This window comes from Mesorhizobium tianshanense, assembly GCF_007830515.1.
GTDB lineage: Bacteria > Pseudomonadota > Alphaproteobacteria > Rhizobiales > Rhizobiaceae > Mesorhizobium > Mesorhizobium tianshanense.
The window spans coordinates 1-115,343 of the sequence record NZ_VLKT01000021.1 but is presented as its reverse complement, the minus strand read 5'-3'; the positions used below and the strand labels follow the sequence as shown (position 1 = coordinate 115,343).

The window sequence follows — 115,343 nt, the reverse complement described above, 5'->3', positions numbered from 1 at the left end:
AAGCCGGTCGGCCCGACGGCGCGCATCAGCAGCATTGGGACCAGGCCACCGCCGAGATCGACAGTGAGGAGGGCAAGCCAAAAGCGAAGGCGGCTCAGCCGAAAAAGCCGGCGGCCGACAAGGCCAAGGATGGCAGGCCTAAGAACACCAAGCCAAAGGCTGCCCGGCCGCGCAAGGCTGCAGCGAGCTAGCATCACCGGGCAGTCTCCAGCACAAAATCGGCGATCAGCTTTATTGGCGATCAGCTATCTGAACAGCCGAACATATGGCGTTTCGGCCGCGGGACGAAACTCTGTCCGTGCCGCGGCCGAAAAGCAAAAGCGTGAATTTCCGAAGTTCGATCTCGGCTACTTGCCGCAATGGTTGTCGTTGACGGTCGGTGAAACCGTGCCAGGGGCCTTATTCGACGCATCAGGCATCGCGCCCTGCGGGCTTATAGGGCAGTTCTGATCGGCATTGGAATTCAAGCCGTCAGGCCCCATGATGCTACCGGTAGTTCCGTAATCGACAGCATTCGGATCGGCCAGGTTCGGATCGATCGGGGCCGGGTCGGTGACGACGCTTCTATCGCTGCCGGTACCCATGTCAGCGTCTGGGTCGCTGGCATTCTGGGCCATCGCAGAGGTGGCCAGACCGGCGGCGAGCACGGACGCTGCGAGGATTTTTGTAAGCATGGTTTGTCTCCATTTTTCGCTTGTCGCCGCATTTGCGACTATAGAAAAAACCGCTCGGAGTGGCGAAGGTTCCCATAAAATTCAAGACAGCAACGAACCATTGGTGATCAGCTGCGCCGCAAGTATCGTTCCTCTGTGCCTGATGCGCGAGTTCCTCGATCAGTGAGATCACCTGTCCGATCGTGGCTGAAGACGTCACGAATATCAAAAGATCATCAGACTTTTTCTTGACGCGCCATTCGCCGTCCAGGTGTAGAAAGTTATCGAAAATTTTCAATAAAAGTTTTTATCAACTATTTTGCAAATTTACACTATAATTTTAAGGAAGGATTCCTGAAAAGAAATCGGTAACTTTCCTTGTGTGCACTATGTAACGCGGCCGGCGATATTCCCGTCTGCTCGGTAAATACAGCAAGGAGAGTGTTATGACATTTACACTGAAAACAATCCCCGGCGCGCTGGTGAGCGGTGCAGTTATCTTCATGCTTTCAATGCCGGCGAATGCCGGCGGAATTAGCGTCGGCGCTGGTGCCTCCGTCGGCGGCGGCGGTGGCATCAACGCTGGACTGGGCGCCTCCGTCGGTGGCGGCGGTGGCATCAACGCTGGACTGGGCGCCTCTGTCGGTGGCGGCAGTGGCATCAATGCTGGCCTGGGGGCGTCGGTTGGCGGCAACGAGGGTATTAATGCTGGCGCCGGCGCATCGGTTGGCGGTTCGAGCGGCCTCACCGCTGGTGCCGGCGTCGGTGTTGGCAGCGGCATCAATGCCGGTCTCGGCATCGGTATCGGTGGAACCAGCCCAACCAGTCCGAGCAATCCGAGCAACCCGAATAATCCCGGCCTCCCCGGCGTCGTCGCCGACATGTCGAAGAGCCAGTTGATGAGGATGAAGAAGCGTTGCGTGGATGTACTCAGCAGCGAAGGGATCTACGATCGCGACCTGCGCCAGCTGTGCCTGCTGGTCGCGCGCCGCTAAGCCAGGTGCATCCGGAGCGCCAGATGCTACCGGAATGGAAGTGTCGAACCAGCCGTGAGGCTTCGTTTACACTCTCCTAGCCTACGGTTCGTCAAAAAAGCCCGCCACGCCGAGTGGCGGGCTTTTTGCGTTCTTGACGCAATCGTGCCGGCATGAGGGCTTGCCCGGCGAGGGGATGCCGGGGAACGCAATAAGCGTACTAGCCACGAGCCGTTGACATGACTGCCGCGCCACGATATTGAACAGGATTATACAGGTATACTGAACAGGTATTCCATGGCGCGCCGCACCAATCTATCGTCTCCCGGAACGGGCAAGCCGGAGCGGATCGCAACCGTCCTCGAACACGAGATCCGCTCCGGCGTGCTCGGTTTCGGCGACCGCCTGCAGAGCGAGAACGCGCTCGTCCAACGCTTTTCCGTCAGCCGCAACACCATCCGTAAGGGTCTCGAAGAACTGTCGAGCCGCGGACTGATCACCACCAGGGTCGGCATCGGTTCGTTCGTCACCTTCGATGGCATGCCGGTCGACGACGCGGTCGGCTGGTCGCGGGCGCTGGCCAACGCCGGCGCGAATGCCGACACGCGCACGCTCAGGCTCGAAGTCATGCAGGATGCCGATCTCGCTGTCAGGCTCGGCGTTGAAAGTCCGTTCTTCATCGCCGTTGACCGTGTCCGCACCAACGCTGAAGACGGCCATGCCATCTCGATCGAGCGCAGCCGGTTGCCGCTATCGCCCGAACTGGAGGATGTGCCGTTGCGCGGCCTGCGCGAGGGCTCGCTGCACCAGACGTTGCGTGGGGCGGGGCTGGTCCCCGATCACGGCGAGGAATGGGTCGATATCGAGATGCTGAGCGCCGAGGACGCGGCCATTCTCGACTGTTCGCCTGGCGCACCGTTCCTGCGCACGCGGCGGTTGACGCGGGCCGCCGACGGTCGCGCCATCGAGTATGTCGCCAGCCTGCTCAATCCGGCGCATTTCGCCCTTCATCTGGAGTTCTGACCCATGCCGGACATGGCTTTGGCCGAGACGATCGACCGGGCGATGGGCGCGTTCATCGGCGGTGCGCTGGGCGATGCGCTCGGCATGCCAACGCAGTTGCTGTCGCCAGCACGCATCGCCGAGCTCTATGGCCATGTCGAGGATTTCGTTGCGCCCGTCGCCGACCATCCGGTGTCGAAAGGGCTGCCGGCCGGCACCATTACCGACGACACCGAACAGGCGCTGCTGCTTGGCCGTATCCTCGTTGTTTCAGGCGATGGCTTCGATCACACGGGCTGGGTAAACGCGCTGCTCGACTGGGAGCGCGAGGTCAAGGCGCGCGGCAGCTACGATCTGCTCGGACCATCGACCAAGCGCGCCATCGACGCCATCAATGACGGCGTGCCGGCCGAGGAAGCGGGGAGCGGCGGCGACACCAATGGTGCGGCGATGCGCATCGCGCCGGTCGGCATCATGATGCCTCTGGAGCCGCTCGACGCACTGGTCGCCAAGGTTGCGGAAACTTGCCGCGCGACGCACAACACCTCGATCGCCATTGCCTCGGCTGCAGCCGTTGCCGCCGCCGTCAGCTGCGGCGTTGTCGGCGGCGACTGGCGTGCGGCCTCGGATCGTGCGGTCGCGGCTGCGAAGCGCGGCGCGGCACTCGGCCATTGGATCACCGGGGGCGACATCGCCGCGCGCATCGACTGGGCGAGGGGCCTCGTTCGCGGCAAGGCTGTCGCCGATGGAATCCGGCTGATCGTCGACCTGATCGGCACCGGCGTTGCCTGCCAGGAATCGGTTCCCGCGGCCTTCGCGGTGCTGGAAATCGCAGGCGGCGATCCCTGGCAGGCGGCCATCATCAGCGCCAATCTCGGCGGCGACACCGATACGATCGGCGCTATCGCCGCCGGCATGGCCGGCGCCTGCACGGGTTTTTCCCGATTGCCACAGGAGCACATCGCCCGACTCAAAGGCATCGACATTGTGCAGGTGCGCGCGCTCGCCGCCGACCTGGTCGCGGCGCGGATGGCGAAAAGCAGTTCAGGCAAGGACGCGGCGGCATGAGCGGGCGTCTCGTCCATGTCGGCAGCGCGGTGGTGGACTATGTCTACCGCATCGACGCCTTGCCAGCGCCCGGCACGGAGAAGACGGCATCGAGTTTTGCCCAGGTTGCCGGCGGCGGCTTCAATATGATGGTCGCGGCCAGCCGAACCGGCATGAAGGTCGTGTTCGGCGGCCAGCTCGGCAGCGGACCCAATGGCGATTTCCTGCGCGCTGCCTTCGCTGCCGAAGGCATCGAAACGCTGACGCCGCCATCCCCGGTGATGGACAGCGGCAATTGCGTCGCGCTGATCAGCAGAGATGCGGAACGCACTTTCGTGTCGTGGCCGGGCGCGGAAGGCGTGCTCACCCGCGCCCTGATGGCGCCGGTGTCGGTCGAGCCGGGGGATTGGGTATTCACCTCCGGCTACACGCTGAGCTATCCCGGCAGCCGTGATGCGCTCACCGACTGGATCGAGACGCTGCCGGCTGAAACGCCCTTCGTCTTCGACCCGACCCCGATAATATCAGACATTCCACGTGGCATCCTTTCCCGCGTGCTCGCTTGTACAACCTGGCTGAGCTGCAACGCAACGGAAGCGGCCGAGATCGCTTGTCCTGGCGATATCGAAGCTGTCGCGGCAAGGCTTCTGGCCGACCACTGTCCGAAGGCGATTGGCGTGGTCGTCCGCGCCGGTGCAAAAGGCTGCTTCTTGCGGCTGGCTGACGGCACCGCGCAGTCCGTGTCCGGCTTCAAGGTCGAGGCAATAGACACCAACGGCGCCGGCGACACGCATATCGGCGCCTTCGTCAGCGCGCTGTCTCGCGGTGTGCAGCCTTTCGAGGCAGCGCGCTACGCCAATGCGGCGGCGGCGCTCTCGGTCACCCGCCATGGCGGGTCGTCGGCGCCAACCGATCAGGAGATCCAGACATTCCTCAGCCATGGCGATCGGTCGACGACCGCGCATGGCCGGAAGCAAGAGGCCCGTTTCTGACAGCCTGAATGACGTAACAAGCCCGCCAACCGGGCAGACAATGAGAGGAACGAACATGCGCATGCCCAAACCGACTGCTTTTCTGACGTCAATCGCCGTCTTCGCTTCTGCACTGACGCTGGCTGCCAAGGCCGACGAGGTGCATGTGCTCAACTGGAAGGGCTACGGCGCCGACGAGCCGTGGGCCGTCGCCGCCTTCGAGAAGGCGACCGGCAACAAAGTCGTCAATGACTTCTTCAATTCCGAACAGGAAATGCTGACCAAGCTCAGGACCAATCCCGGCCTCTACGACGTCGTCATGATCAACGCCGCCTTCAACGACCAGGCGATGGCGGAAAAACTGATCCAGCCGATCGATGTTTCCAAGATTCCCAACTATGCCGATATCAGCCCGGACAAGGCGGGCTCGCCGATGCTCGCCCGTGACGGCAAGGTCAATGGCGTGCCATGGGTGTGGGGCCTTACGGCGCTCGCCATCAACGAGAAGTCCTTCGAGACGCCGCCGACCAGCATCGCCGAAATGTGGAACGAAGCCCATAAGGGCCGCGTGGTCATTCGCGACGACGCTGTCGAAGCGGTTCAGTTCGGAGCCATCGCCACCGGCCAGAACATCAACGACATCAAGGACATGGAGGCGGTCAAGGCGAAATTGACCTCGCTCATGCCGCAGATCAAGACATTCTGGAGCTCGGAGAACGACTGGAACCAGATGGTTGCCTCCAACCAGATCGACATCGGCACCTACTGGAGCGGCTCGGCCGATCGCGCCAAGACGCATTTCAAGCTGCCGGTCTCGCTGGTCATCCCGCAGGAAGGTGCCGTCGCCTGGCTCGACGCCTTTTCCATTCCGGTCGGGTCCAAGAACGTCGCCGGCGCCGAGGCCTTCATCAACTATATGATCGACCCTGGCTTCTATGTCGAATGGGTCACCAAGGTTGGCGCGCCGGTGTCGGCCAACACCAAGGCGGTGGAAGCGCTTCCCGAAGACGCTTTCAACCGCAAGGTGATGGGCGATCCTGATGTCGCCAAGCGCATCCAGTTCCAGGCGCCGATCACCGACGCGCAGCGCGAGGCCTATTTGGCGCTGTGGCAGGAGTTGAAGGTCAACGTGAAGTAACGGCAGGCTTTCGGGGAGGAGCGGCGTATGGCCGGACAGGTCGCTGTCGGTTCGAGGAGCGGATTGCGATCGGCTTTGCCTTTGCTCCTGCCCGCCTATCTCTGGCTGACGGTGGCGATCTTTCTGCCGCTGTCGGCCATGGTGTTCTTCTCGTTCATGACGGATCTGCCGCTGTCGGGGAAGGCGTGGTCGTTCACGCTAGACAACTACATGACCTTCTTCTCGCAAGGGCTGTATCCGACGCTGCTGCTGGCGTCGCTCAGGCTCGGGCTCGAAGTGACGCTGTGGTGTGTCGTCATCGGCTATCCCGCGGCCTATGTGCTGGCCAAGGTGCTGAAGGGGCGCAGCCGCGAGGCAATCTTCCTGCTCGTCATCCTGCCGTTCTGGTCGAACGGGCTGGTGCGCATCTTCTCGTGGGCGATGGTGCTTCGCGAAGGCGGCATTCTCGACACGGCGCTCAACGCCGCGCTGCCGTTCGAGATCAACATCGACCTTATGTATTCCTATCCAGCCGTCATCATCGGGCTGGTCCATTCCTACGTGCCCTACATGGTGCTGACCTGTTATCTCACACTTCAGGCGATCGACGATTCGCTGATCGAGGCCGGGCGCTCGCTTGGCGCCTCGCGGCTGCAAATGCTGAAACGGGTGATCGTCCCGCTGGCCATGCCCGGATTGGTGGCCGGCGCCGCACTCATTTTCGTGCCTGTTGTTGGCTCCTTCATGGAACCGCGCATCCTCGGCGGCCGTACCGGTACTTTTTACGGTACGATCATCGAGGACCAGTTCGTCGCCGTCTTCAACTGGCCGCTCGGCGCGGCACTCTCCTTCATCCTGCTGGCCGTCGTGCTGGTTATGCTGGCGCTGGCATCGCCGGTGCTGAAGAGGGCTGCGTGATGGCGACGACGCGTATCCTGGAATGGCTTGGCCGTGTCTACGTCTGGCTGCTGCTCGCCTTCCTCTATCTCCCGATCATCATCATGGCGCTGATGTCGTTCAACGTCTCGCCCTTCTACCAATTGCCGTTCGAATGGACGACGGAGTGGTATGCCTCGCTGTGGCAGAACGACCAGTTGATCTCGGCAACTTGGAACAGCATCAAGATTGCGGTCATCACCACCGTGATTTGCACGGTGCTTGGCTCGGCGGCATCTCTGGCGCTCTACCGCTATGAATTTCGCGGCAAGAAATTCCTGCAGGCACTGTTGTTTCCGCCGATCGCCATTCCGTGGCTGATCACCGGCACGGCGATGCTGATCTTCTTCTTCGGTGTCGGCATCGGGCGGGGGCTGTTTGCAATCCTGCTCGGCCATGTGGCGTTGGCGCTGCCCTATGTCATCGTCGTCGTCTCGGCCCGGCTGCAGACCTTTGCGCCGGAACTGGAAGAGGCGGCGCGCTCGCTCGGCGCCACCCAGTGGCAGGTGACTTCGCGCGTGACGCTGCCCTGGATCATGCCGGGCGTCATCGCCGGCGGCTTGTTTGCCTTTGCCGTGTCGTTCGACCAGTTCGTGGTCTCCTACTTCCTGTCGACGCCGGGCCAGACGACGTTGCCGGTCGAAATCTACGCCGCGATCCGCAAGGGTTTCACGCCCGAGATCAACGCGGTCTCGACGATCATCATCGTCGTCTCCATGGCGCTGATGCTGCTTACGGCGCGCTTCTTCAAATTCGGCGGAGAGAAATAATGGCCGGCGTGCAGGTATCGAACGTGTCGCGCAGTTTTGGAGCGCACAAGGCGCTGGACGACGTCTCCATCGATTTCGCCGATGGCGGCTTCTACGCGCTGCTTGGCCCGTCCGGTAGCGGCAAGACCACGCTCTTGCGACAGATCGCCGGCTTCGATTTTCCCGACTCCGGCCGCATTGCGATCGGCGGCGAGAGCGTCGAGCGGGTGCCGGTCGAAAAGCGGCGCATCGGCATGGTGTTCCAGAACTACGCGCTGTTTCCCAATATGAGCGTTGCCGACAATGTCGCCTTCGGCCTGTCGGTGCGTGGCGAAGCCAAGGCGGTGATTGCCGCCGAGGTACAGCGCGCGCTCGACCTCGTGCAGCTCGGCAAGCTCGGCAGCCGGAGACCGCACCAACTGTCCGGCGGTCAGCGCCAACGCGTCGCGCTGGCGCGCGCCATCGTCACCAAGCCGCGCGTGCTTTTGCTCGACGAGCCATTGGGCGCGCTCGACAAGGCGCTGCGCGTCGACATGCAGATCGAGTTGAAACGCATCCAGCGCGAGATCGGCATCACCACCATCTTCGTCACCCACGACCAGGAAGAGGCGCTGACGATGAGCGACCGCATCGGCATCTTGCGCGACGGTCGGCTGGTGCAGGAGGGGCCGCCGGAGGAGATCTACGACAGCCCGAAGAGCGAGTTCGCTGCGACCTTCCTCGGCGATGCCAACATATTGCGCGGCGACACCACCGGCACCGGCATCCGACTGCCCGACGGCACGGCGATCGCCGCAGGGGCTGGCGCGACGCTCGCAGCCGGCGCCAAGGCGAGCTGCGCCGTGCGGCCCGAACGGATCCGCATCGCCACCAATGCCGGAAGCGCGGACCAGACCAATGGCAATATGCTGCGTGGCCAGGTTTCCAAGCGCATCTTCGCCGGCAACAACAGCACCTATTTCGTCGAACGCGACGGCCAGACGCTCAAGGTCATCGTGCAGAACACCGGCATCGAGCGGCTGGCGGAGGGGCAGGATGTGATGCTCAGCTGGTCGCCGGAGAGCACGGTGTTGATCGCGGCGAACTAAGCTGAAAAGTTGGCGATCCTCCCACTCCCTCTGTCGGGCATAGTGGGGCACCGGAGCATGCCGATGACGCTGGAATTGATGGCCGATGACCAGTCGATGCTGCAGGGCGAGCAAGGCCCGGCCGTGACCGCCGCCATGAAGATACTGGTCGCCTTTTCCAACGCGATCGGGGCGCGGAAGCTGCTGGATATTGCTGGAGCCCATATCGATGGCTGCCTCTATCACGGCAAGGCTGGCCTTGATTTCGTTGAGCGGCTTGTCGAGGGCGGAGGGCGGGTCAAGGTGCCGACAACTCTCAATGTCGGCTCGTTCGATCTCATCCATCCCGGCATGATGAAGATGCCGCCGTCGCAAGAGGCGCCGGCGCGCCGGCTGATGAAGGCGCATCTGGAACTCGGCTGCCAGGCGACCTTCACCTGCGCGCCCTATCAGACGCGGTTCCGGCCACGTTTCGGCCAGCAGATTGCGTGGGGGGAATCCAATGCCATCGTCTTTGCCAATTCGGTGATCGGGGCACGGACCAACCGCTATGGCGATTTCATCGATTTGTGCTGCGCGATGACCGGACGCGCGCCGGCATGGGGCCTGCACTTGAGCGAAAACCGGCGCGGCCAGGTTCTGTTCGAGTTGGTCGATCCTGACCCGGAACCGCGCGATGCCCTGTTCGTCGGCGTCGGGCTGATCATCGGGCAAGCGAGTGGCGATCGCATCCCCGTGATCTCGGGCCTGCCAAGACCGCGCGATGAGGATCAGTTGAAAGCGCTTGGCGCCGCAGCGGCGACGACCGGCGCTGTGGCGCTATTCCATGCGGGTGGCATCACGCCGGAAGCGAACACGCTCGAAGAGGCGTTTCATGGCATGGCGCCAGAGGAGGTAATCCGCATCACGCGTGCCGACCTCGACGATGCGCTGACCAGGTTATCGAGCGTAGCCGACGGTGCGCCTTTGGCGGCCGTGTCACTGGGCACGCCGCATTTCTCGCATGACGAATGGATGCGGCTGTTGCCATTGCTGCGAAAGGTCGCGCCGGGCAGGGGCATTCCGATCTACGTCAACACCGGGCGCGCGACGCTGACGCGTTTGCAGGATGAGGGGGTGCTGGCCGGCATGGAGGTGTTCGGGCTTATTCCAGTCGCCGACACCTGCACCTACGTCACCGCGATCCTCGAGCGGCTCGACGGCGTGGTGATGACCAATTCCGGCAAATGGGCGCATTATGCGCCCGGCAATATCGGCGTCTCGGTGGCCTTCGGCGACATGACAGACTGCATCCGTTCCGCCGCGGCCGGCCATGTCGTGCGGGGTGCGCGATGAGTGAGCAAGACAGGCGAGCCCGGGACAGAATTGGCATTTTCCAACTTGCCGGCGAGGCGCAAGGCTCGGCGCTTGTGCTTTCGCAAGCGCTCAGTTTCTGGGGCGGTGTCGATGCCGAGACCGGCGATATCATCGACCATTCGCTTGCCGAGCTGGGCGGCAATGTCGCCGGCCAGATCCTGGTCATGGCGAGCGGGCGAGGCTCGTCGTCGTCCTCGTCGGTTCTTGCCGAGGCGATCCGCAAGGGCACGGCGCCAGCCGGTATCATCCTGGAGCGGCCGGATCCGATCCTTGCCGTCGGCGCCATCGTCGCCGAATTCCTCTACGACATCAGCATGCCGCTGGTCGTCTGCGACATATCAGGCATTGTCTCCGGCGACCGGATCGCGATCGGCGTCGGCGAGGGTGCGCAAGCGATAGTGAGCCTGACCTAAGTATTTGTTTTTACGCATGATCTTGTCCGAAAAGTCTGCAACTTTTCGGGATCATGCTCTAGCCGGCCATCAGTCCGGCAGCACCGCGCCGCCAATAGGCCGCAGCCAACGTCTGGTCGCGGCCAAGCCCGAGCGTGCCGCGCCAGTGCTCGCGCACCGTCCTCGCGGCAGCCGCTTCCGCCGCAAACCAGCCGAAGGCCGAGCCGTTGCGAGGCCACTCCACGGACCGCACGGCATTCGTCAGCCGCTCGTCGGCTTCGGCCGCGACACCGTTCCGTGTCAGCCAGTGCAGCTCGATGCCAGTGGCATTGGCGATCTCCTGTCGTTCGCCATCATCGGCGATCTCGACGAAGGCAATGCCGTTGGTCTCGGCCGGCAGCGTCTCCAATAGCCGCGCCAGCGCCGGCAGGCCGGTTTCGTCGGCGCCCATGAGATACCAAGATGCCTGCCGCACCGGGCGGCCAACCGGCCCCATGATGCCGATTTTCATGCCTGGTGCCGCGCGCATGGCCCAGTGCGCGCCGACGCTGTCGCCGGGGTGGATCAGGAAATCGACGTCGATGATGCCCTTTTCCAAGTCGAGCGCCCGTATCGTATACACGCGCGCCACCGGGCGCCGGTCATCCGATGGCCAGATCGGCAGACCATTGCTGCCGAGCACGGGCCAGAGCGGATCGGGCACTTCGCTGGTCGGGAACAGCATGCGGATGTGCATGCCGCCAAATTTCGCAAAACGTTCCAGATCCTCGCCTGCGAAGCGGATGCGGCGCATAAGCGGCGTAAGATCGCCGACTTGGGTGACGACCATCTCGCGGAACTGGGCGAGGCGAGTGTCATCGGCGAGATCGCCGGTCCAGACGATCTCGGGGTTTTCATCCCTGGCATAGACCTCGACCGCGGTGGCCAGCAGATCCTTGATGCGCGCCAGCCCATCGCGGTCGGCGGCGTTGGCCCGCATCACCAGCCGGTCCATGTCGAAGGACGCGCCGCCAAAGGCGAAGCGGAAATCGATCCGCTGTCCCTCCTTCGAGGCATCGGCATCGAAGCTCTGCAGCCTGTCGCTGATGCGGTCCATGTAAAGCGGCAGGTTGCGCAGGTTTAGGCGTGCCTCGCAGGCCAGTTCGCTTGCCGATGCTTCCGTCACCCTCAACCTCCGATCCTGCCGGTCAGCGCCACCTTGAAGTTGCGGCCCTTGCCCTGTTCCGTTGCCGCCGACGTCGACCAGGCGCTTTGCGGGTCGGTGTAGGCGGTGTTGAAGATGTTATCGACGCCGAAATCGAGCCTGGCATGGTCATTGATGCGCCAGTTCGCGAAGACATTGACGAGGTCAAAGCCGTCATTGACGACCGGCACGGCGTTCGGATTGGTGCGGCTTGTGCGGGTTATCTTTCCTATGCTCAGATATTGCGCGCCGACGGTGAGCTGGTCTTCCAGCATCCTGAAGCCGAGGGTCGCCGAGAAGCGGTCGAGCGGCGTGTTGTTCAGCGCTTGGCCGGAGTAAACGCCGCTGACGACCTTGGCGTCGATCAGGGCGCCGGCCAGGTTCACAAAGCCCCAGCCATAGTCGTAGACGGCTTCGGCCTCGATGCCCTTCAGCCGTGCGTCCCCGATATTGATCGCCGTGCGCGGCAGGACGGTCAGGTCGACATCGATATAGTCCTCGATATCGGTGTGGAAGACGTTGACCTTGGCGCGAAACAGGTCGCCCGGGCTCAGCACGTCGTCGTATTTTAAATTGACGCCCGCCTCCCAGCTTTTCGCCGTTTCGGGCTGGAGGAGCAGGTTAGGCTCGTAGGTGTCGGCACCACCATGCGCACCGCCGCCGCGATAAACGTCCTGCAGGCCTGGCGCCCGGTAGCCTTCGGAATAGGTGCCGTAGAGCTGAAAGCCTTCGAGCGGCGTCACGCCTACGGTGAGGCGCGGCGACCATCGGTGCCCCGAGATCGAGGCTTCCTCCGGCGGCACGGTGTTGGTCTCGCCGTCGAGCTGATAGCCGTCATAGCGCATGGTGGCGATGAGCTGCAGCCAGTTCTCATAGTCGCCCTGCCATTGCAGGAAGCCACCGTAGCCCTGCTGCTCGCCGGCGCCGAAATGCGCGGCTTCCGACGAGGCCTCCAGATAGTAGTAGTCGAGCCCGTAGGTCAGCGTGTGGGCCATCTCCCAGGCATCGAAACGCGAAGAGTTCTTGACGTTGAAGCCCGTCGTGGCGACGTCGTAGTAGCGGAAGTTACCGATCGCGGAAATCGGCCAGACCTGCGTCTGCTCGGCGCGCGTGCGGTTGTGGTAGGCGTTGGCGCTGAAGTCGATCAGCGCGTTGTCATCAGGCTTCCAGGTGTAGGCTGCTGTGTAGGTCTGGTTGGTCGTGTTGGTGTCGTAGCGACTGAGCGTCGGCGAGGTCGAGCCGCTCGAACCGGTGATCTGGTCGCTGTAGCGTTGCAGGATGGCGCCGAGCTTCAGCTCGTGGCCGTCGGCCGGCCGCAGCGTTGCCTTCATATAGCCGCTGGTGATGCTCTCGCCGGTCCATGGCACCGTGTCGCCATTGCCGTCGGTGTAGCTGTCTCGGTCGCGGCAGATGAGATTGCCGATGATATCGGCGTCGTCGCTGAAGCGGTAGGCGCCTGTGGTGCTGGTGGTGAAGCCGTCGCCATTGCTTTCATAGCCAAGCTTCTCGCTCAGCGCCCAGCGCTCCTCCGGCTTGAGGAAGTCGCCGGCATCCTTGGTCTCGAAGGAGACAACGCCGCCGATGCCACCCGAGCCATAGGCGTTGGACACCGGGCCGCGAATGACGGTGGCTTCCTTGATCAGGTCGGGCTCGACATAGAACGATCCCGAACCATGGCCGACGCGCCAATAGTCCTGGCGCGCACCGTCGAGCGTCACCACCACGCGGCCATATTGTTCCAGGCCACGAATGTTGATGGCGGTGGCCGGATCGTCGCCGTTCATCGAGGCGGCGACACCGGGCGTGGTGCGAAAGATGTCGGCGGCGGTGTCGGGCTGGATGCGGTCGAGCTCTTCCTGATCGATGGCGCTGATGGCGGCCATCGATTCGATCACCGCTGTCTTGATCATCGTCGCTGAAATGGTGATGACATCGAGCGTGGTCGCCGGCTGATCCTGTGCTGCATTGGCCGGCGCCAGGCGGCCGGTCTTCGCGGCAGCCTTCTTTTCCTGTTCCTGCGCGTTGGCCTGCGGCGCGGCGCACAGGCCGAGCGCGAAGGCGAGCGCGGTGCTCGCCATCAAGGTCGTATTGTTTGTCAGTTTCATGTGATCCCAGCCCCCAGGCAAAGCAAACGCTGGCGGTGGCTGAACGGCCTTGGCTGGCATGATGGAAATCCCTCGACCGATCGGTCGGGGCATGGGTCACATATTAAAACATGATGACATAAGTCAACTTTAAATTTATAGGCCACACCAATGGCGAAGGCATCCTGGACGGGGGTGAACGGCATGGTCGGCAGTGAGGGCGGGTGGATGCACTGGTTTCAACCGGGCAAGATCGCGATGGCGCTGTTTCTGGCGTTGTCCGTCCTGGCGCCTTCCTGCGGCTTCAAGGCGCTGGCCGCCGAGACGGTGGTGGATGCGCTGGGGCGCACCGTCGCGCCGGGACCGGCGACGAGAATCCTGACACTTGGTTCCGATGTCACCGAGATCGTGCATGCGCTTGGCGCCGGGGAGCGGATCATCGCCGTCGATCGCGGCAGCAAGTATCCCGCCTCCGTCGCGCAAAAGCCTGATGTCGGCTACCGGCGCCAGCTCTCGGTGGAAGGGTTGGTCGCGCTCCGCCCCGATCTGATCCTGGCTGCGCAGGACAGCGGGCCGCCGGAGGCTATCGAGGTGCTCAAATCGCTGGCGATCCCGGTCGTCTTCATTCCGGAAGACAACAGCCCGCACGGCATCGAGCGCAAGATTACCCTGATCGCCGCCGCCCTTCACCTCGAGGACAAGGGCAGGGAGCTTTCAACGGATGTGCTCGATGCCTTCCAGTCAGCCGCGGATCTCGCCGCGAAAATTGCGCCGGAGCACCGCAAGAAGGTGGTGTTCTTCCATGGCCTGGTGCGGCTGAGTGCTGCCGGCGCGGGCACCGCGGCCGACGCGATCATCCGCTATGCCGGCGGCATCAATCCCATGGCCGTGGTGCAGGGCTACAAGGCAGCGTCAGAGGAAAAGCTGATCGAAATGGCGCCCGATGTCATCCTGATGATGAACGACGGCAAGGGCGGGCCTGATACCGAGCAGGTGTTCGGCACGCGTGCGCTGAGCGCCACGCCAGCGGGGGAAAAGAAGGCGCTGATCGTATTGGACGGCGCCTACATGATCGGCTTCGGCCCGCGCACCGCCGATGCGATCCGCGACCTGGCGGAGGCACTTTATCCGGAGGTGGCGGGCGCGGACTAGGTTAGGCCACACCCGGTGCTGGTCGGCGCGGCCCTCCTGTCCCAGAGCTCCGTTCAGATCTCCGGGATGCTCTCCCTGAAAATCACCTGCAGCCTCGGCTGGTGCAACTCGTAAGGCAAGCCCCTGACCGCGTGGCTCAACGCGTTGAGCGCTTCGCGCGCCTCGACGCGCGGATTCTGGTCGATGACGGCGTCGAGCGTGCCGTCGAGCAAAAGGTCCTTGGTGCCTTCCGTCACCTCATGGCCAAGGAACACCGTCGACAGCGCGCGCCCTCGCTCCTTGAGCGCGCGGGCGATGCCGGTGTTGCCGGCGCCGACATTGTAGATTGCCGCCAGGTCCGGGTGCCGGTCCAGCAGGGCGGAGGCCTCTGAATAGGCCTTTTCCCGATCGTCGAGCATCTCGCGCATCTCGACGATCTGCAGATTGGGCGATTCCTCCGTCAGGATGTGGCGGAAGCCCATCTCGCGTTCCTCATGGCCGCGATAGGAGAGCGAGCCGGCGAACAGCGCGACCTTGCCCGGATGCCCGGCGCCCATGAAGCGATTGAGCAGATAGCCGGCGAGCCGGCCGGCGGCGCGGTTGTCGATGCCGATATAGGCGACCCTGGGCACATGCAGGATGTCGGAGGCGATGGTGACGACCTTGACGCCGCTGGCCGATAGCGAGCGGATCGCCTCGCGAACCGTCGGATGGTCGAGCGCGATGACGCCGACGCCTTGCGTCTGGCCGTGCAGATCGTGCAGCAGCCGGGCTAGCCGGTCCGGATTGAAGCCTTCGATCGTGGCGACGCGGACATCGAGATCGGGTCGCGACTGCGCCTGCACTTCGATGTGTCTGTGCAGCATCTTGATGAAGGAATTGGTGCCGGCGGGCAGCGCGAAGTCGAGCCGTATGACAGCGCCGGGCAAGGTGGGGCGCTGGATCGGGCTGTTCGAGTTCTCAGCAATATAGCCAAGCCGCTGCGCCATCTCGAGCACGATCTCGCGCGTGCGCGCCCGCACGCCCGGACGGTTGTTCAGCACACGGTCAACCGTGGCGGCGGAAACGCCAGCTTCGCGGGCTATGTCTGTCAGGGTGGACCGCACAGTCGACTACCTCATTGCAAGCATCAATATCGCGCAGATTTCCTTCGAAGCCGGAGAACGGCTCGTCGCCAGCAGCGATTCTGATGGGAAATGATGTAACCGGCCTTGGCCGATGCGCAAGCCGCCGGGCTAAACCAAATCGCCGGACAGCATGGAAAAGAGCGGGATCGGTATCGAGTTCCCTCAAATTCAAGCAATGGGCGCGATGCGACAACCTTGGTGGACAGCATTCTCTCCCTCATTTGCGATGTTGTGACGTGTTTTGATTATTTATGATGTTGACAGGCTTCTTATCCTGCCGTCAATATCCATCATGAGGGGCCGTGGAGGAACAAGGCCCCGAGGGAGGACTTCCAATGTCAAATTTGATCCGCATGTCGCGGCGCCGTCTGCTGGCGTCCGGTGGAAAGGCCGCAGTGCTTGTCGCCGCCGCAGGTATCGCGCCGAAATTCATTCGCCCCAGCCGCGCCTATGCGGCCGATGCGCTGGCGCCCGGCATGATCGGCGGCCCGACGGGCTTCGACGGCTCGGAGCGCTACCAGTACGGCCCCGACACGCCGGAAGGCCGCGCCATCGAGGCGGCCAAAGCGATGAAGGGCGCCGGCAAGGCGCCGGTCAAGATCGTGCTCGGCCTGTCCGACGGTTCGATCGGCCAGTTGACGCAGCCATTTCCCGCCGGCGCGCCTTCGATCAAGGATCTGTGGGAGAAGGAAACCGGGATTCCGCTCGAAATCGTCGGCGTGCCGAACGGCCAGGAATTCACCAAGACGATGCAGGACATCTCCACCAAGGGTGGAGCCTATGACATCTACGCGGTCGAATGGAACCGCCTCGGCGACCTCGCCGAAACCGGCGGTATCCTGAAGCTCGACGACTTCGTCGCCCAGTACAAGCCGGAATGGGACGATCCCGAACGCGGCTATGTCAACGGCGCCAAGGGCGTCTCGCTGCTCAACCAGTATCGCGGCTCGACCTATGGCGTGTCGCTGGACGGCGATTTCCAGACCTGGGTCTACCGCACCGATCTGTTCGGCGACGCGGCCGAGAAGAAAGCCTTCTCCGACAAGCACGGCTACGAGTTGGCGCCGCCCAAGACCTGGAAACAGCACGATGAGATCGCGGCCTTCTTCCAGCGCCCGGACAAGGGCCTGTTCGGGTCGACCGATCTGCGCAACCAGGGCTGGGGCTACACGAACTGGTACCAGCGTTATGTCTCAATGGCTTCGCCCAATCAGTTCCTGTTCGACGATACCGGCAAGCCGCTGATCAATTCCGAGCAAGGCGTAGCTGCGACCAACGAGTACATCGCATCCCTGGTCCATCATTCGCCCGATGCGATCTCCTGGGGTTGGCCGGAGCAGTATGGCAATTTTGCCAAGGGCGGCGCCGCCATGACCTGCGCCTTCTCCAACCTGCCGAAATTCCTCGACAATGCCGGCAACAAGGACTCGCAGGTCACTGGCAAGATCGGCTCGATGCTGCCGCCCGGCCGCGAGATCGACGGCAAGCTGATCAGCCGCTCGGTGCTGTGGCTCAATTTGTCGGCTTCGGTCTCCTCGCAGGCCAAAAACCCGGAGGCCTGCTATCTCTTCCTGCAGTGGCTGGGATCGAGCCGCATCTATGCCTGGATGACGGCCAATCCAGGCGGCTATTTCGATCCGTTCCGGCTGTCGGATTTCTCCGACACGCTGGTCCGTCAGACCTATCACGCCTATCACATGGATGTGGTGCGCGAGACGGTCGCCCGCACCGTGCCGACCATCAACTATCCCGGCGCCACCGCCTTCCACAATGCGCTGGACGAGAACCTTGTCGCAGCACTTACCAAGGCCAAGACCGCCGAGCAGGCGATGGCCGACACCGAGGCGGAATGGAAGAAGATCGCGCGGCGCACCGGCGAGGACAAGCTTCTCGAAGCCATCAAGACCAACAAGGAGGCATGGCCCACCGTTCTCGATCCTATCAGCTGATCCTTCCTCCCAGGATCCGAATGGAGGGGAGGAGAGATTGTTCTTCCCCTCCGCAAACGATGACTCCAGCAAAGCTGCAAGATGAAGCGTTCCGTTCCCTTCGAAATATTCCGCTACGCGGCGATCCTTGCGGCCATGGCGGTGACGCTGGTGCCGATCCTGTGGATGGTGTCGATGGCCTTCAAGCCAATCGCCGAATGGTCGGCGACCGGCGCCGATCTGACCTGGTGGCCGAAGGAGCCGACGCTCAGCAATTTCCGCTTTGTCTTCGGTGAATCGACCAACAATCTGATCGTCGCGCTCGACCGCACCGCCCTGAAGCCGATCGCCTCGTCGCTGCTGTCGGCGGTGTTCGGAACGGCGATCGCGATGTCGGCGGGCACCGCGGCGGCCTATGGGCTGTCGCGCTTCGGTTCGGGCCAGAACCTGCCGCTGGCGCTGATCCAGCTTCGCCTGTTTCCGCCGATGGCGGTGATGACCCCGGTGATGATCATGTGGGCCTTCCTCAATTTCACCGACAGCTGGTGGGGACTGTCGCTGATCTATGGCATCGTCACGCTGCCTTTCGCTTTCTGGCTGATGAAGACCTTCTTCGACGACATGCCGCGCGAGATCGAGGAGGCGGCGCTGGTCGAGGGCTGCTCGCGGCTGCGCGTCTTCACCCGCATCACGCTGCCGATGATGCGCGCGCCGCTGGCCAGCGCCGCGCTCTTCGTCTTCATCCTCAACTGGTCGGACTATCTGATCGCGCTGCTTCTGACGACGCGCGAATGGGTGACGGTGCCCGTCTACATGGCGTCGCTGTCGTCCTCGATGACCGGTCAGCTCTACGGCGCCAAGGCAGCACTTGGCCTCATCGCCGCGGTGCCGCCGGTCATCATGGGCATCGCCATCCAGCGCCATCTGGTGCGCGGGTTGACCTTCGGGGCGCTCAAGCAATGAGCGCGGTGACTGCGACGATTTCGGAGGACGTGATGAAAACCGTCCAGGCAAAGCCGGCCCTTCGGGACGAAGGCGCAAAGCTCGGCTTCCGGCTGACGCTGCCGGCGCAGATCCTGGTGCTGTTCATCGCCGTCTTCCCGCTCTTGATGCAGCTCTACATCAGCCTCACCGACTGGTCGCCGCTGTCGGGCCTCGGCTGGTGGAGCGCCTGGTCGCTGTGGAACAATTTCGCCAACTACACCGACCTTGCCACCGACGCGCGCTTCTGGAGCGCGCTGAAGCGCACGGCGATCGTCATGATCGTCTGCGTGCCAGCGGAATTCCTGCTGGGCTTGGCGCTCGCCACGCTGTTTGCCGACGAATTTCCAGGCAAGCGGATCTTCTACTCGATCCTGCTGATGCCGATGATGGTGGTGCCAGCGGTGGCCGGCTACATGTTCTTCATGCTGTTCCAGTCGGGCGGACCGGTCAACGACATCCTGTCGTCGATATCGGGCTTTCCCGTCACCATCGCCTGGCTGTCGGACCCGACGCTGGCGCTTATCGCCGTGATGGTGGCCGACATCTGGCAGTGGACGCCGCTGATGTTCCTCATCCTGCTCGCCGGCCTGGTCGGGGTGCCCGAGGACCAGATCAAGGCGGCGACGCTGCTCGGCGCCAATCCCTGGCAGCGCTTCGTCACCATCGTGCTGCCGAAGATGAAGACGATCATTATCATCGCACTGGCGATCAGAGTGATCGAGAACTTCAAGATATTCGACACGCTCTACATCATGACCGGCGGCGGTCCCGGCGTCGCCACCGAGACCATCTCCGTCTACATCTACAAGCTCACCACGCAGGACCTGATCTGGGGCTATGTGGCGGCGATCGCGCTGGCCATATTGATCGTGCTGTCGATCGCCGCGGTCTTTGCCATGAAGCGCATGGCCCGGGCACGGGAGGTGCCGGCATGAGCGCGATCCATCTGCAGAATCTGGTCAAGAGGTTCGGCGACTTTACCGCGCTGAAGACGATGGATCTCGCCATCGCCGATGGCGAGTTCATGGCGCTGCTAGGGCCATCGGGCTGCGGCAAGTCGACGACGATGAACATGATCGCCGGCATGGAGGAACCGACCAGCGGCAAGATCCTGTTTGGCGAGCGCGACATGGCCGGTGTGCCGATGGGCCGGCGCGGCGTTGGCTTCGTCTTCCAGAACTATGCGATCTTCACGCATATGAGCGTGCGGCAGAACCTCGCCTATGGCCCGAAGATGCGTGGCGCACCAAGGGCCGAGATCGACCGCCGCGTCGGCACCATTGCCGAGATGCTGCAACTGACGCCGCTGCTCGACCGCAAGGCCGACAGGCTGTCGGTCAACATATTGCAGCGGGTGGCGATCGGCCGTTCGGCGATCATGGAGCCGGCGATCTTCCTTCTGGACGAGCCGCTGTCCAATGTCGACGCCGCTTTTCGGGCGGTGATGCGGACCGAACTGAAGCAGCTGCAGCGGCAGTTCCGGCAGACCATGGTCTATGTCACCCACGACCAGCTCGAAGCGATGACCATGGCCGATCGCATCGCGGTGATGGACCACGGCGTGCTGCAGCAGGTCGGCACGCCGCTCGAGGTCTACAACAATCCGGCCAATGTCTTCGTCGCTCGCTTCATCGGTGCGCCAGGCATGAACCTGCTCAAGGGCCGGCCGGCGGAAAGCGACCGTGGCCTGGTCATCGACCTCGGGCCGATCGGTGCCACGCCGCCGCTTCCGGCCGTAATCGCCGACGCGGTGCGGGGCGCGCGCGGCGACGTGCTCTACGGCTTCCGCCCGGAACAGGTGGCGCTGGTCAAGCGCGGCCAGGGTCTTTCCTTGCCGGTGACGTTCGTCGAGCGCATCGGTGCGCGCACGATCGTCCATCTCGGCCAGGGCGAGAGCGCGGTGAAGGCGGTGTTCGACAATGATGTCGGGCTGGCGATCGGGCAGACAGCGGTCGTCGCGCCCGGCGCACCGTCGGTGCGCGTCTTCGACGCCGCCACCGGCCTTGCCTTGAGAGCGGGTTGAGATCATGGCCAACATCGTCTTCAGCAATGTGACGAAACGTTACGGCAACACGCTCGCCGTCGACGATGCCTCGTTCACGGTCAACGACAACGAATTCTTCTGCTTCTTCGGACCGCCGCTATCGGGCAAGTCGACGATATTGCGCCTGGTGCTCGGGCTGGAAACGCCTGACACCGGCGAGATCCTGATCGGCGGCAGGCCGGTGAATACGGTGTCGCCGGCCGAGCGCAACGTCGCCATGGTGTTCCAGAACCTGGCGCTGTTTCCGCATATGAGTGCGCGCGACAATGTCCGCTTTCCCCTGGTCGAACGCAGGGTTGCCGAGGCCGAGATCGAAAAGCGCGTCGCCGATGTCGCGTCCAAGCTGCATATCGGCCATATCCTGCACAAGCCGCCGGCACAGCTTTCAGGCGGCGAGCGGCAACGCGTGGCGATCGCCCGCGCGCTGGTGCGCGATCCCGCCGCCTATCTGATGGACGACCCGATCTCGGCGCTCGATGCCCGGTTGCGCGAGGAGACGCGCGTCGAGCTCAAGCGTATCCAGCGCGAGCTCGGCAAGACGCTGATCTATGTCACGCACGACCAGGAAGAGGCGATGTCGGTCGCCGACCGCATCGCCATACTGGAGAACGGCAAGATCAGGCAGATCGGCGCGCCGACCGAGATCTATGACCGGCCGGCGAGCACCTATGTGGCGCGGCTGCTGGGGTCACCGATGATGAATATTTTGAAGTCGGTGCGCGGCGAGGGCGTTGTCGAGGCGGCCGAAGGGACGATCCGTATCGCGGACAAGGCGGCTCCAGCCGATGCCGTAGAGATCGGGCTCAGGCCGGAAGACATCAAGGTGCGACCCTGGCTTGATGAGGGAGCCGCAAGATCCGATGGGGGCGTGGGCCGCCCGGCGCGCGTGTTCGAGGTCGAACCGCTCGGCGGCTACACCGTGGTGACGCTCGCCGCCGGGCAGGCGCGCCTCAGGGCGCTGCTGCGCGGCCAGCCGGACATCAGGCCGGAGGCGATGGTGGCCATATCCTGCGATCCCAGCCGTGTGCATTATTTCGGGCAAAGCGGGGGAGCGCTGGCACGATGACAGCAGCTGCAAGAGACGAGCTTCGGGAGGAAGACATGGTGAGCAAGGGTTTCGAGCCGGACGTGACGGTTCGCACCAGAGAATACAAGATCGGCTGTGTCGGCGCTGGCATGATCATGGCCGAATGCCATCTTGCCGCCTATAAGGAAGCCGGCTTTCCGGTGGTGGCGATCGCCTCGCGCACCAAGGCCAGCGCCGAGAAGGTCGCCAGGCGCTGGGAAATCCCGACCGTCCACGACACGCCGGAACAGCTCATCGAGGACGAAAATGTCGAGATCATCGATCTTGCCTTTCCGCCGGACCAGCAGCCGGCGCTGATCCGCCATGCGCTGAAGCAGAAGCACATCAAGGCGATCCTGGCGCAAAAGCCGCTGGCGCTGTCGCTCAAGGATGCGATCGAACTGCGCGACGAGGCTGCCAAGGCCGGCAAGATCCTCTCGGTCAACCAGAACATGCGCTACGACCAGTCGATGCGCGTGCTGAAGCAGATCATGGACAGCGGCGCGCTTGGCGACATCGTCTTCGCGCAGATCGACATGCATGCGATCCCACATTGGCAGAGCTTTCTCAAGGACTACGACCGGCTGACGCTCGCCAATATGAGCGTCCACCATCTCGACGTGCTGCGTTTCCTGTTCGGCGATCCGGACGAGATCACGACGTTGACCCGCAAGGATCCGCGCACCCGGTTCGACCATTCCGACGGCATCACCGTGTCGACGATGCGGTTCCCGTCAGGCGTGCTTGCCGTGTCGCTGGAGGATGTCTGGTCCGGCCCGCGCCAGCACGGCTACAAGGACGACCAGCACATCCACTGGCGCGTCGACGGCACGAAGGGTGTCGCCAAGGGCACGATCGGCTGGCCGACGGGTTCTGCCTCGACGCTGACCTATGCCTCGACCGAGACCACCGGCGGTGAATGGGTGACGCCCAGCTGGGACACGATGTGGTTCCCGCATGCCTTCATCGGCGTGATGGAGCAGCTACAGCACGCGGTGAAGTCGGGCGAGCCGCCCGCGCTTTCCGTCGCCGACAACGTCAAGACCATGGCGCTGATCGAAGCTGGCTATCGCTCGATCGACGAGGGCCGCACTGTCAAGCTCTCCGAAATTTCGACAAACCCAGTCAACTGAATCACTTACAGGGAGGATCTCACATCATGATGCAGGCAGGTATTTTCACGGGCTATTTCCCGTACAGCCTCAAGGAAACCGCGCAGAAGATCCGCGCGCTCGATTTCAACACGGTGCAGCTCGACCTGCATTTTAGGGATGTCGACCTGTCGGCCGGGCAGATCACCAAGGAAAAGGCCAGAACTGTTCGCGACACCTTCCGCGACCACAATCTGCCGGTGTGCTGCGTGTCGGGCTACACCAACATCATCCATCCGGACAAGGCGGAGCGCGAGAAGCGCGTCGGCTATCTCAAGGAGATCATCCGCAGTGCCCGCGATTTCGGCTCGCCTTACGTGATCTCGGAAACCGGCACCTACAACACCGAGTCCGATTGGGTGCACCATCCCAAGAACAAGACCGAGGAAGGGTTCGAGGAATGCCGCAAGGTCATCGCCGACCTTGCCCAGACGGCCTACGACCACGGCGCGGTCTTCCTGCTCGAAACCTATGTCAACAATGTCGTCGGCTCGGTCGAGGAGACAGTGAAGATGTTCGCGCAGGTCGACCATCCCGGCCTCGGCCTGTTGATGGATCCGACCAACTATTTCGAGACGCACAACATCGACAGGATGGACCAGATCCTGAACCAGGTGTTCGACACGCTGACCGACAAGATCAGAATAGCCCACGCCAAGGACGTCAAGCGCTCGGGCGGCGACAAGTCGGAGAAGCACGCCGACATCGGCGACGAGGACGCGCTGGAGAGCCACACTTTCCGTGGCGTCGGCGAGATCGAGCTGCCGGCGCCCGGCCTCGGTTCGCTGAACTACGACCTCTATCTGCAGCGGCTTGCCGAAAAGCACCCGAACATCCCGGTCATCATCGAGCATCTCTCGGAGGATGACGTGCCGCGCGCCAAGAAATTCCTCGACGGCAAGTTCCGCGCCAACGGCCTCTAACAGGCCGCGCACTACAATGGAGGAAGTGAAATGTTGAAATTCGGATTGAAAGTGGCGGCAGCCGCGACGGTGCTCGCCGGCCTCGCAATCAGTACGCCGGCGCTGGCGCAGGACAACCAGAAGACGTTCTATCTGCTGTCGCATGGCGGCCCGTCGGATGCATTCTGGCTCGACTGGAATGCCGGCGCCACCAAGGCTTGCGACCAGCTCAAGGTGACCTGCAAGATCTCCTTCAGCGGCGGCGACATGGCGGCGCAGAAGGAAGCCTTCAACTCGGCGCTTGCCGCCAAGCCCGACGGCATCGGCACCACCTCGGCTCAGCCCGGGCTGTGGACGGAAGAGGTAAAGGCGGCGAAGGCTGCAGGCATTCCGATCGTGTTCTTCAACACCGACGATCCGGCGACCGGCCGACAGGCCTATGTCGGCGCCGACCTCAAGGAGGCCGGCGCCGTCTGGGCCAAGTACCTCGTCGACAACAAGATGGTGAAGGAGGGCGACAAGGTGTTCCTGCCGGTGGAAGTGCCGGGCGCCAGCTACCAGCAGCTCGAGACCGAAGGCATCGCCAGCGTCTTCGATCCGCTCGGCATCAAATACGACGTGGTCGATTGCGGCACCGATCCGGCCGGCATCATCGCCAAGATGACCGACTACATGGTCGCCAACAATCCGCCGGCAATCATCGCGCTCGGCGATTCCGTCGCGGCCAGCGTCAAGCGGGTATTCGACGGCGCCGGCGTGCCGGCTGGCAAAATCCCGGTCGTCGGCTGGGGCAACTCCAGGGAAACCGCGGAAGCCGTCAAGGCCGGCTTCGTCAACGCGGCCGCCTGGCAGTTCCCTTCGGCGCAAGGCTTCATGCCGGTCGCGCTGCTCGGGCTCGCCGCCTCGGGCGAACCGATCGGCTACGACATCCACACGTTCAGCCTCTACGACGCGACAAGCGTCGAACCGATCCTGAAACTCTACAACAAGTGATTGAAACTGACGCCCGCCGTGCAGGCGGCGGGCGTCACGCCCAGATATGGTCCATCCGTCATGACAATCGCCGCAGAAGAGGAAATGCCTGTCGGGAAACGCGGGTCGAGCCTGGTCCGCTCGCCGCAATTCTCCTCGCTCATCATCCTCATCGTGCTGCTGGCGGTGTTCGCCATCGCCGACGCCAATTTCCTGTCGCCGCTCAACATCTCCAACATGATGGCGTTCCTGCCCGAGCTCGGCATCATCGCGCTCGGCATGACGCTGCTTCTCACGGCAGGCGAATTCGACCTGTCGGTCGGTGCCGTTTTCGGCTTGGCGCCGGTTGTGGTCATGCTCCTGGTGCAGAATGGCGAGGCCAGCATTGGCGTCGCATTGCTCGCCGGGCTCATACTGTGCGTGGCGATCGGGGCCATCAACGGCGTCATCGTCACCAAGATCGGCATTTCTTCCTTCCTGGTCACGCTGTCGATGCTGCTCGTCGTGCGGGGTGCCGCGCTCTACATCACTCAAGGCTTTCCGCTGAAATCCTGGGACCAGCCCGGCTTCTTCGTGACGCTGCTCGCCGGCAGTTTCAACATCGGCTCGTTCCGCTTCTACACCTCGCTGTGGTGGTTCGTCGGCCTGTCGCTGCTGGCCATCTACATTCTGCGCTACGCCAAGCTCGGCAACTGGATCAGTGCCATCGGCTCCAATCGCAACGCGGCGGTGGCGCGTGGCGTGCCGGCCGATGCGGTCAAGATCTGCCTGTTCATCCTGACCTCGGTGCTGGCGGGGCTGGCCGGCATGATCAGCGCCTTTCGCATCTCGGCTGCCTCGCCGGTGGCCGGCACCGGCTATGAGCTCGAGGTGATCGCGATGGTGGTGGTCGGCGGCACGGCTCTGACCGGCGGACGCGGCACGATCCTGGGAACGATCGTCGGTGCGCTGATGCTGCGCAGCATCCGCAACGGCATCGTGCTGATCGGCGTGCCGGGGCTCGCCTACAATATCTTCGTCGGCGTCATCATCCTCGCCATGCTCATCCTGCACGCCTTGCTGCAGAAGAACGCCGCAAGAGGTTGAAGATGGTGCAGGAAGTGCTCAGGCTGCAAAATCTGCAAAAGTCCTTCGGCAGCGTGCGTGCGCTGAAGAACGCCTCCTTCACGCTTGGCGAAGGTGAGGTGGTGGCCTTGCTCGGCGACAATGGTGCGGGCAAATCCACACTGATCAAGGCGATCTCGGGCGTGTTTCCCGTCGACCGCGGCGACATCTATGTGCGGGGACAGAAGGTCTCCATTCGCTCGACGCGCGACGCGATGGATCTCGGTATCGAAACCATCCACCAGGACACATCGCTGGCGCCGGATCTCAGCATCGCGCGCAACCTGTTTCTTGGTCGCGAACCGGTCAATCTGAAATGGCTGGGCGTGTTCGCGCCGCTCGATCTCGCCAAATTGCGGGATGCCGCTTCGGCGCTTTTGAAGCGCGTCGGCATCTCGAAAAAACTCGACGCCGATGCGCTGGTCAGCACGCTGTCGGGCGGTGAGCGCCAGTCGATCGCGATTTCGCGCGCCATGCAGTTCGCCGCCAAGGTCATCATCCTCGACGAGCCGACCAACAATCTCGGCGTCGAGGAGACACACGGCGTGCTGCGCTTCGTCAAGGAGGTCCGAGCGGCCGGTCATTCCGTGCTTTTGATCACCCACAACATCCACCACGTCTTCCAGGTCGCCGACCGCATCATCGTCATGCGCCGCGGCGAGATCGTCGCCGAGCAGACGGTCGCCGATACCGACCTGTTGACCGTGGAGAGCATCATCACCGGTGCTGACATGTCAGCCCTGCTCAAGGAGACGAGAGCAAAGTGAAGGAACTGGCCGTCACATGGTAGAGCTTTACGGCAAGGCGCTGTCGCGCCGGCAGGTGTCGGAGCGGTCCGGCATGCTGTCGCAATTCGCCGGCGTGCGGCTGATGACGCTTGGCGACGGCGTGGAGCGCGGCATCCGCATGCTCGAATTCCGCACCGGCTCCGGCCTGCGCTTCACCGCGCTCGTCGACCGGGCGCTCGATATTGCCGACTGCGACTTCAAGGGGCAGTCGATCGGCTGGCATTCGCCGAGCGGCTTTCGCCATCCCGGCCTGCACGAGTACGAAGGCGAGGAGGGGCTGGCTTGGGCGCGGTCGTTTTCAGGCCTGCTGCTGACCTGCGGTCTCGACCACATCCTGTTCATGAATGAAGTGCCGGCCGACAGCTATAACTATCCGCCGAAGAAGACGGTGCGCCACTCGCTGCACGGCCGCGTCGGCACCATCCCGGCGCGATTGACCGGCTATGGCGAGACATGGGACGGCGACCGCTGCGTGCTTTGGGCCGAGGCGATCGTCCAGCAATCGACGGTGTTCGGCGAGGATCTGCATCTGTTGCGGCGGATCGAGGCCGATGTCGGCGGCAACGAGATCCGGCTTTCGGACCGCGTCGTCAATCACGGCTTCAACCGGACGCCGCATATGTATTTCTACCACATCAATGTCAGCCACCCCGTGGTCGACGAAGGCTCGCGCTATCTGGCGCCGATCCGGGATGTGGTCTGGGCCGGGCATGCCGGCGACCGCTACGAGGCGCAGAAGGTCGGCTACCGCACGGTGCCGGCGCCGCAACTGGGTTTCAAGGAACAGGTCTGGCAGCACGAACTCGGCGCCGACGCCAAGGGCGATGTGCCGGTAGCGGTGGTCAACGACCGTCTTGGCCTCGGCCTTGAGGTCATCACGCGCAAGGACCAGCTGCCTTGTGCCTATGAGTGGCAGAATTTCCAGGCGGGACAGTATGCGCTGGGCATAGAGCCGTCGACGCATCACGTGCTCGGCAATCTGGCCGCGCGCGAACGCGGCGAGATGATCTGGCTGGAGCATGGCGAAAGCCGCTCCTATAATGCGGTGTTCCGGGTTCTCGATGGCGCCGGCGATATCGCGGCCGCTGAAAGCCGGATCGCGGCGATCGCCAGGCAGCCGCAGCAGGATTATCCGCAGCCGTCAGGCAATTTTCCGGTTCTCGGAGGCAGGTCGTGATGATGGCGGGGACGATGGAAAGCGCCAGTTTCAAGGTTGGATCCGGCCGGAGCGGAGAGGGCTCGCGGCCCATTGGGATTTGGAGGTCACAATGGCTGGCACAATGAAACGCGACTACAGCCTGGTCGGCGAAAGCATGCGCAGGGCGATCGAGACGGGGCTGGCGTCGGCCGAATGGTACCACACGGACGTTTCCCGCAAGGCGATGAAGGAGTTGATGCAGCGTTCCGACGGTCCGGCGATCCGCGATACGATCATCTGGATCGCGGCCATCCTGGGTTCCGCTGCAGGCGGTATCTATTTCTGGGGCACCTGGTGGTGCGTGCCGTTCTTCTTCGTCTATGGCGTGCTCTACGCCTCCGCCAGCGACTCGCGCTGGCACGAATGCGGCCATGGCACGGCCTTCCGGACGCGCTGGATGAACGATGTGGTCTACCAGATCGCCAGCTTCATGCTGATGCGCAATCCGGTGACGTGGCGCTGGAGCCATGCCCGCCATCACACCGATACGATCATCGTCGGACGCGACGCCGAGATCGCGGTGATGCGCCCGCCAGACCTTGTGCGCGCAATGCTTGCCTTCACCGGTATTCTTGATTTCCGCTATTCGCTGCCGACGCTGGTGCGCAACGCGTTTGGCAACATCTCGCCTGATGAGAGGAGTTATATTCCGGAGATGGAGCTGCCGAAGGTCGTCACCGCCGCGCGCTGGCATGTCGGCATCTACGTCACGACCATCGCGGTCGCTCTTTACATGTGGTCGTGGCTGCCGCTGGTGCTGATCGGCCTGCCGCGCCTCTATGGCACCTGGCACATGGTGCTGACCGGCCTGCTGCAGCATATCGGCCTGGCCGACAATGTGATCGACCATCGGCTCAACAGCCGGACCGTCTACATGAATCCGATCAGCCGGTTCATCTACTGGAACATGAACTACCACGTCGAGCACCACATGTTCCCGATGGTGCCCTACCATGCGCTGCCCAGGCTGCATGAGCTGATTAAGCATGATTTGCCGGAGCCGAACCCGTCGATGTGGCATGCCTATCGCGAGGTCTGGCCGGTCCTGCTCAAGCAGCTTAGATATGAGGACTACTTCCTCAAGCGCGAGCTGCCGTCGACGGCGCAGCCCTACCGTGGCGAGTTCCATGACGTGAACGTCTCGGCGGCGGCGGCGGAATAGGTTTTCGCCTGCGGCCTGCCGGTTGCGCGGACCAGATTTCAGGAGACAGAGATGGCCGATTGGGTTGAGGCGTGCGCCGTGGACGATGTCGAGGAAGAGGACGTGATCCGCTTCGATCATGGCGGCCGCACCTTCGCGATCTACCGTTCCCCGGACGACGAATTCTTCGCCACCGACGGGTTTTGCACCCATGAGAAGGCCCATCTGGCTGACGGGCTGGTGATGGACGACATCATCGAATGCCCCAAGCACAATGGCCGCTTCAACTACAAGACCGGCCAGGCCAAGGGCGCTCCGATCTGCGTTAATTTGCAGACCTATCCGGTCAAGGTCGAAGCGGGCAAGGTGATGATCCAGATCGCCTGATCGGCCAGCCGCAGCACGCAACAAAAGGAATCAAAATCGATGAGCCGGAAAAGACCCACGATCGCAGATCTGCGCGCCATGAAGGGCAAACGGCAGCTGACCATGCTGCGCGTTTTGACGATGGACGAGGCCGAGGCCGCCGAAAGAGCCGGGGTCGACATCGTCTCGGTGCCGCCGGAGCTGGTGCTGAACCCGCAATACCGCGATGCGGCGCCCAGCCTGTTCACCATGCCGGGCGACAATTTCTACGAGATCGGCACCGCCGACGACTTCGTGCGCTGGGCGTTCCGGCTCTACAAGGCCAGCGCCGACGCGGTCTACTGCAGCGCCGGCTTCGCCACCGTCAAGCGACTGGCCGATGACAATATCCCGGTGATCGGCCATGTCGGCCTGATCCCGTCGCGCGCCACCTGGACCGGCGGCTTCAAGGCCGTCGGCAAGACCGCCGACAGCGCCATGCAGATTTTCGAGGCGGTCAAGCAGTACCAGGCCGCAGGTGCTGTCGGAGCCGAGATCGAAGTGGTGCCGGTCGAGGCGGCCAAGGCGATTTCGGAACGGACCTCGCTGATCATGCTGTCGATGGGAGCGGGTACCGGCTGCGACGCGCAATATCTGTTCGCCGACGACATCCTTGGTCAGAACCGCGGCCATATGCCCCGCCATTCCAAGGTCTATCGCAATTTCGCCGCTGAATATGACCGCCTGCAGGCGGAACGCGTGGCTGCTTTTTCCGAGTATGTCGCCGATGTGAACAGCCTGGCCTATCCCGAAGACAAGCATGTGGTGCATATGGACCCGGACCAACTCGGTCTGTTCATGAAAAGGGTCGATGGCGCGTGAAACCTGACGGCAATGCTGCAACTGGCGATGTGAGGCCGGTTCATATTCTCAATCTATCGTGCGAAGACCGGCCGGGGGTCGTTGCCGCGGTCACCACGGAGCTTGCCGCGAACGGCGCCAACATTGCCGAAAGCAGCCAGTTCTGGGACCGGCAGAGCAATCGCTTCTTCATGCGGATCGCCTTCACAAGCCCGGCAGGCTCGACGAAGGACGATCTGGAGCGAGCCCTGAAATCGTCGGTCGATCGGTTCGGGATGAAAACCGCGCTGGTCGATCAGTCGCGCCGCCCGAAGATCGTCGTCATGGTCTCGAAGTTCGACCATGCGCTTCTCCATCTGCTTTACCAGATCAGGGTCGGCTGGCTGAATGCTGAGGTCGCCGCCGTCGTCTCCAATCATGAAGACGCCCGGCGCTTCGCCGAGATGGAGGATGTCCCCTACCATCATTGGCCGACGACCAGGGAAAACAAGGCCGAACAGGAGCAGAAGCTGCTGGATCTCGTGCAGGGGACGGGGTCGGAGCTCGTTGTCCTGGCGCGTTACATGCAGGTCTTTTCGCGGGGCCTGTCAGACCGGCTTTACGGGCGGGCGATCAACATCCACCATTCCTTTCTGCCGAGCTTCAAGGGCGCAAAACCCTATCACCAGGCCTTCGACCGCGGCGTCAAGCTGATCGGCGCGACAGCGCATTACGTGACATCGGATATCGACGAAGGCCCGATCATCGAACAGGAAACAGAGCGCGTCACCCATGCGATGAGCGCGGAGGATTTCGTGGCCGTCGGTCGCGACATCGAAAGCCGTGTGCTGGCACGGGCCGTCAAGCTGCATCTTGAAGCCCGCGTCATGCTCAACGGTCACAAGACAATCGTCTTTTGACGAGCGGTCGTTCGGCTCTCTAGGCCCGCCACTCCCCACTGGCGAGCGCGGCGTAAATCGCCTCGGCGTCGATGCCGAGCGGCCGGTCCTCGTTGAGCGGCAGAACAAGCGCGCGCACCGCTGCATGAATCGCGGCGGTCGCCGGCGCCAGCGTCATCCCGTTGCGCAGGTCTATGGCTTGTGCGGCAGCCATTAGCTCGAAGGCGATCAGCCGCTGCCACAGCACGATCATGTCGGCGCATTTCGAAACGGCCAGAGGTGTTTGCGTCGCGTGGTCCTCGACGCCCTCCGAGACCGGCAGGAAGTCGAGCATCACCGGATTGGCCTTGTGGCGGATGGCGGCGAGGATAGCGGTCACAGTCTTTTGCAGCGGCACGAAGCCAGCCGAGGCGCAGCCGACCGGCGAAAGATATTTGGGCAGGCCGTTGCGGCCCGAGCCGGTGAGCTGGATAAAGCGGGCGGTGGAGGCGGCCGCACATTGAGCGATGGCCAGGCCAAGCGTCTCGAAAGCCAGCGACAGTGACGCGGTGTGGAAATTGCCGGTCGACAGCACCATGTCGTCGTCGCCCAGCACCAGTGGGTTGTCGGCGGCGGCGTTGAGCTCGATCTCGACAGCTTGCCTAGCCTGATCGATTGCCTGTAGCAGCGCGCCATGGATCGACGGCATGCAGCGGATCGACAGTGGGTCCTGCAAGGTCGTCGGCGCCGCCGTCTCTTCGCGCGTCAGAAGATCGCGCAAGCCTTGCGCGGCCTGCTTCTGGCCGGCGGCCGGCCGCGCCGCATGCAAGCGAGGATCGAGGATCGTCTGGTTGGCGCCGATGGCTTCCATAGTCAGCGCGCCCGCGTGCTGTTGTTGTGCGAAGGCCGACAGTGCGTCGGCCACCGCCAGTGCGCCGCCGCCGGCGGACACCGCCGAGGCGTTTATCAGCGACAGCCCGTCCTTGGGCGCGAGGCTGACAGGGGCGAGGCGCGCCATCGCCAGCGCCTTGGCCGCCGGCATGCGCCGGCCCTGAAAGTTGGCTTCGCCGTCGCCGGTCAGCATGCGGCCGAACGTTGCCATCAGTACGAGGTCGCTGTCGCCGATCGAGCCCAGCGATGGCATCACCGGATGCACGCCGGCATTGAGCGCTTCAATGAGTGCGACGAAAACCCCTGATGAAATGCCCGAACCGCCGGCCGAAAACATCGCCGCGCGGGCAAGCATCGTCGCCCGCACGATGTCTTGCGGCAGCGCGTCACCCACCGCGCCGCTGCGTCCCTCCAGCAACTGGCGCTGGAACGCGCTGGCGTCGCCGCTGACCGACGTGCCGAGATTGGCGCCGAGGCCGGTGTTGAGCCCATAGATCGACTGACCGGAGGCGGCGGCCCGGTCGAGCACTTTTCGTGCTCGGTCCAGCCTCTCCATGACCGTGGGGGCCACCTCCACCTTGCGGCCGTCGCGGGCAACCGCCGCGACATCCTCGACGCGGATGTCGGCCCCGGTGAGGATGAGCGCACTCATGCGAAGCGCAGCCGCTGGCCGATGCCTTGCGCTTGCGCCTTGGCCAGCATCGCCTTGCCCAGCGCTATGTCGGAGAGCGACAGGCCGCGATGCCAGAACAGGATCGTCTCGTCGTCGCTCTGGCGCCCAGCCTTGAGCCCGGCGGCGATCTGGCCAAGTTCGGCGTGCAGCGTCTGTTCGCTCAGCCGTCCGGTCTCGACATGGGCGCGCAGCGAGCCGAATTTGCCGCCCTTGCACTGGCCCCAGTCGTCGACGACGATCTTGGCCATGATGTCGGTCAGCGACAGCTCCACCGCGCTCATCGTGCCATAGGGCATCACCAGCGCGCCGGGCTTGATCCATTCGGTCTTCAGCAGCGGCTGCGGTTCCGGCAGCCGCGAGGCCTCGACGACGATGTCGGCGCCCTCGACGCAGGAGCGCCAGTGGGCGACCGCCGTGACCGGCTTGCCGAGATCGGCGGTAAGTTTTGCAGCAAAGCCGTCGCGGCTTTCTGGCCGGCGCGAATGCACGCGGATCTCGTCAAAGTCGAAGAGATGATCGAGCAGGCGCACGTTCCAGTAGGCGGTGCCGCGCGCGCCGATATGGCCGAGGATCTTCGACGTCTTTTTCGCCAGATGTTTCGCGCCGACGGCGGTGACAGCACCGGTGCGCATGTCGGTGATGACGGTGGCGTCGAGGATGGCGCGTGGCGTGCCGGTGCGTGGATCGAACAGGTTGAGGATGCCGAATTCCGACGGCAGGCCGTGCAGGTAATTGTCGACATAGTCGCCGACGATCTTGACGCCGGCCGCATCGAGCGGCGCGACGTAGCCGCGCAGGACATTGAAATGGCCGTTGAAGGACGGGTCGGGCTCGAGATGGACGCGGGGCTCGATCACCGTCTGGCCGTTGCCCTGCGCCACCAGCCCGGCCTCGACCGCTTCGATGATTTCCGCATCGGTCATATCAAGTGCTTCGATGTCGAGGGCGTTGAGATAATCGATGTAAATGGGCTTCATGCGCACACAGTTCCTAGTCAGAAGAGGCGAAACGAAATCGCGAAGTGTCAAAGGCTGGTTCGATGGCGAGGTTCAGTCATCGCATAACAGGTCGCGATACGACACGAAAGTTTGTTGGTCCATGTCTGGACGGCGCCGCCCAAATGCTGTTCAAACCGCTGCGTCATCGATTTGCCGGACAATTGCTTGGTTCCCAGTGGCGCGGGAAAAACTTTCGTACAGTTCTGCGCATGACCGCCATTGCCGAAAACAAAGTCTTGGCCGAAACGGCGGCGCGGCAAGCGCGGCGCGTGGCGCTGATCGTCGCCGTCGCCTTCTTCATGCAGCTTCTGGATTCGACGATCATCTCGACATCGCTGCCGCAGATGGGAGACTCCTTCGGCGTGCCGGCGGTGGCGATGAGCATCGGCATCACCGTCTATATGCTGACCATGGCGGTATTCGTGCCGCTGTCGGGCTGGCTCGCCGACCGCTTTGGCGCGCGCAACATCTTCCTCGTGGCGATCACGCTGTTCACGCTGGCCTCGATCGCCTGCGGCATCTCGCAGAACCTGACCCAGTTCGTCGCCGCGCGTGCCGCACAAGGTCTGGGCAGTGCGCTGATGACGCCGGTCGGCCGCATCCTGGTGCTGCGCAACGCGCCGAAATCGGAACTCCTCAACGCCACCGCGCTGATCACCTGGCCGGCGCTGTTCGCGCCGGTGATCGGACCGGTGCTGGGCGGCTTCATCACCACCTATCTCTCCTGGCACTGGAATTTCTTCATCAACATTCCGCTCGGCGTGGCCGGCCTCGCGCTGGTCGCCCGCTACATTCCCGGCGACCGCGATTCCGAAACCAGGCCGTTCGACTGGCCGGGCTTCCTGTGGACGTCGATGGGACTCGCCTCGATGCTCTACGGCCTCGAGCGCATCGCCCATACCGAAGACGGCGCCTTGCCGACCGTGGCGCTGATCAGCACGGGTAGTCTGGTCGGCTGGCTGGCAGTGCGGCATCTGGTGCGTGCAAAAAATCCGCTGCTCGACCTCACAGCGTTCAAGGTGCAGACTTTCGCCATCTCGACGTTGTCGGCGGGCACCATTTTCCGGGTCGCCATCAACGCAACGCCGTTCCTGCTGCCGCTGCTGTTCCAGGTCGGCTTCGGCCTGAGACCCGTCGATGCCGGCATGCTGATCCTCGCTTATTTCCTCGGCAATCTCGGCATGAAGACGGTGACGACACCGACGCTGAGGCGTTTCGGGTTCCGCTCGGTGCTGGTCGTCAACGGCGTGATCGCCTCTTTGTCGATCATGGCTTGCGCGGCGATCTCGCCGCAGACCCCGCAAGCGCTGGTGGTGGCACTGATGCTGATCGCCGGATTGACGCGTTCGATGCAGTTCACCGCCCTCAACACGCTGGCCTTCGCCGACGTCGCCTCATCGCAGCGCAGTTCGGCGTCGACCTTGTCCAGCATGCTGCAGCAGGTGGCGATGCTGTTCGGCGTGGCGGTCGCGGCGGCGCTGCTCAACCTGTCGCAGATCGCGAGGGGCGTCCCGGCGCTCGACCTCGTCGACTTTCGCATCGCTTTCCTGGCGATCGGTGTGATCGGGCTCGCGGCCTCGTTCCGTTTCCTGGCGCTGCCGCCGGCCGCGGGCGCCGAGGTTTCGGGTCATTTGCCGCGGAATTGACATCGAAATTCTACGGTAGTTGTCCGCCCTGTGTCGGCGGAGGCTGGAGTAGGGAAGGCGCGTACTCTCACACCGGCCTGTAAACCCGCTCCGCCGTGTTCCAGAAGATATCCGCCTCGGCGGCCGCGCCATGGTTGGCCACCGCGTCGCGATGCGCCTTGATCAGTTCGGCGTGGCTGGTCCACAGTTTCTCGATCGGGAAGTTCGAACCGAACATCAGGTGGTCGCTGCCGAGGATGTCGATCGCGTTGTCGACGATATAGGCGATCAGCGCCGGATCGTTGCGATGGACGAAGGTGCCGAGGCCGGAGAGCTTGGCATAGAGGTTGGGCGCCGCCGACAGGGTGCGCAGCCCGGCCTTCCAGGCTTCAGTGGTTTCCTCCGACATGTCGGTGAGCATACCGGCATGGGTGAGGATGAAATTGGTCTTGGGGTTCTCGCTGATAAGCGCCAGCCCGTCCTGCATCTGGGCCGGGAAAAGCTGCAGGTCGAAGGACAGGCCGTAGTCCTTCAGCCGCGCCACATTGGCCCTTACCTTCGGATCGATGACCTGGCCTGCCGAAGCGGCGAAGCGGAAGGCCGGCGTTTCGTGCCAGTGCAGTTGCATGCGCACGCCGCGCAGCAGCGGATACTTTTTCAACCGGTCGATCTGGGGGCGCACATCGTCCACCGTCATGTCGGCATAGCTGACGATGGCGTGCGGCCAGCCGGTCTCCTCTGCCGTCTTCTGCAGGAAGGCGACCTCGTTCTCGAAATCCTCCTTGGCCCAGTTGGTCTGGACGTAGACCGCCTTTTCGACGCCCGAGCCTTTCTGGTCGGCGAGGAATTCCTCGATCGGATAGTCGCGGCGGATCGGTTCGTAAGGACCGAAGATGCGCGGCACCATCGGGCCGACCAGCCAGGGCTGGTCCTGTTGGCGCCAGATGTGGAAATGCGCGTCGATCGCCTTCTGCATCATGAAACCCTTTTCCAGATTGCCGCGGCCGCCGGGGCGGGGCGGGCGAGCGACAGGATGAATTCGGTGAGACCGGCGATGGACGAGCCGTCGACGAGATCGTCGAGCACCGGCAGGATGGCGCGCAGCGCTGACGTCGCCGGCTGGAAGCGCGGATCGCCGGCCAGCGGCGTCGCCAGCGTAAGCCGGAAGGCGCGGGCGCTCAGCCGGCGCATCGCCATTTCCAGCTCGGCATGATCGCCGCGCTCCAGCGCGTCCGAAAGGATGACGACCATCGCCCCGCGCGCGAACGCGGAAAAGCGCGGCACCGACAGGAAGGCGAGCAGCGTCGGCCCCATACGTGTGCCGCCGTCCCAGTCGTCGACCAGTGCCGCCACGCGGGCCAGCGCCTGGTCGCGATCGCGGATGCGCAGCGCCGAGGTGATGCGGGTCAGCCGCGTGCCGAAGGTGAAGATCTCCGCCCGGTCCGCGCCTTGCACCGCCGCATGCGCCAGTTTGAGATAGCCTGACGTGTGCAGCTTCATCGAGCCCGACACGTCGATCAGCATCAGCAGCTTGCGCGGAACGATCTGCCTGCGGCGCAGCAGCGGCGAGGGGATATCGCCGTCGGCGCTGACGATTTCGCGCAGCGAACGGCGCAGATCGAGTTTGCCGCGCGCGTGCGTGCGCACGGTGCGGAAGGAGCGGCGGGCGGGCAGGGCAGCCGAGAGTTTGCGGCGGAAGGCGGTCAATCCGTCGCCGTCGCGCTGGAAGTCGCGGGCGCTCAACCGTTCGGCGCTGGACGCCAGCTCGCCGCCTTCCTCCTGGCGCACCACCTCGCTCGCTTCGTCGCTGGCGCCGCCGTCGTCCTTGATGCGGGTCTCCTCGTCGCTGTCGCCTTCGACCACGGCAGCGGTGCTGCCGTAGAAATGGCTCTGGAAATGCGCTTCGAATTCGTCGCGGCGGTCGGGCGGCGGCGCCAGCGTGGCTAGGGCTGCCTCATGGATGTCATTCATCGAGCGGGGACCAAGCAGCGTCACCGCCTGCATGAAGCCCGACACCTGTTCGGGCGCGACAGGAAAACCGAAGTGGCGCAGCAGCCGACCGAAACCGAGCAAGGGCGCGGCCGCTTGGGGCAAGGCTGTGGCGCTCACGCCAATGCCTCCTCGACGATCCGGCCAAGCTCGGGCGCGATGTAGGACAGGTCCTCCTCGTCCTTGATCAGCACGCCGATGGCGCGGCGAAAGGCTTCCGGCCACGGACTGCCACCCTTTTCGAGGATTGTCGCGGCATTGGCCCATTCGACCGCTTCGGCGATGCCGGGCGGCTTGGCCAGCGGGCGGGCGCGGATGTCGCGCACGGCAGAGGCCACGGCGCGCGCAGTGGCTTGCGCCACATCGCCGGCACGCAGCATGATGATGGCGGCCTCGCGCTCGGCGTCGGGATAGGTGATCCAGTGATAGACGCAGCGCCGCCGCAGCGCTTCCGCCAGTTCACGGGTGCGGTTCGAGGTGAGGATGACGATCGGCTGTGCCGTCGCGCGAATGGTGCCTCTCTCAGGGATGCTGATCTGGAAATCGGAAAGGAATTCCAGGAGCAGCGCTTCGAACTCATGGTCCGAACGGTCGATCTCGTCGACCAGCAGCACGCGCTTTTCCGGCGCCTTCAGCACCTGCAGCAGCGGCCGCGCGATCAGGAAACGGTCGTCATAGATGTCGATCTCATGCTCGCCAGCGTGGCGGATGGCGAGCAACTGGCGCTGGTAGTTCCATTCGTAGAGCGCGTGTGCTGCGTCGATGCCCTCATAGCATTGCAGCCGCACCAGGTCGCGCCCGAGCAGGTCGGCTATTGCCTTCGCCGCCTCCGTCTTGCCGACGCCGGGCGCGCCTTCCAGCAGCAGCGGCTTGCCCAGCCTTATCGCCAGGAAGATGGCGGTCGCCAGGCTTTCATCGGCCAGATAGCGCGAGGCGGCGAGGCGGGACGCCACCGCCTCCGGCGAGGTCGCGACAGTCTCGGCGCTTCCAGTCCGGGCGCTTGTAGTCCGGGCGCTTGTAGTCCGGGCGCTTCTCTTGGGCATTTCCAGCACTCAGTTCGATGCCTGCGCCTTCAGCGCCCTCAGGATGCGCTCCGGCGTGATCGGCAGCGTGTCGATGCGCACGCCGACCGCGTCGAAGACGGCATTGGCGACCGCCGGGATTTGCGGGTTGGCGCACATTTCGCCCGGCCCCTTGGCGCCGTAAGGCCCGTCGGCCGACGGCCGTTCCAGCACGATGATCTCGGTTTGCGCGAGGTCGCCCGGCCCCGGCATCAGATACTGGTTGAAGTCGGTGCCGCCATGGTCGCGATTGGGATAATAAGGCTCGGTCGCCTCGTAGAGCGCATGGCTGATGCCCATCCATGAGCCGCCGACAAGCTGCTGCTCGACCATTTTCGGGTTCAACGCGCGGCCGATCTCGAAGACGTTCTTCACCGTCAGCACGGTGACTTCGCCGGTCTCGTCGTCGACCTCGACCTCGGCGACGGTGCAGGCATGGGCATAGCAGGTCGATGGCTTCATCGCGCCGGTCTCCTTCTCCGGATAGGAGCGCGGGATGAGGAACATGCCGCGGCCGGAAATAGAGCGGCCGCGCTTGAAATGCGCCGACAGCGCGACATCGAAGATCGAGATCGATCTTTGCGGCGCGCCCTTGACCAGGATGTTGCCCTGGCCGTCGGTCTCGAGGTCCGACGTGTTGACTTCCAGTTCCTCGGCCGCCACTTCCAGCATCACCTGGCGGGCTTCCCTGGCCGCCTGGATGACGGCATTGCCGGCGCGGTGCGTGCCGCGCGAAGCGAAGGTGCCCATGCAGTGCGGGCCGGTGTCGGTGTCGGCGGTGTCGACGACGACGCGGTCGGTCGGCACGCCGATCGTCTCGGCGCAGATCTGCGCCATGATCTGCTTCATGCCCTGGCCGAGATCGACGCTCGACAGCGTCACCATGAAATTGCCGGTCGGCGTCGAATGCACCAGCGCCTGGGTCGGGTCGCCGCCGAGATTCATGCCGGTCGGATAGTTGATCGCGGCGACGCCGCGTCCGCGCCTGATCGCCATCTCAAGCTCCCTTCGCGTAGGACGACATGGAGAGGTACTTCTCCGCCACCGGCCAGTTGGCCGCGCGCGAGGCTTCCTGCATGCACTCGATCAGCGCGGCACCCTCGGTCGGCTGGCGATGCGCCTTCATGTCGCCGTCGCGATAGGCGTTGATGAAGCGGAATTCGAGCGGGTCCATGCCGATCAGCCGAGCGAGCTTGTCCATCTGCACCTCAAGCGCGAAATCGCCTATGGTGACGCCGAAGCCGCGCATCGCGGAGGAGGGAGTGCGGTTGGTGTAGACGCAATAGGTGTCGATCCAGACATTCGGGATCGTGTAGGGGCCGGGATAGTGGCCGGCGCCCTTCTGCGCGCCATAGGGCGAATGGCGCGAATAGGCGCCGGCATCGGTGTAGCCGGTGACCTTGCGGGCGACGATGCGGCCGTCCTTCATGACGCCGTCCTTGATGACGACCTTCTCGGCAGCGCGCGGCGAGGAGATCTGCATCTCTTCCTCGCGGCTGTAGATGAAGGAGACCGGACGCCCGGTGAGCTTGGCGCCGAGTATGGCGATCGGCTCGACGATGACGTCGACCTTGCCGCCAAAGCCGCCGCCGACGGTGCCGCCGACGAAATGCAGCTTGCTACCGGGCATCTGCAGGATGATCGAGGCATTGTCGAGGGTGAAGAACATCGCCTGCGTGTTGGTATAGCAGGTGAAGCGGTCATTGCCTTCGGGCGCGACGATGCAGCCGGTCGTCTCGGTCGGCGCGTGCTCGATCGGTGAGGACTGGTAGGTCTGTTCCAGGATGTGGTCGGCGCCGGCGAAGCCGGCATCGACATCGCCGAAGCGCACCTTGCGGCATTCGCCGCTGTCATAGAGATAGTGGTTCTGGCCGTGATATTCGTTGACCAGCGGCGCGCCGGGCTTCAGCGCTTCCTCCATGTCGAAGACGGCCGGCAGCACTTCGTAGTCGACTTTGACCTTGGCCGCCGCTTCCTGCGCGGCCCGCTCGGTCTCGGCCAGCATCGCCACCACCGCCTCGCCCTTCCAGCGCACCTTGCTGTCGGCCAGCACCGTCTCGTCCTCCGGTCCGATCTGGATGAGGATTAGGATGGTGTAGACATTGTGGGGCACGTCCTTGGCGGTCAGCACCTTGACGACGCCCGGGTGCTTCTCCGCCTCCGACGTGTCGATGCTGCGGATGCGCGCGTGATGGTGCGGGCTGCGCACCATCTTCAGATGCAGCATACCGGGAAAATTGCGGTCGGCAAAATAGGCGGTCTTGCCGGTGACATGGCTGGGGGAATCCGAACGCGGCCGCGGCTGGCCGATTTCGTGCAGATCGTCCTTGCGCTGGTCGGCGAAGTAGCTCTTGCGGAGTTCCATCTTTTTGACTCCCCTCAAGCCGCGTGCTGCGAATTGGATCGCGCAGCGGTCAGCACCGCCTGGATGATCGGCTCGTAGCCGGTGCAGCGGCAGATATTGCCCGACAGTGCCTCGACGACATCCTCGCGGCTGGGACTCGGCGTGTGGTCGAGCAGCACCTTGGCCGCCATGATCATGCCCGGCGTGCAGAAGCCGCATTGGGTGGCGAAGGCGTCGAGGAAGGCGCGCTGCAAAGGATGCAGCACACCGCCTTCCGAGAGCCCCGATGTCGTGGTGATGGCGGCGCCGTTGCAGGTCTCGGCCAGCGTCAGGCAGGAGAGCCGGAGCTCACCGTCGATGATGACCGAGCAGGCGCCGCATGTGCCTTGGTGGCAGCCGCCTTTCGGCGAGGTGTCGCCGATCTTGTCGCGCAGTGCGTTGAGCAGCGTCGTGCCGCTGTCGATGAATTCGGCCTTCTCCGCGCCGTTGAGCGTGAACTGAACCGGGACCTTTGCCATGTTTCCTCCTTGCGCGCTGCCCTAGCCAAGGCAAGTGCACGCCCCTAACGAGCAATTTCAGCCGAGCAGCAGCCGGCCGAGATGGACCGGCAGGACTTGCGTGCGATACCAGGCGCTGGCGATCGGATCGGTGGCGGGCGAGGTGCCATCACTCGCGACGGCCAGTGCCGGCGCGATGCCGTCGCTGGTCAGCGTCCGGCCTGCCAATGCCTTCTCCGCCGCCCTCGCGCGCATCGGCCGGTCGGCCATGCAGCCAAGCGCGATCCGCGCCGAAGATACGGTTCCGTCCGGCGCCTGTTCCAGAACAGTGGCGACGCTCAGCACCGAGACGCCCTTCGGCTTGACCCGCGACACTTTCAGGAAGCGAAAGCCGCCTTCCACTGGCAAGCTGAAACCAACCGCGGTGACGATGGCGTGATTGCTTTCGCGTGTTGCCAGGAAGGTTTCGATCGGCAGCTCACCGCTATCGCTGCTGACGGTGGCATCCAACGCCAGCAGCGCGACGGTGAAATCGCCATAGGGCGCCGGGGCGAAGAGATTGCCGCCGACGGTCGCCATGTTGCGGATCGCCGGGCCGCCGACGGCGCGCGCGGCGCGGGCGAGAGGTGCGAGATCCGGATGACGGGCGATCGCGGCCATGGTTACCGAGGCACCGATGCGGACCTTGCCGCCGGAAACGGCGATGGCAGACAGTGAAGGCTCGGTCGACCTGACGAAGCCAGAGACCGAGACATCGCCTTCATTGACGGCGCGCACGACCAGCGTGCCGCCGCCGAGATAGCGGGTGCCGGCGGCTTTCAGCGCCGCATTCGCGTCCTTCACCGTCGAAAAAGTTTGCAGTGCAAGCGCCATGGAACGCTCCCTTGGCCTAGCTTTGGCCAGCGAAATGACTTTTCAAAGCATTGAAGCCACCCTGGAAGACGTTGGCGCCCATGCCTTCGGCCAATTTGTCGGCTTCTTCCGGAGGCGCGTCGAAGCTGGCGGTCCATTCGGCATAGGTGCGGTCGCCATCGGTCACCCGGCGCAACTGCAGCGTGGCCTTGTGATTGGTGAGGGGCTGCGGGGTCTCCAGGATGGAGTAGCTGACGAGAAAGTTCTCGTCGGAGAAGTCGAGCAGCTTTTCGCGGAGCCGGGCGCCGCTGGCGAGCTCGAAATTGCGCACGCAGCCAATCGTTTCGGCATCCTTTCCGTCCTCGATATGGCTTTCGACCATGCGCGGATGCCAGCTCGGCAGACCGTTGAAATCGCGTATGCGCGCCCAGACCTTTTCGACCGGTGCGTCGATGACGCTGGAGATGGTGACTTTCGCCATATGATCGTTCCCTTGCGAGTTAGCACCTCAGAAGGCTAGGGCGGCAAGCCCGACGGCGCTTATCAATGCGTCTTGAACGCCTATCAATGAGTCTGAAAAACGGGCAGTCTGAAAATGGGCAGGCTGAAAAACGGCACGAGAGTGGGCTCAGGAAATGGCCCGCGCCGCCTCGCGATAGAGTGTCGGCGGGACGCCGACATGGTCGCGGAAGAAACGCGAGAAATTGCCCTGCGTGGTAAAGCCGAGATTGCAGGCGACCGAGATCAGCGGCTCTTGCGACCATTGCAACTGCCGCACCGCTTCCTCCATGCGCAGCGTGTTCCAGTAGACGTTGGGCGTCAGGTTGGTCTGCTCCTTGAACAGGGCGAAGAAATGCGGCCGCGACAGGCCGACGCTGCGCGCCACATCGTCGAAGCAGATGCGTTCGCAGACATTGGCCTTCATCAGCTGGATCGCCTTGCGGACGCGGAAGTCCTGCATGGTGTGGACGCGGGCGCGTGCCACTTGCGGCGCCGAGGCGTCGGCGGCGTCGAGCACGCTGTCGATGAAGCGCTCGATCTCGTAATTGGCGATGTCGTCGATGCTCTCATTGTCGCTGAGATGGTCGAGAAGGTTGGCCGCCGCCTGGTGCAGCCAGGGCTCCAACGTGATCGCCGGCACTGAAAACAGCGGCGCGGAAGAGGGCAGGTCGCGGCGCTGGCGCGCCCAGTCCGGATCGATGTAGAAGGCGAGGAACAGGCCGGGCCGGCCGTCGTGGGACAAAGCGTGGCTATGCGGCTGGAAGGAATTGATGCCGGCGGCGGTGCCGGGTCCAAGCCGCACCGTTTCGCGGCCGATGGTCATCTCGCCGGCCGTGCCTTCCAGCCAGATGATGATATGCGCCTCGACATGGGCATGGGTGACGAAGTCGCTGGCGACGTTCAGGACAGAAACATGTCCGAACCGGCCCCAGTAGAGCCTGATCGCTTCCGTCATGGGTATATCCTCCCGCGGACGACTGGCCTCCCTTCGCCTGCAATCGGGATAGTGCGGCTCAGTTCGGGCCTGCGTCAAGGCGCATGCGCACGCCTGGTGCCCGCCATGGGCCGCGCCGGCTGATTTTCAGACTGAGCGATAGGAAGAAGGTGAGTGTTTCCAGGCCGGTATGGCTAGACCGAAGCGGTCAGGCCGCCGTCGACATAGAGCGTATGGCCATTGACGAAGGACGACGCGTCCGAGGCCAGGAAGACGGCAGCGCCAATCAGTTCGTCGACATTGCCCCAGCGCCCGGCCGGCGTGCGCTTCTCCAGCCAGGCGGAGAATTCCGCATTGTCGACCAGCGCCTGGTTCATCTCGGTGCGGAAATAACCGGGCGCGATGGCATTGATCTGCAGGCCGTGCTTCGCCCAGTCGGCGCACATGCCCCTGGTCAGGTTCCTGATCGCGCCCTTGGTCGCGGTATAGGGAGCGATGCCGGTTCTCGCCAGTTCGCTCTGCACCGAGCCGATGTTGATGATCTTGCCCTTGCCGCGCGGGATCATGTGCCGCGCCACGGCCTTGCCGGCGTGGAAGGCGCCGGAGACATTGGTCTTGAACAGCCGTTCCCACTGCTCCTCGGGAAAATCCTCGAGCGGGGCGCGGAACTGCACGCCGGCATTGTTGACGAGCACGTCGATTGCGCCGATCTCGGCCTCGATCCGGGCAACGTCGCGGTCGACCGCATGAAAGTCGGTCACGTCGAAGATCGATGCATGCGCCTCAAAGCCGGCTTCGCGCAGCCTTGCCACAGCGCCACCGACTTTGCCCGGGTCGCGGCCGTTCAGCACCACGCTCGCGCCATGCTCGGCTAGGCCCCGCGCCAGGGCAAAGCCGATGCCTTGGCCGGAACCGGTAATCAGCACCAGCCGCCCGTCGAGGCTGAATAGCGATTTCGTCACCAGGCTCTCTTTCGTTTGACCATGACCCTATCCAAACCGGAGGTCAGCGCAGCAAAAACCGGCTTCCGCTTTTCGCTGACGCGGGCCTTCGGTTGGGGATCATGGTCCTAATCGTTGCGCCTGAAATTGCGTATCCGGTCGAACAGGACCGCCATCAGAATGGCGCTGCCGATGAAGGTGCCTTGCCAGAAGGCATTGATGCCGAGCAGGCCGAGACTGTTGCGGATCACCTCGATCAGCGCCGCGCCCACGACGGCGCCAAATGCCGTGCCCATGCCGCCGGCCAGGTTGGCGCCACCGATGACGGTGGCGGCGATCACCTGTAGCTCCATGCCGTTGCCGAGATTGGTGGTAACGGCGCCCAGCCAGCCGGTCTGGATGATGCCGGCAATGCCCGCGGCCAGCGCCGAGATCATGTAGACCGCGACCTTGATCTGGCGCACCGGAACGCCGGTCAGCGTCGCCGCATGCTCGTTGCCGCCAATGGCGAAGATGTGCCGGCCGAACTTCGTCCAGCGCAGCGTGAAGCCGGTGATCAGCGCCAGCAGGATCGTATAGAGCACCGGATTGGCGATGCCGAACACCCAGGCGCCGCCGCCCAGCGCCAGAAGTTTGTCGTGGTCCGGTCCGAACTGGAAGACGACGGTGTTGTTGGAGGCGACCATGGCGAGGCTGCGCGCTATCGACAGCATGCCGAGCGTCACCACGAAGGGCGGAAAGCCGAGATAGGCGATCAGGATACCGTTGAAGCCGCCAATGATCAGCGCTGTCGCGATCGAAGCGGCAATGCCAACCTCGATGCCGTAGCCGGCATGCATGGTCACGGCCAGCACCATCGAACATAGGCAAAGCACCGAGCCGACCGACAGGTCGATGCCGCCGGTGATTATGACGAAGGTCATGCCGAGCGCGACGATGGCGACGAAGGTGACGTTGCGGGTGATATTGTAGAGGTTCTTGGTCGTGGCGAAGGAATCCGTGGCCACGGACAGGAACAGGCAGGCGAGGATGACCGCGATCACCACCCAGAAGGTCTGGCTGGCAAACACCCTGGACAGCAAAGTGTGCTGTTTCTGTGCGATCGTCTGGTCAAGAGTTACTGCCATCGTCGACCTTTATCTGCTTGCGTGGTGAAACCGCTGACATCAAACCTGTTCGATAGCGCCGGTGATCAGCCCGGTGACTTCCTCGGGCGAACTCGACGCGATCGTCTTGTCGGCAACCTTGCGGCCGCGCCGCATGACGATGACGCGGTCGGCAACGTCAAAGACGTCGGGCATGCGGTGGCTGATCAGAACGACCGCGATGCCCTGGTCGCGCAAATGGCGGATCAGGTTCAGCACTTCGGCGACCTGCCGGACCGAGATCGCCGCCGTTGGCTCGTCCATCAGCACGATCTTGGCCTGTGAAAGCATGGTGCGGGCGATCGCCACCGCTTGCCGCTGGCCGCCCGACATCTGCTTGACCAGGTCGCGTGGGCGGGTCTCGGATTTCAACTCGGCGAAGATCTGGCCGGCGCGCTTGTACATCGCGGCGTAGTCGAGGATGCGGAACGGCCCGACGCCGCGGCGCAACTCGCGGCCGAGATAGACGTTCGCTGCGGCCGTCAGATTGTTGCACAGCGCCAGGTCCTGATGGACGATCTCGATGCCGTGCTGGCGCGCCTCCACCGGCTTGTGCAGGACCAGATCCTTGCCGTCCATCTGCATCGTGCCATGGCTCGGGGGGAAATTGCCGGCGATCATCTTGACCAGCGTCGACTTGCCGGCGCCGTTGTCGCCCATCAGGCCGACCACCTGTCCGGCCTCGATCGACAGCGACACGTCGTTGACCGCCTGGATGGCGCCGAAGTGTTTCGAGATGTTGGTGAGTTCGAGAACCGCCACCAGACTGCTTCCTCCCCGTGCTTTCCGGCCTGCGGTTCTGCCGCAGCCTCGCTCCTCCCCACTCCTCCTGGAAACAGCGATTTCGCCCATTTACGCATATGCCTCCTTGGCGTCAACAGCGGCTTCTTTCGAAAAATCCGTTTTGTAGGACAAATAGCATTGACGTTAGTCGCAAGCCGATATTACCTAAGCGTCGGAGGAGATTATGCCGATCTCCTGTTTCGGCTCACCGGGCGGAATCGGCGGAGGTTTATCGGTCAAGGATCGGGCAGCGACCGTATCGCGCTGGTCCGCGACCGCATCTGGAAATACTTATCGGCCCGGCTTGGCGACATGAGCGCTCGCGAAACGAACCTCTGTCACCGCGCATCCGGGCTGATCTGTGTGGCGGGCACGCCGTGTCCGTCTGTTTCAAGGGAGGACTGACATGAGGAAATCACTATTGCTCGCTGCCGTCGCCGTCATGGCGTTGGGCGCCGGGCCGGCTTTGGCTAAGAAACAGCTCGTCATCGTCGTGAAGGGTCTCGACAATCCGTTCTTCGAGGCCATCAACCAGGGTTGCCAGAAATGGAACTCGGAAAACGCCAGCTCGGAATATGAGTGCTTCTACACCGGCCCGGCGTCGACCTCGGACGAGGCCGGCGAAGCTCAGATCGTTCAGGACATGCTGAGCAAGCCCGATACAGTGGCGATGGCCATTTCGCCGTCCAACGCGCCGCTGATCGCGCAGACGATCAAAAGCGCCAATCCGTCGATCCCGATCATGACGCTCGACGCCGACCTCAGCAAGGAAGATGCGGGGCTGCGCAAGACCTATCTCGGCACCGACAACTACCTGATGGGATACAAGATCGGCGAGTACATCAAGAAGGGCAAGCCGGATGGTGGCAAGATCTGCACCATTGAAGGCAATCCGGCGGCTGACAACATCCTGCGCCGCGCCCAGGGCATGCGCGACGCGCTTTCTGGCCAGAAGGATCTCCCGGCGCTCGCCGGCGAGGGCGGCTGGACCGAGGTCGCCGGCTGCCCGGTGTTCACCAATGACGACGGCGCCAAGGGCGTGCAGGCGATGACCGATATCCTCGCCGCCAATCCCGACCTCGACGCCTTCGGCATCATGGGCGGCTGGCCGCTGTTCGGGGCACCGCAGCCCTATCGCGACCTGTTCAAGCCGATGGCCGAGAAAATCGCCAAGAATGAGTTCGTCATCGGCGCCGCCGATACGATCGGTGACGAAGTGGCCATTGCCAAGGAGGGTCTGGTGACCGCACTGGTCGGCCAGCGGCCGTTCGAGATGGGCTACAAGGCACCCTCGGTGATGATCGATTTGATCGAAGGCAAGCCCGTCGAGGATCCGGTCTTCACCGGTCTCGACGAGTGCACCAAGGATACGGTCGACACCTGCATCCAGAAGTAGGTTCGCAGTTTTCGGGGCGTCCGATCGACGGGCGCCCCGTCACACCGGTTCACGAAAAACGCACGAGGTGACGGCGCCGGGGCGATACGCTCCTGCTTTGCCGCGCCTTGAGTTCAGCCTGTGCCGGGGGAACGTGGATGCCGGACGCAAGATCAAGAAAACGACTTACCAAGGTCAAGGCACCGGCCAAGGTCAGGGCACCGGCCAAGGTCAGGGCACAGGCAGCCCGTCCGTCCGGCACTCGCCGTGCCGACGCGGCGCTCATTCCCGGATCGAGCGTGCATGCGTCGCTGGCCAACGAGATCGGCCTCAGGATCGTGCGCGGCGACTATCCGCCGGGAACCATCCTGCCCAACGAGGCCAAATGGTCCGAGACTTTCAACGTCAGCCGCTCGGCGGTGCGCGAGGCGATCAAGATGCTGATGGCCAAGAGCCTGCTCGCCTCGCGCCCGAAGATCGGCAGCTGGGTCGAGCCGAAGGAGCGCTGGAACCTGCTCGACCGCGACGTGCTCGCCTGGTACGCGACCTCGCCCGACCGCGAAATGTTCCTGCGCACCGTCCAGGAGTTCCGTCACATCATCGAGCCGGAAGCCAGCGCCTTTGCCGCGATCCGGCACAGCGACGAGCAGATGGCCGAGATCAGCCAGGCCTGCCGGGAGATGAGCGAAGCGGCGACGCTGCCGGAGCGCACCCGCGCCGACACGCGTTTTCATCTGGCCATCCTGCGCGCCTCCGGCAACGATCTTCTGGTGCCGCTCGGCGTGCTGATCGAATCCGCGCTCGACCATCTGTTCGTCTTCGTCACACTTCAGACCAGCGACCAGCGGCGGGCACAGTCACTGCACGAGGCGATCGAGAAGAACATCCGTCTCAGGCGTCCGGCGGCTGCAAGGAGTGCCGTGCACAGGCTGCTCGCCAACACCGACGACGTCATCGGGCGATCGCGCCGGTGATTTATCACATAGGTTTGCGCTGCCCCTCATCCGGCTGCCGCCACCTTCTCCCCGTATATTGACGGGGAGAAGGGGCTGGCCGCGATCTTGGCACACCTTCTTGCAACGCAGGTAGTTGACGAAATCATTGGCGAAAGCGTCCTTCTCCCCGTCTCTATACGGGGAGAAGGTGGAGGCAGCCGGATGAGGGGCGGCGCCGGCCTTGACCAAAACACCAGGCCCGGCCGCCTCAAATCTTCTACGATCTGCCATCCTTGACGGGCTTCAGGTCGACGCCGTTGACCTTGCCGATATGGGTCGCCAGCATCGGCACATATTGATCCGGCCCAGCGACGAAGGCGCCGGCGAAGGCGTTCTTCGTGGCATTGCCGAGCGGGTTGGCAATGCCGGCGGCACCCGCCATCGATTCGAGATAGGTGAGGTCCTTGAAGGCGTTGGCGATGGTGAATTTGTGCGCGTCGCGGTCGCCTTCAAGCGTCCAGCGCATGAAGGTCTGGTAGAAGCCGCAATCCATGCGGCCGTTGCGGATGACGCTGTCGAAACGCGGCGGCGAGATGCCGACCTTTTCGGCCAGCGCCAGCGCCTCGGAATAGATCGCCGCGTAGCCCAGCGAAATGAAATTGTTGAGCAGCTTCATGCGGTGGCCGTCGCCGGTGTCGCCGATATGGACGATGCGTCCGGCCCAGGTGTCGAGCACCGGCTTGAGGCGGGCAAAGACCGCGTCGGACGCGCCGACCATGGCGTCGAGCGTGCCTTCCCAGGCTTCCTTCGGCGTGCGGCTGAGCGGAGCGTCGACATAGTCGACGCCGAGCGCCTCGAGTTCGGCGGCAAGCGCCACCGTCGAGGTCGGATCCGAGGTCGAGCAGTCGACGACCACCGAGCCTTTCCTGAGGCCCTCCTTGAGGCCGCCGGGCCCGCGGATGACGGCTTCGACCTCGCGCGAGCCGGTGACGCAGATGAAGACGATATCGGATGCCGCCGCCACGTCGCGCGAGGTCGCCGCTTCCTTCGCGCCCCGGCCGAGCAGGTCTTCCGCCGGCTTGCGGTTCTTGCGGCCGAGAAAGGTCAGCGCGTAGCCCTTGTCGACGATGTTCTTCGCGATTCCGTGTCCCATCAGGCCAAGGCCGATGAAGCCGATCTTCTCGCTCGCGGCAGTCGTGTTCATGTCGTTTCGTCCTGTTTGCGGGTGGTCGATGGCAGCGCCGCCGTTGGCAGGCGAATTGTTGAAGCGGGTTTTTGCCGCAGGCGGTGGCAGGCGATTGCGGAGTTCGATATTGTCTGACAATACACATGAATCCTAAGGAATGTGGAGAGCAAAATGACGAAGCGGATCATGTTCACCGGCGGCAGCGGCAAGGCCGGGCGTCATGTCGTGCAGTATCTGGTCGAGCAGGGCTGCCAGGTGCTCAACATCGACACCAAGCCGCTCGACAATCCCAAGGTGCGTACGTTGATCACCGACATCACCGACAGCGGGCAGGTGTTCAATGCGCTGTCGAGCTATATGGGCCTGCATGAATTCGACCCGTCGCTGCGTTCGCAATCGGTCGATGCCGTGGTGCATTTCGCCGCCATCCCGCGCATCATGATCACGCCCGACAACGAGGTGTTTCGCATCAACGCGCTCGGCACCTACAATGTCATCGAGGCGGCGGTGAAGCTCGGTATCCGCAAGGTTGTGATCGCCTCCAGCGAGACGACCTACGGGCTGGTCTTCGCCAACGAGCCGCGTGATCCGACGCATTTCCCGCTCGACGAGGAGTATGACGTCGATCCGATGGACAGCTATGCGCTGTCCAAAATCGTAAACGAGAAGACGGCGCGCGCCTTCGCGCTGCGCAGCGGCACCGACATCTATGCCTTGCGCATCGGCAACGTCATCGAGCCAAACGAATATTCGCTGTTTCCGAAATGGTTCGCCGATCCGGGTTTCCGCAAGCGGATCGCCTGGAGCTACATCGACGCGCGCGACCTCGGCCAGATCACGCTGCGGGCCATCGAGAAGGACGGCCTCGGCTATCAGGTCTTCAACGCCGCCAATGACGACACCTCGTCCGACCTGCCGACGGCCGACTTGCTGAAGCGGTTTTATCCCGATGTTCCGGTCAAGGGCGAGCTCGGCGAGTACGAGACGCTGCTCTCCAACCGCAAGGCGCGGGATGTGCTCGGTTTTCGTCCGGAGCATAGCTGGCGCAAATACGTCAAAACGGCCTGACGGGGCGACGAATCCGGGCTGATCTGTGCATAGAAGCGGGCTTGGCGGCGCGAGGCTTTTCCCGTGCTTGACAGCTTTCGCAATCCGGCCTTTGTGAACGCATGCGGGACGGGAAGCCGAACAAGGGAGAAACACCGGCCAAGGCGGCGTCCGCCGAACGTCCGGCCGCCGCTCGCCGTGCCCCGGCCGGCGTTCGCCGTGCCGACGCCGCGCGTATGCCTGGCTCTAGCGTGCATGCATCGCTGGCCAACGAGATCGGCCTGAGAATCGTGCGCGGCGATTATCCGCCGGGAACCATCCTGCCCAACGAAGCCAAATGGTCGGAGACCTTCGACGTCAGCCGCTCGGCGGTGCGCGAGGCGATCAAGATGCTGATGGCCAAGAGCCTGCTCGCCTCGCGCCCGAAGATCGGCAGCTGGGTCGAGCCGAAAGAGCGCTGGAACCTGCTCGATCGCGACGTGCTCGCCTGGTACGCGACATCGCCCGACCGCGAGGTGTTCCTGAAAACGGTGCAAGAGTTCCGCCACATCATCGAGCCTGAAGCGACAGCTTTTGCCGCCCTGCGCCGCACCGACGAGCAGATGGCCGAGATCAGCCAGGCCTGCCGGGAAATGGGCGAGGCGACGACGTTGCAGGAGCGCACACGCGCCGACACGCGTTTTCATCTGGCCATCCTGCGCGCCTCGGGCAACGATCTCCTGGTGCCGCTCGGCGTGCTGATCGAATCGGCTTTCGATCATCTGTTCGCCTATACGACGCGGGAGCTGGACGATTTGCAGCATGCTCAGAAGCTGCACGAGGCGATCGAGAAGAATGTCCGCCTGCAGCGGCCGGATGCGGCGCGCAACGCGGTCCGCAAACTGTTGGCCAACACCGACGCCGTCATCAGGTCGCGCTGACAAGGCGCGCCGGGTGCCAATCTCCAGCCGACCAACGGCTCCAGAGACGGGAGCGGACATTGCAAGGCTTCCGAACTCCGAAATCACCGCAGCGCTTCGTCTCGATCTTCTCCGCTGTTCGCAGTCTCTTTGACGGCATCGGCAAGCACGCCGGTCAAAAACCAGGCTTCCGTTTCAGCCAATCCCTTAAGGGCGATGCTGCCGCGGCGTTCGAAGGCAAAGCGATGGCCGACCATCGCCACCACTTGGGCGGAGACCTGAATTCGGCCGGGCTCTCCATGAGCTTCCATGCGTTGAGCAACGTTCACCGCGTCGCCCCAGACGTCGTAGGAGACGCGCAGGTCACCGATCACCCCGGCGACGACCGTGCCGTTGTGGATGCCGATGCGCAAGGAGAGCCGGTGGCTTCCCAATGCCTTGTGCCGGCTCATTTGCTGCTGCATCTCGAGTGCCAGCCGGCAGATCGCCACGGCGCCGCGCCCGGCGTCTCCGTCGAGGCCGCCAACGGCCATATAGCTGTCGCCGATCGTCTTGATCTTGTCGACGCCGTTGCGGCTGCAGAGTTCGTCGAAGCTGCAGAACAGCTCGTCGAGCCATCCGACCAGCTCGTCGGGTCCGACTGCATTGGTTGCGGCGGTGAAGCCCGAGAGGTCGGCGAACATGATGCTCGCCGAAGAGACCTTGTCGGCGATGCGGCGCTCTTCGCCGCGCTTGAGGCGTGCCGCTATCGCCCGGGGCAATATCACGTCGATCAGGGATTCCGAGCGGGCGAATTCCTGTGAGAGCTCGATCTCGGCACGCCGCAGCGCCGTAAGGGCGTAGACGATCAGCAGCACGTTGATGATCATCGTGTTTATGAGCGCCTGAACGGCCAGCGTTTCCCGGAAGTCGGCTTGTTGGGGTATCATGAAGCCCGCGGGTCGCCCGAAATAAAGGGTCGCGATCAAGGCCAGGAACGCCGCGGCAAAGAAGATCGTGAACTGCCGCCAGTGCTCGATGCCGAAAATGAACAGCAAGAAACCGGCGAGCGTAAAGTAGATCTGAAGGCCGCTGTTCAGACCAAGTGCCAGAACCACGTAAGTGTGGCCGCCGATGGTCAGGGTCGACAGCGCCATGGCTCCGAGATTCTCCCCATAAGGATGCAGCCGGTGGATGGACAGGGCGAGAACGGTCACCACGGCATTGTAAATATGCAGCGGCATCAATTCCCAAGGGAAGAGGACAGCATTCAGCAACAGGTGCGAGAAGGCGTTGAGTGCGATGGCGAATGCGCCGATATTGGTGAAAATCTGCCGCCGGCGGATATAGGGATCCTCAGCCGTGACACCCAATTGGACAAGGCGCGAAATCCAGGGCGGGGCTTGGCGCTGGCGCGGTCTGCTTTTGGGGATGAGTTCGCGCAGACCGGCCATCGTCAGGCATTCATCGCGACCGAGATACGTCGGTTGAGTTCTGCCGGGTCTGTAAGAACGAGCGCACCGCGCGTCTTCGCAACAAGCCCGTCCCGGACAAGCGCCGATAATTCGCGTGACACCACCTCACGCCGGGACCCTATGCGCGCGGCGAGGTCGTTCTGCAGCGGCGGCGGCGTTATGATCCGCTCACCGCTGCTTCCGGTTCGCTGCCGCGACAGGCGCAGCAATTCGCAGAAAAGCCTCGGCCTCACCTGCAGGAACGAATATTCCGCAAGGCGCGTGTTCAGGCTGCGTATCCTTTCGGCCAGCAAAGCAAGGAAATGCAGGGCGAACACCGGATAGCTATCGAGCAACTCTGAAAAGATCGGAGCAGACATCACCATCAGCTCTGAACGGTGGAGTGCGGTGACGTTCGCGGCGCGCGGCTGGCCGTCGATGGCCGCCAGTTCGCCGAAACATCCACCCGCTCCCAACTCGCCGAGGATCACCTCTTTGCCCACCGGAGAGCGATAAAGAATGCGGACCCGGCCCGACACCATGAAATAGACGTCGGTACTCGGATCCTCGAAGTCGATGATCATCTGATTGGCGTCTACGCTCATCCGTCGGCAACGCCGCGAAATATGCACGCGCGTATCGGCGTCGAGTGTCTCGAACACTGGAATGGCATCCAGATCGGTCATCATCCCAACCCACCACTGCAAAGAAATCGCGCTGACCCTTCCGGCATATAGTGGCCGTGTGGTGCCGGACTGGCAAGCAAAGAGCGGCCTGGTTCATGATGTGACCGAATGCACATCGTGAAAGTTCGCCACGCGGCATGATCATCTCCATTGAAGGGCGGTTGGCGCTCTTCGCTAAACCCGGAGGAGATACGAACATGACCAGCAAACTTATCGGCATCGCAACAGCAGCCACCATCGCCATCGCGGCGCTTGGGTCGACGGCTTCCGCAGCACCATTGGCGGCCTTCGGCAACACCGGGCAGCAGAGCCAAGCCGCCGGCGACCTCGTCGTCAAGATCGGCGGAAAGCATCGCGGCCATCGCCACCACCGTCATGGCCACCGTTGGCACAAGTTCGGCCACGGTTTCTACGGCAGCTACTATCCCATCTATGATTACGGCTATGGCTGCTGGACCAAGAAGAAGATTTTCACCAAGCACGGCGTTTTCTGGAAGAAGATCTGGATTTGCGACTGAACCATCGTTTGGACACACCGAGGCCCGGCCCAATAGCTGCCGGGCCTCTTCTTATGCGATGTGATTGCAGCGCTTGCGAGTTTATTGCCGGCGCCTTTAGCTCTCTCTCGGGCGCCCAAATGCGGCGCGCAGTTCGTCCTTGGCGTCCTCCAGCACTTTCTTCTGCTTGGCCGGCAGGTTCTTGCCGGCCCGGTTGATGTAGAAATTCAGCATCGACATGGCGGACTGGAACGGCTCGGCCTTGCGCCGGTCGCTGTGTTCGGCCGATCGCTTGAGCGAGGCCGCGATCTTTTTGGGATCGTGGGATTCGAAGACATGTTCCTCGAGGTCCAGCGCATCGCTGTGCTCGGTCACGTCGGCCGACCATTTCCTTTTCGCGGTCATGCACAAACTCCTTCCCTTGGTGAGTTGATGAAAAACGCCGGGACGGCGGCTGCTGTTCCACTTCCGCTTAAATCCCTGGAGCCACGGATTTGCCTGTCGTGGCGCTGCTCGGCGCCGCGAATGTGCCGATAGTGGTGTCGAACCGGTCGATTTCGCAGAACCGCGACAGGAAACGCCTTGACCACAACCGTCTCCAGCCGGGCCGGCAGCCCCGGCATCGACAGCGCCTACGCCTGGATGCGGCTCGGAATTTCCGTGCTTTTGGCGACGATCGGGGGCGTCGGCATGTGGGCGGTCGTCGTGGTGCTGCCCGCCGTGCAGGCCGAATTCGGCGTCGATCGCGGGGCCGCGTCGATGCCCTACACCGCGACCATGATCGGTTTCGCCGCCGGCAATGTGCTGGTCGGCCGCGCCGTCGACCGCATGGGTTACTGGATCCCGGCGCTCATTGCCTCGGTGGCGCTCGGCGCTGGTTTCCTGCTGGCGTCGCTGACCACTTCGATCCTGCAATTCACCCTTGCCCAGGGGATTTTGATCGGCGTCGGCACGTCGGCGATCTTCGGGCCGTTGATCGCCGACATCTCGCATTGGTTCAACCGCCGGCGCGGCGTCGCGGTGGCGGCCGCCGCTGCCGGCAATTATCTCGCCGGGGCGATCTGGCCGGTGGCGATGCCCTATGTCATGCAGGGCGAAGGCTGGCGCTTCACCTATGCCGCGATCGGCGTCGTCTGCCTCGCGACCATGGTACCGCTGATCCTGCTGCTCAGGCGCGGCGCACCACGCGCCGCCGCTCCCGGTTCACCCGGCAGCCGGCCTGTCCAGCCGATATCGCTGTCGCCGGCAGCCCTGCAGGTGCTGCTCGTCGTCGCCGGGCTTGGCTGCTGTGTGGCGATGTCGATGCCGCAGGTCCATATCGTCGCCTATTGCATCGACCTTGGCTACGGCGTGGCGCGCGGCGCCGACATGCTGTCGATCATGATGGCGGCGGGCGTCGTCAGCCGGCTGGGTTCCGGCTTTCTCGCCGATCGCATCGGCGGCGTGAAAACCCTGCTGATCGGCTCGGTGCTGCAGGGCCTGTCGCTGCTGCTCTACATCCCCTTCGACGGGCTCGCCTCGCTTTATGTCGTCTCGCTGGTCTTCGGCCTGTCGCAAGGCGGCATCGTGCCTTGCTATGCCATCATCGTGCGCGAATACATGCCCGCCAGAGAGGCCGGCCAGCGCGTCGGCATCGTCATGATGGCGACCATCTTCGGCATGGCGATCGGCGGCTGGATGTCGGGCTGGATCTACGATCTGACCGGCTCCTACGCCGCCGCGTTCCTCAACGGCATCGCCTGGAACCTGCTGAATGTGGCGGCCATGGTGCTGCTTTTGTGGAAGGCACGGCGCAGCGCCGCGGCGATGGCCTGAAGCGACCCTGCCCGAGCCGGCACAAAAAACCGCCTCGGCGGCGGGTCGTTGGCGCAAATCAGCACCATGAATAAATTCCTAGCATAACTGCCGTCACCTGTCAAGTTGATACTGCCCATTCCGAAGTGGCGCCGTCGGCGAAGCCGTCGATCTCCACGCAAGGGGGGAGATTGGATGTCGCTTTCGCCACCACCAATGCTGGAAGGCGGGCGGATCGGAGGCAGCGCAAAGCAAGCGATCGCCCTGGCTCTTCCGCCCGTTCGCTTGACAATGCCGCAAGGCTGCGCGACGCCAGACAGGGTGCGGCAGGTCGGGTTGGCATGGCGACAGTGGCAAAGACGCTGAACATCGTTGCGTGGTCGCGCTCCGGCGCAGGCGCCGCGTTCGGGACAAGGCTGTGATCAAACCGCGCTCACGCCGTGGCGGCGGCCGTCCGACCATCGCCGATGTCGCGCGCAAGGCCGGCGTCGGCGCCATCACCGTTTCCCGCGCCTTACGCGAGCCGGAGCGCGTTTCGGAGGATCTGCGCCGCCAGATCCAGGCCGCCGTCGACGAACTCGGCTATCTGCCCGATCCGAATGCGCGGGCGCTGGCTTCGGCGCGCGCCGAGGTCTTTGGCGTGCTGGTGCCGTCGCTCACCAACAGCGTCTTTGCCGAAGTGCTGCGCGGCATCTATGACAGCCTGTCCGACAGCTCCTTCCGTATCCAGCTCGGCAACACCCATTATTCCGGCCTCGAGGAGGAACGGCTGCTGCAGGTGTTCGGTCCCCAGCGCCCGGCGGCGCTGATCGTGGCGGGCATCGACCAGACGCCAACATCGCGAAGACTGCTCGAGACGGCCGGCTGCCCTGTGGTCCAGGTCATGGAGACCGGACCCGATCCGGTCGACATGATGGTCGGCTTCTCGCATTTCGACGGGGGCAGGGCGGCGACCGAGCACATGATCGAAATGGGCTATCACCGCGTCGGCTTCATCGGCGCGCGCATGGACCCGCGCTCGCAGCGGCGTCTGGCCGGCTATCGCGCGGCGATGGAGGCGGCCGGCCTGTTCGACGCGCGGCTGGTCACCACCACGCCGGTGCCGTCCAGCGTGACGCTCGGGCGCGAGTTGTTTCGCGACGCGTTGGCCAAGGCGCCGACGCTCGACGGGGTTTTCTGCAACAATGACGACATCGCGCTCGGCGTGTTGTTCGAGTGCCACCGCGCCTCGATCGCCGTGCCGAAGACGATCGGCATCACCGGCTTCAACGATCTCGACATGATGGAAGTGGCCTTTCCGTCAGTCACCAGCGTCCGGACGCCTCGCTACGAGATCGGCCGGCGCTCGGTCGCCATGGCGCTCGCGGCGATTGCAGGCAAGCGGCCGCAGGAGCCGGTCGTCGACCTCGGTTTCGAACTCAAGCGCCGCGAGAGCACGGCCCGCTGAAAGTACTTTGCAGGCATTCGCGAAATGCCGCTTTACACTGCGTCATGGTAGCGCTACCATCCACCTCTGGGCGAAAACTCGCGGCAAAGACCCAAGTCTGTTTATTATATATAAGCGACAGATCACACTTGTTTATTATGTATAATATGATAGTTTTTGCTCAGGTTTACAGAGCGGCAAGGGAGGAGATCGGGTCGGCATTCGGCCACCTGAAAAGCGCGACGGGCAAGGCGGGAGGTGCCGGGCCAGACGCGCGAGACGCGTAACAACAATCAGAAACTGCAACTGGGAGGAAATATCGATGATCAAGTCACTCGTTGGCGGCATCGTTGCTGCCACTGCATTCGTTATGCTGAGCTCGTCGGCGCTCGCCGAACCTGAAATCGTCACAGGCCCGTCCGCCGAGCCGGACTGCTTCGCCCCATGGGCCGCCGACACGCAGTTCTTCAAATTCCCCAAGAAAGAAGGTCCATACCGCATTGCGCTCGCCAATGGGTATATCGCCAACACCTGGCGCATCCAGATGGTGCAGACGGCGAAGGCCTATGCGGCACAGCCGGAGGTCGCGGCGAAGCTGAAGGAGTTCAAGGTCGTCTCGACCGGCGAAGACGTGCCGGCGCAGATTTCGGCGATCAACAATTTCATCGATTCCGGCTATGACGCGATCGTCGTCAACGCGCAGAATCCGACGGCGTTCGGACCGGTCATCAAGCGCGCCAAGGAAGCCGGCGTCGTGCTGGTCGCCTTCGACAACATTCTCGATACCAAGGACGCCATCAACGTCAATGTCGATCAGAAGGGCCTTGGCGCGCTGTGGGGCAACTGGCTGATCAAGCATGTGCCCAATGGCGGCAAGATCCTCGAAGTGCGCGGCGTTGCCGGCACGTCGGTCGACACCGATCGCCACAACGGCATCCACGAGGTTCTCGACGCTTCGGGCAAGAAGTGGGAGGTCACCGAAGTCGTCGGCAAGTGGGACGACGGCGTGGCGCAAAAGGCTTCGGCCGACGCGATCGCCACCAACGGCCCCTTCGACGGCGTCACCGGGCAGGGTGGCGACACCGGCATCGTGCAGGCGATGATCGACGCCAAGCATCCGTTCGTGCCGTTCGGTGGCGAGACCGAAAATGGCTTCCGCAAATACTGCGCCAAGTTTGCCGCGGAGGGGCTGAAATGCTCGTCGGCCGGAACCGGCCCCGCCCAGGTCGCGGTCGCCGTCAAGACGGCGATCGCCGCGCTTGAAGGACAGGTCGTCCCGCAAGCGGTGAAGCTGCCGCTGGCGATCGTCGAGGATCCGAACTTCAAGGAAGGCCAGGACTATTTCCCCGACCAGTCCGACAATTTCTTCGTCGGCAACTCCTTCCCGACCTGCGGCATCAATTTCACCGCGCAGGAAATCATGGGCCAGAGCAAGGAAAACCAGTAGGCTGATTGTTCGGCGCCGCGGGACATCCCGCGGCGCCGGTCCCGAAGAACGAGCGCCTTGGGAGGGGCCGATGGACGGTGCGGTTCCGCTCTTCCGCATGGAGGGCATATCCAAGCGCTATGGCGGTGTGCGGGCGCTGGAAAAGGCCGAGCTTTCGGTCACATCAGGCAGCATTCACGCCATTCTCGGTGAAAACGGCGCCGGCAAATCGACGCTGATCAAGGTCATGGCCGGCGTCGTCGCGCCCGACGAAGGCCGCATGATGCTGGACGGAAGCGAGGTGACCTTCGCTTCGCCGGCCGCCGCCAACCAGGCCGGCATCGTCTGCATCTTCCAGGAACTGTCGCTCGTCCCCGAACTCAGCGTCGCCGACAACATCGTCATTTCCGATCCGCCGAAGCGCTTCGGCATGATAGACCGCAAGGCGCAGCGAAGGATCGCCGAGGAGGCGCTGGCGCGCGCGGGCGCCGCCGACATCCACCCGCGGGCGCTGGTCAAGGATCTTCCTCTTTCAAGAAGGCAGATGGTCGAGATTGCCAAGGCGCTTGCCAGGAAGCCGCGCATCCTGATCCTCGACGAGGCGACATCGGCGCTCACCGCGGCCGACGTCGCCAAGATTTTCGGCGTCTTGAAGCGGCTGCGCTCGGAAGGGCTGGCGCTGCTCTACATCTCGCACCGGATGAACGAGATCGCCGAGCTTGCCGACCAGTGCACGGTGTTCCGCAATGGCCGCAATGTCGCCAGCTACGTGGCAGGCACGAAGAGCGACAATGAAGTGGTCGAGCTGATGATCGGCCGTGAATACAGCCATATTTTCCCACCGAAGCCGGTGCGCGCGCCGGCCACCGCCGCGCCCGTTCTGGAGGCGCGCAAGCTTTCCTGGACCGACCGGCTGGACAATATCTCGCTCACAGTCGCCGCAGGCGAGGTCGTCGGCCTTGGCGGTCTCGACGGCCAGGGCCAGCGCGAATTGCTGCTCGCCTTCTTCGGCGTGCTGCGCGGCCTGTCCGGTCAGATATTGATCGATGGCAAACCGGTCACGATCGCCAGTCCGGCCGCCGCCCGGGATGACCGGATTGGCATGGCGCTGATCCCGGAGGACCGCAAGACGGAAGGGTTGATGCTGCCGATGACGGTGCGCGAAAACCTCTCCTTCGCCGCGCTCGACCGGCTATCCAAGGCCGGCATCATCGACCGTGCCGCCGAGCAGCGGCTGATCGACGACATGGTCGGCCTGCTTGCGATCAAGACGGCCGGCCTCGACATTCCAGTCGGTGCGCTGTCCGGCGGCAACCAGCAGAAGGTCGTCATCGCCAAATGGCTGATGCGGCAGCCGCGCATCATCCTGCTCAACGATCCGACACGCGGCATCGATGTCGGCACCAAGCAGGAATTGTATCAGCTGATGCGCAAGCTCGCCGACCAGGGTGCGGCGATACTTTTCTACTCGACCGACTATGACGAGTTGATCGGCTGCTGCGACCGGGTGCTGGTGCTCTATGACGGAGCGGTCAAGCGCGAGCTGGTCGGCGCCGAAATCACCGAGCGGGCGCTGATCGCCAGCGCGCTCAACATCCATGGCGAAGAAATGCATGCCGGCCAAGGAGCGGACGCGTGAGAGATTGGCGCTACTGGCTTGCCGAACAACGCGGAACGTTGCTGGCGTTCGGCATCTTCATCATGATGTTCATCATCTACACCTCGAACCACCCGGCGGGCTTTACCGCCAATGTCGTGCAGACGGCTTCGAACAAGGGCGTGCTGCTTGCCTTCGTCGCCATGGCGCAGACGCTGGTGGTGATCACCGCCGGCATCGACCTTTCCGTCGGCATGATCTTTCTGCTGACCAACTGCCTGGCCTCATGGCTGGTCATCGGCACCGGCATCGAGACCGCGTTCGGTGTGTTCGCGGTGCTCGGCACCGGGCTGCTGTGCGGGGCGATCAACGGCGCCATCGTCATCTACGGACGGCTGCAGCCGATCGTCGCCACTATCGCCACGGGTGCTGTCTATTTCGGCATCGCGCTGCTTTTGAGACCGTTTCCGGGCGGCTCGGTCAACGAGGACCTCGCCGACGCGCTGACCGGGCGTCTGTTCGGCGTGGTGCCGGCGAGCCTGGTGGTGCTTATGGCCGTCGTGCTCGTGGTCTGGGTGCCGTTCAGCCGGTCGGTGCTCGGCCGCGCCGCCTACGCTGCCGGATCGTCGGAGATGGCGGCCTACATGTCCGGCGTGCCGATCCGCCGCGGCAAGTTCGCCGCCTATGCGCTGGCCGGCCTGCTGGCGGCGATCGGTGGGCTGTTCCTCACCTTCTTCACCTATACGGGCGAGGCGGCCTATGCCAGCGGCAATGCCTATACGCTGTTCTCGATCGCTGCCGTGGTGCTTGGCGGCGTCTCGCTGTTCGGCGGCAAGGGCAGCGCCATCGGCGCGATCTTCGGCGCGCTCGCCTTCCGCACCATCGGCGACCTGCTTTTCGTCTTCGATTTCGATCCGCTCTGGCAGCCCCTGTTCCAGGGTGTCATCCTGCTGATCGCGGTCAGCCTCGGCGCCTTCGCCCTGTTCAGGGTTCGCAACCGGCTGGAGTGGTTCCTATGAGCGAAACGGCCATCGGCGGCATCGCCGGCCGCATGCCGAAATTCATCCGCCGCGCCGATCCCGCGGTGTTGACCGCCTTTGCCTGCATCGTGCTGTTGCTGTTTGTCGGCAGCCTCTACTCACGCAGCTTCCTGTCGCCGGAATATCTGCTGCAGCAGCTCAAGGTGGCCTCGTTTCTCGGCATCATCGCCACCGGCATGATGCTGGTCATCCTGCTCGGCCAGATCGACCTGTCGGTGCCGTGGTCGGTGGCGGCGGGCGCGATGATGGCCTGTGCGGCCGCCGCCTACGGCCCGGTCGGCGTGGCGCTGGCGATCCCCTTCGGCATTTTCTGCGGTATGCTGATCGGCCTCGTCAACGGCATCGGCGTCGCTTATCTGCGCATTCCCTCGATGATCATCACGCTCGCCACCAATGCCGTCGCGCAAGGGCTGATGGTGGTCTATACGGGCGGCTTCTCGCCGCAGGATTCGGCGACCCGGGCGATGCGCTATCTGGCGACCGGCTTTGCCATTCCGGGGGTGCCCAATGCCGTCGTCATCTGGGCGCTGATCGGTGCCGCGATGGTTTTCGTGCTGACCCGCACCGGTTTCGGCCGCACCGTCTACGGCATCGGCAATCGCGAGCGTGCCGCCTATCTCTCCGGCATCGATACGCGGCGTGTCGTCATGATCGCCTTCGCCGTCTCCGGCGGTCTTTCCGCCTTCGGCGGCGTGCTCCTGGCCGGCTATGCCTCCAAGGCGGCGCAGTCGATGGGCGACGCCTATCTGCTGCCGGCGATCGCCGCGGTGGTGCTTGGCGGCACCTCGATCCTGGGCGGACGCGGCTCCTATCTCGGCACGGTCGCGGGCGTCATCCTGATCACGCTTTTGCAATCCATTCTCTCCGTCATGCAGATGCCGGAGGCGGGGCGGCAGATCATCTATGGCGTGGTCATCGTCGCCATGCTCCTGCTCTACGGCCGCGCGCCGGCCAGCCGCTGACCCGCATCGTGGACGAAAAGGCAGCACACCTGCGAAGCGACCCCGTTGGGTCCGCACCGGCCATCGTGGTGATGGGCGTCGCTGGCTGCGGCAAGTCGGCCGTCGGCGAAGCACTGGCCGCGGCATTGGGCGCTGTCTTCGTCGAGGGCGACCGGCTGCATCCGCCCGAAAACGTCGCGCGCATGGCCAGCGGCGAGCCGCTGACCGATGCCTTGCGCGAAGGTTGGCTCGACGCGATCGGCCAGCGCATTGCGGGATCGGTCGGCAGCGGGCAAGGCGTGGTCGCCGCCTGCTCGGCGCTGAAGCGCAGCTACCGCGAGCGTCTGCGCGGCTTTTGCCACGACATCGTTTTCCTCTATCTGGAAATCGATCCCGCGACCGCAAAGCAGCGTGTCGGCGCCCGCCAGGGCCATTTCATGCCGGCAAGCCTGGTCGACAGCCAGTTCGCCACGCTTGAAGCGCCGGCAACGGATGAGAACGCATTGACGCTCGATGCGACGCGCCCGATCGCCGACATTGTCGCCGATGTCATAAGCCTGTTCGAGGCGAATTCATGAGCCGCCGGCGCTGATCCCGCCTTGGTGTGGTTGATCAGATCTGCGACGTCAGCTCGACCGGAAAATCGTCGTTGTCGGCATCGCGCATGGCGGCGAGGCTGCGATTGTCCAGCACCTCGGCGACCGCCTGGCGCACCTCCAGCATCATGTGCCGGACCTGGCATGTCGCCTCGTCGCAATCCTCGCAGCGCTGATATTGGGTGCGGCTGGCGCAAGGGATCGGCGCCAGCGGCCCGTCGAGGACACGCACGACATGGCCGATCTTGATCTCGGAGGCCGGCCGGGCGAGGCGATAGCCGCCTTCCTTGCCCTTGCGGCTCTGGACGAAGCCGGCATTGCGCAACTCGCCCAGGATGGCATCGAGGAATTTCTTCGGGATGTTGTTGGCGACCGCGATGTCGTTGACGAATGCGAGCTGGCCGACCGGCAGGCCGGACAGATGCACGAGGGCCTTGAGGCCGTATTTGCCTTTTTTGGTCAGCATGCCCGAGTCAACCCATGAAGCCCCAACCACCCGCGTCTGGCGGCTGTTTGTGTGCAAATCATGACGGTTAGCCGTGCGATGCCGTTTCGCGCAGACAATCCGCCTGATGACACATTGCCCGCAAACGCGTTGATTCTTCGTAACGTTTTGCAGGGCAGGCGCCTGGAAAGCGGGAAATCACCTTTCCCGAGCGGAAAACGAAGAAAGCCAGCAAAAGCCGGCTTCCCATCGTGTTCGAAGATCGCTTGCTTCAGCGGCTGCCATAGGTCTGGTCGAGCAGTCCGCCCGCGGCGAAATGCTCGGCCTGGATCTTAGCCCAGCCGCCGAAGACATCTTCCACCGTCAGCAGGCGGACATCGGGGAACTCTGCCTTGTATTTGGCGGCGACGGTCTGGTCGCGAACCCGGTTGCCGTTCTCGGCAAGGATGTCCCGGCCCTGCGGCGTGTAGAGGAAGTCGAGATAGGTCTTGGCGAGGTCACGCGTGCCATGCTCGTCGGCGACCGTGTCGACGATCGCCACTGGAAACTCCGCCAGCAGGCTGACCGAGGGCGTCACCTGCTCGAACTTGTCCTCGCCATACTCCCCGCGGATGCCGCGCGTTTCCGACTCGAAGGTGATTAGCACGTCGCCGATCTCGCGCTGCACGAAGGTGGTGGTCGCGGCGCGTCCGCCGGTATCGAAGATCGGCACGTTGTTGAACAGCTTGGTGACGAATTCCTTCACCTTGGCGTCGTCGCCCTTGAAGGCTTCCTTGGCATAGGCGGTGGCCGCCAGATAGGTGTAGCGCGCGTTGCCCGATGTCTTCGGATTGGGGAAGATCACCTGGACGTCGGCGCGCACGAGGTCGTTCCAATCCTTGATGTTCTTCGGATTGCCGGCGCGCACCAGGAAGGACGGCAGCGAATAGAAAGGCGAGGCGTTGTCGGGGAAATCCTTCTGCCAATCGGCGGAGACGAGGCCATTCTTGACCAGGAATTCGATATCGGGGACCTGGTTGAAGGTGACGACGTCGGCGCCGAGGCTTCGACGATGGCACGCGCCTGCGCCGAGGTTCCGGCATGCGACTGATCAATGGTCACGCCGGGGCGCTCTGATATGAAGGCCTTGTTGACCTGCGCAAACAACTCACGACCGACATCGAAGGAAGCGTTCAGCAATTTGTCGGCTGACCAGGCTTGGGAGGATGCGAGGAACAGGCCGGCCAATGTGGCGACGCCAAGCAAAAATCGCTTCATGAAAACAGGCTCCGTGAAAACGCCGTTTATCGAATGCCTAAGGATAATCGGACGATGCCTGCCGCGACGAGGCATGCAAGCCGGATCCATGGCGTTGCCGTGAGAAAAAGCGTTGCCGAAACAGCCAATTGCTAGGATTTTCTTCCAAGCAGGGTCATTACGGCTTTTCTCGCCCCGCCGCTGGTGCTTTTCCAATCACCTCCCTGGTCAGGTCAACGAAATAGATACACATTGTGTATGCGGAGTGCTATGGTGAGGAAGAGGAGCCCTCCATGACAAAGACTACACCTGAGACCCACGCCAAGCCTGTCAATCTGCGCATCCGAGAGGACGTGCGCGTTCTGATTGACCGAGCCGCGAAAATACGCGGGAAGACCCGCTCCGACTTTATGATCGATGCCGCCTATCGCGCGGCCGAGGACACGCTGCTCGACCAAGCGCTGGTCAAGGTGGATCCCGAGAGCTACCAGCATTATCTCGACATTCTTGATGAACCACCGAGCGGCGAAGGTTTTGCACGCCTTATGAATGCGCCCAAGCCCTGGCAGGGCTGATGCTGTCGGCGCCCACGCCCCTTGCCGACCATCACGATCTCGATTTTTTCCAAAGCGGGACAGAGAGCCTTGATCAATGGCTTCGTCGCAGGGCGCGGGCCAACCAGGTCAGCGGCGCGTCGCGTACTTATGTGGTAACGGAAGGCGCACGCGTTGTCGGCTACTATTGTCTCTCCTCGGGTGGGCTTGATCTTGCGGAAGCGCCAGGCGCTATTCGCCGCAACATGCCGGATCCCGTTCCGATGGCCGTGCTCGGCCGTCCCGCCGTGGATGCAAGCTGGCAAGGGAAGGGGCTAGGCGCAGCGCTGTTGCAAGACGCCGTTCTGCGCACCGGTCACGCCGCGACGATCCTCGGGATTCGCGGCATTTTTGTTCATGCCATATCGGCTGAAGCGAAAGCCTTCTACGAGCACTACGGCTTTGCGGCTTCCCCGAAAAATCCGATGACCCTGGTGCTCTCGCTGAAGACGCGTTGAAAGGCAGTCGGTGTCGCTCAGCATGAAGAGGCGACTGCCATCGGTACGGTTGGCAATCGCCTTGTAGCTACGCTGCCGGAAAAAGCTTCCAGCGCCGCGGCCGAAACACCACCCGGCTTTTCTGCGCCGCCGGATGGTCGACGGGCAGCTCGATCTCGACCCGCTGGCGATCGCCGCCGATTTCGAGCTCCACCCGTCTGGTGCCGGCGACTCGGCGGCTGGCGGCGACCGTACCGGCGATGCAGCCATTGCATTCGTCCACCAGATCCACATCGTGCGGGCGGAAGAACAGCGTCGCTTCGCCCTGCGGTGCCTGCGGCGCGGAGAGCCCGATCGGGCGGTCGGCAATCCAGACCTGGCCATCCTCGACCTTGACCGGAATCGAGCTCGATTCGCCGATGAAGCCGTAGACGAAGGGCGAGTTCGGCGTGTCGTAGATTTCATCGGCGGTGCCGACCTGCTCGATGCTACCCTGGCTCATCACCACCACGCGGTCGGCAAGCTCCAGCGCCTCTTCCTGGTCATGGGTGACGAAGACCGTGGTGTGGCCGGTGGCGTCATGGATGTCGCGCAGCCAGCGGCGCAGCTCGCGGCGGACCTGGGCGTCGAGCGCGCCGAACGGCTCGTCAAGCAACAGCACGCGCGGTTCGATCGCCATGGCGCGAGCCAGTGCCACGCGCTGGCGCTGGCCACCCGAAAGCTGCGCCGGATAGCGCTTCTCCAAGCCGGAAAGCTGGACGAGGTCGAGAAGCTCGGAGGCCCGGCGGCGGATTTCCTGCGCCGACGGGCGTGTCGGCCCGTGCCGAACTTTTAAGCCGAAGCCGACATTGTCGGCGACCGTCATATGGCGAAACAGCGCATAATGCTGGAAGACGAAGCCGACATTGCGCTCCTGGATCGACTTTTGCGACGCATCCTCCTCACCGAAGAAGATTTTTCCCTTCGTCGGCCGCTCCAGCCCGGCGATCAGCCTGAGCAGCGTCGTCTTGCCGGAACCGGAAGGCCCGAGCAGCGCGATCAGCTCGCCGGACTTGATGTCGAGCGAGACATCGTGGAGGGCCGGAAACCGCTCAAACTCCTTGCGCACGTTGGCAACGCGAACTTCCATCAACCGTCCCTTTTCAGTTTTCAGTGTCCGCGCGTCGCGGCGAGCTCGGCGCCGTAGCGCATCTCGAGAAGTGTTTTCAAGACCAGCGTGACGAGCGCCAGGCCGGCAAGCAGCGAAGCGACGGCGAAGGCGGCGGCGGCATTGTACTCGTTGTAGAGGATTTCGACATGCAGCGGCATGGTGTTGGTCAGCCCGCGTATGTGGCCGGACACCACCGACACCGCGCCGAACTCGCCCATGGCGCGGGCATTGCACAGCAGCACGCCGTAGAGCAGCCCCCATTTGACGTTGGGCAGCGTCACGTACCAGAAGGCCTGCCAGCCATTGGCGCCGAGCGATAGCGCCGCCTCCTCGTCGCCATTGCCCTGTTCCTGCATCAAGGGGATCAGTTCGCGGGCGACGAAGGGGAAAGTGACGAAGACGGTGGCGAGCACGATGCCCGGCACGGCAAAGAGGATGACGATGCCATGCGCCTTCAGCCAGGCGCCGAACAGGCCTTGCGCGCCGAACAGAAGCACATAGACCAGGCCGGAAATGACCGGCGAGACCGAAAACGGCAGGTCGATGAGCGTGGTCAGGAAGGCCTTGCCCTTGAACTCGAACTTGGCGATCGCCCAGGCAGCGGAGATGCCGAAGACGATGTTGAGCGGAACCGAGATCGCCGCCACCAGCAGCGTCAGGCGGATCGCCGAGCGCGTGTCGGGGCTGGCCAGCGCCTCCGTATAAGCATCGAGGCCCTTTGCGAAGGCTTCGTTGAAGACGACGATCAGCGGCAAGAGCAGGAAAATGCCGAGGAAGGCAAAGGCCACGATCATCAGCACGGCTTTCGCCGGGCGGCCTTCGGTCACTGCCGCCGACTGGCTTTCGTGGTGCGGTGCGTAGGATTTGATCTCCGGATCAGCCATAGCGCTTGCGGCTCCACGTCTGCACCAGATTGATGACCAGCAGCATCATGAACGACAAAGCGAGCATGATGGCCGCGATCGCGGTCGCCGCCGCGTAATTGTACTCCTCCAGCCGGATGACGATCAGCAGCGGCGCGATCTCGGATTTGTAGGGCAGGTTGCCGGCGATGAAGATGACGGAGCCGTATTCGCCGACGCCGCGCGCGAAAGCCAGCGCGAAACCGGTGACGATGGCCGGCGCGAGGCCCGGAAGCAGGACCCGGGCGATGGTCTGGAAGCGGTTGGCGCCGAGTGTAGCGGCCACTTCCTCGACCTCCTTGTCGATCTCTTCCATGATCGGCTGGACGGTGCGCACCACAAATGGCAGGCCGATGAAGATCAGCGCGATGACGATGCCGAGCGGCGTGTAGGCGACCTTGATGCCGAGGGGCGCCAGCAAACTGCCGAGCCAGCCATTCGGCGCGTAAAGCGTGGTCAGCGCGATGCCGGCGACCGCCGTCGGCAGCGCGAAGGGCAGGTCGACCATGGCATCGACGATGCGGCGGCCAGGAAAGTTGTAGCGCACCAGCACCCAGGCGACGATCGTGCCGAAGACGACATTGACGGCGGCCGCGATGAAGGCTGTGCCGAAGCTGATTTGAAGCGCGTTGATAGTGCGGCGGTCGGTGGCGATCGCCCAGAAATCGGTCCAGCCGAGCGCGGCCGATCGCCAGATCAGCCCCGACAGGGGAATGAGGATGATGAGGGTGAGGTAGGCAAGCGAGAAGCCGAGCGTCAATCCGAAACCCGGAATGACGCTCGGCTGTCTGAACCGCCACCCCGCCTTGGCGGGTGCTGTGGTCATGTCGAGTCTGGCTTGCTGGTCTTACTGGGCTGGCTTGTAGATCTGGTCGAATATACCGCCGTCACCGAAATGGTAAGGCTGCGCCTTCTTCCAGCCGCCAAAAAGTGGATCGTCGATGGTGATCAGCTTGATGTCAGGCAGTTTGGCAAGGTCCTCCGCCGGCACCAGCTCGGGCTTCGACGGACGATAGTGGTTCTTGGCAATCAGCGTCTGGCCTTCCTTGGAATAGAGGAAGCTCAGATAGGCTTCGGCGACTTTTCGCGTGCCCTTGGCATCGACATTGGCGTCGACCACGGCGACCGGCGGCTCGGCCAGGATCGAGGTTGGCGGGTAGACGATGTCGAAATTGTCGGCGCCGAACTCGTCGAGCGCCAGATAAGCCTCGTTTTCCCAGGCCAACAGCACGTCGCCCAGGCCCTTTTGCGCGAAGGTCACGGTCGCGCCGCGCGCACCGGTGTCGAGCACCGGAACATGGGCGTAGAGGTTGCCGACGAATTCCTTCGTCTTGGCCTCGTCGCCGCCATCCTTGGCGTTGGCATAGGCCCAGGCGGCGAGATAGTTCCAGCGCGCGCCGCCCGAGGTCTTGGGATTCGGCGTGATCACCTGGACGTCGTCCTTGACCAGGTCGCCCCAGTCCTGGATGTCCTTCGGATTACCCTTGCGCACAAGAAAGATGATGGTCGACGTGTAGGGCGCCGAATTGTTCTCGAACTTGGTCCGCCAGTCGGGATAGATCTTCTTCGATTTCGAGACGATGGCGTTGATGTCGCCTTCGAGCGCCAGCGTCACCACGTCGGCGTCGAGGCCGTCGATCACGGCGCGGGCCTGGGCGCCCGATCCGCCATGCGACTGCTGGATGGTCACCGTCTCGCCGGTCTCGGCCTTCCAGTGGGCGGCAAAGGCCTCGTCGAATTGCTTGTACAGCTCACGTGTTGGATCATACGACACATTGAGGATGGTGGTATCGGCAAACGCGAAACCGAGCGTTCCGAACTGGACCGATGCAGCGACCAGGGCGCCGAGCAGTTTCCTGAAACGAGGATTGGTCATTAACGCCTCCGTTGAACTCCCCTCAAGTCTACTGAATTAGTAGAGATTAGATGCATCCAATGTTGCTTTTTTCGTCGTGTTGAAGCAATTTTTCGCGGATGTTGGGCCCCATGAGGAAATTCTTTCCTAGTCACGCCGCGATGCGGAACCCGGGCTCAAGAAGCAGCTGAAAAGGAGCAGGTCGCGCCTCGGCAATAGCTGGATGTGATCGGGGCACGATTTGCGCTCGCAGTAGCCGGTGGTTTATTCGGCGGTGACGGTAAAAATCGAAGCGCCGCTTTCGAAACGGCTCGTTTCGTTCCGGCGCAACCCCCTCTGCCCGGCAGGTCAGAGGGGGTGCCTCGGAACAGGCATTGGTGCGTATCCCGCTCTCCGCTGGCCTTCCGGAAAGCCAATGCCGTGAATCGCTTGGCGCCGTCTATTCAACGAAGACTTTCACGCTCGCGGCACGCCCGGCCGCGTCGATCACTGTCAGGGTCGAATAGCCGGCGCCGTCCGGCTGCCAGGTTGCGGTGCGCCGCCGGTTGATGCCGGCCAGCGGCTTGCCGTTGGCCAGCCAGCGGAACGGCGCACGGCCGCCTTGCAGTTTCAGCACCAGCGGCGAGGCCTCGGCGGCCGCGGTGCCGAGATCGACGCGGGCGCCGTCGGGCGGAAAGACGATCGTCGGCGCGGGCTCGGTCGGCGTCGCCTGGACCAGCCCGTCGGCGCCGGAACCGAAGCGCGCCAATGTCACCGGCAGATCGTCCCGCCTGGGTCTGATCACGCCCGCCGGCTGGCTTGGCAGCGGCACGGCAGCCAGGCCGGAGCGGACAAAGCCCTCGAACAGGATGGGTGCGGCCGAGACATAGCCGGACAGGCCGGGCACCGCGCCGGCATCGGGACGGCCGACCCAGACGCCCAGCACGTAGCGCCCGTCGAAGCCGATCGACCAGGCATCGCGGTAGCCGTAGGAGGTGCCGGTCTTGTAGGCGATGCCGCGCTGGGCGGCCCCCTCGGGCGGCTTGACGCCCGACAATATGTCGGTGATCTGCCAGTTCGCCTGATCGTCCAGGATGGTCACGGTGGAGCGCTCGGCATTCGTCGGCTCGGTGCCGTCATGCAGCGTGTGCGCCTTGCCGCCATTGGAAAGCCCGGCATAGAGCTGGACGAGATCGCGCAGCGTCGCGCCGACGCCGCCAAGGCCGATGGCGAGACCCGGCGCCTTGTTGACGGGCAGGACAGGCGTCACGCCGGCCTGGCGGAAGCGCGCGAGCAGCCGCGCCGGCCCGACCGCGTCGAGCACTCGGATCGCCGGTACGTTGAGCGACAGTTGCAGCGCCTGCCGGATGCTGACGTCGCCCTGGTAGCCCATGTCGAAATTCTTAGGCCGGTAGCCCCCGAAATCCGTCGGACTGTCGTCGATCAGCGTTTCCTGCGCGACCAGTCCCTGTTCGAAGGCGAGCCCATAGATGAACGGTTTCAGCGTCGAACCAGGCGAGCGGACGATCCTGGTCATGTCGATCCAGCCGGAGCGGCTGGCGTCGAAAAAGTCGGCGGAGCCGACCTCGCCGAGGATGTCGCCGGTGCGGGCGTCGGCCAGCACCATGGCGACGGACAGGCGGGCCCCGAGGCGGGTGGCGGCATCCCTGGCCACCTGTTCCAACCCTTCCTGGACGCTTTTGCGGATCGTCAGTCGCAACGGCTGGCCGGGAACGGCCCTGGGCAGCATCGCATAGGCGGCGTGGGCGGCGAGCGCCGGCAGCGTGCGGCGGATGCCGGAAACGTCGTCGAGCGCGGCACGCGCGGCCTCGCGCTCGCCGAGCAACCTGGCCGTAACCATGCGCGTCAGCACCCGGTCGCGGGCGGCGTGGGCGATCGTGAGGTTGCGGTCGGGCCGGCGCTTTTCCGGCAGTTGCGGCAGGGCGACGAGCAGGGCCGCCTCCGAGACCGTCAGCCGCTTCGGCTCCTTGCCGAAATAGGCCAGCGAGGCGGCGCGCACGCCTTCGAGATTGCCGCCATAGGGGGCCAGCGTCAAATAGCGTCCGAGGATCTCGCGCTTGGTGAGCCGCCGCTCGATCTGCAGGGCGCGCAGCATCTGCTTGACCTTCGAGCCGAGGCTGCGGCTGTCGCGCGGTTCGGTCAGCCGGGCGAGCTGCATCGACAGCGTCGAGCCGCCGGAGACGATACGGCCATTGGTCGCGAACTGACCGGCGGCGCGGGCCAGCGCCAGCACGTCGACGCCTCGATGATCCCAGAAGCGCTTGTCCTCGTAGGTGACCAGCATGTCGACGAACTGCTTGTCGACCTGGTCGAGGCGGGTCGCGAGCCGCCAATAGCCGTCCGGCGTGGCGAAGGCCCGCAACAGTTGACCGTCGCGGTCCTGCACTTCGGTCGACACGGTAAGTTCGGCCGGCAGCGGCGGCGGAAAGGCGCGGTCGAGCTGCCAGAGGCCAGCGGCCGAGAGGGCAAGGAAGCTGGTGAAGGAGGCGGCTGCGATGGCCGAACGACGCAGGAATCTTTTGGAGAGCACGGCGCTGCCCCTCATCCGCCTGCCGGCACCTTCTCCCCGTGTAGAGACGGGGAGAAGGGGGCCGTCGCGACCCTCGGCGCCTTTTCTGCAGCGTTCGAGATTGGCGAAGGCTTCGGTGCAGGCTTCTTTCTCCCCGTTCTACGGGGAGAAATGCCCGGCAGGGCAATGAGGGGCAGCGCAATCGTCATGATCATGTTCGCCACCATCGGAACCTTACTGCGCCTTGACCTCCATCATCCCGGTCGCGGTGCGGGCCGAATATTGCGGCCGGTACATGTCCTCCACCGTTGCCGCCGGATGGGCATAGGTGCCCGGCGTCACCGCGCGCACGACATAGGCGAGCGTGATGTTGCGGTCGCCGTCGCCGTCGTTGGGGTTGAAGGCCGCGATGAAACGGTCGTCGCGGAATTCGAGGTGGGCGGCATCGGTCTGGGCCAGCCAGGAGAAGTTCGACAACTGGGCGCTGGAAACCAGGCCCGGATTGTCGATCTCGAAGCCGGCCGGCAGCAGATCGGTGATCACCAGCCGCGATGGCCATTTGTTCTGCTCATAGACATTGAGCACGACGACGTAACGTTCGTTCTGCGTTGCCTCCGTGACATTGGCTTCGGTGCCGTCGAGCTTGTAGTAGGTGCGGCCGATGGTGAAGCCGTTGCCGCTGGCCGGCAGAGGCTGGATCGGCGAGGCCACGGTAGTGACAACTGCCTGCAGCGGGTTGCTGCCGGTGTTGGCGACGGTCAGCGGGCTGCCGGCCAGGTCGCTGCCGGCGATCTGGTCCGAATAGGCGCCGGCATGCGGCGCGCCATTGATGGTCAGCGCGATCGCATCATTACCGGCCTTCAGCGCGCGAGCCGCCAGCAGCATCCAGGACTCGTCCTGCGTGCTGGTCCATCGGACGGCGGCGCGTTCCTTCGTCACCAGCTTGATCAGCGCCGGCACGATCGTCGGCACCGGCTTCGATTCCGCGGCAAGCGCCAGCATCGCCGCGCCGTCACGCAGCGGCGAGCCATAGTCGGACCGGTAGTAGTCGTATGCGGAGGTCGACTGGGCCAGTTGCAGGGCGGCCTGGAAGGTGGCTTCCGAGCGCTGCGTGTCGCCGTAAAGCGCCAGGCCCGCCGCCAACTGGGCGACGGCCATCGGGCTCGTAAAGGCTTCGAGTTGGGTGTCGGCATAGTAGCGCAGATCGCCGATCGAGGCCTTCTTGTTGCGGGCCAGCACATAGAGCGCATAGGCGATCTCGCTACCGCGGTCCTGAACGTCCTGATCGTAGCCGATCGAGTTTTGGAGATTGCTCAGCGCCTGGTTCATCGCCGGTGCCGGCACGTCGTATTTCTGCTCGCGCGCCCGGGTCAGGAAATCGGTGACGTAGGCGTCGAGCCACAGGTCGCCGGAGCCCGGACCCCACAGGCCGAAGCTGCCGGCCGAGGCCTGATAGCTCAGCACCTTGTAGATGGCGTCCTGGATGCGGCCGTGCAGATCGGAGTCGCTGGCCATGCCGATGCGCGACGCCATGTCGTTGACATAGAGAAGCGGCAAGGCGCGGCTGGTGGTCTGCTCGGCGCAGCCATAAGGATAACGGTCGAGCGTCATCAGGAGCGACGGGACGTCGAAGGCGGCCGCCTGTGAAACGCCGACGCTGACCGAAGCGCCGTCGAGCAGGCTTGCCGCCAGCAGTTCCTTGTCGACGCGCAGCGACCCGCCATTGCCCTTGAGATCGACCACCATGCGGGTGGTCACCGGCGGTTGCGCCGGGCGCACCGGAACATAGAGCGTCTGCTCGACGGCGGTGCCGTCGGCATGGGCGAGCTTGATAGTGATCGAGGCGTTGCCCGGCGCCTCGGCCATCAGCGGCACGGTCAGCGTCTGCCGCTTGCCCTTGGCGAGCGTCAGCTTCTCGGGCAGGGCGGCACTGCCGGTCGAAAGATCGCCGGTGGTATCTATCGACAATGCATAGTCGCCGTCCGGACCGTCGGCATCGGTGACGTCGAGCCGCATCACAGCCGAATCGCCAGGCGCCAGGAAGCGCGGCAGGCCGGCGGTGATCACCACCGGATCGCGCACGATCACGTCGGACTGGGCATGGCCGACCGCGTCCCTGGTCCAGGCGACGGCCATGACGCGCACGGTGCCGTTGAACTGCGGGATATCGAAGTCGATCCGCGCCTTGCCGTCGGCGTCGAGCTGGACCGGACCGGAGAAGAAGGCGACCAGTTTTTCGGTCGGCGGGTTGCCTTGCGACTGCATGTTGGCGCCGTCGCCACCGGTGCGCAGCTTGCCGGTCGTGCCCAGCGAGCCGTCGATCAGGCGGCCGTAGAGGTCGCGCACTTCAAGGCCGAGCATGCGCTGGCCGAAGAACCAGGTCTCCGGGTCCGGCACCTTGTAGTTGGTGAGGTTGAGGATGCCGACATCGACGGCCGCGACCATGACATAGGCGTTGGCGCCCGGCTGTACGCCGGACACCGAGACAGGGATCGACAGCTGCTGGCGCGGCATGGTCTTGTCCGGCGGCGCCAAGGCGACGGCGAGCTTCTTCGAACCCGGGTCGACCTTCAGCCATTTGACGCCGATGGCCCGCGCCGGCATGCGCGTTTCCTGCGCATCGCCCGGCCTGAACAGCGTTGCCGTGACATAGGCGCCGGCGCCCCAATCGTCCGCGACCGGGATGTCGATGGTGCTGCCGCCGGCCGGCACGCTGGCGGTGACGGTCTTCAAGAGCTTGTCGGTGCCGATGGTGACGAGCAGCTCGCCGGCGAAATGCGGCGACACTTTGAGCTTGGCCACTTCGCCTGCCGCATAAGTGTCCTTGTCGAGGGCGATCTCGAGGCCGTCAGGTGTTTCGGTGGTGGTGGAGCTGACATACCAACCGGCGTCGAACTCGTAGCTGGTTGCCGGGCCTTCCGGATCCGATGTCTCGATCTCGAGCCGGTAGCGGCCCCAGTCGACCGGTAACGAGACGGTGGCTTCGCCGTCGGCGGTCATGTCGATCTGTCCGTTGGCCACCGACTTGGTGAAAGTGACCGGCTCATAGTTCCAGGAATTGCTCGAGCGGTACCATTGGTAATTGCGTTCGACCTTGACCAGCGACCATTGCGCGCCCTGCAGCGCCTCGCGTTTGCCGTCGGGGTCGACGGCGATCAGGCTGAACTTCGCCGTGCCGCCTTGCGGGACCTCGTCGCCATCGAAATCCGGACGGATGCCGATCATGTGGCCCTGCGGCCGGATGCCGATGTTGAGCGAGCGCTCGACGGCGCGGCCGCCGGTCTCGCGCATCCTGACCGTAACCTTGGCGTCGACGAGCTTGGTGGTCGAGGGCAACTGGTCGACGGAAACCGGGAAGGTCGCCTTGCCGTCCTCGCCGACCACAGGCAGGCCGGCGAACGGCGTGACTGACGGTTCCGCCGACTGTTCGTCGGCGAGGCCGAAGGAATAGCCCTTGAAACGGTCCCAGTTGCGGGTGGTCGACAGCGTCAGCTCGCCTTCGAGCGCCAGCCCGGCGGCCGGCGCGCCATAAAGGAAGCGGCCGTCGACGGTGACGTTGGCAGTTTCGTCCTGCGCGATTTCCTGCTTGTCGGAAGCGAGGTCGAACTCGATGCGATCCGGCACGAAATCCTCGACCAGGAACATCTGGCTGGCGACCGCCGCCTGCTTGGGGTCGGTGTGGATCGCCACCGTCCAGGTGCCGCGCATGGCGTTGGATTCGAGCGGCAGGTCGACGGCATGGCCGCCGGCCGATGCGCCGTCGCTGACGATGCGGCGGTTCTCGACGCCGTCGGGGCGCGTGAAGATGAAGGTCAGCGGCAGGTTCTCGACCGCCTTGGCGGCGCCGTCGCGGGCAAGTGCCGCGACATGGACGTCCTCGCCGGCGCGGTAGATGCCGCGTTCGGTCCAGGCATAGACGTCGAGCGCGCCCGGGGCCGAACGCCCGGTGACGCCGCGGTCGGACAGGTCGAAGCCGGCGCGACCCATGTCGAGGAAGACGAAGTCGCTGTCGCCCTGCTTGGCCATCAGCACCGCCGGCACCATGCTGCCTTCGCCGCGCGTCAGGCCGGGGTTGAAGACGGCGCGGCCTTCCGCATCCGATGTCGCGGTGCCGAGGATTTCATTGTTCCTGGCGAGCAGCGTCAGTTCAGCACCGGCGATCGGCTTGGCGGTTCCGAGCGAACGGGCAAAGACGTTCAGCCCATCCTGTCCGGTATAGGTCGACAGGCCGATGTCGGAGACGACGAACCATTGCGTGGCGCGCGAATCATAGTCGTCGCCATTCTCGTCGACCGGTTGCGCTGTCAGCACATAGACGCCGGGCTTGCGCTGCGGCAGGGCTTCGTCGACCGGGAAGGAGGTGGTGACTTCCTTGTTGATGGCGTTGGCGATGTCGAGCTGGCCGTCCCAGACCGGCTCGCCCATCTGATCGGTAATGTTGGAGATGTCGTAGCCGTCAAGCTGGCGCAGGAACTGGTAGCCGGACAGAAGCTGGGTCAACGAGCGGTCGCCGATGCGGTAGAGCTTCATTTCGGCGGCGTTCATGTTGACGGTGACGACCGGGATGCCACGGCGCGCGCCGGCAGGCAGCACGAAGCTGTCGCCGGTGAAACGGGCTGATGGGGCGCGGTCCTGCACATAGATCGACAGCACCACCGGGGCGGTGATCACCTCGCCGATGGCGGCCGGCAGACCGGAACGGAAGGTCACGTCGTAATGCTGGCCGTGCTCGAGCCCTTCGACGCAGATCTGCCTGTCCTTGGCCTCGACGCCCTTGGGGGCGGCGTTGTCGACGGTGACGAATTGCGAATAGTCGACGCCGGTCTTGACCAGATCTTCGGAAAACTGCGCGCAGATGCGCGGCGCACTGGTGTCGGCTTCGACCGTGTGTTCGACCACGCGGAAGCCCTTGCGCGCCTTCAAATCTTCATAGTCGGCCTTGACCGCCGGCGAATTGACCAGCGCGAGGCTCGCTTCGTAAGCCTGCAGGGCAGGCCGGGAGAGGTCACGGCGATCGAGCGCGGCGCCGAGCAGCGCCAGCACGTCGGCGCGCGTCCTGGTGGTGCGCAGCAATTTGTAGGCGTTGAAGCCGGCGGAGGTGGCGTTTGCCGGCAGGGTCGAGGCCTCGGCGCTGTTGGCGGCCGGCTGCACGGCAAGTGTCTCCCGCGCCAGTTCGAACCAGAGCTGGCCGTCGTCGGGCAATACCGAAACCAAGGCCTCGTATTTCTGCATGGCCGAGCGGTGGTCGCCGGTCTGCGACGCCTGTTCGGCCGCCTCCCGCAGCGCCGCCAGCCCTTCGGTGGGCTTGGTGTAGGCCGGGTCCGTGACCCTGTTGCGGTATTGCTGGGCCTGGTCGGCCATCCAGGCGGGGAAGAAGGCGAGGTCCGGCGGCGCGCCGATATCGGGGTCGCCATCGATGTTGACGACCTTGCCGGCGACGGCGCCGTTGAAGGGTTTCAGCGCATTATAGTCGGATTTGAGAAAACACCATTTGACCTTGGGGTTGTAAGTGAATGCGCGGCAGGCGGGATCGCCGAGACATGTCGTCTTGCACTGGTCGAGGCTGACATTCTGGTCGGATCTGAGATCGAAACCGAAATAGTCGGAATTGTCCGATGTCACCACCCGGCGTGCTTCGGCCGCTTGCGCGACACTGCCCAGAGCGAAAAAGAGGAGCAAAAGGACCGACAGACCACGAGCCGCGCGCATTGCCATAACACCCTCCCGACACTGCTACGTTACGTCCAAACATGTTCAAGCTTCAGTCCAACTTGTCAACACGATGACGCGGCAGGTTCCGCCTGCCAACGGTTTCCTTTCCGGCCGATGACCGGTAGTACCTCCATAGGACAGGATCACGCTTTCTTGCGGCGATGCAGAAGGTGTGAATTCCAAGCCCTGTCCATTTCAGACAATTGGATTGTGGCTCCTTTACGAGCAATTCAGAAGTTCATTCCAATTTTAACTTTGGGAGCTAGGGTAGAGTTGTAATGTCGGCGTATGAAAGGCAGATGTCGGGAGGAACTGCGCCACGGCGTGTGTTTTCGCGCGCCCTGCTTTTGGCTTTGCTATGCTCGACTGCATTGGTTGCCGAAACCGGAAATGCGGCCGCTTTCGAGATTTTCGGCATCAAGCTGTGGGGATCGTCGGAGGACGAAGACGCCGATATCGTCGATCCGCTACGTTATTCCGTGACGATCGAGGCGCCCGATGCCGACGAGGATCTCGTCAAGAAGCTCGAGAACGCCTCGACGCTGAAGGCCGACGAAGAACGTCCGGTCTCCGGTTCGCTCGGCCTGCTGGCTAAGGCACGCGGCGACCGCGACCAGCTTATCGCCGCGCTCTACGCGGACGCCCGCTACGAGGGTGTCGTCACCATCACCATCGAAGGCGAGCCGCTCGACGATCTGCCGCCCGATGCCGAATTTTCGGGCCCGCAGCCGATCCCGGTGGTTATCGACGTTGCGACCGGGCCGAAATTCACGCTTGGAGACATCAGGCTGGAGGGCGATGCGGCAGGCCTGGCGAGCGCCGATTTCGGCCTGATCGCAGGCGGCGATGCCGGTTCCGGCGCCGTGCTCAAGGCCGAGGCGTCGATCGTGCGGGCGCTCAAGGAGGAAGGCAGGCCGCTGGCCAAGGTGACGGACCGCGAGATCGTCGCCGACCACGCCACCGCGACGCTCGACGTGACGCTGACGGTGGCGGCCGGACCGGTTGCCGGCTATGGCGACACCACCGTCGAGGGAACCGAGAAGGTGGACCGCGATTTCACCGAATACATGACCGGCCTGAAGCGCGGCCGCCAATATTCGCCCGAGGAGATCGACGACGCGCGCGACCGGCTGCTCGGGCTGGAAGTTTTCAACAGCGTGACGCTGAAGGAGGCCGACAGTCTCGACGCCGACGGCAACATCCCGATCGGCGTCGAGGTGAGCGAGCGCAAGCCGCGCTATTTTGGTATTGGCGGCACTTTCTCCAACACCGAGGGGCTGGGCCTCGAAGGCTATTGGGGTCACCGCAATCTGTTCGGCCGTGCCGAAAAACTGCGCATCGAGGGCAAAATCAGCGGCATCGGCAGCAACGAGCTGACCGAGCTCAACTACAATGCCGGCATCATGTTCGAAAAGCCTGGCGTGGTCGGGCCGGCTTCGAAATTCTTCGCCGGCGTCAAGACCGTGTTCGAGCATCCCGACGCCTACGACCATTTCTCGGTCAAGGGCAACACCGGCTTGTCCTATGAACTCGACAAGCAGCAGACGGTATCCGCGGAAGTCGCGCTCGATTATTCGAGGATCGAGGATTCTTTCGGCAAGCACACCTATCTGATCGCCAGCGTTCCGCTGCAATATGTCTATGACAACCGCGACAACCGGCTGAACCCGACGAAGGGCTTCAGGGTGCTGGCCTACGTCGAGCCGAGCTACGACATTTTGAGTGGTGCGGCCTTCGTCAAGCTGAGGGGCGAGGGATCGGCTTATCAGTCGCTCGACTCGGCTTCGAAGTTCGTCTTCGCCGAACGCGTCGCCATCGGCTCGATTGTCGGCGCCGGCCTTCAGGACGTTCCTGCCGACCGGCGCTTCTATGCCGGCGGCGGCGGTTCGGTACGCGGTTATGCCTATCAGGGCATCGGTCCGAAGGACATCGACAATCAGCCGATCGGCGGGCTCTCCTTGTTCGAGACATCGGTCGAGATGCGGATCGCCATCACCGACACGATCGGCGTCGTGCCGTTCGTCGATGCCGGCACGGTCTCGACCGAGGAGTTCCCGGATTTTTCCGACATGAAGGTCGGCGCCGGCGTCGGCCTGCGCTATATTACGCCGTTCGGACCGCTGCGCATCGATGCGGCGGTGCCGCTCGACCGCGATCCCGACGATCCGCGTTTTGGAATTTATGCCGGTATCGGCCAGGCGTTCTGATGACGATGTTCAAGCGCATCCTCCGCATTGTCCTTTACACGCTGCTCATCGTGGTGGCGGCGGTGGTCGGCGCGCTCGTCGTGCTGACCAAGACCGAGCGCGGCCGCGAGAACCTCGCCGGCATCATCTCGACCGTGGCGTCGACCGATGACCAGAAGGTCACGGTCAGCGGCATCGACGGCATCTGGTCCGGCGCGCTGAGGCTCGACCATGTGGTGCTGGAAGATCGCCAGGGTGCCTGGCTGGTGGCCCGCAAGGTGGCCGTCGACTGGTCGCCACTGGCGCTTCTGTCGAAAAACTTCAGTGCAGGCCGCATCGCCGCCGATCGCATCGAGCTGGCGCGGCTGCCGGTGGCCGGCACGCAGCCGAGCAAAGGTGGTGCCACCACGCTGCCGGTGTCGCTCGACATCAAGCAGATCGACCTGCCCGAAATCGCGCTCGGGCAGGCGCTGGCCGGCAGCGGCATCGCCGAACTCGCGGCCAAGGGTTCGTTCAAGGCCGACGCGGCGCCATTGGCGCTCGAAACCAGCCTCAACATCACCCGCCACGACGGCAGGCAAGGCACGGTCGACGCCAAAATCAATTTCGCGCCCGCCGACAACAAGCTCGACCTTGATCTGAAGGCATCCGAGCCGGCCGGCGGCATCATCGCCAATCTGCTCAATTTGCCGGATGCGCCGCCGGTCGACATCGTCGTCACCGGCTCGGGGCCGGTCGCCAACTGGAGCGGCATCGGCACCTTCGTTGTCGACGGCCAGATCGTCACCCAGCTCACCGGCCGTCATCAGCTCACCGATAAGGGCAGCATGATAGAGACCAAGGGCGATGGCGACTTCCAGCGCTTCATGCCCGACAATCTGAAACCCTTGTTTGCGGGCAAGACCAGCTTCGACCTCGCCGGAACCGCGATCGACGCGGGCGGCGTCGATGTCGAGCGCGCCAGCATCGACAGCGATGCCGTGCATGGCACCGCCGCCGGTATTGTCGACCCCAACGGTGCCAGCGACCTTTCGGTGGAGCTCGCCGCCAAGGGTCCACCGATCGTGCTCAGCCTCGGCACTGCGGCCCAGCCGGTGACCGTTGCGATCACCGGCGCCACGGCCCGCGCGTTCGGCGGCGGCAAGGCGCCGATCGTCGACATCGGCGCGTCCCTGGTCTCGGTGGTGGCGGGCGGCACGCGGCTGGACGATCTGGCGGCTGAAATCCATTCCGACGGCTTCGACATCCAGGACCGCAGCGGCCCAGTGACCATCAAGCTTACAGCCGGCGGCCTGAACACCGACGTGGCGACACTGGCGCCGCTGGTGACCGGCAGGGTGAACGCGGATCTCGCAGGGTCAGTCAGCAAGGACGAGATTGTCCTCGATCAAGGTACGCTGCGCAGCGACGCGCTCAATGCCTCGGTGACGGCCAAGGTGACGCTGGCCGATCTGGCGATGACGCTGAAGATGAACGCCGATGCCGTGTCGACGGCGCTGCCGCCGCAGATCCGCACTGTTCTCGGCGAGCGCGTGCAATTCTCCGCCACCGCAACCCGCGATCCGCAAGGCTCATTTGCCGCCAATGCGCTGCAATTCACTTCCGGCTCGCTCAGCGCCAGCGGCACCGCCAGCGCGACGGGCACCGACATCCAGGCCGACATCAAGGGCACGCTCGGCGACGTTTCGGTGCTGTCGCCAATGGTTGGCGTACCGGTCGGCGGGGCCGTCGATTTCGCGCTGTCGGCGAGCGGCGCGCGCTCGGCGCCGGATTTCTCGATCTCGGCCGACAGCGACGGCCTGACGGCGTCCGGTCATACGGTCAAGACGATCAAGCTGGCGGCGACCGGCAAGGCCGACATCGCCAATCCCGCCGCCGATGTCTCACTGACCGGGTCCGTCGACGACCAGCCGCTTGATCTCCGGGCATCATTGGTCACGAGCGACGGAAAGCGTTCAATCGACGGGCTTAGCCTGTCGCTGGCCGACAACAAGGTCTCGGGTGATCTTGCGCTCGACGACAGCTTGCTGCCGCTCGGCACGCTGACGCTGGATGCGCCCGATATCGGCCCGCTGGCCGCACTTGCCGGGCAGACGGCGGCGGGCGACGTGCAAGGCAGCATCCGCCTCTCGAATGATGGTGGCGCGCCAGCGGTCGCCATCGATATGACGAGCACCTCGATCTCGCGCGGCGATCTGGCGGCGAAGACCATCACCGTCAATGCGCTGGTCGCCAACTATCTCAAAGGCCCAGCGATCTCCGGCACGATTAAGGCCGATAACGTCACATCGGGGACTACCGTGATCAGCGGCATCGGCGTCGATTTGAAGCGCGATGGCGACTGGACCGGGTTTACCGGCGGCGCCACCGTCGCCGGCATTCCGGCCACGGCTGCCGGCCGGGTGAAGATCGCGGACGGCACGACAAGCGTCGAGATCGCCTCGGGCGAGGCGACCGTCCGCGGCATCAAGGCGGCGATCGAGCAGCCATCGACCCTGAGCATCGCCAACGGCACGGCCAGCATCGAGAAATTGATGCTCGATGTCGGCGGCGGATCGGTGACCGTGTCCGGCACCGCCGGCCAGACGCTAGACCTCGCGGCAGAGTTTTCCGCGCTGCCGGCCGCCCTTGCCAATGATTTTTCCCCAGGCCTCGACGCCGCGGGCACGCTCGGCGGAACGGCGCAGATCACCGGATCGTCGGCTGCCCCCGACATTCGTTTCAACACGCAGCTCAGCGGCGCCGAAACCAGCCAGACCCGCCAGGCGAGGCTGGGGCCGCTCAATCTTGATGCGGCAGGCAGTTTCTCGTCCGCCGGCGGCATTGCCATCGACCAGGCGACGCTTGCCGGTGACAAAATTTCCGGAAGGGCGGCCGGCACGATCAATCCGAACGGCGCTAGCGATTTTACGCTCGACCTTGCCTCGACCGGCCCGAGCCTGCCGCTAGCGCTTGGCAGCAGAGAAAGCCCAATCAAGCTCGAGCTGCAGGCGCTATCGGTAAAGGCGACAGGCCAGGGCACGCAGCCGAAGCTCGATATCTCAGCGACGCTGCCTTCGGTCGCGACGAATTTTACCAAGGTCGAAGGCATCACATTTGCGCTGCACTCGGACGCCTTCGACGTGAAAAGCCGGAGCGGGCGGATTTCCGGCACGGTGACGGCGGACAAGATCGGCTTGGACAATCCGACCATCGCGCCGCTGATCGCCGGCAGGATCACCGCCAAGGTTGCCGGTAGCCTCGCCGCTGACACCATCGTCATCGACAGCGGCTCGGTGACGGGCGACGCGCTGAACAGCGGCTTCAACGGAAAGGTCTCGCTGGCCGACGGCGCCATCGACCTCAACCTCGAGGCGGATGCCGCTTCCGCGGCGTTGCCGGCGGCAGCGCGCGGCGTGCTGGCGGAGCGGACGGAACTCAGCGCCGCGCTGAAGCGCGACGCCAATGGCAATGTCACCGCCAACGCGATCAGACTGGTGTCCGGCGCGTTGACCGCCGACGGGCAGGCCAGCCTTGCCGGCAACAAGCTCGCCGCCGATATCAAGGGCGCGCTGGCCGACATCTCGCTTCTGTCGGGGGATGCCAAGGGCGCCATTGCTTTCGCGCTGAGCGCGCAAGGCGCCAGCACCGCGCCCGACCTGTCGCTAACTGTGAACAGCGATCGGCTTTCGGTGGCCGAACGCGAGATAACCGGACTGAAGCTTACCGCCACCGGCAAGGCCGATGCCGCCAACCCGGCGGCTAATGTGCAACTGACTGGAAATGTCGCGGGCCAGGTCCTGCAAGGCAGTGCTGTGCTGGCGACGTCCGACGGCAAGCGTGCCATCGACGGGCTTTTGCTGTCGCTCGGCAAGAACCGGATATCGGGTGACCTGGCGCTCGATGAGGCCTTCGTGCCTGAAGGCGCCGTGGCGCTCGACCTGCCGGACATCGGACCGCTCGCAGCCTTGGCCCTGGAAACGGCGGAAGGCGACGTGCGCGGCACGATCATCTTCTCGAAGACCGGCAATGCGCCGAACGTCGCCATCAAGGCTTCGACGGCTTCGATTTCACGCGGCGATGTTTCAGCGAAGACAGTCACCATCGACGCGCTGATCGCCAATTACCTCGCGGCGCCGGTGATCTCCGGAAAAATCCGTGCCGATAGCGTCACCTCAGGCGGCACCGTCATCCGCGGCATCGACGTCGACCTCAAGCGTGACGGCGGCTGGACCGGCTTTTCCGGTGGCGCCACCGTCAAGGACATTCCGGCCAAGGCCGCCGGCCGTGTCAGGATCGCCAACGGCACGACGACGCTCGAGCTCACTTCCGGCGAGGCGACCATGCGCGGCATCAAGGCGGCTATCGCCCAGGCGTCGACCATCACCATCGCCAACGGCACGACCAGCCTGGACAGGCTCGTGCTCAATCTCGGTGGCGGCACGGCGACGGTTTCGGGCAAGGTCGGGCAGGCGCTCGATCTCAACGCGGCGCTGGCGCGAGTGCCGATCTCGCTCGCCAATAGTTTTTCGCCGGGCCTCGATGCCGCCGGCTCGATCTCGGGCACGCTGAAGGTATCAGGCGCGCCGGCCAATCCGGCCGTCGCCTTCAACATAGACGCCGCGGGCGTCCAGACGTCGCAGACCCGCGGCGCCGGTTTCGGCGGCATCGGTGTTTCATCCTCCGGCACGTATTCGGGCAACAGACTGGCCTTCGACGCCGACATAAGCGACGGAGCCGGCCTTGGCCTCAAGGGCGGCGGCGCGGTGACGACATCAGGCGCGCCCACCCTTGATCTCGACCTTTCCGGCAGGGTGCCGTTCGCTTTCCTGACCCGGACACTCGCCGCGCAAGGCCTGTCCTTGAGCGGCACGGCCGACGTCAATGTGCAGGTGCGCGGGCCGGCGACGTCGCCGGTGATCTCAGGCACGGTCCGCACATCAGGCGCCCGTCTGGTCGATGCACGCTCGGGCCTTGCGATCAACGACATCGCCGCCGATGTCGCGATCGGCGGCGGCGTCGCCAGGATCAACCGCCTGACCGGGACGCTGTCGACACGCGGCAGCCTGTCGGCCAGTGGCACGGTCGGTATCGATCCGGCGCAAGGTTTTCCGGCCGATCTGTCGGTCAAGCTCGTCGATGGCCGCTACACCGACGGCAGGGTGGTGACCGCCAATCTCGGCGGCGACCTGACCATCAAGGGGCCGCTTGCTTCGGCGCCGGTGATCTCGGGCACGATCAACCTGGCCAAGACCGTCATCACCGTTCCCGAAAAGCTGCCGGGCTCGCTGGCGGCGCTCGACGTCAAGCACAGAAACGCACCGGCCGCCGTGCGCGCACAGGACAAGGCATTGCGCCCGGCGGCGGCGAGCAGCAGCAGCGGTGGCGGCGGCCTCAACCTCGATGTCACGGTTAACGCGCCGAGCCAGATCTTCATCCAGGGCAGGGGCGTCGATGCCGAGTTTGGCGGTTCGCTGCGGCTGACCGGCCCGGCGGCGTCGCCGCAAGCGGTCGGCACCTTCACCTTGCAGCGCGGGCGGCTGTCGATCCTTGGCAAGCGGCTGACCTTCACCGAGGGCACTGTCGGCTTTTCGGGCTCGCTGGTGCCCTATCTCAACCTCACGGCGACATCGACGACGAGCAGCGCCACCGTCACCATCGTGGTGTCGGGCGAGGCGACCAATCCGAAATTTACCTTCTCGTCGGTGCCCGCCCTGCCGGAGGACGAGGTTCTGGCACAGTTGATCTTCGGCCGTTCGATGTCGAACCTGTCGCCGCTGCAGATCGCGCAGCTTGCAGAGGCCGCCGCGCAACTGGCTGGTGTCGGCGGTTCGACCTCGCTGCTCCAGAACCTGCGCGGCGCGATCGGCGTCGACGATCTCGACGTGACGACGGACGACGAGGGCGGCACCGCCGTCTCGGCGGGCAAATATCTGAACGACCGCACCTATGTGACGATACAGAAGGGCGACAAGCCGGGCTCGGGCAAGGCGGCGATCGATCTCGACGTCGGGCGCGGCGTCAAATTGCGCGGTGAGGCCACCGACGCCGGCGAAGCCAAGGGCGGCGTTTTCTACGAACGCGAATACTAAAGTCGGCCGGCGGCAGCGCCGCATTGGCATGATGTTCGGGATCGGCTGGCGCTGTGCAGACATCGGTGAATGTCTCAGTTTAATCGATGCTGGAGATTTCCGAAGAAATCTGCGGAGTAGCAATTTTGCGCCAAGACTGTCGTTATCACGCGAACTGCTTCCCTTCCAAAGTTGCACATTCCTTGGCATGTTCCCAATCCATGCCGTTTTTGACATCATGGCCCGGATGCGGAATGGTAAAAGGCAGAAAGCCAACAATGGGAGTTCGTGATGACAATCTACAAGAGTAATGGCGATCGCGTTCCGGATCACATCCATGCAATGGCCGAGGAAGCCAGGGCCGGGCGTGTCGATCGCCGCGAATTTCTCGCCTTGGCCAGCGTCTTCGGCGCGTCCACGGCGATGGCCTACGGAATGCTCGGCCTCGCCGACCCGACGCCGGCGAGAGCGCAGGACGCGGAAGGCAAGAAGGGCGGCATACTGAAGGTCGCCATGTGGATCAAGGATCCGAAGGATCCGCGCAAGGCCGACTGGTCGGAAATCGCCAATGCCGAGCGCCAGGCGCTCGAGCCGCTGGTCAAGTACACGACCGAATACACGTTCCGCCCCTATTTGCTCGAGAGTTGGGACGTTAACGACGATGCCACCGAGTACACGCTGCATGTGCGCAAGGACGTGACGTGGTCGAACGGCGATCCGTTCACCGCCGAGGACGTGATCTTCAACATTCGCCGCTGGGCCGACAAGAAGGCCGAGGGCAATTCCATGCCCGGCCGTCTCGGTACGCTTGTCAAGGATGACAAGCTGGACGAAAGCGCGGTGACCAAGGTCGACGATTTGACGGTGAAGCTGAAGCTCGGCACGCCTGATATCGCGCTCATTCCCAACATGTGCGACTATCCCGGCCTTATCGTCCACAAGACCTTCGACGAAAAGGGCGGCGACTTCAAAGCCTGCCCGATCGGCACCGGCCCGTTCGAACTGGTGTCCTACGATGTCGGCCAGAAGGTCGTCTACAAGCGCCGCGAAGACAACAAGTGGTGGGACGGCGAGGTCTTTCTCGACGGCATCGAGTTCATCGACTACGGCACCGATCCCGCGGCTACGGTCAGCGCCTTCGAATCGGGAGAGGTCCATACCAATTTCGAGACGTCGGCCGACTATGTGTCGATCCTCGACGGTGTCGACCTGGTCAAGTACGAGGTGGTCACCGCAGCAACCATCGTCTGCCGCACCAATGTGGCCAACAAGCCCTACGAGGACCAAAAGGTTCGCAATGCGCTGCAGCTCGCAGTGGACAACGCTGTCGTGCTTCAGCTGGGCAACGGCAATGCCGGCACCGTCGCCGAAAATCACCATGTCTGCCCGATCCATCCGGAATATTACGAGCTGCCGAAGATTGCCCGGGATCCGGCCAAGGCGAAGGCGCTGATGGAGGAAGCCGGTCAAGCTGACTTCGAGCACGAGCTGATCACGGTCGACGAAGACTGGCACAAGAATACCGGCGATGCGATCGCCGCGCAGATGCGCGACGCCGGCATCAAGGTGAAGCGCACGGTGCTGCCGGGTTCGACATTCTGGAACGACTGGACGAAGTATCCGCTGTCGATGACCAACTGGAACATGCGGCCGCTCGGCGTGCAGGTTCTGGCGATCGGCTACCGCACAGGAGAGGCCTGGAACGAAACAGCCTGGTCGAATCCCGAATGGGATGCCAAGCTCAACGCCGCGCTTTCGGTCGCCGACGCGGCCAAGCGCAAGGAGATGATGAAGGAGATCGAGCAGATCCTGCAGGATTCCGGCATCATCATCCAGCCTTACTGGCGTAAGCTCTATAGTCACTCGGTGGCTGCCGTTAAGAACTACGCCATGCACCCGACATACGAGCGCGATTACGGCAAGATCTGGCTCGACGAGGCCTGACCGGTCGAAGCAACGGGGAGGGGGGGCGTTCGTCCCTCCCTCCTGTTTCGAACATGATCCGCAAATGTGGGTCAGCGCAAAAGGCTGCTGACTTTTCGAGCTGGTTCATGCGACAAATCAAGGGTTGACAGCACCTGACCCCAACCCAGCCGGCAGGGGGCCGCCATGCTTTCCTTCATCCTTCGACGGCTCGGCACGATGGCATTGACGATGCTGTGCCTGACGTTGGTCGTCTTCTTCCTGATCAATCTCGATCCCAATCTGAAAAAGCTGGCGATCAGCCAGACCGAAATGCACACCTCGGCCGAGCAGCTCGAAAGCTGGCTGGTAAACCACGGCTACCGCCAGAATTTCTTCTCCCGCTACGGCCAATGGCTGGGTATCGTGCCCAAGCAGCCGGTGATCGACCCTGCGACGGGGGCGCCTGCAAAGCGTTTCTCCTTCTGCAACGATCCAGTCGTGCCGACATTCTCCGGCGTCCTGCAAGGCGACTTCGGCTGCTCGACCAAGTTCAAGACCACAGTGGCGTCGAAGCTCTTTCCAGCACTTGGCGCCACCGGCATCCTGATGTTTTGGGTGCTTGTGGTGATGGTGCCGATCTCGTTGCTGATCGGCATCCTCGCCGGCATGCGCGAGGGCACGCGAACCGATCGGACGCTGTCCGTCGCCTCCATCGCCTCGACGGCGACGCCCGAATATGTGTCGGGTGTCATCTTCACCGTTATCTTCGCCTCCTGGCTCGGCTGGCTGAACGGATCGGCGGCTTCGGCCAGCCGGGGCATCACCTTCTACAACTTCACCTTGCCGGTGATGACGCTGGCGATCTACGGCATCGGCTACATCGCAAGAATGACCCGCGCCTCGATGGTCGAGGTGATGACGCAGCAATATATCCGTACCGCGCGGCTGAAGGGCCTCTCCTTCGGCAGCGTCGTGGTCAAGCATGCGCTGCGCAACGCGCTGATCGCGCCGTTCACCGTCATCATGCTGCAATTTCCCTGGCTGCTCACCGGCGTCGTCATCGTCGAGGTGATGTTCCGCTATCAGGGCTTCGGCTACACGCTGGTCGAGGCGGCCGGTAACAACGACATCGACCTTTTGCTCGGCTGCTCGCTGGTCTCGGTGTTCATCGTCCTGATCACGCAGCTCATTTCCGATGTCGGCTACGCGTTTCTCAATCCGCGTATCAGAGTTCAATAGGGGATCGGGCGGATGCAGCTTGAATATATAGGCGCCTTCGATGTGGTGCTTGGCGTGCTTGCGCGTTTCTGGCCGGTCTGGGTCGCCCTCGTCGTGGTGATGGGGGCAAGCTTCGCCTACAAGAAGAGGCTCGGCCTCTACGGGCAGCTCTTCGACAGCGCCGTCGGCATCGCCGGCGTCGGCATATGCCTGTTCTGGCTGTTCACGGCGATCTTCGCGTCGACCATCGCGCCTTTCAATCCACTTGCCCAGGTGGCGATCATGAAGGATGCGCTGCCGGGCGCGGTCGAGCCGCAATCGGGACTTGTCTATCTTTTCGGCGGCGACAAGCTCGCCCGCGACGTGTTCAGCCGCATGGTCTATGGCAGCCAGATCGTGCTGATCATCGCGCCGGCGGCGACCGGTTTCGCGCTGATGGTCGGCATCACGCTTGGCCTGCCGGCCGGCTATTATGGCGGCAAGATCGACACTGTGCTGTCCTTCCTCGCCAACCTGGTGCTTGCCTTTCCGGTGATCCTCCTGTTCTACCTGCTGGTGACGCCGGGCATCATGGACACGCCGATCCCCTATGCGATGGCCGGGCTGTTCTTCCTGTTCCCGATCGTCTTCTTCAGCGTGCTGTTCTGGACGCGCTACAAGAAACGGCCCGACCGCCTCTATATCCTCCTGGGACTGACGCTGATCATTGGCGGCTGGGTCTATGCCGGCCTGGTCTTCGATGCCGACCCGTTCAGGATCATCCACATCGATCCCAACCAGCTCAACATCTTCGTGGCAGTGGTGTTCGCCTCCAGCCCCGGCGTGTTCCGCATCGTGCGCGGCCTGGTCATGGACATCAAGACGCGCGACTATGTAGCTGCGGCGCAGACGCGCGGTGAATCGCCCTGGTACATCATGCTTTGGGAGATCCTCCCCAATGCGCGGGGGCCGCTGATCGTCGACGCCTGCCTGCGTATCGGCTACACCACGATCCTGCTCGGCACGCTCGGTTATTTCGGCCTAGGGCTGGCGCCTGAAAGCCCGGACTGGGGCACCGCGATCAAGGACGCCAGCCGCCTGCTGCGCTCCTTCATTCACCCCGCGCTGCCGCCGACGATCGCGCTGATGTCGTTCGTGCTGGGCCTTAATCTCCTGGCCGACTCGCTGCGTGAACAGTCGATGAAAGATTGATGGGCGGGCGATGAAAGATTGATGGACGGGTCTTCGACCCTACTTGAAAGAACAAGGATTGGAGCGACCCATGAATGAGGCAGTTCGAAATCCCGGCAAGCCGTCCAATGGGCCTACCGATGGGCCGATCATCGAGATCGAGAACCTGTCGATCTCCTTCTTTACACGCAAGGGCGAGATACCGGCCGTCATGGACTTTTCCTGCACGGTCATGCCCGGTGAAGCGATGGGCATCGTCGGCGAATCCGGTTGCGGCAAGTCGACCGTGTCGCTCGGCATCATGCGCGATCTCTCCAACATCGGAAAGATCGTCGGCGGCCGGATAAAGTTCCAGGGCAAGGACATGGGCGAATTGTCCGAAGAGGAACTCCGCTCCATCCGCGGCAACAAGATCGCGATGATCTACCAGGAGCCGATGGCCAGCCTGAACCCGGCGATGAAGGTCGGCCAGCAATTGATGGAAGTGCCGCTGATCCACGACAAGGTATCGAAGGAAGAGGCTTATAAGAGAGCGCTCGAAATGGTGCGCTCGGTCAGGCTGCCCGATCCAGAGCGCATGATGCGCTCCTTTCCGCACCAGCTTTCGGGTGGCCAGCAGCAGCGTATCGTCATCGCCATGGCGCTGCTGTCGAAGCCGGCGCTGCTCCTGCTTGACGAGCCGACGACGGCGCTCGACGTGACGGTGGAAGCCGGCATCGTCGACCTGGTCAAGGGGCTCGGCGAGAAGTTCGGCACCTCGATGATCTTCGTGTCGCACAATCTCGGCCTGATCCTGGAGACCTGCGACCGCATCACGGTGATGTATTCGGGCGAAGCGGTCGAGACCGGCAAGATCAAGGACGTCTTCGACCGGATGCGCCATCCCTACACGCAAGGCCTGTTCCGCTCGATCCCGCTGCCCGGCGCAGACAAGAATTCGCGGCCGCTGATTTCCATACCGGGGCAATTGCCGCTGCCGCACGAGCGGCCGAAGGGCTGCAATTTCGGCCCCCGCTGCCACCATTTCGTCGAGGGCGTCTGCAACGCGGCCGAAATCCCGATGATCGCGGTTGAAGGCCATGAGGGCCATTTTTCGCGTTGCGTGCGCTTCAACGAGATCGACTGGGAAGCGCTGCCGCCCGGCGCCAAGAAGGTCAACGAGCGCGTCGAGCCCGGCGCGCCGGTGCTCAAGATCGAGGACCTCAAGAAGTACTACAAGGTCGGCGGCAGCGAAGTGTTCGGCTCGAGCGGAGGCCGCGTCGTCAAGGCCAACGAGACGATCTCCTTCATGGCACGCGAATCCGAGACCGTCGCCATCGTCGGCGAGTCCGGTTGCGGAAAGTCGACGCTGGCCAAGGTGCTGCTCGGGCTGGAGACGGCAAGCTCCGGCAGCGTGACGCTCGGCAACACGCAGATCCAGTCAACCGGCGTCGAGAAACGCAGCGTCGACACGGTGTCGTCGATCCAGATGGTGTTCCAGAATCCGTTCGATACGCTCAATCCCAGCCACACGGTAGGCTCGCAGATCATCCGCACGCTGGAAAAGTTCAATGTCGGCAAGACCGTCGCCGATCGCCGCAAGCGCATGCTGGAGCTTCTCGACCTGGTGAAGCTGCCGCGGGCGTTCGAGACCCGCAAACCGCGCCAGCTTTCCGGCGGCCAGAAGCAGCGCATCGGCGTGGCGCGGGCCTTTGCCGGCGATGCCAAGGTGGTGGTGGCCGACGAGCCGGTCTCGGCGCTCGACGTGTCGGTGCAGGCTGCGGTGACCGAACTTTTGATGGACATCCAGCGCAAGAACAAGACGACGATGCTGTTCATCAGCCATGACCTGTCGGTGGTGCGCTATATCGCCGACCGCGTCGTCGTCATGTATCTTGGCTACATCGTCGAGCAGGGCACGACCGACCAGATCTTTTCGCCGCCCTATCATCCCTACACCGAGGCGCTGCTGTCGGCGATCCCGATCGCCGACACATCAGTGATCAAGAAGCACATCGTGCTGGAAGGCGACATCCCGTCGGCGATGAACCCGCCAACCGGATGTCCGTTCCAGACGCGGTGCGGTTACAAGAAGCTGGTGCCGGACAATCTTTGCGAGACGCAGGTGCCGCCGGTGAAGAATCTCGGCAATGGCCATATGAGCCTGTGCTGGCTTGCCGACGACGTGCTGGCGAAAATGGAGCCGGTGATCAAATTCGACAAGGAGCACGCCGCCAATGAGGGGGTGCCGGACGACGCGCCGCAGGGCATAGGCCCAGGCTTCGCCGGCGCTCCGCCCAAGCGTCCGCGCGGCAAGAGGCCGAAGCCGACGGACGGCTAGATCCGTGGCGCCATCAAGGCGCGCACTGGCGTAGCTGCGCGGCGTAATCCCGAGCCATCTGCTCGGTGGCCCGCGCATAGCGCTGCACGCCGGCATCGCCCCGTTCGCCGCGCTTGTAGGCGGTCCAGCCGAGATAATAGGCCAGATAGAGATTGTAGGTATCGTTGCGGGCAACGCCGAGCGTGTCGGCGGTCCTGGAATGATACCAGCCGACGAAATCGACGGCATCGGCAAAGCTGGTGCGGCGCGCCGCCCAGCCGCCCGTCTCGCTTTGATATTGCGCCCAGGTGCCGTCAAGCGCCTGCGAGAAGCCGGTGGCGCTGGAGACACGTTTCCAGGGAATGAAACCGAGAAGCTTGGTGCGCGGCGGCCTGGCGTTGCTCTTGAAGCCGGATTCCTTGCGCACCGTCGCCATCAGCACGGGAACCGGCACGCCGTATTTCTGCTCGGCGCGTTCGGCCGCCCGCCGCCTGCCAATTGTCGAACCAGCCGTCATTCTGGTCGAATACGGCGCAGACATCGTTGATATGGCTCGGCGGCGTCGCGCAGGCCGACAGCGCCAGCAGTACGCTGACGGCTCCAATTTTACTAAAACTCGACCTACCCATCGGAGCAGGATTAGGCCGAAAACATAAAAGGAATCTTGCGGCGTTTCTTAACGGCTCATCGGTCGCTTTGGCCGGCAAAGCAAGGATCAATATTCCGACGGTTTCTGTCGTTTTTGTCGCAATTACATTCCAAAAATGCCGCCTTGACTAAAATCGCGTCCGCAGGCGGCGGATTTCTGACAGCCCGATCCTTGTGCCGGCGCTTTGATGCGCCGCATGACCGAACCGAGACGCAAGCGCGGCGCTGAGCGAACCAGCAACAGGGGGCCGACCGCCATTCCGCAACTGCCGTTGCGCCGCGTCACAAATCCCTATCCGCCAATGGCGATGCTCTCGGCCGACCAGATCGAGGCGATCCACGAAGCCTCGATGCACATTCTGGAGAATTTCGGCATCGAGGTGATGAGCCCGCGGGCGCTTTCGCTGTTCGAGAAGGCCGGGGGCAAGGTCGATCATGCGTCGATGACTGTCCGCATCGACCGGGGCATGATCGACGAGGCACTGAGGACGACACGATCGAGCTACCGGCTTACGCCGCGCAACCCGGCCCATACTGTCCATCTCGGCGGCAACACCATCAACTTCACCCTGGTCGCCGGGCCGCCCAACGTGCACGACATGGAACGCGGCCGCCGCGCCGGGAACCTGCGCGACTATTGCGATCTCACCCGGCTGGCGCAGCATTTCAACTGCATTCATATGCTGGGCAACCAAGTCTGCGCACCGGTGGAACTGCCGGCCAACTCACGCCATCTCGACACCTATTTCGCCAATCTGACGCTGACCGACAAGAGTTTTCACGTCTCGGCGATCGGCCGGGGCAGGGCGCTGGACGGCATCGAAATGATGGCTGTTTCGCGAGGGCTGACGCCCGACCAGATGCGCGACGATCCCGGCGTCACCACCATCATCTCGGTCAACTCGCCGCGCCGCTTCGACGAGATGATGGCCGAAGGGCTGATGACGATGGCTGAGTTCGGCCAATCGGTGGCGGTGACGCCGTTCACGCTGATGGGAGCGATGAGCCCGGTGACGCTTGCCGGCGCGCTCGCCCAGCAGAATGCCGAGGCGCTGTTCGGCGTGGTCTTGACGCAGCTTGTCCGCCCCGGCGCCCCGGTTATGTATGGCGCCTTCACCTCCAATGTCGACATGAAGTCGGGCGCGCCGGCCTTCGGCACGCCGGAGAACACCAAAGCCAACATCGCCTCCGGGCAGTTGGCGAGGCGCTATGGACTGCCCTACCGGACGACGCCGGGCTCGGCCTCCAACGCCGCCGACGCGCAGGGCGCCTATGAGACGCTGATGGCGCTGTGGGGCGCGGTGCTCGGCCACGGCAATCTCGTCTACCACGCCGCCGGCTGGCAGGAAGGCGGGCTGACCGCGTCGTTCGAAAAGTTCATCATCGACGTCGAAATGATCCAGCACATGATGGAATTCTTGCGCCCGATCGAGGTCAACGAGGCGGAACTCGCCGTCGAGGCGCTGGGTGCGGTGCCGACCGGCGGCCATTTCTTCGGCGAGCCGCATACGCTGGAGCGCTATGCCACTGCCTTTTACCAGCCGATGCTTTCCAACTGGCAGAACTACGAGGCCTGGCAGGAGGCCGGCGGGCTCGACACCACGGCGCGCGCGACGCGGCTGTGGAAGAAGGCGCTGGAAGATCATGTCGAGCCGGTGATTGATGTTTCCGTGCGCGAAGCGCTGGAAGCCTATGTCGCCAAGCGCAAGGAAGCGATCGGGCAGGGCGAGCCGTGAAAGATCGCGACGCCAATCCGTTTTCCTCCCATTCTGAATCAATTCACCCATCCAATTCCTTGAAATAACGAGAAAAACATGAAATCGCATGCAAAGGTCGTGGTCATTGGCGGAGGCGTCGTCGGCTGTTCCGTGCTGTTCCATCTGGCCCGTCACGGCTGGACCGACATCGTGCTCCTGGAGCGCGACGAACTGACCTCCGGCTCGACCTGGCACGCGGCCGGCGGCATGCACACGATCAATGGCGACCCCAACGTCGCCAAGCTGCAGAAATACACGATCTCGCTCTACAAGGAGATCGAGGAGCTGTCCGGCCAGGCGACCGGCGTGCATCTGACCGGTGGCGTGCTTCTGGCGGCGACCGAGGCGCGGCTCGACTGGCTGCGCGGCGTTGTCGCCAAGGGCCGCTATCTCGGCATCGATCTTGAAGAAATCTCGCCTGATGAGGCGGCCGAACTGATGCCGCTGCTCGACCCCAAGCAGTTCGTCGGCGCCGTCCGCAACAAGGAGGACGGCCATCTCGACCCTTCGGGGGTCACCCACGCCTATGCCAAGGCGGCCAGAAAACTGGGCGCCGAGGTCGAACGCTTCACCAAGGTCGAGGATATCGTGCGCCGTCCCGACGGGCTGTGGCGCGTCCTCACCAACAAGGGTGAGGTGGTGGCCGAGCATGTCGTCAACGCCGGCGGCCTGTGGGCGCGCGAGGTCGGCCGCATGGTCGGGCTGGAGCTGCCGGTTCTAGCCATGGAGCACATGTACCTGATCACCGAGGACATGCCGGAGGTTGCCGCCTGGAACCAGAAGACCGGCACGGAGATCATCCACGCGGTCGATTTCGACGGCGAGCTCTATCTGCGCCAGGAGCGCGGCGGCATGCTGATGGGCACCTATGAGAAGGCCAACAAGCCGTGGTCAGAGTTCCAGACGCCTTGGAACTTCGGCCATGAATTGCTGGAGCCGGATATCGACCGCATCGCGCCGTCGCTGGAAGTCGGCTTCCGGCATTTCCCGGCCTTCCAGAACACCGGCATCAAGCAGATCATCAACGGTCCCTTCACCTTCGCGCCGGACGGCAACCCGCTGGTCGGGCCGGTGCGCGGCCTGCCGGGTTTCTGGGTCGCCTGCGGCGTCATGGCCGGCTTTTCACAGGGCGGCGGTGTCGGTCTGGCGCTGTCGAACTGGATGATCGAGGGCGATCCCGGTGCCGACATCTGGGCGATGGATGTCTCGCGCTATGGCGACTGGGCGACGATGGCCTATACCAACGCCAAGGTGCGCGAGAATTATTCGCGGCGTTTTTCCATCCGCTTCCCCAATGAGGAGCTGCCTGCCGGGCGGCCGCTCAAGACCACGCCGGTCTACGATCTTCTGTCGGCCAAGGGCGCGCAATGGGGCGTGGCCTATGGCCTGGAAGTGCCGCTGTGGTATGCGCCCGAGGGCGTCAAGGACGAGTTCTCGTGGCGGCGATCGAGCGATTTCGAGCATGTCGCGAGCGAGGTGAAGACGGTTCGCGGTGGCGTCGGCCTGGCGGAGATCTCGAGCTTCGCCAAATACAGGGTGACCGGCGAGGGCGCGGCGGCCTGGCTCGACCGGTTGCTTGCCTGCAAATTGCCAAAACCCGGCCGCATGACGCTGGCGCCGATGCTGAAGGAAGACGGCAAGCTGATCGGCGATTTCACGCTGGCCAATCTCGGTAGTCCCGATTCCAACGGGGAGGGCTGGTTTCTCGCCGGCTCCGGCATTGCCGAGCAGTATCATATGCGCTGGTTTGAGGCGCATCTGCCGAAGGACGGTTCGGTCACGATCGAGGCGCTGGGCGCGAAGTTGACGGGCCTGTCGATCGCCGGACCGAATGCGCGGGACGTGCTGGCCAGGGTTACGCGGGCGGATATGTCGAATGCGGCGTTTTCGTTCATGGCCGTCCGCAAGATGGATATCGACATGGCGCCATGCCTGGTCGGCCGCGTCAGCTACACCGGCGATCTCGGTTACGAGATCTGGGTCGCGCCGGAATATCAGCGTGCCGCGTACCAGACCCTGATGGCGGCGGGCGAAGAATTCGGCATTGGCCTGTTCGGCTCGCGCGCGCTCAACGCGCTTCGACTGGAGAAGAATTACGGTTCATGGGCGCGCGAATACCGGCCGATCTACGGGCCGCTGGAGGCCGGCCTCGACCGTTTCGTCGCCTATGGCAAGGACGCCGATTTCATCGGCAAGCAGGCGGCACTCGCCGAGCGCCAGCAAGGCGGCAAGCTGCGACTGCGCGCCTTTGTCGTCGATGCGGCAGACGCCGACGTCATCGGCGACGAGCCGATCTGGTTCGACGGCGCCGTGCGCGGCTGGGTCACGTCAGGCGGCTACGCGCATCATTCGAAGACATCCATCGCCATGGGCTATGTGCCGAAGGAGATCGCCGACGAGGCCGACGGTTTCGAGATCGAGCTGCTCGGCAAGCGCTATCCCGCACACGTGCAGCCGTCGCCGCTGTTCGACGCCAATCTCGAGCGGATGCGTGGGTGAAGGCGCCGCTTGTCGGCGCTTCAGGCGCCGCGGCCGTTGTCTATCGCCCAGGCGCCGGGACCGGCGAACACCAGATAGAGGAAGATGAAACAGAAGGAGATCGCCGCGTCGCCGCCATTGTTGACCGGGAAGAAGCCCTGCGGCATGTGCGCCATGAAATAGGCGATCGCCATCTCGCCGCTGAGAAGGAATGCGACCGGCCTGGTGAAAAGCCCCAATACCAGCAGGATGCCGCCGGCGAATTCGAGGATGCCCGCGGTCAGCGACAGCCCGCTCAGGGCGCCGGCATGATCGCTGACGGGAAAATTGAACAGTTTCTGGGTGCCATGCTCCATAAACTGCAGCGCCGTCATGATGCGAAGCACAGCCAGGGCCTGAGGCTGATATTTGGCGAGACCGTCAAAAACCGTCATCATGAGGCTCCATTTCACTCCGCCCGACCCGGCCATAGATTACCGCCTGGCAATGGACCATTCACTTCCCATGGCCAGCCATCAACAATCGGTGATTGGAGTTGTTCCTCCATCATGGACTTCCATTTAGGGTTGTATTTATATCGCTATAGTTGTATTGATATGTAGATACTCCAAACCATGTGGGTTCCCTTTGCCATGAAAAAAGCCGTCATCAGCCTCTTCGCAATCCTTGCAGGTACCAGCTTCGCCATGGCGGACGATGCCGGCTGCACGGCATTCAAATGGCCGGTGACGCGGGAGCAGGCGCTGTTTGCGGCGGCACAAGCGGAACAGTCCGGAACCGCGCTGGCTGTTGGTGCGGCCGCGGACCTTTCTTTGGAGCCGATCGACTCTGTTACCTTCGAAGTTGCGCCGGAACGGGCACCGGCGTCCGGCGCCTTTGGCGCGACTGCCAGCCTGGTTGTCCCGCCCGAAGGGACAATCCAGATAAGCCTGTCCGATGAGGCCTGGATCGATGTCGTTCAGGACGGCAAAGCCGTGAAGTTGTCCGGGCATCCGCAAGAGCGTGCGCTTCAAGCTGCAGGCTGGTCCGGCCACCCTGCAGCTCAGTGGTGCCAAGAAGGCGAACCTCAAGGTCGCGGTGCTGGCGCCGGAGTAATCTTACCGAACCGGCGCCATCAGCGCGAAATGCGCGCCTTGCGGATCCTGGCACTGCACGATCCAGCTGCCGCCGGGCACCTCCATCGGACCCATCAGGATCTTGCCGCCATTGTCGGTGACGCGCTTGGCCGCCACATCGATGGCCGGCACGTTGAAATAGAACTGCCACACCGGCACCGGGATCTGCTCGGGCTTGTTCATCATGCCGCCGCCGGATTCGGGGCCGGCCCCAAAGGTCTGGTAGGTGCCCATCGGCCCCATATCCATCGAATCGCCCTTGGTCCAGCCGAACTGGTTGGAATAGAAATCGAAGGCTGCCTTCCAGTCCGACGTGTAGAGCTCATGCCAGCCGATATGGCCTGGCGTGGTGGCCGGCACCGTTGGCTGATCTGGGCCGGTCGGCTGCAGGAACATAAAGGTCGCACCTTGCGGATCGGCAACGACGGCGAAGCGGCCGACGCCCGGAATGTCGTCGGGTTCGCGGTGAACCGTACCGCCGGCTGCCTTCAGCGACTTTGTTGAAGCATCGACATCCTTGGTGTGAATGTAGCCGAGCCAGGCTGGCGGCATGCCCATCTTGGCGGCGTCCTCAGGCAACGTCATCAGCCCGCCGACGCCGCGCTCGCCGACATTCATGACGATATAACGCGGCATGCCTGGCGCGCTGTCGAAGGCCTGCGCCTTCCAGCCGACCACGGCGGTGTAGAACGCTTCGGCGGCGTCGAGATCGGTCGTCATCAGTTCGTACCAGAAGAAGGGCATCGGGGACTCAGGCATTGTCGTGCTCCTTAGGTTTCCAGTCATCGATCATGGGTGATCTATTCTAGGACGATCTTCGCGACGAAAATCCGACAGCCGAGCCAAAAGTTCGACAGCGCAAACAAGATAACATGAGTGTATGTCTCAAGTTTTATCCTGATATTTCAGCGCGTTGCGTTGAAAATTGACCAATTGATAAAAAAACAAAACGTGCTAGCCTTCCTCAAAGCCACAAGAAAATGGGGAACCGGGATGGCGACTGGTCATTTCAAGCAGGGCATTGCCGGCGGCCGGCTTTCGCCCGAGCAATATGCGGATAATTTTTCCGACCTGCATCCGCCACTCGATCATCACGAGGCGCTGGTCGAGTCCGACCGCTGCTATTTCTGCTATGACGCGCCGTGCATGAACGCATGCCCGACCTCGATCGACATCCCGCTGTTCATCCGCCAGATCTCGACCGGTAATCCGATTGGCTCGGCCAAGACGATTTTCGACCAGAACATTTTGGGCGGCATGTGCGCCCGCGTCTGCCCGACCGAGACACTGTGCGAAGAAGTCTGCGTGCGCGAAGTGGCGGAAGGCAAGCCGGTGCAGATCGGCCGCTTGCAGCGTTATGCCACCGATGTGGCCATCGCGCAGGACAAGCAGTTCTATCCGCGCGCGGCTTCGACCGGCAAGACGATCGCCGTGGTCGGCGCCGGACCGGCCGGCCTTGCCGCTGCTCATCGGCTCGCCCGGTATGGCCACGACGTGACCATCCTGGAAGCCCGCCCGAAAGCCGGCGGCCTCAATGAATACGGCATCGCCGCCTACAAGAGCATCGACAATTTCGCCCAGGCAGAGGTCGACTATATCACGTCGATCGGCGGCATCGACGTCCAGAACGGCACGGCGCTCGGCCGCGACTACCAACTGTCGGATCTGACCAGGAACTATGACGCGGTGTTTCTCGGCATGGGGCTTGGCGGCGTCAATGCGTTGCGCGCCGATGGCGAGGAAGCGCAAGGCGTCACCAATGCGGTGGAGTTTATCGCAGAGCTTCGCCAGGCCAGCGATCTCTCGAGCCTGCCGGTCGGCCGGCGTGTCGTCGTCATTGGCGGCGGCATGACGGCGATCGACGCGGCGGTGCAGTCGAAGCTGCTCGGCGCCGAAGAGGTGACGATCTGCTACCGGCGCGGCCAGGAGCACATGAACGCCTCCGAATTCGAGCAGGATCTGGCCGCCGCCAACGGCGTCACCATCCGTCACTGGCTGCAGCCGAAGCGGGTTGTTGCTGAAGGCGGCAAGGTCAGCGCCATCGAACTCGAATACACGACGATGAAGGGCGACAAGCTCGTCGGCACCGGCGAGCGGCTGACTCTCACCGCCGACCAGGTGTTCAAGGCGATCGGCCAGAGCTTCGTTCCGGCAGCGCTGAACGGCAGCGGTGCCTTGCTTGCTTTGGAAGCCGGCCGCATCAAGGTCGATGCCGAAGGCCGCACCTCGCTGGCCGATGTCTGGGCCGGCGGCGACTGCATCTTTGGCGGCGACGACCTCACCGTCTCCGCCGTCGCACAGGGCCGCGATGCGGCCGAATCGATTCACCGGGCACTGACCTCGAACGGGAGGGCGTGAGCATGGCAGACATAAGCAACAATTTCGTCGGCATCAAATCGCCGAATCCGTTCTGGCTGGCCTCGGCGCCGCCGACCGACAAGGCCTACAACGTCATCCGCGCCTTCAAGGCGGGATGGGGCGGCGTGGTATGGAAGACGCTTGGAGAAGAGGGCCCGCCGGTGGTCAACGTCAACGGCCCGCGCTACGGCGCGATCTGGGGCGCCGACCGCCGCCTGCTCGGCTTGAACAATATCGAGCTGATCACTGACCGCGACCTGCAGGTCAATCTGCGCGAGATCAAGCAGGTCAAGCAGGACTGGCCCGACCGGGCCATCGTCGTCTCGCTGATGGTGCCGTGCGAGGAGCATGCGTGGAAGGCGATCCTGCCGGTGGTCGAGGAGACCGGGGCCGACGGCATCGAGCTCAATTTCGGCTGCCCGCACGGCATGTCGGAACGCGGCATGGGTGCCGCGGTCGGCCAGGTGCCGGAATATATCGAAATGGTGGTGCGCTGGTGCAAGGCCAACACCCGCATGCCTGTGATCACCAAGCTGACTCCCAACATCACCGATATCCGCAAGCCGGCGCGTGCCGCCCTTGCCGGCGGCACCGACGCGGTGTCGCTGATCAACACCATCAACTCGATCACCGGCGTCAATCTCGACAGTTTCGCACCGGAACCGACGATCGACGGCAAGGGTTCGCATGGCGGCTATTGCGGCCCGGCGGTGAAGCCGATCGCCATGAACATGGTGGCCGAGATCGCGCGCGATCCGGAAACGCACGGCCTGCCGATCTCCGGCATTGGCGGCATCACCACGTGGCGCGACGCCGCCGAATTCATGGCGCTCGGCGCCGGCAATGTGCAGGTGTGCACGGCGGCGATGACCTATGGCTTCAAGATCGTGCAGGAGATGATCGCCGGCCTGGAAAACTGGATGGACGAGAAGGGCCATGCCACGCTCGACGACATCGTCGGCCGGGCCACGCCCAACGTCACCGACTGGCAGTATCTCAACCTCAATTACATCGCCAAGGCGCATATCGACCAGGAGGCCTGCATCAAATGCGGCCGCTGCCACATCGCCTGCGAGGACACTTCGCACCAGGCAATCACCAACATGGTCGACGGCAAGAGGCATTTCGAGGTGATCGAGGCCGAATGCGTCGGCTGCAATCTCTGCGTCAATGTCTGCCCGGTGGAGAATTGCATCACCATGGAGCCGCTGGCCGTCGGCGTGATGGACCAGCGCACCGGCAATCCGGTGTCGCCGGTCTACGCCAACTGGACGACGCACCCGAACAACCCGATGGCCAAGGTGGCGGCGGAGTAGGGGCGGGAGGAAGGCGGCGCCTGCGGGCGCCGTTTTTTATTTTCCTATTGCGGATAATAAATATCCACGATAAGATGTATCAATGAATTGGAGAGCCACACCATGAAGCTGGGCGAGGGCGTAGAGGCAGCCATCCATTGCGCCGCAATGCTCGCTGGCGTCGAGGGTGAAGCCACCCTGTCGGGTGCCGCCATGGCGGAAGCCTTTGGCCTGTCGCCGAGCTATCTGCTGAAACATCTCAACATGCTGAGCGCGGCGCGCATCCTGGAATCCGTCTCGGGACCAGCCGGCGGCTATCGGCTGGCGCGGTCGGCCGAGCGCATAACGCTGCTCGACATCGTGCTCGCCGTCGAGGGCCGCGAGCCGGCTTTCCGCTGCGGCGAGATTCGTCAGCGCGGCCCGGCCAAACTCGATGCGTCTGCCTACGTCAAACCCTGCGGCATCAACGCCGCGATGCTCAAGGCGGAGCGGGCCTATCGCACGGCACTCGCCGAGGCAAAGCTGTCCGACATCGTGTCCGACTTCATGAGCGATGCCGATCCGCGCTCGGTCGCGGCGAGCTGTGCCTTTGTGGCGCGCCATCAGCGGCCGCAGAAATCCAGTTCAACCAAGCAAGCATGAGTATGTGAAAGGAAAGACGATGAAACAGAGGATGCAATTCTTCGCCAAGGCGCCGGAGATCATGAAGGCGGTGTCGGCGCTCAACAAGGCGGTCGACGAATGCGGGCTCGAGGAAAGCTTGTTGCACCTGATCAAGCTGCGGGCTTCGCAGATCAATGGTTGTTCGTATTGCGTCGAGATGCACAGCCGCGAGGCGCGCCGTGACGGCGAGACCGAACAGCGGCTTTATCTCGTCTCCGCCTGGAAGGAATCGCCGCTGTTTTCCGAGCGCGAACGCGCTGCCTTCGCCTGGACCGACGCGGTGACGAAGATCGCGGACAGCGGCGTGTCGGACGATCTCTACGCAAAAACGCTCGAGCACTTCTCGGAAGAAGAACTGGCCAAGCTGACGGTGGCGATCGGCATGATCAACACATGGAACCGGCTCTGCGTTTCCTTCCACGCCATTCATCCGATGCCTGCGGCGAAAGCCGCCTGAGCGACCGAACAACCGGGCACGCGGGCTGAGATCCGCGCGCCCTTTTTTGGGTGGGAGATCAAGAACATGTTCGCAAATTTTGAGATTGAGATTCTGTTTGCCGCCCGCCTGCTGGTTGGCGGTGCCTTTGTCTTTGCCGGTCTGCGCAATATCCAGAACGCGGACTTCCTGACCCAACTGATGACGACGCGTGGCGTGCCGCAGGCGCGGCTGACGCTGTGGCTCGGCATCGTCGTGCAGATCGTCGCCGGAGGGCTGGTGGTTGCGGGCATCTGGACCGCTTTTGCAGCCGGATGTCTGATCCTCTTCCTGCTGGTTGCGACACCGATGTTCGACAATTTCTGGGATCATCAGGGTCCGGAGCGCGCCGCCCGCATCAATGGCTTCGTCGCCAATGTTGCGCTGACTGGCGGATTCCTGTCGCTGATGGCGCAGCCGCTTTGACAATTGCCGGCGACCTCGCGGAGGCAGCTGCGGTGACCTTCTTGGCCGGTGGAGCGGCAGATCAGCCCTTCGGCTTCAGCCCGTCGATGAACAGCTGCTCGAGAAACCTTGCCGCATCCTCGAAACGGCCGTCGCCGCCGCGGTTGGGCCCGAGCACGGCGCGGACCTGGACGTCGAAATCGGCATAGTGCTGCGTCGTCGCCCAGATCGAGAAGATCAGGTGCCATGGATCGGTCTTGGCAATCTTGCCGGCGCGCATCCAGCCCTTGATGACGGCGGCTTTCTCGTCGACCAGCGTCTTCAACTCGCCTTCCAGCATCGGCATGATGCGAGGCGCGCCCTGCAGGATCTCGTTGGCGAACAACCGGCTTTCCCTGGGGTAATCGCGCGCCATTTCGAGCTTGCGCCTGATGTAGCTGCGCAATTCGGTCAGGGGATCGCCGATGTCGTCGAGTTCGCGCAGCGGCGCCAGCCAGGTGTCCATAAGCCGCTGCATCAGCGTCTCGTGGATGTCCTCCTTGCGGCGGAAATAGTAGAGCAGGTTCGGCTTCGACATGCCGGCGGCTTCGGCGATCTGATCGATGGTCGAGCCGCGAAAGCCGTTGGTCGAGAAGACCTCGAGCGCCGCCTCCAGGATGAGCTCGCGCTTTTCCTGCTGGATGCGGGTGCGGCGAGGGGCTGCTGTGTCCATGCCAGTCGTCATCCCCGCAAAACATTGCCGCGAGGGCCATCTGGACCAATTCTCTGGACCAGTTTTTCCCCGGCCTGTGGAGCGCGCTTCAGATGCCGCATTTCCGCTAGTAATCCCTTGACCGCCGACAGGGCGGTGCTAACGTTTGTCCAATCGGTCAAAAATTTGCGTAGCACGAAAACGCAGCGAAGACCAAGTGTTGGGAAGACCAAGCGTTAGCCGCACCGAAACAGTTACAAGGGGAAGTCTTGGTCATGTCCAACCGGCTGAAAGTCACGCCGAACGATCTCAGCGCATTCTGGATGCCGTTCACGGCAAACCGGCAATTCAAACAGGCGCCTCGCATGATGGTGTCCGCCAAGGACATGCATTACACGACGAGCGACGGGCGCAAGGTTCTGGACGGCACCGCCGGCCTGTGGTGCGTCAATGCCGGCCACTGCCGGCCGAAGATCACCGAGGCGATCCAGAGCCAAGCCGCCGAACTCGATTATGCGCCGGCGTTCCAGATGGGCCACCCGATCGTCTTCGAATTGGCGAACCGCCTGGTCGACATCGCGCCGAAGGGCATGGACCACGTCTTCTTCACCAATTCCGGCTCGGAATCGGTCGAGACCGCGCTGAAGATGGCGATCGCCTACCACCGCGCCAAAGGCGAGGGCTCGCGCACCCGCCTGATCGGCCGCGAGCGCGGCTATCACGGCGTCAATTTCGGCGGCATCTCGGTCGGCGGCATCGTCACCAACCGCAAGATGTTCGGCACGCTGCTCGGCGGCGTCGACCATATGCCGCACACGCACCTGCCGGAGAAGAATTCGTTCACCAAGGGCGTGCCCGAGCATGGCGCGGAATTGGCCAACGAGCTGGAGCGCATCGTCGCGCTGCATGACGCCTCGACCATCGCCGCCGTCATTGTCGAGCCGGTGGCCGGTTCCACCGGCGTGATCCTGCCGCCGAAAGGCTATCTGCAAAAGCTGCGCGAGATCTGCACCAAGCACGGCATCCTGCTGATCTTCGACGAGGTCATCACCGGTTTCGGCCGCCTCGGCGCGCCGTTCGCCGCCGACTATTTCGGTGTCACGCCCGACATCATGACGACGGCCAAGGGCGTCTCCAACGGCGTCATCCCGATGGGCGCGGTGTTCGTCAAGAAGGAGATCCACGACGCCTTCATGACCGGCCCTGAGCACATGATCGAATTCTTCCACGGCTACACCTATTCGGGCAATCCGATTGCCTGCGCGGCGGCGTTGGGCACGCTCGACACCTACAAGGAAGAGGGACTCTTGACCCGTGGCGAGGAACTGGCGCCGTACTGGGAAGATGCGCTGCATTCGCTGAAGGGCGAGCCGAACGTCATCGATATCAGAAACATCGGCCTGATCGGCGCGATCGAGCTGGCGCCGATCCCCGGCAGTCCGACCAAGCGTGCCTTCTCGGCGTTCGTCAAGGCGTTCGAGCGCGGCGCGCTGATCCGCACCACCGGCGACATCATCGCGCTGTCGCCACCGCTGATCATCACCAAGGGCCAGATCAACGAATTGATCGACCATGTGCGTGAGGTGCTGAGGGCGGTGGACTAGATACTCCACAACGCATAGGGCGGCGACGGGAACCGTCGCCCAATATGTGAATAAATGAGAGGAACTTGAATGGCTGCTCCCGGCGAGAATCTGCGAATCAATTCAGACCGTTTGTGGGATTCGATAATGGAGATGGCGAAGATCGGCCCCGGCATTGCCGGCGGCAACAATCGCCAGACCGTGACCGACGAGGACGGCGAGGGGCGGCATCTGTTCAAGCGCTGGTGCGACGCGGCCGGGCTCGAAATGGGCGTCGACGAGATGGGCACGATGTTTGCCCGCCGCGAGGGCACCGAGCCCGACCTGCCGCCGGTCTATGTCGGCAGCCATCTCGACACCCAGCCGACCGGCGGCAAATATGACGGCGTTCTCGGCGTGCTTGGTGGCCTGGAAGTCGTGCGCTCGCTCAACGATCTCGGCATCAAGACCAAGCACCCGATCGTCGTCACCAACTGGACCAACGAGGAAGGTGCGCGCTTTGCGCCGGCGATGATGGCGTCCGGCGTCTTCGCCGGCGTGCTCGACCAGGCCGACGTCTATTCTCATGTCGACAAGGACGGCAAGAAATTCGGCGAGGAGCTCGAACGCATCGGCTGGAAGGGTTCGGAGAAAGTCGGTGATCGCAAGATCCATGCCTTCTTCGAACTGCATATCGAGCAAGGTCCGATCCTCGAGGATGAGGGGATCGACATTGGTGTCGTCACCCACGGCCAGGGGCTGAAATGGCTGCAAGTGACGCTGACCGGCAAGGAGGCGCATACCGGCTCGACGCCGATGCCCAAGCGCCGCAATGCCGGGCTCGGCATGGCGCGGGTGATTGAACTGGTGCACGAGATCGCCATGGACTACCAGCCCGACGCCGTCGGCGCTGTCGGCCACATGGAAGTTTATCCGAACTCGCGCAACATCATCGCCGGTCGCACCGTTTTCACCATCGACATCCGCTCGCCGGAAAAGGAAGTGCTGGATGCGATGGACGTTCGTATCCGTGAAGGCATCGACACGATCTGCGATGCGCTCGACATCAAATATAAGATCGAACAGGTCGGCCATTTCGATCCGGTGACCTTCGACCCCGGCTGCGTCAAGGCGATCCGCGATGCCGCCGAACGGCTCGGCTACTCGCACCGCAACATCGTCTCCGGCGCCGGCCATGACGCGTGCTGGATCAATCGCGTTGCGCCCACCGCAATGGTGATGTGCCCCTGTGTCGACGGACTGTCGCACAACGAGGCCGAGGAAATATCCAAGGAATGGGCGGCCGCCGGCGCCGACGTGCTGTTCCACGCGGTGGTGGAGACGGCGGAGATCGTGGGGTGAGTTGTCGGCGCTGTACCCCCACCCCTAACCCCTCCCCACAAGGGGGAGGGGGACTGGCAATGCCGACGCCATTTCCTGTGGCGAAAGCTTTGAGGGGTTCAGCTGTGATTGCGCGACGTCAAGCCTCCCTCCCCCTTGTGGGGAGGGATTGAGGGTGGGGGTACTCGTCTTGGCACCGACCGCGATCGATCCAGCCGCCATAAAGCGTGCCAGGGTACTACGTCGAAACATGACGGAAGGCGAGCGTAAGCTCTGGTCCGAGTTGAAGGAATTCCGCCGGCTCTACGGCCTACATGCGAGAAAGCAGGCGCCGATCGGCCCTTACATTGTGGACTTCGTTCTGCATGAGAAGAACCTCGTTATCGAGGTGGATGGAGAGCATCACCTTACGCCGGAGCGAATGGAGAAGGATCGGATGCGCGATGCATGGTTTGGCCGACAAGACTATCGTGTGCTGCGGTTCTCGACAGGAGACCTGGCGAATTCTTTCGATGGGTGCATCGAGGAGATATTGCGGGAAGTTGGAGTCATGTAGAGGCCTCTCAAGGTTTCTCGATCCTGAACCGATCTGAAACAAGCAAAACGCTCCCAAAGAAGCGTTTCAAGAATAAGGGAACAAGAAAATGACCAAAGTCATCAAGAACGGCACCATCGTCACCGCCGACCGCACCTGGAAGGCCGACGTGCTGTTCAGCCACGGCAAGATCGTTGCCATCGGTTCGGACCTGCATGGCGATCATGAGTTCGACGCCACCGGCTGCTATGTGATGCCGGGCGGCATCGATCCGCACACCCATCTCGAAATGCCGTTCATGGGCACTTATTCGGCCGACGATTTCGAGAGTGGCACGCGCGCAGCCCTTGCCGGCGGCACGACGATGGTTGTCGATTTCTGTCTGCCAGCGCCGCAGCAGTCACTGCTCGAGGCCCTGCAGATGTGGGACAACAAGACCTCGAAGGCCTCCTGCGACTATTCCTTCCACATGGCGATCACCTGGTGGGGCAAGCAGGTGTTCGACGAGATGGCTGATGTCGTCGACAAGGGCATCACCTCGTTCAAGCATTTCATGGCCTACAAGGGCGCACTGATGGTCGACGACGACGAGATGTATTCGTCGTTCCAGCGCTGCGCCGATCTTGGTGCGCTGCCGCTGGTCCATGCCGAGAACGGCGACGTGGTTGCCGCCCTGTCGCAAAAGCTGCTGGCCGCGGGCAATAACGGCCCGGAAGGGCACGCCTATTCGCGTCCGCCGGAAGTGGAAGGCGAGGCGACCAACCGCGCCATCATGATCGCCGACATGGCCGGCGTGCCGCTTTATGTCGTGCACGTCTCCTGCGAGCAGGCCCACGAAGCCATTCGCCGGGCGCGACAGAAAGGCATGCGCGTGTTCGGCGAGCCGCTGATCCAGCACCTGACGCTCGACGAAAGCGAGTATTTCAACAAGGACTGGGACCATGCGGCGCGCCGGGTGATGAGCCCGCCCTTCCGCAACAAGCTGCACCAAGATTCGCTGTGGGCCGGCCTGCAGGCCGGATCGCTGCAAGTGGTGGCGACCGATCATTGCGCCTTCACCACCAAGCAAAAGCGCAATGGCGTCGGCGATTTCACCAAGATTCCGAACGGCACCGGCGGGCTCGAGGACCGCCTGCCGGTGCTGTGGACCACCGGCGTCAACACCGGCCGGCTGACGATGAACGAGTTCGTCGCGGTGACCTCGACGAACATCGCGAAGATCCTCAACATGTATCCGAAGAAGGGCGCCATCGTCGAAGGGGCGGACGCCGACCTCGTCGTCTGGGACCCGAAGCGCAAGAAGAAGATCACTTCCAAGAAGCAGCAGTCGGTGATCGACTACAACGTCTTCGAGGGTTTTGAGGTAACCGGCCTGCCGCGCTTCGTGTTCTCGCGTGGCGAACTGTCGATCGAAGAGTCTGATATCAAGGCAAAGCCCGGCCATGGCGAGTTCGTCGGCCGCGAGCCGAATGCGGCGGTCAATCGGGCGCTGTCGACCTGGAAGGAAATTTCCGCGCCGCGCAAGGTGGAACGATCCGGCATTCCGGTGACCGGGGTTTGAGTTTGGCTAACTCGCTAGCGATCGTCTCACTGGTTGTGGCGAGCATTGCCGCCGGTCCGGCAGCGGCTGAGGTCCTTGCCGGCTCCTATGGCAATGATGTCGGTTGTGCCGGTGTACGGCTCGGTTACCAGGACAGCGATGCCTATGTCGTGCTGACCGCCGACGGCGTCGAAACCTATGGCAGCGGCTGCCGGTTCGCGCAGCAACTGGTCACGGCGACTGGTACGCAGTCGTTGAGCTCGACTTGTTTCGCTGAAGGCGAGGAGGGAACGACGACAGAGACCGTCAAGGTCACCAACAAGGGAGCGGACGGTTTCTTCGTGACCATTCCCGGCCTTGAAGAGATAGGGCCGTTGAGATCATGTCCGTGACGGTGCCGATGACGGCCTCTCCGTCGATGCCGACCTCAGGCGATCAGCCCATCCAGTTCCGGCAGCAGGACGACGCTTTCCTGTTCGTTGGGATCGGTGCGGGCGATGACCGCCGAAGCCGGGCTGTCGCTCAGGTTGGCCGGCAGATGCGGCACGCCGGCAGGAATGTAGAAGAGGTCGCCGGCCTTGACCACGATCTGCTGTTCAAGCCGGTCGCCATACCAGGTATGGACCTCGCCGGAGAGCACATAGATCGCCGTTTCATGGCTTTCATGCATGTGCGCCTTGGCGCGGACACCGGGCGGCATGGTGAGCAGATGCATGCAGATACCGGACGAGCCGACCGTCTCGGCGGCGATGCCGGCGAAATAACTCAGTCCCTGCTTGCCTTCATAAGAGCTTTCGGGGCGGATAAGATGGCAAGTGGGTTTCGGCGGCATCGGGGAAACTCTCGATCGGGCGGGAACTCTCAGTCGGATAGGACGGGGCGAGTGGAAAGCAACATCGGGGCAAAATCAACCGGATTCCGGCCGGCGCGGCAGTGGCACGAGAAGGCAGGCCGTAGCCTATGACGGAAGCATCGCCAACCGTCGTTTCGGCAAGCAAGCTCGGCCTGACCTTCGAGACCAGTGACGGTCCGGTGCAGGCGCTGTCGGATGTCGACCTGACCATCGGCAAGGGCGAGTTTGTGTCGTTCATCGGGCCGTCCGGCTGCGGCAAGACGACCTTGCTGCGGGTCATCGCCGATCTGGAGAAACCGACGTCCGGAAGCATCTCCGTCAACGGTGTGACGCCGGAGCAGGCGCGCGAAAACCGCGCCTATGGCTACGTCTTCCAGGCAGCGGCGCTTTATCCCTGGCGCACGATCGATCGCAATGTGGCGCTGCCGCTGGAGATCATGGGCCTGTCCAGGGCGGAGCAGGCGGCGCGGATCAAGCGCACGCTCGACCTCGTCAATCTGTCGGGCTTCGAGAAGAAATATCCCTGGCAGCTTTCCGGCGGCATGCAGCAGCGCGCTTCGATCGCGCGGGCGCTGGCCTTCGACGCCGATCTTCTTTTGATGGACGAGCCGTTTGGTGCGCTGGACGAGATCGTGCGCGATCATCTCAACGAACAGCTTTTGGAACTGTGGAAACGGACCAACAAAACCATCTGCTTCGTCACCCATTCCATTCCCGAGGCGGTCTATCTGTCGACACGGATCGTCGTCATGTCGCCGCGTCCGGGCCGCGTCAGCGACGTCATCGAATCAACGCTGCCGAAACAGCGGCCGCTCGACATCCGCGAGACGCCGGAGTTCCTGGCGATCGCGGCGCGCGTGCGCGACGGGCTCAGGGCAGGGCACAGCTATGATGATTGAGCGGGCGCAGGATGAGCTTCCTCCTCTCCCCATTGGGGCTAGCGGGCCTACCCATGCCTTCGTCATCCTAGGGCGAAGCAAGGAGCGAAGCGACGCGGCGCAGACCCTAGGATCCATGCCGTTACCTCCCAACTCTGCAACGGTGCGGAATAATGCTCCCGATCCGAAGAGAATTTCGGCCGTCGAGACTCGCGTCGCAGACATTCTGAACCGCCTTGGCCTTTCGACTAACGTCACGGCATGGATCCTAGGGTCTACGCACGCCGCTTCGCGGCGGCTCCGCCCTAGGATGACGAAAGCGCGGTCACCCTCTCGCGTTACGCAGAGCGTGCGCCAGTCTGGCGAGGCCTGCTAGATGGACTCCTTTCGAGACAAGCTCGTTCCGGTGACTTCGATCCTCGCCGGCGTGGTGGTCGTCTGGTATGTTTTCGCCGTCATCCTCAACGCGCCGTTCCAGCGCGATCTGGATCGCCGTGCCAATGAGACCCCGGGCATTGTGGAATTCATCGGCAAGACGATGTCGCAGCCGAAGCCGACGCTGCCGGCACCGCACCAGGTGGCGGTGAATTTCTTCGAGAACACCTTTCTGCGCAGCGTCACCTCGAACCGCAGCCTTGTCTACAACGCCTGGGTGACGCTGTCCTCGACGCTGCTCGGCTTTGCTTTCGGCACCGCGCTCGGGATCGTCATCGCCGTCGGCATCGTGCATGTGGCGACGCTCGACCGAAGCCTGATGCCCTGGATCATCGCCTCGCAGACCATCCCGATCCTGGCGGTGGCGCCGATGATCATCGTCGTGCTGGCGGCGATCGGCGTCACCGGCCTGATCCCGAAGGCGCTGATCTCGACCTATCTGTCGTTCTTCCCGGTGGCCGTCGGCACGGTGAAGGGGCTGCGCTCGCCCGAGCTTACCCATCTCGACCTGATGCACACCTACAATGCCAGCCTTTCGCAGACCTTCTGGAAATTGCGCGTGCCGGCGTCCGTGCCGTTCCTGTTCACCTCGATGAAGGTCGCGGTGGCCGCCAGCCTCGTCGGCGCCATCGTCGGCGAACTGCCGACCGGCGCCGTCGCCGGCATCGGCGCCAAGCTGCTTGCCGGCGCCTATTACAGCCAGACGATCGACATCTGGTCGGCGCTGGTTGCCGGCTCGGTGGTGGCGGCCTTGCTGGTGATGGTGGTCGGCATTGCCGGGCGCCTCGTCGACCGCGCCATGGGCGGGAGGCCGGCATGAGTTGGCTGAAGCCGTCCTGGCAAGCGGTAACGGCAATCGTGCTTTGCATGATCGCGGCTGTGCTTGGCGCCATGTCGGCGCCGGAGGCCGCCGCATTGGCGCAACCCGCGTCAAGCGTCGACTATCCCTATCTCGGCACGAAAGGGCTGATGTTCGGCTTGCTTGTCGTCACTGCACTGGTCTCGATGACCAGGATACCGCCAGTCATCGAAGCCATGGTGCTGTTCGTCGGCGCGCATTGGATCGCCTGGCTGTTGATCAGCGGCATAAATGGTTTCGAAGGCACGGCGCTGGCGCCGTTCTTTCTGCTGCTTGCGGCAGCCTGGCTGCTCGGCTGGCGTTGCGTCAGCGTGCTGTCGGCAATGCTTCCGACCTCGCGCTGGGCGGCGACCGCTTTGAGGCTGATCATCCCGACGATCTTCGGTGCCTGGATCCTGATCATCTGGGAGGCGGTGACCCGCGGCGCGGGCATCCCCTTCATCCTATTGCCGCCGCCAAGCGCCATCGGCGCGCGTATTGCCAATTCGCTGCCGGTGCTGGCCGCCGACGTGCGGCAGACCATCTTCAAGGCGGTTATCTTCGGCTATATCGTCGGCAGCGGTGCCGGCTTCCTCGCCGCCATCGCGGCCGACCGCGTGCCGTTTCTGCGCCGCGGGCTGCTGCCGATCGGCAACATGGTCTCGGCGCTGCCAATCATCGGCGTGGCGCCAATCATGGTCATGTGGTTCGGCTTCGACTGGCAGTCGAAGGCCGCCGTCGTCATCATCATGACCTTCTTCCCGATGCTGGTGAATACGGTCGCCGGGCTTGCCGCCTCCGGCCATATGGAGCGCGACCTGATGCGCACCTATGCGTCGAGCTACTGGCAGACGCTGTTCAAACTCAGGTTGCCGGCCGCCGCCCCCTTCATCTTCAACGCACTGAAGATCAATTCGACGCTGGCGCTGATCGGCGCCATCGTCGCGGAGTTCTTCGGCACGCCGGTGGTCGGCATGGGATTCCGGATTTCGACGGAAGTCGGGCGGATGAACATCGACATGGTCTGGGCCGAAATCGCGGTTGCAGCACTTGCGGGTTCGGTCTTTTATGGCGTGGTCGCTCTTTTCGAGAGAGCAGTCACGTTTTGGCATCCCTCCGTCCGTGGTGGATAGGGCGGTGGCGGGTTTGGAATCAGGAGCGTATCGACAGCTCCCGGTCCCAGAGGGTTGAACACTTAACTTCAGAGGGTAAAACATGAAAAGACTTGTTGTTTCGATGCTGGCCGGCGCGATGTCGCTTGCCGCGTTCCAGGCGATGGCCGCGGACAAGGTGACGCTGCAGCTGAAATGGGTCACGCAGGCCCAGTTCGCCGGCTACTACGTCGCCAAGGACAAGGGTTTCTATGAGGAAGAGGGCCTCGACGTCGAGATCAAGCCGGGCGGCCCCGATATCGCGCCCGAGCAGGTGATCGCCGGTGGCGGCGCCGACGTCATCGTCGACTGGATGGGCGGCGCGCTGGCCGCGCGCGAAAAGGGCGTGCCGCTGGTCAATATCGCCCAGCCGTTCAAGAAGGCCGGCATGCAGCTGGTCTGCCCGAAGGACGGCCCGGTCAAGACCGAGGCCGACTTCAAGGGCCATACGCTCGGCGTCTGGTTCTTCGGCAACGAATATCCGTTCTACGCCTGGATGAACAAGCTCGGCCTCAAGACCGAGGGCGGCCCGGACGGCGTCACCGTGCTGAAGCAGAGTTTCGACGTGCAGCCGCTGATCCAGAAGCAGGCGGATTGCATTTCGGTCATGACCTACAACGAATACTGGCAGCTCATCGATGCCGGCTACAAGCCGGAAGAGCTGATCGTGTTCAACTACTCGGCCATGGGCAACGACCTGCTTGAGGACGGGCTCTATGCCTTGGAAGACAAACTCAAGGATCCGGCCTTCGAGGACAAGATGGTGCGTTTCGTGCGCGCCTCGATGAAGGGCTGGAAATACGCTGTCGACAATTCCGACGAGGCGGCCGGCATCGTCTTGGACAATGGCGGCCAGGACGAGAACCACCAGAAGCGGATGATGGGCGAAGTCGCCAAGCTGATCGACAATGCCGACGGCAAGCTCGATCCGGCGACCTACGCGCGCACCGCCAAGGCGCTGCTCGATCAGAAGATCATCACCAAGGAGCCGAGCGGCGCCTACACGACCGCCATCACCGACAAGGCCATCAAATAGGGCCATCAAATAGGACGATCAAATCGACGCGATCAAACCAGGCCCCTGCGGCCTGCAATTCGAAAAAAGGGGCGGGCGACCGCCCCCTTTTTGTGTGTGCCGAGCATGATCGACAGCTTGGAGGTGTAAGTCCTCTACCCAGCCTGATGGCGGCGAAGGGTTAGCGAAGCGCAAGGGCGTCGTCGCAAGGCGGGGTCTGAAGGAAGCGTGGAGCAAACCCGCGACCCGATGGACAAGAACCGGATACGAGGCCTACCCGGCCGGACGAGCGGGCACATGACCGCGAAGTCCATGGTCATCAAGGACCGGGGTGGTAAATCCGGCGGGTGTGCGGGGAAGGCGGTCGATCTTACCTCGGGAGATCTGTGCCGTGTCCGGAA

At 63.6% G+C, this 115,343-nt stretch carries 97 protein-coding genes and 5 pseudogenes (1 of these 102 running past the window's edge); 67 read left to right on the top strand and 35 right to left on the bottom strand.

Annotation, left to right across the window (positions count from 1 at the left end; genetic code table 11):
* Positions 1-191, top strand: partial view of a DUF2934 domain-containing protein gene (locus IQ26_RS17955; protein WP_145719638.1) — the 3' portion only. Its footprint begins 55 nt before the window's first position; the window shows 191 of its 246 coding nt (coding positions 56-246); the start codon falls outside the window, past its left edge; the stop codon is at positions 189-191.
* Positions 192-347: 156 nt separating this feature from the next.
* Here the strand turns inward: IQ26_RS17955 and IQ26_RS17950 are convergent, their stop codons facing one another.
* Complete coding sequence (locus IQ26_RS17950) at positions 348-674, bottom strand: hypothetical protein (RefSeq protein WP_145719636.1); 327 nt, start codon at positions 672-674, stop codon at positions 348-350.
* A gap of 425 nt (positions 675-1,099) precedes the next feature.
* On the opposite strand from IQ26_RS17950, the gene IQ26_RS17945 reads away from it, so the two are divergent.
* From IQ26_RS17945 to IQ26_RS17900, 10 genes are all read left to right on the top strand, one after another.
* Positions 1,100-1,648, top strand: coding sequence for a hypothetical protein (locus tag IQ26_RS17945; protein ID WP_145719634.1), 549 nt, complete (start codon positions 1,100-1,102; stop codon positions 1,646-1,648).
* A 276-nt stretch (positions 1,649-1,924) separates the two neighbouring features.
* Complete coding sequence (locus IQ26_RS17940) at positions 1,925-2,650, top strand: GntR family transcriptional regulator (RefSeq protein ID WP_145719632.1); 726 nt, start codon at positions 1,925-1,927, stop codon at positions 2,648-2,650.
* Between the two features lie 3 nt (positions 2,651-2,653).
* Positions 2,654-3,697, top strand: a complete 1,044-nt coding sequence (locus IQ26_RS17935) for an ADP-ribosylglycohydrolase family protein (RefSeq protein WP_145719630.1) — start codon at positions 2,654-2,656, stop codon at positions 3,695-3,697.
* On the top strand, positions 3,694-4,668 hold the full coding sequence (locus IQ26_RS17930) for a PfkB family carbohydrate kinase (RefSeq protein ID WP_145719628.1): 975 nt from the start codon (positions 3,694-3,696) through the stop codon (positions 4,666-4,668). Before IQ26_RS17935 ends, IQ26_RS17930 begins: the two co-directional genes overlap by 4 nt.
* A gap of 55 nt (positions 4,669-4,723) precedes the next feature.
* On the top strand, positions 4,724-5,785 hold the full coding sequence (locus IQ26_RS17925; protein WP_145719626.1) for an ABC transporter substrate-binding protein: 1,062 nt from the start codon (positions 4,724-4,726) through the stop codon (positions 5,783-5,785).
* A 27-nt stretch (positions 5,786-5,812) separates the two neighbouring features.
* Positions 5,813-6,682 carry an ABC transporter permease gene (locus IQ26_RS17920; RefSeq protein WP_145719624.1) on the top strand — a complete coding sequence of 290 codons (870 nt, stop codon included), beginning with the start codon at positions 5,813-5,815 and terminating at the stop codon, positions 6,680-6,682.
* Entirely contained in the window at positions 6,682-7,470 is a 789-nt protein-coding gene (locus IQ26_RS17915) for an ABC transporter permease (protein WP_145719622.1), read from the top strand. Before IQ26_RS17920 ends, IQ26_RS17915 begins: the two co-directional genes overlap by 1 nt.
* Positions 7,470-8,537 carry an ABC transporter ATP-binding protein gene (locus tag IQ26_RS17910; protein WP_145719620.1) on the top strand — a complete coding sequence of 356 codons (1,068 nt, stop codon included), beginning with the start codon at positions 7,470-7,472 and terminating at the stop codon, positions 8,535-8,537. Before IQ26_RS17915 ends, IQ26_RS17910 begins: the two co-directional genes overlap by 1 nt.
* 63 nt (positions 8,538-8,600) lie before the next feature.
* The gene (locus IQ26_RS17905) at positions 8,601-9,851 is read left to right on the top strand and encodes an aconitase X (RefSeq protein ID WP_145719618.1); all 1,251 of its coding nucleotides are present in this window, start codon (positions 8,601-8,603) and stop codon (positions 9,849-9,851) included.
* On the top strand, positions 9,848-10,285 hold the full coding sequence (locus tag IQ26_RS17900; RefSeq protein ID WP_145719616.1) for an aconitase X swivel domain-containing protein: 438 nt from the start codon (positions 9,848-9,850) through the stop codon (positions 10,283-10,285). Before IQ26_RS17905 ends, IQ26_RS17900 begins: the two co-directional genes overlap by 4 nt.
* A 58-nt stretch (positions 10,286-10,343) precedes the next feature.
* Here IQ26_RS17900 and IQ26_RS17895 read toward each other — a convergent pair whose 3' ends face one another.
* Both IQ26_RS17895 and IQ26_RS17890 read right to left on the bottom strand, forming a co-directional pair.
* Entirely contained in the window at positions 10,344-11,429 is a 1,086-nt protein-coding gene (locus IQ26_RS17895) for a siderophore-interacting protein (protein WP_145719614.1), read from the bottom strand.
* 2 nt (positions 11,430-11,431) lie between these two features.
* On the bottom strand, positions 11,432-13,552 hold the full coding sequence (locus IQ26_RS17890) for a TonB-dependent hemoglobin/transferrin/lactoferrin family receptor (protein ID WP_145719612.1): 2,121 nt from the start codon (positions 13,550-13,552) through the stop codon (positions 11,432-11,434).
* Between the two features lie 150 nt (positions 13,553-13,702).
* Between IQ26_RS17890 and IQ26_RS17885 the strand changes: the two genes are divergently transcribed.
* Entirely contained in the window at positions 13,703-14,683 is a 981-nt protein-coding gene (locus IQ26_RS17885) for a heme/hemin ABC transporter substrate-binding protein (RefSeq protein ID WP_240547166.1), read from the top strand.
* Between the two features lie 53 nt (positions 14,684-14,736).
* Here IQ26_RS17885 and IQ26_RS17880 read toward each other — a convergent pair whose 3' ends face one another.
* Positions 14,737-15,768, bottom strand: a complete 1,032-nt coding sequence (locus IQ26_RS17880) for a LacI family DNA-binding transcriptional regulator (protein ID WP_145719610.1) — start codon at positions 15,766-15,768, stop codon at positions 14,737-14,739.
* Between the two features lie 356 nt (positions 15,769-16,124).
* Between IQ26_RS17880 and IQ26_RS17875 the strand changes: the two genes are divergently transcribed.
* From IQ26_RS17875 to purU, 15 genes are all read left to right on the top strand, one after another.
* Entirely contained in the window at positions 16,125-17,738 is a 1,614-nt protein-coding gene (locus IQ26_RS17875; protein WP_145719608.1) for an extracellular solute-binding protein, read from the top strand.
* Between the two features lie 81 nt (positions 17,739-17,819).
* Entirely contained in the window at positions 17,820-18,680 is an 861-nt protein-coding gene (locus tag IQ26_RS17870) for a carbohydrate ABC transporter permease (protein ID WP_145719606.1), read from the top strand.
* Positions 18,677-19,636: a carbohydrate ABC transporter permease gene (locus tag IQ26_RS17865; protein ID WP_145719605.1), complete on the top strand. Its 960-nt coding sequence runs from the start codon at positions 18,677-18,679 to the stop codon at positions 19,634-19,636. Before IQ26_RS17870 ends, IQ26_RS17865 begins: the two co-directional genes overlap by 4 nt.
* Positions 19,633-20,724: an ABC transporter ATP-binding protein gene (locus IQ26_RS17860; RefSeq protein WP_145719603.1), complete on the top strand. Its 1,092-nt coding sequence runs from the start codon at positions 19,633-19,635 to the stop codon at positions 20,722-20,724. Before IQ26_RS17865 ends, IQ26_RS17860 begins: the two co-directional genes overlap by 4 nt.
* Before the next feature lie 4 nt (positions 20,725-20,728).
* Positions 20,729-21,811 carry an ABC transporter ATP-binding protein gene (locus tag IQ26_RS17855; RefSeq protein ID WP_145719601.1) on the top strand — a complete coding sequence of 361 codons (1,083 nt, stop codon included), beginning with the start codon at positions 20,729-20,731 and terminating at the stop codon, positions 21,809-21,811.
* Between the two features lie 35 nt (positions 21,812-21,846).
* Positions 21,847-22,944, top strand: coding sequence for a Gfo/Idh/MocA family protein (locus tag IQ26_RS17850; protein WP_145719668.1), 1,098 nt, complete (start codon positions 21,847-21,849; stop codon positions 22,942-22,944).
* A gap of 26 nt (positions 22,945-22,970) precedes the next feature.
* A complete protein-coding gene (locus tag IQ26_RS17845) occupies positions 22,971-23,885 on the top strand; it encodes a sugar phosphate isomerase/epimerase family protein (RefSeq protein ID WP_145719599.1) in 915 nt (304 codons plus the stop codon).
* 30 nt (positions 23,886-23,915) lie between these two features.
* Positions 23,916-24,857, top strand: a complete 942-nt coding sequence (locus IQ26_RS17840; RefSeq protein ID WP_145719597.1) for a sugar ABC transporter substrate-binding protein — start codon at positions 23,916-23,918, stop codon at positions 24,855-24,857.
* A 60-nt stretch (positions 24,858-24,917) separates the two neighbouring features.
* Complete coding sequence (locus IQ26_RS17835; protein ID WP_145719664.1) at positions 24,918-25,922, top strand: ABC transporter permease; 1,005 nt, start codon at positions 24,918-24,920, stop codon at positions 25,920-25,922.
* 2 nt (positions 25,923-25,924) lie between these two features.
* Complete coding sequence (locus IQ26_RS17830; RefSeq protein ID WP_145719595.1) at positions 25,925-26,707, top strand: ATP-binding cassette domain-containing protein; 783 nt, start codon at positions 25,925-25,927, stop codon at positions 26,705-26,707.
* 16 nt (positions 26,708-26,723) lie between these two features.
* Positions 26,724-27,905 carry an aldose 1-epimerase family protein gene (locus tag IQ26_RS17825; RefSeq protein ID WP_145719593.1) on the top strand — a complete coding sequence of 394 codons (1,182 nt, stop codon included), beginning with the start codon at positions 26,724-26,726 and terminating at the stop codon, positions 27,903-27,905.
* 91 nt (positions 27,906-27,996) lie between these two features.
* Positions 27,997-29,088, top strand: coding sequence for a fatty acid desaturase family protein (locus tag IQ26_RS17820; RefSeq protein WP_145719591.1), 1,092 nt, complete (start codon positions 27,997-27,999; stop codon positions 29,086-29,088).
* 51 nt (positions 29,089-29,139) lie between these two features.
* On the top strand, positions 29,140-29,454 hold the full coding sequence (locus IQ26_RS17815) for a MocE family 2Fe-2S type ferredoxin (protein WP_145719589.1): 315 nt from the start codon (positions 29,140-29,142) through the stop codon (positions 29,452-29,454).
* Positions 29,455-29,493: 39 nt separating this feature from the next.
* Positions 29,494-30,294 carry a 3-methyl-2-oxobutanoate hydroxymethyltransferase gene (locus IQ26_RS17810; RefSeq protein WP_145719587.1) on the top strand — a complete coding sequence of 267 codons (801 nt, stop codon included), beginning with the start codon at positions 29,494-29,496 and terminating at the stop codon, positions 30,292-30,294.
* Positions 30,291-31,172 carry a formyltetrahydrofolate deformylase gene (gene purU, locus IQ26_RS17805; protein WP_145719585.1) on the top strand — a complete coding sequence of 294 codons (882 nt, stop codon included), beginning with the start codon at positions 30,291-30,293 and terminating at the stop codon, positions 31,170-31,172. Before IQ26_RS17810 ends, purU begins: the two co-directional genes overlap by 4 nt.
* A gap of 19 nt (positions 31,173-31,191) precedes the next feature.
* On the opposite strand, the gene IQ26_RS17800 is transcribed toward purU, so the two are convergent.
* A complete protein-coding gene (locus IQ26_RS17800) occupies positions 31,192-32,673 on the bottom strand; it encodes an HAL/PAL/TAL family ammonia-lyase (protein WP_145719584.1) in 1,482 nt (493 codons plus the stop codon).
* Positions 32,670-33,671 (bottom strand): ornithine cyclodeaminase family protein, encoded by a 1,002-nt coding sequence (locus IQ26_RS17795; RefSeq protein ID WP_145719582.1) that lies wholly within the window; start codon positions 33,669-33,671, stop codon positions 32,670-32,672. The genes IQ26_RS17800 and IQ26_RS17795 overlap by 4 nt, the downstream gene beginning before the upstream one ends.
* Before the next feature lie 230 nt (positions 33,672-33,901).
* On the opposite strand from IQ26_RS17795, the gene IQ26_RS17790 reads away from it, so the two are divergent.
* Positions 33,902-35,338, top strand: a complete 1,437-nt coding sequence (locus IQ26_RS17790; RefSeq protein ID WP_145719580.1) for a DHA2 family efflux MFS transporter permease subunit — start codon at positions 33,902-33,904, stop codon at positions 35,336-35,338.
* Between the two features lie 67 nt (positions 35,339-35,405).
* Here IQ26_RS17790 and IQ26_RS17785 read toward each other — a convergent pair whose 3' ends face one another.
* From IQ26_RS17785 to IQ26_RS17730, 12 genes are all read right to left on the bottom strand, one after another.
* Positions 35,406-36,293 carry an amidohydrolase family protein gene (locus IQ26_RS17785; protein WP_162458001.1) on the bottom strand — a complete coding sequence of 296 codons (888 nt, stop codon included), beginning with the start codon at positions 36,291-36,293 and terminating at the stop codon, positions 35,406-35,408.
* A complete protein-coding gene (locus tag IQ26_RS17780; protein WP_208760180.1) occupies positions 36,293-37,369 on the bottom strand; it encodes a vWA domain-containing protein in 1,077 nt (358 codons plus the stop codon). The genes IQ26_RS17785 and IQ26_RS17780 overlap by 1 nt, the downstream gene beginning before the upstream one ends.
* Positions 37,370-37,422: 53 nt before the next feature.
* The gene (locus IQ26_RS17775) at positions 37,423-38,349 is read right to left on the bottom strand and encodes an AAA family ATPase (protein ID WP_145719573.1); all 927 of its coding nucleotides are present in this window, start codon (positions 38,347-38,349) and stop codon (positions 37,423-37,425) included.
* Positions 38,350-38,358: 9 nt separating this feature from the next.
* Positions 38,359-39,363 carry a xanthine dehydrogenase family protein molybdopterin-binding subunit gene (locus tag IQ26_RS41095; RefSeq protein ID WP_145719571.1) on the bottom strand — a complete coding sequence of 335 codons (1,005 nt, stop codon included), beginning with the start codon at positions 39,361-39,363 and terminating at the stop codon, positions 38,359-38,361.
* Position 39,364: 1 nt separating this feature from the next.
* Positions 39,365-40,732: a xanthine dehydrogenase family protein molybdopterin-binding subunit gene (locus tag IQ26_RS41090; protein WP_145719568.1), complete on the bottom strand. Its 1,368-nt coding sequence runs from the start codon at positions 40,730-40,732 to the stop codon at positions 39,365-39,367.
* Positions 40,733-40,746: 14 nt separating this feature from the next.
* Positions 40,747-41,229, bottom strand: coding sequence for a (2Fe-2S)-binding protein (locus tag IQ26_RS17760; protein ID WP_145719565.1), 483 nt, complete (start codon positions 41,227-41,229; stop codon positions 40,747-40,749).
* A 57-nt stretch (positions 41,230-41,286) separates the two neighbouring features.
* A complete protein-coding gene (locus IQ26_RS17755) occupies positions 41,287-42,081 on the bottom strand; it encodes an FAD binding domain-containing protein (RefSeq protein WP_145719563.1) in 795 nt (264 codons plus the stop codon).
* A gap of 16 nt (positions 42,082-42,097) precedes the next feature.
* Entirely contained in the window at positions 42,098-42,541 is a 444-nt protein-coding gene (locus IQ26_RS17750) for an SRPBCC family protein (protein WP_145719561.1), read from the bottom strand.
* 147 nt (positions 42,542-42,688) lie between these two features.
* Positions 42,689-43,516, bottom strand: coding sequence for an AraC family transcriptional regulator (locus IQ26_RS17745; protein ID WP_145719559.1), 828 nt, complete (start codon positions 43,514-43,516; stop codon positions 42,689-42,691).
* Between the two features lie 173 nt (positions 43,517-43,689).
* Complete coding sequence (locus IQ26_RS17740; protein WP_145719557.1) at positions 43,690-44,457, bottom strand: SDR family oxidoreductase; 768 nt, start codon at positions 44,455-44,457, stop codon at positions 43,690-43,692.
* Positions 44,458-44,564: 107 nt separating this feature from the next.
* The gene (locus IQ26_RS17735; protein WP_145719555.1) at positions 44,565-45,563 is read right to left on the bottom strand and encodes an ABC transporter permease; all 999 of its coding nucleotides are present in this window, start codon (positions 45,561-45,563) and stop codon (positions 44,565-44,567) included.
* Between the two features lie 39 nt (positions 45,564-45,602).
* Positions 45,603-46,343 carry an ATP-binding cassette domain-containing protein gene (locus IQ26_RS17730; protein ID WP_145719553.1) on the bottom strand — a complete coding sequence of 247 codons (741 nt, stop codon included), beginning with the start codon at positions 46,341-46,343 and terminating at the stop codon, positions 45,603-45,605.
* A 427-nt stretch (positions 46,344-46,770) separates the two neighbouring features.
* Between IQ26_RS17730 and IQ26_RS17725 the strand changes: the two genes are divergently transcribed.
* Both IQ26_RS17725 and IQ26_RS17720 read left to right on the top strand, forming a co-directional pair.
* Positions 46,771-47,760 (top strand): sugar-binding protein, encoded by a 990-nt coding sequence (locus IQ26_RS17725; RefSeq protein WP_145719551.1) that lies wholly within the window; start codon positions 46,771-46,773, stop codon positions 47,758-47,760.
* Between the two features lie 137 nt (positions 47,761-47,897).
* Positions 47,898-48,713 carry a FadR/GntR family transcriptional regulator gene (locus IQ26_RS17720; RefSeq protein ID WP_145719549.1) on the top strand — a complete coding sequence of 272 codons (816 nt, stop codon included), beginning with the start codon at positions 47,898-47,900 and terminating at the stop codon, positions 48,711-48,713.
* Between the two features lie 238 nt (positions 48,714-48,951).
* On the opposite strand, the gene IQ26_RS17710 is transcribed toward IQ26_RS17720, so the two are convergent.
* Entirely contained in the window at positions 48,952-49,878 is a 927-nt protein-coding gene (locus IQ26_RS17710; RefSeq protein WP_145719547.1) for an NAD(P)-dependent oxidoreductase, read from the bottom strand.
* 153 nt (positions 49,879-50,031) lie between these two features.
* Between IQ26_RS17710 and IQ26_RS17705 the strand changes: the two genes are divergently transcribed.
* From IQ26_RS17705 to IQ26_RS41480, 3 genes and pseudogenes are all read left to right on the top strand, one after another.
* Complete coding sequence (locus IQ26_RS17705) at positions 50,032-50,928, top strand: NAD-dependent epimerase/dehydratase family protein (RefSeq protein ID WP_145719545.1); 897 nt, start codon at positions 50,032-50,034, stop codon at positions 50,926-50,928.
* 101 nt (positions 50,929-51,029) lie between these two features.
* Complete coding sequence (locus tag IQ26_RS17700) at positions 51,030-51,827, top strand: FadR/GntR family transcriptional regulator (protein ID WP_145719543.1); 798 nt, start codon at positions 51,030-51,032, stop codon at positions 51,825-51,827.
* A 38-nt stretch (positions 51,828-51,865) separates the two neighbouring features.
* Positions 51,866-51,958 (top strand): annotated as a pseudogene (locus IQ26_RS41480) (IS6 family transposase); the annotation flags it as partial.
* Positions 51,959-51,991: 33 nt separating this feature from the next.
* Here the strand turns inward: IQ26_RS41480 and IQ26_RS41275 are convergent.
* Together IQ26_RS41275 and IQ26_RS17690 are read right to left on the bottom strand one after the other, a co-directional pair.
* Positions 51,992-53,239 (bottom strand): annotated as a pseudogene (locus tag IQ26_RS41275) (adenylate/guanylate cyclase domain-containing protein); the annotation flags it as partial.
* 2 nt (positions 53,240-53,241) lie between these two features.
* Positions 53,242-53,928 carry a Crp/Fnr family transcriptional regulator gene (locus IQ26_RS17690; protein ID WP_240547165.1) on the bottom strand — a complete coding sequence of 229 codons (687 nt, stop codon included), beginning with the start codon at positions 53,926-53,928 and terminating at the stop codon, positions 53,242-53,244.
* 194 nt (positions 53,929-54,122) lie between these two features.
* Between IQ26_RS17690 and IQ26_RS17685 the strand changes: the two genes are divergently transcribed.
* A complete protein-coding gene (locus tag IQ26_RS17685) occupies positions 54,123-54,443 on the top strand; it encodes a hypothetical protein (RefSeq protein ID WP_145719539.1) in 321 nt (106 codons plus the stop codon).
* Between the two features lie 96 nt (positions 54,444-54,539).
* Here the strand turns inward: IQ26_RS17685 and IQ26_RS17680 are convergent, their stop codons facing one another.
* Complete coding sequence (locus IQ26_RS17680) at positions 54,540-54,827, bottom strand: DUF3175 domain-containing protein (protein ID WP_145719537.1); 288 nt, start codon at positions 54,825-54,827, stop codon at positions 54,540-54,542.
* A gap of 237 nt (positions 54,828-55,064) precedes the next feature.
* On the opposite strand from IQ26_RS17680, the gene IQ26_RS17675 reads away from it, so the two are divergent.
* The 7 genes from IQ26_RS17675 (at position 55,065) to IQ26_RS17645 (ending at position 63,224) form a co-directional block, all read left to right on the top strand.
* Complete coding sequence (locus tag IQ26_RS17675; RefSeq protein WP_208760179.1) at positions 55,065-56,237, top strand: MFS transporter; 1,173 nt, start codon at positions 55,065-55,067, stop codon at positions 56,235-56,237.
* A gap of 397 nt (positions 56,238-56,634) precedes the next feature.
* Positions 56,635-57,663 (top strand): HTH-type transcriptional regulator GntR, encoded by a 1,029-nt coding sequence (gntR, locus tag IQ26_RS17670; protein WP_145719533.1) that lies wholly within the window; start codon positions 56,635-56,637, stop codon positions 57,661-57,663.
* A gap of 301 nt (positions 57,664-57,964) precedes the next feature.
* Positions 57,965-59,089, top strand: a complete 1,125-nt coding sequence (locus IQ26_RS17665) for a sugar ABC transporter substrate-binding protein (RefSeq protein WP_145719531.1) — start codon at positions 57,965-57,967, stop codon at positions 59,087-59,089.
* Positions 59,090-59,159: 70 nt separating this feature from the next.
* Positions 59,160-60,707 carry a sugar ABC transporter ATP-binding protein gene (locus tag IQ26_RS17660; RefSeq protein ID WP_145719529.1) on the top strand — a complete coding sequence of 516 codons (1,548 nt, stop codon included), beginning with the start codon at positions 59,160-59,162 and terminating at the stop codon, positions 60,705-60,707.
* Positions 60,704-61,684, top strand: coding sequence for an ABC transporter permease (locus IQ26_RS17655; protein WP_145719528.1), 981 nt, complete (start codon positions 60,704-60,706; stop codon positions 61,682-61,684). The genes IQ26_RS17660 and IQ26_RS17655 overlap by 4 nt, the downstream gene beginning before the upstream one ends.
* Entirely contained in the window at positions 61,681-62,667 is a 987-nt protein-coding gene (locus IQ26_RS17650) for an ABC transporter permease (protein WP_145719527.1), read from the top strand. Before IQ26_RS17655 ends, IQ26_RS17650 begins: the two co-directional genes overlap by 4 nt.
* Positions 62,668-62,675: 8 nt before the next feature.
* Complete coding sequence (locus IQ26_RS17645; protein WP_407660324.1) at positions 62,676-63,224, top strand: gluconokinase; 549 nt, start codon at positions 62,676-62,678, stop codon at positions 63,222-63,224.
* Between the two features lie 34 nt (positions 63,225-63,258).
* Here the strand turns inward: IQ26_RS17645 and IQ26_RS17640 are convergent, their stop codons facing one another.
* Positions 63,259-63,708, bottom strand: coding sequence for an RrF2 family transcriptional regulator (locus IQ26_RS17640; protein WP_126043014.1), 450 nt, complete (start codon positions 63,706-63,708; stop codon positions 63,259-63,261).
* A 250-nt stretch (positions 63,709-63,958) separates the two neighbouring features.
* Positions 63,959-64,944, bottom strand: a pseudogene (locus IQ26_RS17635) (sulfate ABC transporter substrate-binding protein).
* A gap of 272 nt (positions 64,945-65,216) precedes the next feature.
* Between IQ26_RS17635 and IQ26_RS17630 the strand changes: the two are divergent.
* Positions 65,217-65,498: a type II toxin-antitoxin system TacA family antitoxin gene (locus tag IQ26_RS17630; RefSeq protein ID WP_145719526.1), complete on the top strand. Its 282-nt coding sequence runs from the start codon at positions 65,217-65,219 to the stop codon at positions 65,496-65,498.
* Positions 65,498-65,974 carry a GNAT family N-acetyltransferase gene (locus tag IQ26_RS17625; RefSeq protein WP_145719525.1) on the top strand — a complete coding sequence of 159 codons (477 nt, stop codon included), beginning with the start codon at positions 65,498-65,500 and terminating at the stop codon, positions 65,972-65,974. The genes IQ26_RS17630 and IQ26_RS17625 overlap by 1 nt, the downstream gene beginning before the upstream one ends.
* Positions 65,975-66,041: 67 nt before the next feature.
* Here IQ26_RS17625 and IQ26_RS17620 read toward each other — a convergent pair whose 3' ends face one another.
* The 6 genes from IQ26_RS17620 to IQ26_RS17595 form a co-directional block, all read right to left on the bottom strand.
* Positions 66,042-67,082, bottom strand: coding sequence for a sulfate/molybdate ABC transporter ATP-binding protein (locus tag IQ26_RS17620; protein ID WP_145719524.1), 1,041 nt, complete (start codon positions 67,080-67,082; stop codon positions 66,042-66,044).
* A 20-nt stretch (positions 67,083-67,102) separates the two neighbouring features.
* On the bottom strand, positions 67,103-67,987 hold the full coding sequence (gene cysW / locus IQ26_RS17615) for a sulfate ABC transporter permease subunit CysW (protein ID WP_145719523.1): 885 nt from the start codon (positions 67,985-67,987) through the stop codon (positions 67,103-67,105).
* Entirely contained in the window at positions 67,980-68,831 is an 852-nt protein-coding gene (gene cysT, locus IQ26_RS17610) for a sulfate ABC transporter permease subunit CysT (RefSeq protein WP_145719522.1), read from the bottom strand. Before cysT ends, cysW begins: the two co-directional genes overlap by 8 nt.
* A gap of 21 nt (positions 68,832-68,852) precedes the next feature.
* On the bottom strand, positions 68,853-69,881 hold the full coding sequence (locus tag IQ26_RS17605; protein ID WP_145719521.1) for a sulfate ABC transporter substrate-binding protein: 1,029 nt from the start codon (positions 69,879-69,881) through the stop codon (positions 68,853-68,855).
* Positions 69,882-70,299: 418 nt separating this feature from the next.
* Positions 70,300-72,405 (bottom strand): penicillin-binding protein 1C, encoded by a 2,106-nt coding sequence (gene pbpC, locus IQ26_RS17600; RefSeq protein ID WP_162457996.1) that lies wholly within the window; start codon positions 72,403-72,405, stop codon positions 70,300-70,302.
* 198 nt (positions 72,406-72,603) lie between these two features.
* Positions 72,604-78,084 carry an alpha-2-macroglobulin family protein gene (locus IQ26_RS17595; RefSeq protein ID WP_145719519.1) on the bottom strand — a complete coding sequence of 1,827 codons (5,481 nt, stop codon included), beginning with the start codon at positions 78,082-78,084 and terminating at the stop codon, positions 72,604-72,606.
* 275 nt (positions 78,085-78,359) lie between these two features.
* Here IQ26_RS17595 and IQ26_RS17590 point away from each other — a divergent pair, with 275 nt between their 5' ends.
* From IQ26_RS17590 to IQ26_RS17565, 6 genes are all read left to right on the top strand, one after another.
* Positions 78,360-80,288, top strand: coding sequence for an autotransporter assembly complex protein TamA (locus IQ26_RS17590; protein WP_145719518.1), 1,929 nt, complete (start codon positions 78,360-78,362; stop codon positions 80,286-80,288).
* Positions 80,288-86,338 (top strand): translocation/assembly module TamB domain-containing protein, encoded by a 6,051-nt coding sequence (locus tag IQ26_RS17585; RefSeq protein WP_145719517.1) that lies wholly within the window; start codon positions 80,288-80,290, stop codon positions 86,336-86,338. Before IQ26_RS17590 ends, IQ26_RS17585 begins: the two co-directional genes overlap by 1 nt.
* A gap of 270 nt (positions 86,339-86,608) precedes the next feature.
* The gene (locus IQ26_RS17580; protein ID WP_145719516.1) at positions 86,609-88,261 is read left to right on the top strand and encodes an ABC transporter substrate-binding protein; all 1,653 of its coding nucleotides are present in this window, start codon (positions 86,609-86,611) and stop codon (positions 88,259-88,261) included.
* Positions 88,262-88,426: 165 nt separating this feature from the next.
* Positions 88,427-89,461 carry an ABC transporter permease gene (locus IQ26_RS17575; RefSeq protein ID WP_145719512.1) on the top strand — a complete coding sequence of 345 codons (1,035 nt, stop codon included), beginning with the start codon at positions 88,427-88,429 and terminating at the stop codon, positions 89,459-89,461.
* Between the two features lie 12 nt (positions 89,462-89,473).
* Positions 89,474-90,631, top strand: coding sequence for an ABC transporter permease (locus IQ26_RS17570; RefSeq protein WP_145719508.1), 1,158 nt, complete (start codon positions 89,474-89,476; stop codon positions 90,629-90,631).
* A 70-nt stretch (positions 90,632-90,701) separates the two neighbouring features.
* Entirely contained in the window at positions 90,702-92,930 is a 2,229-nt protein-coding gene (locus IQ26_RS17565; protein WP_145719502.1) for a dipeptide ABC transporter ATP-binding protein, read from the top strand.
* 13 nt (positions 92,931-92,943) lie between these two features.
* Here IQ26_RS17565 and IQ26_RS17560 read toward each other — a convergent pair.
* Positions 92,944-93,538 (bottom strand): annotated as a pseudogene (locus IQ26_RS17560) (transglycosylase SLT domain-containing protein).
* Here IQ26_RS17560 and IQ26_RS39480 point away from each other — a divergent pair.
* From IQ26_RS39480 to IQ26_RS17550, 3 genes are all read left to right on the top strand, one after another.
* Entirely contained in the window at positions 93,453-93,689 is a 237-nt protein-coding gene (locus tag IQ26_RS39480; RefSeq protein ID WP_162457993.1) for a hypothetical protein, read from the top strand. The pseudogene IQ26_RS17560 and the gene IQ26_RS39480 overlap by 86 nt on opposite strands.
* A gap of 65 nt (positions 93,690-93,754) precedes the next feature.
* On the top strand, positions 93,755-95,293 hold the full coding sequence (locus tag IQ26_RS17555) for a trimethylamine methyltransferase family protein (protein ID WP_145719496.1): 1,539 nt from the start codon (positions 93,755-93,757) through the stop codon (positions 95,291-95,293).
* Between the two features lie 78 nt (positions 95,294-95,371).
* On the top strand, positions 95,372-97,813 hold the full coding sequence (locus tag IQ26_RS17550; protein ID WP_145719487.1) for a GcvT family protein: 2,442 nt from the start codon (positions 95,372-95,374) through the stop codon (positions 97,811-97,813).
* Between the two features lie 20 nt (positions 97,814-97,833).
* Here the strand turns inward: IQ26_RS17550 and IQ26_RS17545 are convergent, their stop codons facing one another.
* Positions 97,834-98,226, bottom strand: coding sequence for a DoxX family protein (locus tag IQ26_RS17545; protein WP_145719479.1), 393 nt, complete (start codon positions 98,224-98,226; stop codon positions 97,834-97,836).
* Between the two features lie 198 nt (positions 98,227-98,424).
* Between IQ26_RS17545 and IQ26_RS40430 the strand changes: the two are divergent.
* Positions 98,425-98,887, top strand: a pseudogene (locus tag IQ26_RS40430) (hypothetical protein).
* A gap of 2 nt (positions 98,888-98,889) precedes the next feature.
* On the opposite strand, the gene IQ26_RS17535 reads toward IQ26_RS40430, so the two are convergent.
* On the bottom strand, positions 98,890-99,666 hold the full coding sequence (locus IQ26_RS17535) for a VOC family protein (protein WP_145719474.1): 777 nt from the start codon (positions 99,664-99,666) through the stop codon (positions 98,890-98,892).
* Between the two features lie 234 nt (positions 99,667-99,900).
* On the opposite strand from IQ26_RS17535, the gene IQ26_RS17530 reads away from it, so the two are divergent.
* The 5 genes from IQ26_RS17530 to IQ26_RS17510 all read left to right on the top strand — a co-directional run bounded on the left by IQ26_RS17530 (position 99,901) and on the right by IQ26_RS17510 (position 104,124).
* Positions 99,901-101,265, top strand: coding sequence for an NAD(P)-dependent oxidoreductase (locus IQ26_RS17530; protein WP_145719472.1), 1,365 nt, complete (start codon positions 99,901-99,903; stop codon positions 101,263-101,265).
* Between the two features lie 2 nt (positions 101,266-101,267).
* A complete protein-coding gene (preA, locus tag IQ26_RS17525) occupies positions 101,268-102,581 on the top strand; it encodes an NAD-dependent dihydropyrimidine dehydrogenase subunit PreA (protein ID WP_145719470.1) in 1,314 nt (437 codons plus the stop codon).
* A 102-nt stretch (positions 102,582-102,683) separates the two neighbouring features.
* On the top strand, positions 102,684-103,202 hold the full coding sequence (locus IQ26_RS17520; RefSeq protein WP_145719466.1) for an RrF2 family transcriptional regulator: 519 nt from the start codon (positions 102,684-102,686) through the stop codon (positions 103,200-103,202).
* Between the two features lie 19 nt (positions 103,203-103,221).
* Positions 103,222-103,680 carry a carboxymuconolactone decarboxylase family protein gene (locus IQ26_RS17515; RefSeq protein WP_145719464.1) on the top strand — a complete coding sequence of 153 codons (459 nt, stop codon included), beginning with the start codon at positions 103,222-103,224 and terminating at the stop codon, positions 103,678-103,680.
* 66 nt (positions 103,681-103,746) lie between these two features.
* Positions 103,747-104,124 (top strand): DoxX family protein, encoded by a 378-nt coding sequence (locus IQ26_RS17510; RefSeq protein WP_145719462.1) that lies wholly within the window; start codon positions 103,747-103,749, stop codon positions 104,122-104,124.
* 61 nt (positions 104,125-104,185) lie between these two features.
* Here IQ26_RS17510 and IQ26_RS17505 read toward each other — a convergent pair whose 3' ends face one another.
* Positions 104,186-104,815 (bottom strand): TetR family transcriptional regulator C-terminal domain-containing protein, encoded by a 630-nt coding sequence (locus tag IQ26_RS17505; protein WP_162457994.1) that lies wholly within the window; start codon positions 104,813-104,815, stop codon positions 104,186-104,188.
* 254 nt (positions 104,816-105,069) lie between these two features.
* On the opposite strand from IQ26_RS17505, the gene aptA reads away from it, so the two are divergent.
* The 5 genes from aptA to IQ26_RS17480 all read left to right on the top strand — a co-directional run bounded on the left by aptA (position 105,070) and on the right by IQ26_RS17480 (position 110,164).
* Positions 105,070-106,398, top strand: a complete 1,329-nt coding sequence (aptA, locus tag IQ26_RS17500) for an omega-aminotransferase AptA (RefSeq protein WP_145719458.1) — start codon at positions 105,070-105,072, stop codon at positions 106,396-106,398.
* A 69-nt stretch (positions 106,399-106,467) separates the two neighbouring features.
* Positions 106,468-107,718: a Zn-dependent hydrolase gene (locus tag IQ26_RS17495; RefSeq protein WP_145719456.1), complete on the top strand. Its 1,251-nt coding sequence runs from the start codon at positions 106,468-106,470 to the stop codon at positions 107,716-107,718.
* A gap of 154 nt (positions 107,719-107,872) precedes the next feature.
* Entirely contained in the window at positions 107,873-108,253 is a 381-nt protein-coding gene (locus tag IQ26_RS17490) for an endonuclease domain-containing protein (protein WP_276316433.1), read from the top strand.
* A gap of 88 nt (positions 108,254-108,341) precedes the next feature.
* On the top strand, positions 108,342-109,793 hold the full coding sequence (gene hydA / locus IQ26_RS17485; protein ID WP_145719452.1) for a dihydropyrimidinase: 1,452 nt from the start codon (positions 108,342-108,344) through the stop codon (positions 109,791-109,793).
* A gap of 2 nt (positions 109,794-109,795) precedes the next feature.
* A complete protein-coding gene (locus tag IQ26_RS17480; RefSeq protein ID WP_145719450.1) occupies positions 109,796-110,164 on the top strand; it encodes a hypothetical protein in 369 nt (122 codons plus the stop codon).
* A 35-nt stretch (positions 110,165-110,199) separates the two neighbouring features.
* Here the strand turns inward: IQ26_RS17480 and IQ26_RS17475 are convergent, their stop codons facing one another.
* Positions 110,200-110,604: a cupin domain-containing protein gene (locus IQ26_RS17475; RefSeq protein ID WP_145719448.1), complete on the bottom strand. Its 405-nt coding sequence runs from the start codon at positions 110,602-110,604 to the stop codon at positions 110,200-110,202.
* Positions 110,605-110,732: 128 nt separating this feature from the next.
* Between IQ26_RS17475 and IQ26_RS17470 the strand changes: the two genes are divergently transcribed.
* From IQ26_RS17470 to IQ26_RS17450, 4 genes are all read left to right on the top strand, one after another.
* Positions 110,733-111,524, top strand: a complete 792-nt coding sequence (locus IQ26_RS17470) for an ABC transporter ATP-binding protein (RefSeq protein ID WP_145719446.1) — start codon at positions 110,733-110,735, stop codon at positions 111,522-111,524.
* A gap of 355 nt (positions 111,525-111,879) precedes the next feature.
* Positions 111,880-112,758, top strand: coding sequence for an ABC transporter permease (locus IQ26_RS17460; protein WP_145719442.1), 879 nt, complete (start codon positions 111,880-111,882; stop codon positions 112,756-112,758).
* Positions 112,755-113,909 (top strand): ABC transporter permease, encoded by a 1,155-nt coding sequence (locus tag IQ26_RS17455; protein WP_145719440.1) that lies wholly within the window; start codon positions 112,755-112,757, stop codon positions 113,907-113,909. The genes IQ26_RS17460 and IQ26_RS17455 overlap by 4 nt, the downstream gene beginning before the upstream one ends.
* Positions 113,910-113,991: 82 nt before the next feature.
* Positions 113,992-114,963, top strand: a complete 972-nt coding sequence (locus IQ26_RS17450) for an ABC transporter substrate-binding protein (protein WP_145719436.1) — start codon at positions 113,992-113,994, stop codon at positions 114,961-114,963.
* Positions 114,964-115,343 lie beyond the last annotated feature (380 nt).

Bases quoted from the DNA above. Each gene is read 5' to 3' on its own strand.
- IQ26_RS17950 (WP_145719636.1), bottom strand. From the start codon at position 674: ATGCTTACAAAAATCCTCGCAGCGTCCGTGCTCGCCGCCGGTCTGGCC.
- IQ26_RS17945 (WP_145719634.1), top strand. From the start codon at position 1,100: ATGACATTTACACTGAAAACAATCCCCGGCGCGCTGGTGAGCGGTGCA.
- IQ26_RS17940 (WP_145719632.1), top strand. From the start codon at position 1,925: ATGGCGCGCCGCACCAATCTATCGTCTCCCGGAACGGGCAAGCCGGAG.
- IQ26_RS17935 (WP_145719630.1), top strand. From the start codon at position 2,654: ATGCCGGACATGGCTTTGGCCGAGACGATCGACCGGGCGATGGGCGCG.
- IQ26_RS17930 (WP_145719628.1), top strand. From the start codon at position 3,694: ATGAGCGGGCGTCTCGTCCATGTCGGCAGCGCGGTGGTGGACTATGTC.
- IQ26_RS17925 (WP_145719626.1), top strand. From the start codon at position 4,724: ATGCGCATGCCCAAACCGACTGCTTTTCTGACGTCAATCGCCGTCTTC.
- IQ26_RS17920 (WP_145719624.1), top strand. From the start codon at position 5,813: ATGGCCGGACAGGTCGCTGTCGGTTCGAGGAGCGGATTGCGATCGGCT.
- IQ26_RS17915 (WP_145719622.1), top strand. From the start codon at position 6,682: ATGGCGACGACGCGTATCCTGGAATGGCTTGGCCGTGTCTACGTCTGG.
- IQ26_RS17910 (WP_145719620.1), top strand. From the start codon at position 7,470: ATGGCCGGCGTGCAGGTATCGAACGTGTCGCGCAGTTTTGGAGCGCAC.
- IQ26_RS17905 (WP_145719618.1), top strand. From the start codon at position 8,601: ATGACGCTGGAATTGATGGCCGATGACCAGTCGATGCTGCAGGGCGAG.
- IQ26_RS17900 (WP_145719616.1), top strand. From the start codon at position 9,848: ATGAGTGAGCAAGACAGGCGAGCCCGGGACAGAATTGGCATTTTCCAA.
- IQ26_RS17890 (WP_145719612.1), bottom strand. From the start codon at position 13,552: ATGAAACTGACAAACAATACGACCTTGATGGCGAGCACCGCGCTCGCC.
- IQ26_RS17885 (WP_240547166.1), top strand. From the start codon at position 13,703: ATGGCGAAGGCATCCTGGACGGGGGTGAACGGCATGGTCGGCAGTGAG.
- IQ26_RS17875 (WP_145719608.1), top strand. From the start codon at position 16,125: ATGTCAAATTTGATCCGCATGTCGCGGCGCCGTCTGCTGGCGTCCGGT.
- IQ26_RS17870 (WP_145719606.1), top strand. From the start codon at position 17,820: ATGAAGCGTTCCGTTCCCTTCGAAATATTCCGCTACGCGGCGATCCTT.
- IQ26_RS17865 (WP_145719605.1), top strand. From the start codon at position 18,677: ATGAGCGCGGTGACTGCGACGATTTCGGAGGACGTGATGAAAACCGTC.
- IQ26_RS17860 (WP_145719603.1), top strand. From the start codon at position 19,633: ATGAGCGCGATCCATCTGCAGAATCTGGTCAAGAGGTTCGGCGACTTT.
- IQ26_RS17855 (WP_145719601.1), top strand. From the start codon at position 20,729: ATGGCCAACATCGTCTTCAGCAATGTGACGAAACGTTACGGCAACACG.
- IQ26_RS17850 (WP_145719668.1), top strand. From the start codon at position 21,847: ATGGTGAGCAAGGGTTTCGAGCCGGACGTGACGGTTCGCACCAGAGAA.
- IQ26_RS17845 (WP_145719599.1), top strand. From the start codon at position 22,971: ATGATGCAGGCAGGTATTTTCACGGGCTATTTCCCGTACAGCCTCAAG.
- IQ26_RS17840 (WP_145719597.1), top strand. From the start codon at position 23,916: ATGTTGAAATTCGGATTGAAAGTGGCGGCAGCCGCGACGGTGCTCGCC.
- IQ26_RS17835 (WP_145719664.1), top strand. From the start codon at position 24,918: ATGACAATCGCCGCAGAAGAGGAAATGCCTGTCGGGAAACGCGGGTCG.
- IQ26_RS17830 (WP_145719595.1), top strand. From the start codon at position 25,925: ATGGTGCAGGAAGTGCTCAGGCTGCAAAATCTGCAAAAGTCCTTCGGC.
- IQ26_RS17825 (WP_145719593.1), top strand. From the start codon at position 26,724: ATGGTAGAGCTTTACGGCAAGGCGCTGTCGCGCCGGCAGGTGTCGGAG.
- IQ26_RS17820 (WP_145719591.1), top strand. From the start codon at position 27,997: ATGGCTGGCACAATGAAACGCGACTACAGCCTGGTCGGCGAAAGCATG.
- IQ26_RS17815 (WP_145719589.1), top strand. From the start codon at position 29,140: ATGGCCGATTGGGTTGAGGCGTGCGCCGTGGACGATGTCGAGGAAGAG.
- IQ26_RS17810 (WP_145719587.1), top strand. From the start codon at position 29,494: ATGAGCCGGAAAAGACCCACGATCGCAGATCTGCGCGCCATGAAGGGC.
- IQ26_RS17800 (WP_145719584.1), bottom strand. From the start codon at position 32,673: ATGAGTGCGCTCATCCTCACCGGGGCCGACATCCGCGTCGAGGATGTC.
- IQ26_RS17795 (WP_145719582.1), bottom strand. From the start codon at position 33,671: ATGAAGCCCATTTACATCGATTATCTCAACGCCCTCGACATCGAAGCA.
- IQ26_RS17790 (WP_145719580.1), top strand. From the start codon at position 33,902: ATGACCGCCATTGCCGAAAACAAAGTCTTGGCCGAAACGGCGGCGCGG.
- IQ26_RS17785 (WP_162458001.1), bottom strand. From the start codon at position 36,293: ATGCAGAAGGCGATCGACGCGCATTTCCACATCTGGCGCCAACAGGAC.
- IQ26_RS17775 (WP_145719573.1), bottom strand. From the start codon at position 38,349: ATGCCCAAGAGAAGCGCCCGGACTACAAGCGCCCGGACTACAAGCGCC.
- IQ26_RS41095 (WP_145719571.1), bottom strand. From the start codon at position 39,363: ATGGCGATCAGGCGCGGACGCGGCGTCGCCGCGATCAACTATCCGACC.
- IQ26_RS41090 (WP_145719568.1), bottom strand. From the start codon at position 40,732: ATGGAACTCCGCAAGAGCTACTTCGCCGACCAGCGCAAGGACGATCTG.
- IQ26_RS17760 (WP_145719565.1), bottom strand. From the start codon at position 41,229: ATGGCAAAGGTCCCGGTTCAGTTCACGCTCAACGGCGCGGAGAAGGCC.
- IQ26_RS17755 (WP_145719563.1), bottom strand. From the start codon at position 42,081: ATGGCGCTTGCACTGCAAACTTTTTCGACGGTGAAGGACGCGAATGCG.
- IQ26_RS17750 (WP_145719561.1), bottom strand. From the start codon at position 42,541: ATGGCGAAAGTCACCATCTCCAGCGTCATCGACGCACCGGTCGAAAAG.
- IQ26_RS17745 (WP_145719559.1), bottom strand. From the start codon at position 43,516: ATGACGGAAGCGATCAGGCTCTACTGGGGCCGGTTCGGACATGTTTCT.
- IQ26_RS17735 (WP_145719555.1), bottom strand. From the start codon at position 45,563: ATGGCAGTAACTCTTGACCAGACGATCGCACAGAAACAGCACACTTTG.
- IQ26_RS17725 (WP_145719551.1), top strand. From the start codon at position 46,771: ATGAGGAAATCACTATTGCTCGCTGCCGTCGCCGTCATGGCGTTGGGC.
- IQ26_RS17720 (WP_145719549.1), top strand. From the start codon at position 47,898: ATGCCGGACGCAAGATCAAGAAAACGACTTACCAAGGTCAAGGCACCG.
- IQ26_RS17710 (WP_145719547.1), bottom strand. From the start codon at position 49,878: ATGAACACGACTGCCGCGAGCGAGAAGATCGGCTTCATCGGCCTTGGC.
- IQ26_RS17705 (WP_145719545.1), top strand. From the start codon at position 50,032: ATGACGAAGCGGATCATGTTCACCGGCGGCAGCGGCAAGGCCGGGCGT.
- IQ26_RS17700 (WP_145719543.1), top strand. From the start codon at position 51,030: ATGCGGGACGGGAAGCCGAACAAGGGAGAAACACCGGCCAAGGCGGCG.
- IQ26_RS17690 (WP_240547165.1), bottom strand. From the start codon at position 53,928: ATGATGACCGATCTGGATGCCATTCCAGTGTTCGAGACACTCGACGCC.
- IQ26_RS17685 (WP_145719539.1), top strand. From the start codon at position 54,123: ATGACCAGCAAACTTATCGGCATCGCAACAGCAGCCACCATCGCCATC.
- IQ26_RS17680 (WP_145719537.1), bottom strand. From the start codon at position 54,827: ATGACCGCGAAAAGGAAATGGTCGGCCGACGTGACCGAGCACAGCGAT.
- IQ26_RS17675 (WP_208760179.1), top strand. From the start codon at position 55,065: ATGCGGCTCGGAATTTCCGTGCTTTTGGCGACGATCGGGGGCGTCGGC.
- IQ26_RS17665 (WP_145719531.1), top strand. From the start codon at position 57,965: ATGATCAAGTCACTCGTTGGCGGCATCGTTGCTGCCACTGCATTCGTT.
- IQ26_RS17660 (WP_145719529.1), top strand. From the start codon at position 59,160: ATGGACGGTGCGGTTCCGCTCTTCCGCATGGAGGGCATATCCAAGCGC.
- IQ26_RS17650 (WP_145719527.1), top strand. From the start codon at position 61,681: ATGAGCGAAACGGCCATCGGCGGCATCGCCGGCCGCATGCCGAAATTC.
- IQ26_RS17640 (WP_126043014.1), bottom strand. From the start codon at position 63,708: ATGCTGACCAAAAAAGGCAAATACGGCCTCAAGGCCCTCGTGCATCTG.
- IQ26_RS17630 (WP_145719526.1), top strand. From the start codon at position 65,217: ATGACAAAGACTACACCTGAGACCCACGCCAAGCCTGTCAATCTGCGC.
- IQ26_RS17625 (WP_145719525.1), top strand. From the start codon at position 65,498: ATGCTGTCGGCGCCCACGCCCCTTGCCGACCATCACGATCTCGATTTT.
- IQ26_RS17620 (WP_145719524.1), bottom strand. From the start codon at position 67,082: ATGGAAGTTCGCGTTGCCAACGTGCGCAAGGAGTTTGAGCGGTTTCCG.
- cysW (WP_145719523.1), bottom strand. From the start codon at position 67,987: ATGGCTGATCCGGAGATCAAATCCTACGCACCGCACCACGAAAGCCAG.
- cysT (WP_145719522.1), bottom strand. From the start codon at position 68,831: ATGACCACAGCACCCGCCAAGGCGGGGTGGCGGTTCAGACAGCCGAGC.
- IQ26_RS17605 (WP_145719521.1), bottom strand. From the start codon at position 69,881: ATGACCAATCCTCGTTTCAGGAAACTGCTCGGCGCCCTGGTCGCTGCA.
- pbpC (WP_162457996.1), bottom strand. From the start codon at position 72,405: ATGAGGGGCAGCGCCGTGCTCTCCAAAAGATTCCTGCGTCGTTCGGCC.
- IQ26_RS17595 (WP_145719519.1), bottom strand. From the start codon at position 78,084: ATGGCAATGCGCGCGGCTCGTGGTCTGTCGGTCCTTTTGCTCCTCTTT.
- IQ26_RS17590 (WP_145719518.1), top strand. From the start codon at position 78,360: ATGTCGGCGTATGAAAGGCAGATGTCGGGAGGAACTGCGCCACGGCGT.
- IQ26_RS17585 (WP_145719517.1), top strand. From the start codon at position 80,288: ATGACGATGTTCAAGCGCATCCTCCGCATTGTCCTTTACACGCTGCTC.
- IQ26_RS17580 (WP_145719516.1), top strand. From the start codon at position 86,609: ATGACAATCTACAAGAGTAATGGCGATCGCGTTCCGGATCACATCCAT.
- IQ26_RS17575 (WP_145719512.1), top strand. From the start codon at position 88,427: ATGCTTTCCTTCATCCTTCGACGGCTCGGCACGATGGCATTGACGATG.
- IQ26_RS17570 (WP_145719508.1), top strand. From the start codon at position 89,474: ATGCAGCTTGAATATATAGGCGCCTTCGATGTGGTGCTTGGCGTGCTT.
- IQ26_RS17565 (WP_145719502.1), top strand. From the start codon at position 90,702: ATGAATGAGGCAGTTCGAAATCCCGGCAAGCCGTCCAATGGGCCTACC.
- IQ26_RS17555 (WP_145719496.1), top strand. From the start codon at position 93,755: ATGACCGAACCGAGACGCAAGCGCGGCGCTGAGCGAACCAGCAACAGG.
- IQ26_RS17550 (WP_145719487.1), top strand. From the start codon at position 95,372: ATGAAATCGCATGCAAAGGTCGTGGTCATTGGCGGAGGCGTCGTCGGC.
- IQ26_RS17545 (WP_145719479.1), bottom strand. From the start codon at position 98,226: ATGACGGTTTTTGACGGTCTCGCCAAATATCAGCCTCAGGCCCTGGCT.
- IQ26_RS17535 (WP_145719474.1), bottom strand. From the start codon at position 99,666: ATGCCTGAGTCCCCGATGCCCTTCTTCTGGTACGAACTGATGACGACC.
- IQ26_RS17530 (WP_145719472.1), top strand. From the start codon at position 99,901: ATGGCGACTGGTCATTTCAAGCAGGGCATTGCCGGCGGCCGGCTTTCG.
- preA (WP_145719470.1), top strand. From the start codon at position 101,268: ATGGCAGACATAAGCAACAATTTCGTCGGCATCAAATCGCCGAATCCG.
- IQ26_RS17520 (WP_145719466.1), top strand. From the start codon at position 102,684: ATGAAGCTGGGCGAGGGCGTAGAGGCAGCCATCCATTGCGCCGCAATG.
- IQ26_RS17515 (WP_145719464.1), top strand. From the start codon at position 103,222: ATGAAACAGAGGATGCAATTCTTCGCCAAGGCGCCGGAGATCATGAAG.
- IQ26_RS17510 (WP_145719462.1), top strand. From the start codon at position 103,747: ATGTTCGCAAATTTTGAGATTGAGATTCTGTTTGCCGCCCGCCTGCTG.
- IQ26_RS17505 (WP_162457994.1), bottom strand. From the start codon at position 104,815: ATGGACACAGCAGCCCCTCGCCGCACCCGCATCCAGCAGGAAAAGCGC.
- aptA (WP_145719458.1), top strand. From the start codon at position 105,070: ATGTCCAACCGGCTGAAAGTCACGCCGAACGATCTCAGCGCATTCTGG.
- IQ26_RS17495 (WP_145719456.1), top strand. From the start codon at position 106,468: ATGGCTGCTCCCGGCGAGAATCTGCGAATCAATTCAGACCGTTTGTGG.
- hydA (WP_145719452.1), top strand. From the start codon at position 108,342: ATGACCAAAGTCATCAAGAACGGCACCATCGTCACCGCCGACCGCACC.
- IQ26_RS17475 (WP_145719448.1), bottom strand. From the start codon at position 110,604: ATGCCGCCGAAACCCACTTGCCATCTTATCCGCCCCGAAAGCTCTTAT.
- IQ26_RS17470 (WP_145719446.1), top strand. From the start codon at position 110,733: ATGACGGAAGCATCGCCAACCGTCGTTTCGGCAAGCAAGCTCGGCCTG.
- IQ26_RS17460 (WP_145719442.1), top strand. From the start codon at position 111,880: ATGGACTCCTTTCGAGACAAGCTCGTTCCGGTGACTTCGATCCTCGCC.
- IQ26_RS17455 (WP_145719440.1), top strand. From the start codon at position 112,755: ATGAGTTGGCTGAAGCCGTCCTGGCAAGCGGTAACGGCAATCGTGCTT.
- IQ26_RS17450 (WP_145719436.1), top strand. From the start codon at position 113,992: ATGAAAAGACTTGTTGTTTCGATGCTGGCCGGCGCGATGTCGCTTGCC.